The 115,343-nt window shown below is 72.9% G+C and carries 80 protein-coding genes and 1 pseudogene (2 of these 81 only partly in view); 35 read left to right on the top strand and 46 right to left on the bottom strand.

Annotated features, from left to right (window positions below; all coding sequences use genetic code 11):
• The 4 genes from WME89_RS17095 to WME89_RS17080 form a co-directional block, all read right to left on the bottom strand.
• On the bottom strand, positions 1–1,103 hold the 5' portion of the coding sequence (locus tag WME89_RS17095) for a serine/threonine-protein kinase (protein ID WP_438010198.1). It extends 358 nt beyond the left edge of the window; the window shows 1,103 of its 1,461 coding nt (coding positions 1–1,103); it begins with the start codon at positions 1,101–1,103; its stop codon lies off the left edge, out of view.
• Between the two features lie 104 nt (positions 1,104–1,207).
• A complete protein-coding gene (locus WME89_RS17090) occupies positions 1,208–2,065 on the bottom strand; it encodes a hypothetical protein (RefSeq protein ID WP_438010197.1) in 858 nt (285 codons plus the stop codon).
• A gap of 3 nt (positions 2,066–2,068) precedes the next feature.
• The gene (locus WME89_RS17085; protein ID WP_438010196.1) at positions 2,069–3,679 is read right to left on the bottom strand and encodes a hypothetical protein; all 1,611 of its coding nucleotides are present in this window, start codon (positions 3,677–3,679) and stop codon (positions 2,069–2,071) included.
• 222 nt (positions 3,680–3,901) lie between these two features.
• Positions 3,902–4,579, bottom strand: coding sequence for a DJ-1/PfpI family protein (locus WME89_RS17080; protein WP_438010195.1), 678 nt, complete (start codon positions 4,577–4,579; stop codon positions 3,902–3,904).
• A gap of 254 nt (positions 4,580–4,833) precedes the next feature.
• Between WME89_RS17080 and argJ the strand changes: the two genes are divergently transcribed.
• From argJ to WME89_RS17050, 6 genes are all read left to right on the top strand, one after another.
• Positions 4,834–6,009: a bifunctional glutamate N-acetyltransferase/amino-acid acetyltransferase ArgJ gene (argJ, locus tag WME89_RS17075; protein ID WP_438010194.1), complete on the top strand. Its 1,176-nt coding sequence runs from the start codon at positions 4,834–4,836 to the stop codon at positions 6,007–6,009.
• A 352-nt stretch (positions 6,010–6,361) separates the two neighbouring features.
• The gene (locus WME89_RS17070) at positions 6,362–7,225 is read left to right on the top strand and encodes a hypothetical protein (protein WP_438010193.1); all 864 of its coding nucleotides are present in this window, start codon (positions 6,362–6,364) and stop codon (positions 7,223–7,225) included.
• A gap of 137 nt (positions 7,226–7,362) precedes the next feature.
• Entirely contained in the window at positions 7,363–7,962 is a 600-nt protein-coding gene (locus WME89_RS17065) for an OmpH family outer membrane protein (RefSeq protein ID WP_437665967.1), read from the top strand.
• 40 nt (positions 7,963–8,002) lie between these two features.
• Positions 8,003–8,470, top strand: coding sequence for a 3-hydroxyacyl-ACP dehydratase FabZ (gene fabZ, locus WME89_RS17060; protein ID WP_433936017.1), 468 nt, complete (start codon positions 8,003–8,005; stop codon positions 8,468–8,470).
• Positions 8,471–8,490: 20 nt separating this feature from the next.
• Positions 8,491–9,168 (top strand): TlpA family protein disulfide reductase, encoded by a 678-nt coding sequence (locus WME89_RS17055; protein WP_438010192.1) that lies wholly within the window; start codon positions 8,491–8,493, stop codon positions 9,166–9,168.
• Between the two features lie 28 nt (positions 9,169–9,196).
• On the top strand, positions 9,197–10,282 hold the full coding sequence (locus WME89_RS17050; protein WP_438010191.1) for a dipeptide epimerase: 1,086 nt from the start codon (positions 9,197–9,199) through the stop codon (positions 10,280–10,282).
• On the opposite strand, the gene WME89_RS17045 is transcribed toward WME89_RS17050, so the two are convergent.
• Together WME89_RS17045 and WME89_RS17040 are read right to left on the bottom strand one after the other, a co-directional pair.
• Positions 10,279–10,959: a pseudouridine synthase gene (locus tag WME89_RS17045; RefSeq protein ID WP_437626289.1), complete on the bottom strand. Its 681-nt coding sequence runs from the start codon at positions 10,957–10,959 to the stop codon at positions 10,279–10,281. The two genes, WME89_RS17050 and WME89_RS17045, sit on opposite strands and share 4 nt — an antisense overlap.
• A 14-nt stretch (positions 10,960–10,973) precedes the next feature.
• Positions 10,974–12,200, bottom strand: a complete 1,227-nt coding sequence (locus WME89_RS17040; RefSeq protein WP_438010190.1) for a protein phosphatase 2C domain-containing protein — start codon at positions 12,198–12,200, stop codon at positions 10,974–10,976.
• Positions 12,201–12,467: 267 nt separating this feature from the next.
• Here WME89_RS17040 and WME89_RS17035 point away from each other — a divergent pair, with 267 nt between their 5' ends.
• The gene (locus WME89_RS17035; RefSeq protein ID WP_155799138.1) at positions 12,468–12,617 is read left to right on the top strand and encodes a hypothetical protein; all 150 of its coding nucleotides are present in this window, start codon (positions 12,468–12,470) and stop codon (positions 12,615–12,617) included.
• A 269-nt stretch (positions 12,618–12,886) separates the two neighbouring features.
• Positions 12,887–13,852: an FHA domain-containing protein gene (locus tag WME89_RS17030; RefSeq protein ID WP_438010189.1), complete on the top strand. Its 966-nt coding sequence runs from the start codon at positions 12,887–12,889 to the stop codon at positions 13,850–13,852.
• A 132-nt stretch (positions 13,853–13,984) separates the two neighbouring features.
• Here the strand turns inward: WME89_RS17030 and WME89_RS17025 are convergent, their stop codons facing one another.
• The 7 genes from WME89_RS17025 to WME89_RS16995 all read right to left on the bottom strand — a co-directional run bounded on the left by WME89_RS17025 (position 13,985) and on the right by WME89_RS16995 (position 20,650).
• Complete coding sequence (locus WME89_RS17025; protein ID WP_437626286.1) at positions 13,985–15,109, bottom strand: acyl-CoA dehydrogenase family protein; 1,125 nt, start codon at positions 15,107–15,109, stop codon at positions 13,985–13,987.
• Between the two features lie 93 nt (positions 15,110–15,202).
• Positions 15,203–15,346 (bottom strand): hypothetical protein, encoded by a 144-nt coding sequence (locus WME89_RS17020; protein ID WP_199694562.1) that lies wholly within the window; start codon positions 15,344–15,346, stop codon positions 15,203–15,205.
• Entirely contained in the window at positions 15,346–15,627 is a 282-nt protein-coding gene (locus tag WME89_RS17015) for a CcmD family protein (RefSeq protein ID WP_437626285.1), read from the bottom strand. The genes WME89_RS17020 and WME89_RS17015 overlap by 1 nt, the downstream gene beginning before the upstream one ends.
• A 4-nt stretch (positions 15,628–15,631) precedes the next feature.
• Positions 15,632–16,363, bottom strand: coding sequence for a cytochrome c biogenesis protein CcsA (ccsA, locus tag WME89_RS17010; protein ID WP_438010188.1), 732 nt, complete (start codon positions 16,361–16,363; stop codon positions 15,632–15,634).
• A 155-nt stretch (positions 16,364–16,518) separates the two neighbouring features.
• Positions 16,519–17,910, bottom strand: coding sequence for a TolC family protein (locus tag WME89_RS17005; protein WP_438010187.1), 1,392 nt, complete (start codon positions 17,908–17,910; stop codon positions 16,519–16,521).
• A gap of 59 nt (positions 17,911–17,969) precedes the next feature.
• Positions 17,970–19,484, bottom strand: coding sequence for a sigma-54-dependent transcriptional regulator (locus WME89_RS17000; protein ID WP_438010186.1), 1,515 nt, complete (start codon positions 19,482–19,484; stop codon positions 17,970–17,972).
• Between the two features lie 17 nt (positions 19,485–19,501).
• Positions 19,502–20,650, bottom strand: a complete 1,149-nt coding sequence (locus WME89_RS16995; protein ID WP_438010185.1) for a diguanylate cyclase — start codon at positions 20,648–20,650, stop codon at positions 19,502–19,504.
• A 179-nt stretch (positions 20,651–20,829) separates the two neighbouring features.
• Between WME89_RS16995 and WME89_RS16990 the strand changes: the two genes are divergently transcribed.
• Both WME89_RS16990 and WME89_RS16985 read left to right on the top strand, forming a co-directional pair.
• Complete coding sequence (locus tag WME89_RS16990) at positions 20,830–21,798, top strand: COX15/CtaA family protein (RefSeq protein ID WP_438010184.1); 969 nt, start codon at positions 20,830–20,832, stop codon at positions 21,796–21,798.
• A 55-nt stretch (positions 21,799–21,853) separates the two neighbouring features.
• Positions 21,854–21,928 (top strand): annotated as a pseudogene (locus tag WME89_RS16985) (hypothetical protein); the annotation flags it as partial.
• 223 nt (positions 21,929–22,151) lie between these two features.
• Here WME89_RS16985 and WME89_RS16980 read toward each other — a convergent pair.
• Positions 22,152–22,802, bottom strand: coding sequence for a hypothetical protein (locus WME89_RS16980; RefSeq protein WP_438010183.1), 651 nt, complete (start codon positions 22,800–22,802; stop codon positions 22,152–22,154).
• An 84-nt stretch (positions 22,803–22,886) separates the two neighbouring features.
• Here WME89_RS16980 and WME89_RS16975 point away from each other — a divergent pair, with 84 nt between their 5' ends.
• Positions 22,887–23,474, top strand: a complete 588-nt coding sequence (locus tag WME89_RS16975; RefSeq protein ID WP_437665993.1) for a DUF99 family protein — start codon at positions 22,887–22,889, stop codon at positions 23,472–23,474.
• Positions 23,475–23,616: 142 nt separating this feature from the next.
• Here WME89_RS16975 and WME89_RS16970 read toward each other — a convergent pair whose 3' ends face one another.
• Positions 23,617–24,735 (bottom strand): hypothetical protein, encoded by a 1,119-nt coding sequence (locus WME89_RS16970; protein WP_438010182.1) that lies wholly within the window; start codon positions 24,733–24,735, stop codon positions 23,617–23,619.
• A 566-nt stretch (positions 24,736–25,301) separates the two neighbouring features.
• Here WME89_RS16970 and WME89_RS16965 point away from each other — a divergent pair.
• From WME89_RS16965 to WME89_RS16950, 4 genes are all read left to right on the top strand, one after another.
• Positions 25,302–25,892 carry a bactofilin family protein gene (locus tag WME89_RS16965; protein WP_438010181.1) on the top strand — a complete coding sequence of 197 codons (591 nt, stop codon included), beginning with the start codon at positions 25,302–25,304 and terminating at the stop codon, positions 25,890–25,892.
• Between the two features lie 169 nt (positions 25,893–26,061).
• Entirely contained in the window at positions 26,062–26,886 is an 825-nt protein-coding gene (locus tag WME89_RS16960; protein ID WP_438010180.1) for a type II toxin-antitoxin system RatA family toxin, read from the top strand.
• A gap of 488 nt (positions 26,887–27,374) precedes the next feature.
• Positions 27,375–30,503: a PD-(D/E)XK nuclease family protein gene (locus tag WME89_RS16955; RefSeq protein ID WP_438010179.1), complete on the top strand. Its 3,129-nt coding sequence runs from the start codon at positions 27,375–27,377 to the stop codon at positions 30,501–30,503.
• Entirely contained in the window at positions 30,500–34,519 is a 4,020-nt protein-coding gene (locus WME89_RS16950; RefSeq protein ID WP_438010178.1) for a UvrD-helicase domain-containing protein, read from the top strand. Before WME89_RS16955 ends, WME89_RS16950 begins: the two co-directional genes overlap by 4 nt.
• A gap of 51 nt (positions 34,520–34,570) precedes the next feature.
• Here WME89_RS16950 and WME89_RS16945 read toward each other — a convergent pair whose 3' ends face one another.
• The 5 genes from WME89_RS16945 to WME89_RS16925 all read right to left on the bottom strand — a co-directional run bounded on the left by WME89_RS16945 (position 34,571) and on the right by WME89_RS16925 (position 41,792).
• The gene (locus WME89_RS16945) at positions 34,571–35,362 is read right to left on the bottom strand and encodes an SDR family oxidoreductase (RefSeq protein WP_438010177.1); all 792 of its coding nucleotides are present in this window, start codon (positions 35,360–35,362) and stop codon (positions 34,571–34,573) included.
• 13 nt (positions 35,363–35,375) lie between these two features.
• Entirely contained in the window at positions 35,376–37,790 is a 2,415-nt protein-coding gene (gene lon / locus WME89_RS16940) for an endopeptidase La (protein WP_438010176.1), read from the bottom strand.
• A 52-nt stretch (positions 37,791–37,842) separates the two neighbouring features.
• Positions 37,843–38,697: a hypothetical protein gene (locus WME89_RS16935; RefSeq protein ID WP_438010175.1), complete on the bottom strand. Its 855-nt coding sequence runs from the start codon at positions 38,695–38,697 to the stop codon at positions 37,843–37,845.
• Positions 38,698–38,796: 99 nt separating this feature from the next.
• Positions 38,797–40,719 (bottom strand): hypothetical protein, encoded by a 1,923-nt coding sequence (locus tag WME89_RS16930; RefSeq protein ID WP_438010174.1) that lies wholly within the window; start codon positions 40,717–40,719, stop codon positions 38,797–38,799.
• 38 nt (positions 40,720–40,757) lie between these two features.
• Positions 40,758–41,792, bottom strand: a complete 1,035-nt coding sequence (locus WME89_RS16925; RefSeq protein WP_438010173.1) for a PEGA domain-containing protein — start codon at positions 41,790–41,792, stop codon at positions 40,758–40,760.
• Positions 41,793–41,946: 154 nt separating this feature from the next.
• On the opposite strand from WME89_RS16925, the gene WME89_RS16920 reads away from it, so the two are divergent.
• Together WME89_RS16920 and WME89_RS16915 are read left to right on the top strand one after the other, a co-directional pair.
• On the top strand, positions 41,947–43,698 hold the full coding sequence (locus WME89_RS16920; RefSeq protein ID WP_438010172.1) for an OmpA family protein: 1,752 nt from the start codon (positions 41,947–41,949) through the stop codon (positions 43,696–43,698).
• 88 nt (positions 43,699–43,786) lie between these two features.
• Positions 43,787–45,910, top strand: coding sequence for a thrombospondin type 3 repeat-containing protein (locus WME89_RS16915; RefSeq protein WP_438010171.1), 2,124 nt, complete (start codon positions 43,787–43,789; stop codon positions 45,908–45,910).
• Positions 45,911–46,067: 157 nt separating this feature from the next.
• On the opposite strand, the gene WME89_RS16910 is transcribed toward WME89_RS16915, so the two are convergent.
• The 4 genes from WME89_RS16910 to WME89_RS16895 form a co-directional block, all read right to left on the bottom strand.
• Positions 46,068–46,898 (bottom strand): hypothetical protein, encoded by an 831-nt coding sequence (locus tag WME89_RS16910; RefSeq protein WP_438010170.1) that lies wholly within the window; start codon positions 46,896–46,898, stop codon positions 46,068–46,070.
• 578 nt (positions 46,899–47,476) lie between these two features.
• Entirely contained in the window at positions 47,477–48,391 is a 915-nt protein-coding gene (locus tag WME89_RS16905; protein WP_438010169.1) for a hypothetical protein, read from the bottom strand.
• Positions 48,388–49,560 carry a PEGA domain-containing protein gene (locus tag WME89_RS16900; RefSeq protein ID WP_438010168.1) on the bottom strand — a complete coding sequence of 391 codons (1,173 nt, stop codon included), beginning with the start codon at positions 49,558–49,560 and terminating at the stop codon, positions 48,388–48,390. The genes WME89_RS16905 and WME89_RS16900 overlap by 4 nt, the downstream gene beginning before the upstream one ends.
• Positions 49,557–51,179 carry a protein kinase domain-containing protein gene (locus tag WME89_RS16895; RefSeq protein WP_438010167.1) on the bottom strand — a complete coding sequence of 541 codons (1,623 nt, stop codon included), beginning with the start codon at positions 51,177–51,179 and terminating at the stop codon, positions 49,557–49,559. The genes WME89_RS16900 and WME89_RS16895 overlap by 4 nt, the downstream gene beginning before the upstream one ends.
• A gap of 240 nt (positions 51,180–51,419) precedes the next feature.
• Between WME89_RS16895 and hisB the strand changes: the two genes are divergently transcribed.
• Together hisB and hisH are read left to right on the top strand one after the other, a co-directional pair.
• A complete protein-coding gene (gene hisB / locus WME89_RS16890) occupies positions 51,420–52,007 on the top strand; it encodes an imidazoleglycerol-phosphate dehydratase HisB (protein ID WP_437310392.1) in 588 nt (195 codons plus the stop codon).
• A 3-nt stretch (positions 52,008–52,010) separates the two neighbouring features.
• Positions 52,011–52,688 (top strand): imidazole glycerol phosphate synthase subunit HisH, encoded by a 678-nt coding sequence (hisH, locus tag WME89_RS16885; protein ID WP_438010166.1) that lies wholly within the window; start codon positions 52,011–52,013, stop codon positions 52,686–52,688.
• A gap of 156 nt (positions 52,689–52,844) precedes the next feature.
• On the opposite strand, the gene WME89_RS16880 is transcribed toward hisH, so the two are convergent.
• Both WME89_RS16880 and WME89_RS16875 read right to left on the bottom strand, forming a co-directional pair.
• Positions 52,845–55,274: a cellulose binding domain-containing protein gene (locus tag WME89_RS16880; RefSeq protein ID WP_438010165.1), complete on the bottom strand. Its 2,430-nt coding sequence runs from the start codon at positions 55,272–55,274 to the stop codon at positions 52,845–52,847.
• Positions 55,275–55,825: 551 nt separating this feature from the next.
• On the bottom strand, positions 55,826–56,722 hold the full coding sequence (locus WME89_RS16875) for a sensor histidine kinase (RefSeq protein WP_438010164.1): 897 nt from the start codon (positions 56,720–56,722) through the stop codon (positions 55,826–55,828).
• A 376-nt stretch (positions 56,723–57,098) separates the two neighbouring features.
• Here WME89_RS16875 and WME89_RS16870 point away from each other — a divergent pair, with 376 nt between their 5' ends.
• Positions 57,099–57,575 carry a pyridoxamine 5'-phosphate oxidase family protein gene (locus tag WME89_RS16870; protein WP_437514291.1) on the top strand — a complete coding sequence of 159 codons (477 nt, stop codon included), beginning with the start codon at positions 57,099–57,101 and terminating at the stop codon, positions 57,573–57,575.
• 153 nt (positions 57,576–57,728) lie between these two features.
• On the opposite strand, the gene WME89_RS16865 is transcribed toward WME89_RS16870, so the two are convergent.
• The 12 genes from WME89_RS16865 to WME89_RS16810 form a co-directional block, all read right to left on the bottom strand.
• Positions 57,729–58,622, bottom strand: coding sequence for an ATP-grasp domain-containing protein (locus WME89_RS16865; protein WP_438010163.1), 894 nt, complete (start codon positions 58,620–58,622; stop codon positions 57,729–57,731).
• Between the two features lie 47 nt (positions 58,623–58,669).
• Positions 58,670–60,100 carry a haloacid dehalogenase-like hydrolase gene (locus WME89_RS16860; protein WP_438010162.1) on the bottom strand — a complete coding sequence of 477 codons (1,431 nt, stop codon included), beginning with the start codon at positions 60,098–60,100 and terminating at the stop codon, positions 58,670–58,672.
• A gap of 211 nt (positions 60,101–60,311) precedes the next feature.
• Positions 60,312–61,127, bottom strand: a complete 816-nt coding sequence (locus WME89_RS16855; RefSeq protein WP_438010161.1) for a Cof-type HAD-IIB family hydrolase — start codon at positions 61,125–61,127, stop codon at positions 60,312–60,314.
• Positions 61,128–61,322: 195 nt separating this feature from the next.
• A complete protein-coding gene (locus WME89_RS16850) occupies positions 61,323–62,210 on the bottom strand; it encodes a PP2C family protein-serine/threonine phosphatase (RefSeq protein ID WP_437626249.1) in 888 nt (295 codons plus the stop codon).
• 713 nt (positions 62,211–62,923) lie between these two features.
• Entirely contained in the window at positions 62,924–65,446 is a 2,523-nt protein-coding gene (locus WME89_RS16845) for a penicillin acylase family protein (RefSeq protein ID WP_438010160.1), read from the bottom strand.
• A 975-nt stretch (positions 65,447–66,421) separates the two neighbouring features.
• Positions 66,422–67,108: an HAD-IB family phosphatase gene (locus WME89_RS16840; protein WP_438010159.1), complete on the bottom strand. Its 687-nt coding sequence runs from the start codon at positions 67,106–67,108 to the stop codon at positions 66,422–66,424.
• A gap of 158 nt (positions 67,109–67,266) precedes the next feature.
• Positions 67,267–68,304, bottom strand: a complete 1,038-nt coding sequence (locus tag WME89_RS16835) for an aldo/keto reductase (protein ID WP_438010158.1) — start codon at positions 68,302–68,304, stop codon at positions 67,267–67,269.
• 309 nt (positions 68,305–68,613) lie between these two features.
• Positions 68,614–69,273: a SanA/YdcF family protein gene (locus WME89_RS16830; protein WP_438010157.1), complete on the bottom strand. Its 660-nt coding sequence runs from the start codon at positions 69,271–69,273 to the stop codon at positions 68,614–68,616.
• 153 nt (positions 69,274–69,426) lie between these two features.
• Complete coding sequence (locus WME89_RS16825) at positions 69,427–69,969, bottom strand: non-canonical purine NTP pyrophosphatase (protein ID WP_438010156.1); 543 nt, start codon at positions 69,967–69,969, stop codon at positions 69,427–69,429.
• Between the two features lie 12 nt (positions 69,970–69,981).
• On the bottom strand, positions 69,982–70,824 hold the full coding sequence (locus WME89_RS16820) for an SIR2 family NAD-dependent protein deacylase (RefSeq protein ID WP_438010155.1): 843 nt from the start codon (positions 70,822–70,824) through the stop codon (positions 69,982–69,984).
• A gap of 203 nt (positions 70,825–71,027) precedes the next feature.
• The gene (locus WME89_RS16815) at positions 71,028–72,443 is read right to left on the bottom strand and encodes an STAS domain-containing protein (RefSeq protein WP_438010154.1); all 1,416 of its coding nucleotides are present in this window, start codon (positions 72,441–72,443) and stop codon (positions 71,028–71,030) included.
• 193 nt (positions 72,444–72,636) lie between these two features.
• Complete coding sequence (locus tag WME89_RS16810; protein ID WP_438010153.1) at positions 72,637–74,817, bottom strand: response regulator; 2,181 nt, start codon at positions 74,815–74,817, stop codon at positions 72,637–72,639.
• 693 nt (positions 74,818–75,510) lie between these two features.
• Between WME89_RS16810 and WME89_RS16805 the strand changes: the two genes are divergently transcribed.
• The 6 genes from WME89_RS16805 to WME89_RS16780 all read left to right on the top strand — a co-directional run bounded on the left by WME89_RS16805 (position 75,511) and on the right by WME89_RS16780 (position 81,876).
• Positions 75,511–77,094 (top strand): protein kinase domain-containing protein, encoded by a 1,584-nt coding sequence (locus WME89_RS16805; protein ID WP_438010152.1) that lies wholly within the window; start codon positions 75,511–75,513, stop codon positions 77,092–77,094.
• 77 nt (positions 77,095–77,171) lie between these two features.
• Positions 77,172–78,164 carry a hypothetical protein gene (locus tag WME89_RS16800; protein ID WP_438010151.1) on the top strand — a complete coding sequence of 331 codons (993 nt, stop codon included), beginning with the start codon at positions 77,172–77,174 and terminating at the stop codon, positions 78,162–78,164.
• Between the two features lie 100 nt (positions 78,165–78,264).
• On the top strand, positions 78,265–78,990 hold the full coding sequence (hisA, locus tag WME89_RS16795) for a 1-(5-phosphoribosyl)-5-[(5-phosphoribosylamino)methylideneamino]imidazole-4-carboxamide isomerase (protein ID WP_437514252.1): 726 nt from the start codon (positions 78,265–78,267) through the stop codon (positions 78,988–78,990).
• A 36-nt stretch (positions 78,991–79,026) separates the two neighbouring features.
• Complete coding sequence (locus WME89_RS16790; protein ID WP_438010150.1) at positions 79,027–80,691, top strand: tetratricopeptide repeat protein; 1,665 nt, start codon at positions 79,027–79,029, stop codon at positions 80,689–80,691.
• Positions 80,681–81,337 carry a CDP-diacylglycerol--glycerol-3-phosphate 3-phosphatidyltransferase gene (pgsA, locus tag WME89_RS16785; protein ID WP_437626236.1) on the top strand — a complete coding sequence of 219 codons (657 nt, stop codon included), beginning with the start codon at positions 80,681–80,683 and terminating at the stop codon, positions 81,335–81,337. The genes WME89_RS16790 and pgsA overlap by 11 nt, the downstream gene beginning before the upstream one ends.
• A 44-nt stretch (positions 81,338–81,381) precedes the next feature.
• On the top strand, positions 81,382–81,876 hold the full coding sequence (locus WME89_RS16780; RefSeq protein WP_438010149.1) for a hypothetical protein: 495 nt from the start codon (positions 81,382–81,384) through the stop codon (positions 81,874–81,876).
• Positions 81,877–82,048: 172 nt separating this feature from the next.
• Here the strand turns inward: WME89_RS16780 and WME89_RS16775 are convergent, their stop codons facing one another.
• Positions 82,049–84,337, bottom strand: coding sequence for a hypothetical protein (locus WME89_RS16775; RefSeq protein WP_438010148.1), 2,289 nt, complete (start codon positions 84,335–84,337; stop codon positions 82,049–82,051).
• A gap of 246 nt (positions 84,338–84,583) precedes the next feature.
• On the opposite strand from WME89_RS16775, the gene WME89_RS16770 reads away from it, so the two are divergent.
• Entirely contained in the window at positions 84,584–84,856 is a 273-nt protein-coding gene (locus WME89_RS16770) for a hypothetical protein (RefSeq protein ID WP_438010147.1), read from the top strand.
• On the top strand, positions 84,853–85,401 hold the full coding sequence (locus tag WME89_RS16765) for a hypothetical protein (RefSeq protein WP_438010146.1): 549 nt from the start codon (positions 84,853–84,855) through the stop codon (positions 85,399–85,401). The genes WME89_RS16770 and WME89_RS16765 overlap by 4 nt, the downstream gene beginning before the upstream one ends.
• Before the next feature lie 21 nt (positions 85,402–85,422).
• On the opposite strand, the gene WME89_RS16760 is transcribed toward WME89_RS16765, so the two are convergent.
• On the bottom strand, positions 85,423–86,601 hold the full coding sequence (locus WME89_RS16760; protein WP_438010145.1) for a hypothetical protein: 1,179 nt from the start codon (positions 86,599–86,601) through the stop codon (positions 85,423–85,425).
• 195 nt (positions 86,602–86,796) lie between these two features.
• On the opposite strand from WME89_RS16760, the gene WME89_RS16755 reads away from it, so the two are divergent.
• On the top strand, positions 86,797–87,189 hold the full coding sequence (locus WME89_RS16755) for a DUF423 domain-containing protein (RefSeq protein ID WP_438010144.1): 393 nt from the start codon (positions 86,797–86,799) through the stop codon (positions 87,187–87,189).
• A gap of 27 nt (positions 87,190–87,216) precedes the next feature.
• On the opposite strand, the gene WME89_RS16750 is transcribed toward WME89_RS16755, so the two are convergent.
• The 3 genes from WME89_RS16750 to WME89_RS16740 all read right to left on the bottom strand — a co-directional run bounded on the left by WME89_RS16750 (position 87,217) and on the right by WME89_RS16740 (position 93,628).
• Positions 87,217–90,534: an efflux RND transporter permease subunit gene (locus tag WME89_RS16750; protein WP_438010143.1), complete on the bottom strand. Its 3,318-nt coding sequence runs from the start codon at positions 90,532–90,534 to the stop codon at positions 87,217–87,219.
• Between the two features lies 1 nt (position 90,535).
• A complete protein-coding gene (locus WME89_RS16745; protein WP_438010142.1) occupies positions 90,536–91,603 on the bottom strand; it encodes an efflux RND transporter periplasmic adaptor subunit in 1,068 nt (355 codons plus the stop codon).
• A 459-nt stretch (positions 91,604–92,062) separates the two neighbouring features.
• Entirely contained in the window at positions 92,063–93,628 is a 1,566-nt protein-coding gene (locus tag WME89_RS16740; RefSeq protein WP_438010141.1) for a hypothetical protein, read from the bottom strand.
• A 272-nt stretch (positions 93,629–93,900) separates the two neighbouring features.
• Here WME89_RS16740 and WME89_RS16735 point away from each other — a divergent pair, with 272 nt between their 5' ends.
• Positions 93,901–97,854 (top strand): serine/threonine-protein kinase, encoded by a 3,954-nt coding sequence (locus WME89_RS16735; protein WP_438010140.1) that lies wholly within the window; start codon positions 93,901–93,903, stop codon positions 97,852–97,854.
• A 126-nt stretch (positions 97,855–97,980) separates the two neighbouring features.
• On the opposite strand, the gene WME89_RS16730 is transcribed toward WME89_RS16735, so the two are convergent.
• Positions 97,981–102,498 carry a DEAD/DEAH box helicase gene (locus WME89_RS16730; RefSeq protein WP_438010139.1) on the bottom strand — a complete coding sequence of 1,506 codons (4,518 nt, stop codon included), beginning with the start codon at positions 102,496–102,498 and terminating at the stop codon, positions 97,981–97,983.
• Positions 102,499–102,733: 235 nt separating this feature from the next.
• On the bottom strand, positions 102,734–103,462 hold the full coding sequence (locus tag WME89_RS16725) for a 2TM domain-containing protein (RefSeq protein WP_438010138.1): 729 nt from the start codon (positions 103,460–103,462) through the stop codon (positions 102,734–102,736).
• 76 nt (positions 103,463–103,538) lie between these two features.
• Between WME89_RS16725 and WME89_RS16720 the strand changes: the two genes are divergently transcribed.
• Complete coding sequence (locus WME89_RS16720) at positions 103,539–104,744, top strand: serine/threonine-protein kinase (protein WP_438010137.1); 1,206 nt, start codon at positions 103,539–103,541, stop codon at positions 104,742–104,744.
• 18 nt (positions 104,745–104,762) lie between these two features.
• Here the strand turns inward: WME89_RS16720 and WME89_RS16715 are convergent, their stop codons facing one another.
• Positions 104,763–108,665 (bottom strand): M36 family metallopeptidase, encoded by a 3,903-nt coding sequence (locus WME89_RS16715; RefSeq protein ID WP_438010136.1) that lies wholly within the window; start codon positions 108,663–108,665, stop codon positions 104,763–104,765.
• 470 nt (positions 108,666–109,135) lie between these two features.
• Between WME89_RS16715 and WME89_RS16710 the strand changes: the two genes are divergently transcribed.
• The 4 genes from WME89_RS16710 to WME89_RS16695 form a co-directional block, all read left to right on the top strand.
• A complete protein-coding gene (locus WME89_RS16710) occupies positions 109,136–109,894 on the top strand; it encodes a CDP-alcohol phosphatidyltransferase family protein (protein WP_438010135.1) in 759 nt (252 codons plus the stop codon).
• A gap of 226 nt (positions 109,895–110,120) precedes the next feature.
• A complete protein-coding gene (locus tag WME89_RS16705; RefSeq protein ID WP_438010134.1) occupies positions 110,121–111,734 on the top strand; it encodes an RHS repeat domain-containing protein in 1,614 nt (537 codons plus the stop codon).
• On the top strand, positions 111,661–113,235 hold the full coding sequence (locus tag WME89_RS16700; RefSeq protein WP_438010133.1) for an RHS repeat domain-containing protein: 1,575 nt from the start codon (positions 111,661–111,663) through the stop codon (positions 113,233–113,235). The genes WME89_RS16705 and WME89_RS16700 overlap by 74 nt, the downstream gene beginning before the upstream one ends.
• On the top strand, positions 113,232–115,343 hold the 5' portion of the coding sequence (locus WME89_RS16695; RefSeq protein WP_438010132.1) for a hypothetical protein. 495 nt of this gene lie beyond the right edge of the window; the window shows 2,112 of its 2,607 coding nt (coding positions 1–2,112); it begins with the start codon at positions 113,232–113,234; its stop codon lies off the right edge, out of view. The genes WME89_RS16700 and WME89_RS16695 overlap by 4 nt, the downstream gene beginning before the upstream one ends.

Genomic DNA, 115,343 nt, shown 5'->3' with positions numbered 1-115,343 from the left:
ACGCCGCCGCTCGCGTGGTTCAGGGCGAGCGCCACGCCGGCCGACATGGTGAGCTGCCCGTCATCCGAGCTCACGAGGGCGTCCGCGGGCACGCCCGCGATGTTCGCGCGCACGATCGCCAGCGTCCGGTCCCCGTGGAACTGGAACGCGGTGACCGGCCCGGCAGGCCCGCCCGCCAGGAGCACGGGGCGGACGCGCTGGTACTGCTCCAGGTACATGCGCAGCGTCAGATCGTGCGGATCGACCCAGCGCGTGCTCGGCGCGCCCACGAGCGCGGCCTCGATCTCCTCGAAGGACTGGAAGCGATCCTTCGGGTCCTTGGCCAGGCAGCGCTCCAGGACGGCCTGCACGTCCTCGTCGAGCTCTGGCCGGAGCGCCCGCGGCCGGGCCGGGATGTCCTGCCGGTGCGCGAGCAGCAGCGGGAGCAGCTCGTGCTCCTCGAAGGGCCGCTGCCCGGTGGCCGCGTGGTAGAACGACGCGCCGTAGCTGTAGATGTCCGCCCGCGTGTCGCTCTCCTGCGGGCTCCACGCCTGCTCTGGCGCCATGTAGAAAGGCGTGCCCAGCACGGTCCCCATCGCGGTGAGGGGCTGCTCGCGGAGCGCCGTGGGCCCCGTCGTGGCCGTGAGGCGCGCGAGGCCGAAGTCGGCGACCTTCAGCTCCCCGGACGGCGCGATCAGCATGTTGGACGGCTTGAGGTCGCGGTGCATCACCCCGAGCTCCGTCGCGGCGGCCATCCCCCGCGCCGCGTGGAGCATGTAGCGCCGCAGATCGTCGAGCGGCAGCGGCCCGCTCTGGAGCCGCGCGGCGAGCGACGGGCCGCCCACGTACTCCATGACCATGAACGGCGACCGGCTCGAGAGGAAGCCGAAGTCGTAACAGCTCACCACGTGCGGCGACTTGATGAGGGCCGAGATCCGCGCCTCGCGCAGCATCCGCTCCCCGGCGTTCGGGTCCGCGTGCCCGGTGAGCACCTTGATCGCCACGACCCGCGCGAGCGCGAGGTGGCGGGCGCGGAAGACGGCGCCCATCGAGCCCACGCCGAGCAGCCCCTCCACGCTGTACCGGCCCGCGAGCTCCCTCCCCAGCGTCTGCGCGTCGATCATGAACGAACCTTCGCTCTCACCATCGAGGATGTTCGGAACCCCGCGCGCCGCGGTCAAGGGGCACGACGCGGTGCGATCGGGAAGAGCGAGGCGTTGATGAGCGATCACCCGCGCGAAGTAGCCCGGCACGCCCGGACGAAGCCGAGCTCGCTCTGTCCTGCCTCGATCCGTTCGATCCACCACGCGAGCCCCGGGTACCTGGTCCGGATGAGCTCCGCCTGCTCCGCGAGGCGCGCCGTGTCTCCCCGCGAGGCGTGCAGCTCGGCGCGGAGCGCGTGGGCCTCTGGCTCGTAGACGCCGTCGAGCACGTCGAGCAGGGCCGGATCCACGTCGCAGAGCGACTCCGGACCGTACATCAGGTAGCGCAAGATCCGGTTGAAGCGGAGCGGATCGTCGCGCGCCACACCGCCTGCGACCGGCTCGCCGCCTTCCGGAGGGAGGCTCGTCCAGCGGCCCCATGAGCCGGCGCGGACGATCTCGGGCGCGAGCCGCTGCAGCTCCAGCTGCTGCTCCGGGCTCGGCGCCGCGAGCTCGATCGGCACCGGCGGGCTCTCCACGCGATCCGGCGGTCCTGCGTAGACGACCGCCAGCGCGTGGTGCCCGGGCCCGATCCCCGCGGGCAGATACGAGGAGAGGTCGACGAGCATGCGCCGGCACGCGCCCGGACAGAGGCGGAACACCGGCGTGCCGAGCTCGCGGACCACGATCCCCGAGGGCTCGATCCAGACGACCTCCTCGCCCGTATCGGCCCGCGCGAGGCGGACGCCGATCGCGCCGGCGCTCCCCGCCCAGCTCGCGCGCGGCAACCGCCGGATGCAGGCGCCGGGGCGATCCGCGCAGACCGTGACGGCCACGTGCAGGGGAAAACCGAGCACGTAGCGGCGTTCGTGCTCGAGCGAGCGCAGCGCCAGACCGGGCGGACCGGCCGGCTCTCCCTCGCCCCGAGCGCGGTCATCCGACATGGCTCACCTCCATCGCAGTCCCCTGTTGTCCTCCAGGCGCACGCGCCGGGTCTCCTTGACGTGACGCCCGCAGAGATCGTGGCCGACCCGGCCGGCGGTCCCCGGGATGAGCTGCTGATCGGCGTCGATCATCCAGTGGGAGCGGTAGTTCATGCAGCACGTCGTCTGACGCGGCGTCAGGTAATCGAAATAGCCGCACTTGTGAGGCATCCCGAACGCGTGCGTGAGCTCGTGGACGACCGTGTGGAGCGTGTGTCGCTCGTAGCCGGGCCGGGGCTGCTCGCGCTCCGGGTCCCACCACGCCCGGTGCTGGGTGAAGACGATGGTCCTGCCGGCGAAGTACCTCGCTGGCCCGATGTCGATCGTGGGGCTCATGCCGGCGACGTAGGCGGCCCCGGGGCCCCGCACGTCGGCCTCCACGCGCCGGGGAAGGCCATACCCCGGGGGCTCCCACGCCGCGCCCCGGCGGCGGGCCCGCGGGAAGAAGAAGAGGCGGTCCCTGTACGCGTGCGCCACGGACCCGTCGCCGGCGGTGAACTGGCTCTGGATGTCGTGCGGCTCGAGCCAGAGCTGCGTCCGCGGCGGGTCGGCCAGGACGGCCGCCATCGCGACCGCGAAGCCGATCTGCTCGCCGTCCCAGCGGAACGTGACCTGGCTCGCGTCCGGGTGGTCTCCCGGGATCTCCACGTACTCTCTGCGCCGCTCGCCCTCGCCGCCGTCCAGGATCGTGACCATCCCGGTGAACAGCAGCGCGCCCCGCGCCTGGGGCACCGGGTGCGGCTCGAGCGCGGCGATCAGGCAAAACCAGCCCGGCTCCCCGGCGTGGGAGAAGACCTCGCTCACGAAGCGAGAGGCCGTCTCGCCGAGCGTGCTCGCGTCGAGCGCGAGGCGCCGCCGGTCCTGGATCACCCGCTCCTCGGCGAAGTCGAGCTGGGTGAAGACCGGCTCGAAGTGCTTCGGCACCTCGTCCACGGGCAGCGAGGGCGCGCTCTCCATCCGGATGTACTCGACGTCGATCCGGCGCCAGAGCGTCATGATCCCCGTCTCGTCGCCGGCGGCCTCCGCGACGCCGTCGAGCTCGGCGCGGACGATCAGGTTGTCGCCGGCGATGTCCGTCATGCGGCGCCGGATCGTGCTCCTCATTCCCGAGATCGCCGTGCTCGCGCTGGTCTCCGTCGCGTCGGACAGCGCGTATCCCTCCACCTCTTCCCAGCCCGTGCGGCTGTCCGTCGTCCCCTCGTTGTCCTCCCCGGCCGACGTCACGTAGCTCCCCGAAGCGTCGAAGTCGTTCTCGTCCAGCGTGGGAGCCCAGTCCGGGTGCACCTCCGGCCGCTCGTTGAACGGGTCGTCCGGGTCGCGCGCGCTCCAGCGGATCCGCGCGTCATCCGGGAGCTCGCCCTCCAGGCCCGTCACCTCGACGGTGATCTCGATGAGCTGCGTATTCCTTGCCCATTCCCCGTCGAGATCTCGATTGATGTAGATGCGACCCTGGTCATCCTGGCTCTTGTATCCGGGGCTGTATCCAGCCGCGCGCGTCGTCCCTGGCGGCGCCGAGCCGTCCGGAAAGCCCGGGAGATAAAGACCTTTGATGTCGACAATCCGGACGGCGGCCATCGGTCGCGAAGCATTGCAAATGCCGCGCTCAGCCCGGCCGCCTCCCGACGTCTCACCCGCCGCCCCATCAGCGGGAATGGACAGCGAAGAAGCCCGGAAAGCTCGCCGAAGTCGAGCGCATCGCGGACAAGCGCTCGGAACGAAGAGAGACGAAGAGCTTCGTCGCGAAGGCGACCCGGGACTGCGCGGCGCTCCGCGGACAGTCCGTCGCCCGGGCGGCCCTCAGCCCAGCCGCGCGGCCGCCCTTCGGGTCGCCGAGAGCCGCCTCTCCAGCATCGGCGCCGTCGCTCGCCGCACCTGCTCCAGCACCGCAGGGTCGGCGTGGTCGGGCGATCCGGCCTGGAATGGCGGGGCCGGGTCGTATTCGATGCTGAGCTGGATGGCCTCGGCCTGCTCGCGGCCCGCGAGCTCGGCGACCAGGCGGAGCGCGAGATCGATCCCGGCGGACACCCCGCCGCCGGTCGCCCGGTCGCGGTCGATCACGACCCGCTCCGCCACCGGCGTGGCGCCGAGCAACGCGAGCTGGTCGCGCGAGGCCCAGTGACAGGTGGCGCGATACCCCTCGAGCAGCCCGGCCGCGCCCAGCAGCAGAGAGCCGGTGCAGACCGAGCTGACCCACCGGGCGCCCGCCGCCTGGCGCCGCAGGAAGTCGAGCGTCTCGTCATCTTCCATCAGGTCGATCTGCCCCGGCCCTCCGGGCACGCAGAGGACGTCGAGCTGCGGGCAACCGGCGAAGCTCACGGTCGGTGTCATGGTCAGCCCGCGATCGCAGGTGACCGGCGCGGCCGCCTTCCAGACGAGATGCACGCTGGCGCCGCGCATGCGGGCAAAGACCTCGAACGGGCCGGTGAGGTCGAGCTGCGTCAACCGGGGAAAGAGCAGCAAACCGATCTGCGTCATCGCGGGTCTTCCTCGAGCGGAGATGAGAGGGCCAGAGCGTGAGCCATGAGCTTCCAAGAGCGACCTGAAAGTCAAGCTCCCGCGCGGCACGGGCCGCTTGAATCCGCTGTCTCGCGGCGCTCTATGTCGCTTGCTCGGTTGCTCGCTTGCGCGCTTCCTCGTCGCGGCGCCGCGCGACGCGCGGGCGACGCCGCGGAGGCCCCCCCAATGCCGCTTTCTCCCGGGGCGCGTTCGTGCATAGACTTCGCGCCCTCATGAGCTTTGAGCCAGTTGCAGGGTTTCGCTTCGGCGCCATCAGCGCCGGGATCCGGAAAGATGGACGCATCGACGTCGCGCTCGCGGTGGCCGATCAGCCGGCCGTGGTGGCCGGCACGTTCACGCGGAACCTGGTGCGCGCGGCGCCCGTGGACATCGCCATGCAGCGCGTCCGGTCGGGGCGCGCCCGCGCCGTCGTCGTCAACAGCGGGTGCGCCAACGCCTGCACGGGCGAGGCCGGCTGGAAGGCGGCCCTCGACACGACGCGCGCTGTCGCCGAGGCCATCGGCGCCTCGGAGGACGAGGTCCTCCCCGCCTCGACCGGCGTCATCGGCGCCGTCCTGCCGGCGCACCGGATCATCGAGCGCGTCCCCGAGCTGTCGGCGCGCCTGTCGCCGGAGGGCTACCTCGATTTCGCCCAGGCGATCTGCACGACCGACCGCTGGACGAAGCTCTCGCAGCGCAAGCTGGGCGCGGGCGCCACGCTGCTCGGCATCGGCAAGGGCGCGGGCATGATCCACCCCGACGTGGGGCCGCCCCACGCGACGATGCTCGTCTTCCTGTTCACGGACGCCGTGCTCGATCCCGGCGAGGCGAACGAGGCGCTGTCGGCCTCGTGCGACGTGACGTTCAACGCGTGCACCGTCGACGGCGACACGAGCACCAACGACACGGTGCTCCTCCTGGCGTCCGGCGCCTCGCAGCGCCGTGTCTCGCGCGACGAGCTCACGGCGGGCCTCACCGAGGTCTGCGGCGAGCTGGCCCGGTCGATGGTGGCCGACGGCGAGGGCAGCACGCACGTCGCCGAGATCCGCGTCCGCGGGCTCGCGACGCGCGACGGTGCGCGCGCCGTCGCGCGCACGGTGGCCACGTCGATGCTCGTGAAGACCGCGCTCTTCGGCAAGGACGCGAACTGGGGACGGCTGCTGGCCGCCGCCGGCCGCGCCGGCGTCCCGTTCGACCCGTCCCAGGCCGAGATCCTCGTCGGCGGCATCCCGATCGTGCGGAACGGCGCGCCCGTAGGGGCGGAAGCCGAGCGCAAGGCGAACGAGGTGCTCGCGCAGGACACCTACGTGATCGAGCTCGTGCTCGGCAGCGGCCCCGGCGGCTTCGCCTACCTGACGAGCGATCTCGGGCACGGGTACGTCGACGTGAACGCCGGCTACCGTTCATGATCCTCGCGGCGCGCTCCGCGGCCCCGCCCGCAGCGCGCTCCGCGGCCGCCCCGGCAGCGCCCTCCGCGGCGCCGCCCGCGTCGAGCGCGCCCAGGCCTTCGCCCTGACGGGATACGCCTGCCGCGACCGGCAGAGCCCCTCCCGGGCCGGCGCGGCGGCTTTCCCTCGCGCTGCACGGCCCCAGTGAACCCCGCACGACGAGAGCAGGTGAACGCAGGTTCACAGCGCGAACGGCCGGTCCTGCTTCGCCGTCATCCTCGACCGCTGCCCCGTGGCACGCTGCGTGTTAGCGCGCGGCATGGTAGTCGTGCGGGAGGGCCGCGCCGGTGCCGGCCGCCGCTGGAGGACTTCGATGCTTCTTCATTCCCCCCTTGCGAAGATCCTGGGTCGAGGCGCGCTGTTTCTGACGATCGCCGCGACCGCGGCGGGCTGTGGCGGCTGCGGTGACGCCTCGCTCCAGTGCGACAGCGACGGCGAGAACTGCTTCATCTGTGACGGCTACGGGTGTCACCCCGCGGAGCCCGAGATCGGGACCGGCGGAGTCGGCGGGAGCCAGGGCGGCGCCGACGGGGTCGGCGGAGGCCAGGGCGGCGCGGGCGGCGAGGAGGCCGCCTGCGACGCGGAGCTCACCACCTGTCCCTGCGACGGCGACGAGGCGTGCGAGGACGGCACGCGGTGCGTCGACGGGCTCTGCATCGCGGCGTGCGAGTTCAGCTATGAGTGCGGCACGGGCCGGGTGTGCGTCAACGGCGAGTGCGCCGAGGGCTGCTCCGACAGCGTCCCCTGCGCCGAGCCCGGCACGCTCTGCGACCGCGGGGTCTGCGTCCCCGATCCCGAGAACCCCGAGTGCAGCGACGCGTCGCCGTGCGAGGGCGGCGCGCTCTGCGTCGATGGCGCCTGCGCCGCCGGCTGCGCCACGCACGCGGACTGCGCGCCCGGCGAGGTCTGCAATGCGGCGACCGGCGCGTGCATGGCCGACCCCTCGCCGCAGCCCGGCTGCGGCGGCACGGCGTGCGCGGCCCAGGGCCAGGAATGCATGGAGGACGGCTACTGCCACTACCCGTGCGCCAGCGAGCAGGCCTGCAGGCTCATCGACAGCCGCTTCGTCCGGTGCGAGGGAGGCTTCTGCAAGACCCGGGAGGAGATCGCGCCGGAGTGCACGCTCGACGAGCCCTGCGCCGACGGCGAGGACTGCATCTCCGGCGAGTGCCTCTGACACCTGCGTCGTCGACCGAGGCCCCTTCCGCCGTCCTTCCGCGACGGTGGAGGGGCCGTCGTCAGCGCACCTTCACCTTCCGCGGCCCCTGCCCCGCACACCTTGACCGTCCGTCACGCGGCGGGTAATCGCCTCGGATGGTCGCCCGCTCCCCCGTGCATCGGCCCGCGCCGCTCCTCGTCCGAGTCGCCCGCGCCGTCGTCGTCTCGCTCGCCCTCGCCGCGCCGGGCGTCGCCGCCGCCGAGACCCGGCTCGCCGTCGTCGACGTGCAGCACGCCGTGATGCAGACCGAGGACGGCATCCGCGCGCAGGCCACCTTGAAGAAGCTCTTCGATCGGCGGCAGCAGGAGCTCGACGCGAAGCAGACCGAGCTCCAGCGGGCGCGCGAGGACATCGAGAAGCAGTCGCGCGTGCTCTCGCGCGAGTCGCTGCAGAAGCGGATGGAGGACTGGCAGCGCCAGATGGTCGAGCTCCAGACCGTGTTCGTCGATTACAATAAGGAGCTGCAGAAGAAGCAGGGCGAGCTCACCGGGCCCATCATCAAGAAGATGATGATCATCGTCGCCCGGCTCGCGAAGAAGTCGGGCTACGAGGTCATCCTCGACAAGCAGGCGGCCCCCTACGTCCGCGCCGACCTCGATCTCACGGAGCAGATCATCCAGCTCTACAACACCGGCGGCGGCGGCGAGGAGGAGGCGGGCGGCGACAAGGCCGAGAAGAAGGACGAGGCGAAGTAGCGCGCTCCGCGCGCGCTCCACGCCGTGAAAGGAGCCGGCCTTGCCCGACCGAACCCAAGAGCCCGTCACGCTCGACATCCATCAGATCCTGTCGATCCTGCCGCACCGTTATCCGCTCGTGATGGTCGACCGGGTGACGCAGGTCACCGCCAACAAGAGCATCCGCGGCTACAAGTGCGTCGCTTACAACGAGCCCTGGTTCCAGGGGCACTTTCCGCAGCGGCCGATCATGCCCGGGGTGCTGATCCTGGAGTCGCTCACGCAGCTCGGCGGCATCCTCGCGTATGCGTCCGACCCCTTCGACGCGACGTCGAACCTCATGTTCTTCCTCGGCATCGACAAGGCGAAGTTCCGCCACACCGTGACGCCCGGCGACCGGCTCGATCTGTACGTCGAGGTGCTGCACCACCGCTCGAACGTCTGGAAGCTGCGCGGGGAGGCGAGCGTCGACGGGACGCTCTGCGCCGAGGGCGAGATGCTCGCTTCCATCGTCGATCGCGAGCCCTGATCCGAGAGGGAGATCTCTTCATGAGCCGGAGCCTGTCGCCTTCGTTCGCCCGCATCGCCGCCGCCCTCTGCGCGGCGCTTGCCCTGTCCCTCGCGGCCGGCTGCGGCGGCGCCGCGCCCCCGGCCCCCCCGACGCCCGAGACCGGCGGCGGCCTGGTCGGCTCCGCGGCGCCCGAGCTCGCGGCCGAGGTCGTGAGCGGCGAGGGGCCCGCCACGCTCAGGGACGCGAGCGGCAAGGTGGTGATCGTCGATTTCTGGGCGACCTATTGCCACCCCTGCCGGAAGTCCTTCCCCGAGTACCAGAAGATCGTCGATCGCTTCGGCGGCGACGTCGCCGTGATCGCCGTCGCCCTCGATGCCCCGGAGGACGTCTCGAAGGAGCAGATCGTGGCGTTCGCGAACGAGGCCGAGGTCAAGTTCAGGGTCCTCTGGGACAAGGACCAGAGCGCGGTGAAGACGTACAACCCCCGGAGGATGCCGACGGCGTTCGTGATCGATCGGGGCGGCGTCGTGCGCCACATCCACGCGGGCTACGAGGACGGCGAGGAGGAGAAGATCTCCCGGGAGATCGAGGCGCTGCTCGCCCAGCCGGCGCCTGCCCCGGCCGCGGCGCCTGCCGCGGCGCCTCCCCCGGCCGAGGCAGCTCCCCCGGCCGCGGCGCCGCCCGAGCCGGGCGGCGGCGGCCGATCCGCGCCGTGAGGCTCGAGCAAAGGCGGCGATCGCGCTCATGTCCCCTACCCTGATCCGACGCATCACCGTCGAGGCGCTCGACATCCCCCTGCACGAGCCGTTCGGGATCGCCGGCGGCGCGCAGGAGCGCGCGGAGAACCTCCTCGTCACCGCGGAGCTCGCGGACGGGACGCTCGGCTTCGGGGAGGCGGCGCCGCTGCCGGCCTTCAACGGCGAGACGCAGGAGGCGTCGCGCGCGGCCGCCCTCGCGATGCGCGGCGCCGCCGAGGGCGCGGACGCGCGCGCGTGGCGTGCGATCGCGGGCGCGCTCCGCGCGGCGGCGGACGGCGGCGCGGGCGCGGCGCGCTGCGCGATCGAGACGGCCATCCTCGACGCGCTCACGAGGCGCGCGGGCATGCCGCTCTGGGCCTTCTTCGGCGGCGCCGGGACGGCGCTGACGACCGACATCACCATCACCACGGGCTCCCCGGAGCGCGCGGAGGAGGCCGCGCGGCGCGCCTCCGCCATGGGCTTCGGCGTCCTCAAGGTGAAGGTCGGCGGCCGGCTCGCCGCGTCGGATCCGGCGCGCGTCGAGGCGATCCACGCGGCCGCGCCGCGCGCGTCGCTGATCCTCGACGGCAACGGCGGGCTCACGGCGGGCGAGGCGATCGCGCTCGTCGCGCACGCGCGCCGGCTCGGCGCGGACGTCGCGCTCCTCGAGCAGCCGGTCCCGCGCGACGACTGGGAGGGCATGAAGGAGGTCACGCGGCGCGCCGGCGTCGACGTGGCCGCCGACGAGAGCGTCACCTGCGCGGCGGACGTCCTCCGCGTCGCGGCGGAGCGCGCGGCGACGACGGTGAACATCAAGCTGATGAAGGGCGGCATCGCCGAGGCGCTCGACATCGCGGCGGTCGCCCGGGCGGCGGGGCTCCGGCTCATGATCGGCGGGATGGTCGAGTCGGTGCTCGCGATGACGGCATCGGCGTGCTTCGCCGCCGGCCTCGGCGGGTTCTCGTTCGTCGATCTCGACACGCCGATGTTCCTCGCCGAGAACCCCTTCGAAGGCGGCTTCACCCAGGCGGGACCGGCGCTCTCCCTCGAGGGCATCGGCGCGGGCCACGGCGCGGCCCCGAAGCGTCGCTAGCCAGAGGCCGCGGGCACCGCGCCGACCCACGCCGGCACGCCGAGCTGGTCGAACGGGCCGCGCAGGTCCTCGGGCAGCGGCGCGGCGATGCGCAGCAGGGCGCCCGTGCCGGGGTGGGTCACGGCGAGCTCGGCCGCGTGCAGCGCGAGGCGGTGCAGCGCATAGCGCTCGCGGAAGAGCCGGTTGTGCTCGCCCTTGCCGTAGTTCACGTCGCCGATGATCGGGTGGCTGATGTGCTTGAGGTGCCTCCGCACCTGGTGCAGGCGGCCCGTGCGCGGGCGCGCCTCGACCACCGCATAGCGCTCGAGCGCGTGGAGGCGCTCGAAGTCGGTGACGGCCGGCACGCGCGGCCCCCCCTCTCGCCGCGGGATCGGGTGATCGACGCACCCGCGCTCCGGGGGCACGCCACGGACGAGCGCCAGGTAGCGCTTCTGCGCGAGGCCCTTCTCGAACTGCGCCCCGAGCAGCGCCGCGGCGACGGCGTCGAGGGCGACGAGCAGCACGCCGCTCGTCGCCCGGTCGAGGCGGTGCACCGGGAAGACCTTCCGGCCCAGCGCGCGCTCGGCGAGATCGACGAACACGACCGGCGCGTCGCCCCAGCCGCGGTGCACGAGGAGCCCCGACGGCTTCGCGAACGCCGCGACGCGGTCGTCCAGGTGGAGCAGGGAGAGCTGCATCGCGAGGGCCGCGCTCAGCCGGTCCCGAGGGCGAGGTACCGCGCCAGCCGCTGGTACAGAGCGGCCGCGAGCTCCGCGTCGTGGTCGCAGACCTCGGCGAAGTCGTCCTTGCGGATCCGGATGAGCCGCGTCCGCGCCGCGGCCACGGGCAGGTCCCCCTTGCGCCGCGCGCCCACGAGCGACTCGGGGAAGAGCAGGCCGGACGAGCCGATCCGCCGCCCGTCGGGCAGATCCACCGTCCCGTCGAGCACCAGGTAAGCGACGAGATCGCTCGCGACGTCGCGCGGGATCCGGTCGCCCGCGCTGAGCTCCACCTCGACGCCCGCCGCGAGCGCGCCGAGCACCGCGGCCGGGCTCATGCCGGCGAGGAGCGGGCACGCGGAGAGCACCGAGAGGTCGCGCGACGACGGCCCCGCGTCGTCCGCGCGCTTCACGAAGCGCTCCTTGATGTCGATGACGATCACGCTCGCGTTGTCGAGCCCTCCCCGCTCGCGCGCGTGCTTGAGCAGGCCGGCCGCGACGTCCTCGGGGCCGCCCTTCGCGCAGAAGCGGGAGAGCGACGCCTCGCTGTCGATCGCGTTGTGGATGCCGTCCGTGCAGAGGAGGATGCGATCGCCGCGCGAGAGATCGACGAACAGCGTGTCGACGGAGACGGTGCCGGCGAGCCCGATCGCGTTCACCAGCGGGTTGCGCTGCGGCTTCCTGGCCGGGGTCGGGGTGCCGGCCGCGCGGAGCGTATCGTAGAGGGCGTGATCCTGGGTGAGCTGGACGGTGGTCGTCGGGCGAACCAGGTAGGCCCGGCTGTCGCCGGCGTGGGCGAAGAAGGCCCGGCTGTGCGCGAGCACCACGAAGTCGAGCGTGGTGCCCATCCCCTGGTAGCTCGGCTCCTTGCGGCGCGCCTCGAGGATGGCGGCGTGCGCGGCCTCGGCCACGCGGCGGAGCAGCGCGAACACCTCGCGCCGCGCCTCGATGTTGGGGTCGGCCACGTACGCGTCGAGGATCGCCGCCGCGGGCGGGAGGAGCACCTCGTCGCGCACCGTGTCGATCGCGATCTGCGCGGCGACCTCGCCGGCGGCGTGGCCGCCCATGCCGTCGGCGATGGCGAAGAGGGCGAGCTCGGGGCAGCAGAGGAGCCGGTCCTCATTGCTCGAGCGGACGAGGCCGACATCGGTCGATGCGGCGAACTCGATGCGGTAGTCGAAGCGCGGGAGGATCCGGGACACCGCGACCAGGATAGACACCGCACGGGCGGCGTCAAAATCGCTCGCTGCGGTCGGACGCTCCACGCTCGCTCGCCTGGCGACGCCGGCGCTCGCCCCCGCCGGCGTGCGCGCCCTGCCGCCCCCCGGATCGCGCCAGCGCGCCGCGCCAGGGTGGCCGGGGGCACGCCGGCGCGGGCCCGGCGCGCCCCGCGGCCCTGGCGCGGCGCGGCCGTGCCCCCGGCGGACACACCAGCGTTCAGCGCGCACGGATCCACGGTTGGCCCGACTCTCGCGTCTTCCGGGGGCATGCAACTCATCGAAGTGGATGCCGGGCGCTTTCGGCTCGAATTCGGCGGTGGGCTCGGGCTGGAGGTCATCCTCCTGTTCAGCCGCTCGGTGGCCTTCTGGCGCTGGGGCGGCGAGCTCGTTGCGGAGGTCAGCGTCGGCGTGAGCTGAGCCGCGCCACCGTCGTCTCGACCCGAGCCCGCCGACGCAGCAGATTCGAGGCGCGCAGCGAAAGAGCCTCAGACAAAAAATTCCGGTAGGATCCGGCTCGACCGCATGAGGCCTTGCTGCTGTCTGCCATCCACCACGCCCGCTCGCGCCGCGGACTCACCGCAGGCTCGCACAGCGATTCCGCCGTTCACGCCCGAGCTCGGCGGGCCGACGTGGCCGGCGCGGCGAACGCCCCCGGACGCGGCGTCGCGCAGAACCTGGAGCGCGCGATGACGGTACAGCCGCGGATCGACGTCGCGACGATGCGGCGCGCCCTGTCCACCGCCGAGGCGGTGATGGCGCTGAACCCTCCCGAGTCGCCGATGGTCGAGGGCTACCGGCTGTTCCGCGTGTCGGGCGGGGACGTCGCGTGGCTGGACATGCCCGCGAACACCGGCGCGTACGCCGTGTTCGGCTCGCACCCGCGCTGCGACGTGAAGTTCGCGTCGGGCGACGACGTGTGCGTGCGCCACCTGGTCGCCACCTGCTGCAACCTCGGTGACGGCGGCTTCGGCCTGCGGCTCATGGACCTGCAGACATCGATCCCGTTCTTCGTGGACGACGACGTGCCGCGGCGCTCGATCGTGGTCAGCGGCCCGCTGCTCGTGCGCATCGGCCGGCACGTCGTCGGCGGGCTCCCGGTCGGCCCCCGCGCCTCGTCGAGGGTGCTGCAGGTGAGCTCGTGCGGCATGAGCGAGCCGCCGCGCGCGCTCGAGAGCGTCTCGGAGAAGGCCGCTGTCGAGGGCGCCGCCCCGCCGGCGCCGACCGAGGGCATCACGACCAGCCACCGCTTCGCGCGCGGGGAGATATCGCACATCACGTCGGTGCGACCCGTCTCGCACATCGAGGACATGCTGGCCCCGCGGGCGAAGACGGGGTACGTGCGGCTCACGCTCCAGTCGAGCGAGCGCAGCGCCGCGGTCGAGCTGCCCGAGCAGGCGCTCGACGACGGCGTGCTGCTCGGGCGCGCCGACAACTGCCTGGACCGCGGGCTGCGCGCCGTCCTGAGCACGCACATCTCGCGGACCCACCTGCTGCTCCTGCGCGACGGCACCGAGGTCATGGCGCTCGATCTCTGCTCGACGAACGGGACGAGGTACGCGGGCCAGAAGGTCCGCCGCGTGATGGTCCCCGCCGAGGGCCTGGCCCTCACGCTCGGCCCCGAGCTGACGCTGATCTGGCACCCTCAGACGTGACGTCGCCCGCTCGCGCGACGAACGGCTGACTCGGCGCGCGGGGCGAGCCGCCGCGGCGAGGCGCGCGGGGCGCCGGGGCGAGAGCGGCCCCTCCTGGCGCCTCGGCGGCCCCGCTTCGCGCCGCTGGGCGCGCTAGGACAGCAGCTGCCGCGCGATGACGATGCGCTGGATCTGGCTCGTGCCTTCGTAGATCTGGAGGACCTTCGCGTCGCGCATCATCTTCTCGACGGGGTACTCCTTCACGTAGCCGTTGCCGCCGAACACCTGGACGGCGTCGACGGCGGTCTGCATCGCGCTGTCGGCGCCGTACGCCTTCGCGAAGCTAGAGACGATGGGGTCGCGCACCCCGTTATCGAGGTTCCACGCGGCCTTCTGGTAGAGCAGGCGCGTCCCCTCGACGCGGATCGCCATCTCCGCGATCATCCACTGGACGAGCTGGTGGTTGCCGATCGGCTGGCCGAACGTCTTGCGCTCCTTGGCGTAGGCGACGCACTCGTCGACGCAGCGCCGCATCAGGCCGGTCGCGGCCGCGCCGATGTCGGGGCGCGTCTGGTTGAAGGTCTCCATCGCGAGCTTGAAGCCCTGCCCCTCCGGCGCGAGGAGGTTCTGCTTCGGCACCTTCACGTCCTCGAGGAACACCTGGGCGGTGTCGCTCGCGCGCTGGCCGAGCTTGTCCTCCTTCTTGCCGACGCGGAGGCCGGGCGTGTCGCGATCGACGATGAACGCCGCGATGCCCTTGTGCCGGAGCTCGGGGTTCGAGGTCGCGAAGATCACGTAGAAGCGCGCGAAAGTCGCGTTCGTGATCCAGCACTTCTGCCCGTTGAGCACGTAGTCGTCCCCGTGCTTCGTGAAGCGGGTCTTGAGGCCGGCGACGTCGCTGCCCGCGTCCGGCTCGCTCGTGCAGTAGCTCGCCATGATCGGCTCGGCGGTCAGCATGCCGAGGTACTTCTTCTTCTGATCCTCGTTGCCCGCGAGCTTGATGGGCGTGAGCGCGAGCCCGTTCGCGAGGAAGCTCGTCTGGATGCCGGTGCACCCGTACGAGAGCTCCTCGGCGAGGATGGCGTTCTCGTACTCGCCCATGCCCGGGCCGCCGTACTCGGCCGGGCAGGTCGGGTTGACGAGGCCGATGTTCCAGCCCTCCTCGAAGACGTCCATCGGGAAGTGCGATTTCTGATCGCACTCGGCCGCGATCGGGATGATGCGCTCCTTCGTGAAGCGGCGCGCCGTATCGGTGAGAGCCTTGTGCTCTTCGCTCACAGAGAAATCGACCACCTGGGACCTCCGGCTAGTGGGGCGGGCGCGGCGCTGGCCGAGCCCGCAGGCAAGGCGGGACGAGGGCTCGCGCCCCCGTCACTCCTTCATTCTGCGCCTGCGTCGCTCCAGCTCGGCGCGCACGGCGCGGCTGCCCAAGATGTAGCCGATGATGAGCCCCAGCATCAGCACCACCGGGATGTAGAGCGCGTGCTGCGGGGTCATCTCCCCGATATTCGGCATCAGCTCGTCCCCTGGCCCGAGCCGGCCCGCGCCCGCTGCAAGGCGGCCTCGAGCGCGTCGATGCGCCGATCGATCTGCTTCTGCCGGCGCCAGGAGAGGAAGACCAGCGCGAAGACGATGAGCCAGATCGCCGCGTAGGCCTCGACGAGCAGCTTCTCCCCGCTCTGGAGCTCGTTCCCCCCCTGTACGGGGCGGAACGCCTGCGACCGGTCGTCCGATGCGGTGGTGCCCGTGGGCTGCTGCAGGGCCGCGTGCGCGAACAAGGAATGAAGGGAATTCACGTTCTCAGTCCTCTCCGATGCCGACTTCAAGGGCCTCTTGCTCGAGCTCCGCGAGCCGCGCGGACGCGAGATCGACGCGGAGGCGCGCCCACAGGAGCGCGAGGGAGAGCAGGGTGAACGCGAGGAAGCCGAAGCCGAGCGCCATCTTCATGTCAGGGTGCCCGAGGCCGCCGCCTTTGCCCGTGATCACCGTGGGGTGGTTACCGCCCCACATCTTTACCGAATAGTGGATGATCGGCAGGTTGGCCGCGCCGAGGACGCCGAGGGCCGCAGCGAACTTGCGCTCGGCGTCGCTGTCGCCGGTGAAGGCGCGGAGCACGACATAGGCGATGTAGATAAGAACGCTGAGCAGCGACGTGGTGAGGCGCGGGTCCCAGGTCCAGTACACGCCCCACGCCTTGGCGGCCCACAGCGGGCCGGTGATGAGGACGATCAGGCCCATCGCGACGGCGACCTGGGCGCCGGACTTCGCCAGCGAGTCCCACCACTGGGTGCCGCGCGCGAGGTAACCGGCGGAGCCGATGAAGCAGGCGGTCGCGCCGAGGTACATCGCGTACCCGGCGGGGGCGTGGAAGTAGAAGATCTTCTGCACGATCCCCATCGAGGCCTCGGTCGGCACGACGTAGGCGACGAAATGGAGGGTGCCGATGATCGCGAGGGCCGCTGCGGCGAGCAGGACCGAGAACGCGACGCTGGAGCCTCCCGAGGCGCCACGCCGCACCGCATCCGCTGCCAAAACCGCCTTGCGCGGCGCCCGCCCGTCGTCGGCTCCCATGCTGCCGCGCACGGTAGTGCCAAGGACGGCCGCGTTCAAGCCGCGGAGAAGCGCGGTCGCGCCGAGCGAGGGGGACGCGGAACGGTCCCCCTCGCTCGGCGCGACCGCCCCGTCGCTCAGGTGCCGTCGGGCGCGATCGCGTCCCAGCCGGTCGCCTTGGCGAGGCGCGACATCGCCATGTCGAGATCCATCGTCGCGTTCAGCTGGTTGAACCGGTTCGTCGCGTATGCCTTGGCTGGATCGATGAGGTCCTTCTCCGCCATCGTCCCGACGTCGATTCCCTGCTGCACCATCACGAGCCAGCGCTTCCCGTACCTGGCGGCCTTGGTGTAGGCGTCAAGGCGCCGCTGGGCCTCCACGACCTCGGCGTAGGCGGTCTCTACCTCGGTCGCGACCCCGCCCATGGCGAAGCGCTGCGTCGCGGCCATCTCCTCGAGCTGCGCCTCGGCGAAGCGGATGCGCGCCGACTGCGGGAGCAGGTCGAGCTTCCACTGCAGCACCAGCGCGGCGCCGTAGTGGAAGTAGTTGCCGGGGTCGCTGGTGAACGGGTTCAGCTGGTCGGCCACCTCGGGCGCGGCGCTCACCCCGGCCTGCAGGCCGAGGCCGATGTCGGGGAACAGCTGCGCGCGCGCGAGCCGCACCTGCGCGGTCCTCGCGTCGAGGCCCGCGCGCGCCTGCGCGAGCTCCGGCCGGTACAGGCGCGCCGCGGTCAGGTAGCGGCTGACGTGCCCGAGCCGGTGCTTCGGCGGGCGGATCGGGACGTCGGGGATGTCGAGATCGGGGACGCCCGTGTAGAAGCGCAGCCCCGCCAGCGCGACCGAGATGTACTTGTCGACCTCGGCCCCGCGCGCCTCGAGCTCCGCCCCGAAGGTCTGGAGCTTGAGGAGCTCGATGGGATCGCCCTCGTCGCTCTCGACCTGCTCCTCGAGGCGCCGGAGCGCCTTGTCCATCTCGGACCTCACACTCGTGAGCAGGCTCCGCGAGTCGCGCGCGAGCTGGAGGCCGAAGTAGGCCTTGCGGACGTCGAGCCGCACCGCGTCACGCTCCTTCTCGACGTTCGCCTGGTTCACGCGGACGTTCGCCTCGGCGGCGTCCCAGAGGCTCGTGATCTTCCCGAAGGTCCAGAGCGGCACGACGCCGTCGAGGTTCGCGCGCCAGGCGACGCCGAGGCTCGAGGTGAGCGAGACGTCGGTGTTCGGGCTGAAGACGTTGTTGCCGCGGACGGTCGGCGCGAGCGCGACGCCGCCGGTCAGCTTGAACTGCGAGAACGGGGCGTAGTGGGCCTCGTCGAGCTGCGCGCGGACCTGGTTGAGCCGCGCGCGGGCGGCGGCGACGTTCGGGTGGTTCCGGTCGGCGAGCGCGAGGACGCGGGGGAGATCGTGGACGATCGCCGCCTGCCGCCGGGGGGCCTCGCCGGAGTCCGCGGCGGCAGCGGGCGGCGGGGCGAGCCGGACCGCGAGGGAGACGGCAGCGGCGACAAGAGCAGCTCGTGCAGCGCGTCGGGCCATTTTCGGCGCAACGTAGCACGAGCCGGCCGCGCGCTTGCGCGGCGCGCTCGCCCCGCGCGTCAGCCCGCGTCGTCCTCGTCCTCCGCCGCGTCCGCGGCCTCCACGGCCTCCACGGCCTCGACGGCCTCCACGGCCTCGACGTCAGTCCCCGCCTTCCCTGGTTCGTCGTCTCGCCGCGACGCGACCTTCTTCTTGAGGCGCCGGAAATTCGAGCGATCCATGCCGGCCTGCCGCGCCGCCTCGCTCAGGTTGTTCCCCGTGCGCTGCAGCAGTCGCCGGACGTAGATCTGGTCGAACGCGTCGACGGCGCGCTCCTTGGCCTCCGCGTACGGGAGCTCGCCGAGCGCCGCGGGCAGCACGAGCGCGTCGCTGGGAGGGCGCCGCTCCGGGCCGGAGCGCCCCGACACCGAGGCCGGGAGGTCCACGGGCAGGATCGCCTCGCCGCGCGCCGCGATCACGGCGTGCTCGACCGCGCTCTCGAGCTCGCGCGCGTTCCCCGGCCAGGCGTGCTCGCGCAGCAGGCGCGCCGCCTCGGGGCCGAATCGCTTCACGTCGCGACCGTGCCTGCGCGCGCACCGGTTCAGGTAGTGGCTCGCGAGCAGCGCGATGTCCTCCCTGCGCCGCCGGAGCGGCGGCAGCTCGATGACGATGACGCCGAGGCGGTAAACGAGCTCCTCGCGGAGCTGCCCGGCGGCGGCGCGCTCCCGGAGGTCGGCGCTCGTCGACGCGATGACCCGCACGTCGACGCGCCGCGGCTCGCCCCCTGCCCCCGGGATCTCGCCGTGCGTGAGCACCCGGAGCAGCCTGGCCTGGGCCGCGAGCGGCAGCGCCGAGACCTCGTCGAGGAAGAGCGTGCCCTTGTCCGCCGCCTCGATCAGGCCCCCGCCGGCGCGCTCGTCGGGCGAGGCCCCGCGCCCCCCGCCGAAGAGCTCCTCGTCGGCGCGCGGCTCCGGGAGCGCGCTGCAGTCGACCGCGACGAAGCGCTCCGCTGCGCGCGGCCCGCGCCGGTGGACCGCGCGCGCGACGAGCTCCTTGCCCGTCCCGCGCTCGCCGACCAGCAGGATGGGCGCGCTCACGGCCGCCACGCCGAGCGCCTTCCGGTAGGCGTCCTGCATCGCGGCGGAGCTCGTGATCACCTCGCCGAGCTGCTCGTGCTCGTCGACCCGCTCCTCGAGGGCCCTCACGCTGGCGAGGAGCCGCCGGCGCTCGATCGCGCGCTCGACCGCGGTCGACGCCGCCGCCTCCGGGTCGACGGGCTTCATCACGAACCCGTACGCGCCCGCGCGCACGGCCGCGACCGCGGCGTCGACCTCGTCGTGCCCGGCCATCACCACGACCTCGACGTCGGGGTACCTCGCCTTGATGTGCTCGAGCACCTCGGCGCCGCTCATGCGCGGCATGGTGAGGTCGAGCAGCACGGCCTCGACGCGGGTCGTCGCGAGCAGCCCGAGCGCGGCGGGGCCGTCCTCCGCGGTGAGGACGTCGAAGTCGCGCACGAGCGCGCGCGCCAGGCCGCGGCGCTGCGCTGGCTCGTCGTCGACGAGGAGGACACGGGCGCGAGCAGCGGCGTTCACGAGGCGAGGCGGCGTGACTAGACCGGCTTGCGGGATGGGAGGGGCGGGAGGTCCGTGCCCCGGCGCGTCTGCGGCTCCCTCTGGTCGTCGTGGGCCGCGGCGAAGGCGGGGTCGCTCGACCGCCGGAGCTTGGGCGGGGGCGGCGGCGCCGGCGGCTCGGCGCTCCCCGTCGGCGTGTAGATCTGGCCGTGCTGCTGGAAGACGCAGATCCGGTTGCCGCCCTCGCGCTTCGCCTGGTGGAGCGCGCTCTCCGCGGCGCGGATCAGCGCGTCCTTGGTGCGGACGTCGCGCGAGGGGTAGAGCGAGACCCCGATCGACACGCTGCACGGCCTGGGCTCGCCGCCGAACTCGACCGGGTTGCCGGAGGCCTCGCGCCAGATCCGCTCGGCCACCGTCAGCGAGCCGGCGAAGTGCGTGCTCGGCAGGACGATGAGGAACTCCTCGCCCCCGTAGCGCGCGACGACGTCCACCTCCCGGACCGAGCGGCGGATGCCGTCGGCCACGCGCCGGATCACGGCGTCGCCGAGCGTGCGCCCGCCGGCCTCGTTCATCGCCTTGAGCCGATCGATGTCGACGAGCACGCAGGCGAACGGCTCGTGGTAGCGCTCCGCGCGCTTGAACTCCTCGTTGAGCCGCGTGAAGAGGTAGCGGTAGTTGTAGAGCCCCGTCATCTCGTCGTGGATGGAGAGCTGCTCCAGGTAAGCGCGCTGGGCCGCGACGTGGTCGTGCAGCCGCTTGATCCGCAGCATCGCCGCGACGCGCGCGAGGAGCTCCTCCTCCTCGAACGGCTTGCAGACATAGTCGTCGGCGCCGATCTTGAGCCCCTCCACGCGGCTCGCCGTGTCGGTCTTCACCGTGACGAGCACCACGGGGAGGAACGTCTCGGAGGTCATGCTCTTGAGGAGCCTGCACGCCTCGAGGCCCGTGAGCCGGGGCATCACGATGTCGAGCAGCGCGAGGTCGACCCCGCCGCGGCCGATGAGCTCGATCGCCTCCTGGCCGTCGTCGACCGCCTCGACCTGGAAGCCGGCCTTGTGAAGGATGCTCACGAGCATCTGGCGCGCGAGGCGGTCGTCGTCCGCGACCACGATCCTGGCCGGACGGCTGCTCAGGAGCTCGGCCGGCGCAGAGGGCGGAGCGCCCCGGATGTCCTCGCTGTTCGGCACGGGCACATCCTCCCTTCGGCCGGGGCCGGGCGCAACGAGATCGCACGACCGCGGAAGCCGCCTGGCGCCGGCCGCGCGAGCTGCCACACAGCTTCCGCGCCCGCTCCCGCACGCGTTGCGCGCGCGTTACCGCCGGCGCGCGTGCTGCCGTCGCGCTGGTTTCGCGGTAAGGACCTCCCATGAATCAGGCGCGGTTCTGGAAGATCGCGGCGCTCGCGCTCTCCGTCACGCTCGGCGTGATCCTGTGGGGTGCGTTCGTGCGCGCGACCGGCTCGGGGGCCGGCTGCGGCAGCCACTGGCCGACGTGCAACGGCGACGTCATCCCACGTTCCCCGAGCGCGGCGACCTTCATCGAGTTCACGCACCGCGCCACCTCGGGCATCGCGTTCCTGCTCGTCGCGCTGCAGCTCGTCTGGGCGCTCGTCGCCTATCCGGCGGGCCACCCGGCGCGCCGCGGCGCGGCCGTGTCGATGCTGTTCATGATCACCGAGGCGGGGGTCGGCGCTGGGATCGTCCTGCTCGAGTACGTCGCCCACGACGCGTCGGCGGCCCGCGCGCTCTGGATGGCCGTGCACCTCATCAACACGTTCCTGCTCGTCGGCGCGATGACCTGCACGCTCTACTGGGCGCGCGGGGGCCGGCGCGTGCGCTTGCACGGCCAGGGGGTGACGGGCGTGCTGCTCGCCGCCGGGCTCGCGGGGGTCCTCGTGGTGGGCGTGACGGGGGCCATCGCGGCGCTCGGGGACACGCTCTTCGCGGCGGGCTCGCTCCGCGAGGGCATCGCGCAGGACTTCTCGCCCACGGCGCACTTCCTGGTGCAGCTGCGCGTGCTGCACCCGGTCGTGGCCGCGGTCGTGAGCGCCTACCTGCTCTTCGCCCGCGGCGCGGTCGCGGCGCGGCGCCCATCGCCGCTGGTCGAGCGGCTCTCGACGGCGCTCGGGGGCCTCGTGCTGCTGCAGGTCGGCGCGGGGCTCCTCAACTTCCTGCTGCTCGCGCCGGTCTGGATGCAGCTCGTGCACCTCCTGCTCGCCGACCTCGTGTGGATGGTCCTCGTCACGCTCGCCGCGGCCGCGCTGGGGGAGCCGGCCTCGGCGGCGGACCCAGGTCCGCGCGGGGAGAAGGCTCGGCCGGAGGCGGTCGCCACCTGAGGGGCGAGCTCACCCCGGCGAGCGCTGTTGCGCGCGGACCTAGAGCGGTTTTCAGCCGGAATTGGCACACCGTCTTCCGTCTTCCGTCTTCCGTCTTCCGTCTTCCGTCTTCCGTCTTCCGTCCTCCGTGCGCGTCCTTCGTGCGCGTCCTTCGTGCGCGTGCGCGTGCGCGATTCCCCGGAGTCAGCGCGCACGCGCACGCGCACGCGCACGAGGAAGTCCAGACGGAAGATGAGAGACGAGAGACGAGAGACGAGAGACGAGAGACGAGAGACGAGAGACGAGAGACGAGAGACGAGAGACGAGAGACGAGAGACGGAAGACGTCTGCATCAAACCCGCGCGAAAAGCGCTCTAGAACTCCGTCGAGCTCTCGTCGTCGCCCTGGGGCTCCTGCGAGATCGTGCGGCGGACGGCGCGCTTTTGCGTGACCTCTGCCGGCGCCGCGGCGCGCTGCTCGGGGACGGACGGGGGAAAGTCGACCTGGAGCACGATCCCCTGCTCGGTCTCGATCACGCGGTAGGTCGCGTCAGCCTGCGTGCGCAGCTCGATCACCATGTCGAGGTCGTTGCCCTGATCGACCAGCTGCACCTGGTTCACCGGGGTCGCGAAGAAGGAGGTCACGAGCGGGAAGCGGTTCGTCTGGATCGCCCCTGCCCCCTTCATGCGGTAGACGAGGCGCCCGGCGGCCTTCGACTCGGCAACGTCGACCTTGCCGCCGTGGATCTGCACGAAGACGCGCGAGCCGCCGGTCGGGAGCATGCGGAAGCCCGGGAACGTGGCGATCGGCCGCCCGGCGATGTCCGGCTGCGCGTCCTTCTTCTTCGGCTTGCGCGCGCGAGCCGTCCGCTGCGGGGCGCCGGCGCGCGGGGGGCTGGCCGCCGGCTTCCCCGCCGCGGGGGCCTTCGCCGGCGCCGGAGCAGCCTTGGGGGCCGCCGGGGCAGCGGGGGAGCTCTGCGCGAGGGCGAACGACGGGGAGATGCCGAGGGCCAGCGCGAGGAGCACGGGGAGATGCCGGGGAGGTCGCACGCTAGCAGTACAGCACGACCGCCTGGCCCGGAGAAGTCGGCAGCACGTTAAGCTCGCCGTGTGCCGTCCCGCGCGCCGTCCCGAGCCCTTCGCCTGTCGCACGTCGTCGGCGTCGACGACGCGCCCTTCGCCCGGGACCACCGCGGCGACGTGCCGGTCGTCGGCACCGTCTTCGCGGGCCTGCGGCTCGAGGGGGTGCTCTCGGCCCGCGTGCGACGCGACGGCCGGAACGCCACGCCGGCGATCGCCGCGATGATCTCCGGCTCTCGCTTCTATCCCCAGCTGCAGGTCGTCATGCTCCAGGGCATCGCTGTCGCGGGCTTCAACGTGGTCGATATAGCGGCCCTGCGCGACGCCCTCGCCCTGCCGGTCGTCGTGGTGGCGCGGCGCCTCCCGAACCTCGACGCGATCCGCGACGCGCTGCTGTCGCGCGTGCGGGGTGGGCGGCGCAAATGGGCGCTCATCGAGCGCGCCGGCCCCATGGAACCGGTCGCCGGCGTGTACGTGCAGCGGGCCGGGATCTCGCTGGAAGACACGAGCGCGCTGGTCTCGCGGCTCTCGGTGCACGGCCACCTCCCCGAGCCCCTGCGCGCAGCGCACCTCATCGCCGGCGGGCTGACCACGGGCGAGAGCCGCGGGCGCGCGTGACCGGGCGCTCGGCAGGACCCCGAGGACTGGACGGCGAGGCGCTCAGGACGACGGCCGGCACGCGGCGGTCGCCAGCGCGCCAGGGGAACGACCTCCCCTGGCTCGCCTTCTCTCCTGGCGACCCTGCGCCGGCGCGACCTCGCTAGAGCTTCTGCCGGCCAGGAGCGCTGGCGGCCTTCTTCTCCACCTTCTCACCGCGGCCGGTCACCTTCGAATAGATGACGTCGAGGTTGGCGGTGATGTCGAGATAGAACTGGGCTTCAGGGCTGTAGAAGAAGTTCCTGCGACGACCGTTGGGGCCGAGCTGCAGGTTGGTGTTGTTGTACCCGAGCGTGAGGTCGACGACGTCGAACACTGGATGGTTCAGGCTGATGTCGAAGGCAGTCTGAGGGAGGTAGGTGGTTCCCTCCGAGCCATCGATCTCGGCGCAGCCGGTGCTGACGTCGACGCATCCCCCCTCGAACTCGTGCTTGAAGTCGCTGAGCAGCCCGAAGCTCGCCGCCAGGCCGAGCTCCTTGTAGAGCGGCACGTCGACCTGGAGGCTCGTGGTCAACCGATCCATGGCGCGGGACCACCCGCTCAGCTGATCATCGACAGCCACCTCACCGCTCGGGGTCTGCCGGACGCGGCGAATGTCGCCGTTCACCGGCGTGTACGACTCCGCGAACAGGTGGGCGTAGGTCACGCCCAGCGTCGCCGTGATGTTGTTGAGCCCGTCCGCCTTCGAGCCGAGCAGCTTGATCTTCTGGGTGATCTGCGGGCCGATCCCCAGGGTGAAGTACCGGCCAGAGTTCCAGCTCGTCGGCGAGGTCGGGAGGACGACGCGCAGCCGCATGGCGGCGTCCGTCTTGTACTCGCCCCGCTGGGCGCCACCGCTCTCCCAGAGCTCGCGGCTGTACCGGGTGTTGAGCGCGATGTCCTTGAACTGTGGCTCCCTGTAGGTCGCCGTCGTGTCGCTGTTGGTCAGCTCGGTGACCCAGCCGATCTCGGCGGAGACCGCCAGCTTGTCCCTGGGGCGATCGAGCACGTAAAAGTTCGGACGGAACGTGAAGTCCCAGCCGTAGACCTGCATGGCGGGGATGTACTCGCCGCCAACGCCGGCGAGGGTCGTGCTGCCGCTCTGGTTCCAGGTGAACGTCGTGCCGCGCCAGCGCAGGGTGGTCTCCTCGTCCTCCTCCAGCAGCGTGTCGGCGGCGGTGGCCTGGTTCCACCGCACCGCCGGCGGCGTGACCGACCTGGCGTTCGGCTCCGGGGGCGCCACGTCGGACGGCGGCTCGGCAGGGGGAACGGGCTCGGCAGAGGGATGCGGCCCATCGGGCTGCGGAGCAGCGGCGGGCCCAGCAGCACCCGGGGCAGCGGCAGCGGCAGCGCCGGGAACGGCAGCGGCGGGAGCAGCAGGGGCCTCGGCGCTGGCCGGCGGAGCTTGCTCGGCAGGCGGAGCCTGCTCGGCAGGCGGAGCTTGCTCGGCAGGCGGAGCTTTCGGCGGCTCGGGCGGCGTCTGCGCGGACGCCACCGAGATGCTGCCCAGGACACCGGCAGCCACAAGCAACGATCGGAACGTCATCTCCACTCCCTCTCCTGGTCGCTTCGGACCCTCACCGCTCCACCGCGCGCTCGGCGCGCTCGTCCAGAAGCCCGCCCGCGCCTCGCACGCCACGCATGCCACGCCGGCGCGCCGACGCGCCCGGAGGCCTGCTCGGCCCGCCTAGTGCAGAAATCGTACCTCGCCGCAGATTCGGGACAAGTATCCGGAATAACTACCGAAACCCAGCTGCACCCCCGGGCGCGTTACGCCGCTGACGCGCGCCCCCCGTTGCGAATGTGACGATGCCTGAAGTAAGCCAACGGGCGATGGAGCCGATGTCCTTCCCGGGCGACAGAGACTCGCCCCTCTCGCCGCGATCCCCTGGAGGCCCTCGCGGCGACGACGGGGGCGGCCACCGGCCCACCGAGATCAACGCCCTCCTCGGCCGCGGGACGCACTTCGAAGGCAAGCTCTTCTTCGAGGGCCGGGTGCGCATCGACGGCAGCTTCCGCGGCGAGATCCGCGGCGAGGACGTGCTCGTCATCGGCGAGGGGGCGCTCGTGATCGGGGAGATCCACGTGGTGACGTGCATCGTCACGGGCGGCGAGGTCCAGGCGAGCATCCGCGCCCGCGACGCCATCGAGCTCTACGCTCCCTCCAAGGTGACCGGCGCCCTGCACGCGCCCGCCATCTTCATCGATCGCGGCGTGCAGTTCGACGGCTCGTGCAAGATGGCGCCGCTCGAAGAGGAGCCAGGCGAGCGGCCTCTGCGGCCCCCCGGCGCGTCCTCCGAGGCGGACGCCGACGCCGCCGCGCAGGCCGCGAGGACCGCCGAGGACGGCGGCGTCGGGCAGCGCGGCGCGACGCCGAAGCGCTCCGACATCGAACGCTGAATTCCGACCTCCGCCGACAGTCGCACATTTTATGTAGTGCGCCAGCGTGCGGCTGCCCGATCAGCGAGTTACATGTAGTGAGTGGCTGCGCTCTCGCCGCCCGAGGCGCACGCCCGCGACGTGGTTGGCAGCCCACACGACGACGGACGCTGATCGCACAGGAGAGTCCATGAAGAAGTGGTGGTCCCTGTCTCTGATCGCTTTCTCCCTCGCCCTGCTCGCGCTGTCGCCTCGCCCGGCGCGCGCCGCCGACGCCGAGTCGGAGAAGCTCGCGTCGCTCGGCAAGGCGCTCCGGTACACGCTGAAGACCAGCGGGCCGACCTCCGCGATCGACACAGGGGGCGCGGCGATCCTCGTGAAAGCGCCGCTGTCGACCGTCCGGAAGCTCGTCACGTCCTACGGTAGCTACAAGACGTTCATCAGCTCCTTTGACCAGAGCCGCGTGCTCTCGAAGCGCAAGGGCACGAGCGAGGTCTATCTCCAGGTGCCGATCCTCAACGGCGCGGCGCACATCTGGACCGTCGCGGACATGTCGCCGCCCGCGAAGGACGGCGCCGACGAGGTGATCTCCGGGCGCTACAAGCGCGGCAACGTCTCCGACTTCCGCGCCCGCTGGCGGCTCCGCGCGGTCGATGAGCACCACACGATCCTGAAGCTCGAGCTCTTCGTCGCCCCCAAGCTCCCGTTCCCGCCCTCGGTGGTCACGTCGCAGCTCGTCAGGGCGGCTGACAAGGCGGTGACCGCGGTGCGAGATCGCGCCGAGGTCAGGCCGCCCGCCGGCGCGCGGGCGACCTCGGCGTCCACCGCCGTGCCCGACGCATCGCCGCGCGCCGCCGCGTCCGCCACCGCCTCGAGCGGCCCCAGCCCCGCTGCGCAGCGCGGCGAGCAGAGCAGCCCTCCGGCGGCGCCCGCCGCGCCGGCAGCCGGCGTGCCCACCCTGCCGCCGGCCGATAACGACAGCGTGCGACGTCACGAGGACATGGCGCGTCGGTAGGTTCCTTCTGGACCCGCTGGGCGCCTCTCCATGGAGCGCGCCAAGCTTCTCCCTCCCCACTCCGCTGTCGAGCTCGGCCACGACTCCCGTCGTGAGAGCCGGGCAGCCCGAGCCGCCGGTCGACGCCGCTGAGCCTGTTGAACACCGCGAATCGCCCCGGGCGTGCACGGGCTCGCCGCATGGCGTGCAGTTCCGCAGGCTTACAGGCGAACGCAGCCAGGGCCGTCCGTGGTCCTCGACATGGCTCCCAACACGCCTTCCGATTTTCCCACAGGAATTCCCATGTTCCGAGGGAGTTATTCAACACGCCACGCGCCCGACGGAGGTTGCGAGGGGACGGATGCATGAAGTAAAGCCTGTGCGGTGAGGTATCCCTTGCCGGATGAGCAGTCAGGCGCACCGGCGCCCTCTCAGCGTCCTGCCGTGCGGGGTCCTGCCGTGCGGGGCGCCTGCGCTTCCCCGGAGCGGCGCCTGGCCGTCTCGTGGCGGTGAGCTGGACATCGCTCCTCCTCGTCCCGACCGAGCGGCACGTCGAGCGCGAGCTCGCCTCGCTGGATGCCCGCGCGGCGCGCGAGGCAGGCCAGGAGGTCCGCTCGCGGTGGAGCTTCGTCTCGGAGGCGCTCGCGCTCCTCGCGCCGGACGTCGCCATCGCGAGCCCCCAGGCGACGCGCCTCGCCACCCGGCTCGCGCTCGACGCGCTGCCGCAGGGCCGGCTGCGGCAGCCGGCTGAGCCCGCCGCGCGCGTCGCGCTCGCGTTCACCCTGGACCGCGCCCTCGGGAGCTTCCGGCGCGCCGGCACCACCCCGGCGGACCTGCGGGCGCTCGGCACGCCGTACGCGATCGCCGTCGGGGAGGTCCTCGAGCGGGCGGACGCCGCCCTGAGCGCGGCGGGCCTCGTGGACCCGCGCTGCGCAGGGTTCCTGCTCGCCCGGGCGCTCCGCTCCGCCGGCGCGTCCGGCGCGCTCCCGCTCCCGCGCAAGGTCACGATCCGCGGCGCCGTCACCTGGGAGCCCGACGACCTCGCCTGGGTCGAGGCGCTCCACGCCGCCGTTCGCGCGCGCGACGGCGCGGGGGTCACGGTCGAGCTGCCCGCCCTCCAGGGCGACGGCGCGGCGCCGGTCGCCGATCTCCTGGAGCGGCGGTGGGCCTCGCTCGAGGAAGCGCCGGAGATCGCGTGGGTGCCCGACGCCGGCGCGGAGCCGCTCGCCGCGATCAGCGCCAGGACCGCCGAGGGCGAGGCGCGCGCCGCCGCCGCCGAGGTGGCCGCGGCGCTCGGCCGCGGGATCCCCCCCGAGCGGATCGCCGTCGTCGTGCCCGCGCTCGACGACGCCGCGCTGGAGCCGCTCCGGGCCGCGCTGACCGACGCGGGCGTCCGCTCCTCGGAGCCGCGCGGCCGCGCCTCCGCGAGCTGCCCCGACGGGCGCGTCGCGCTCGCGATCCTCCGCCTCGCCGTGGGCCCGGTGCGCCGCGAGCAGGCGATCGAGATCCTCCGCGCGCCCGGGGTCCACGCCGGCGCCTGGATGGACCGCGCGTCCGCCGCCGAGGCGGAAAAGCGATCGGTCGACCTCGCCCACCGCCTGCGCGACGTCCCGGTCGAGGTGGACCGCACGGGCCGGCTGCTCGTCGAGAGCCTCATCTCCGTCGTGGCCGCCCGCCGCGCGGACCGCCGCGCCGGGCCGCCGCGGGCCGCCGGGCGCGAGGCGGAGCTCGAGGCGGAGCTCGATCTCGGGATCGAGACGCTGCACCGCGCCGGCGACCCGCACGGCGACGACGAGGAGGCGTGGATGCCGCACGCGCTCGAGCGGCTGCTCGCCAGCGCGCGCTGGATCGGCGAGGCGACGACGCGGCCCGAGATCGTGCGGCGCTTCCTGTCGCTGCTCGACAAGCTGGGCTTCGGCGAGCCCGGGGTCGAGGAGCTCCGCGCCGCGCTGCGCGGCGAGCGGCGGGGCGGCGGCGCGATCGCGCTCGAGGCGATGGGCCAGGGCGCGCGGGCCGCGCGCGCGATCCGCGAGCAGGCCGAGGCGCTCGCGCGGGCCGCACGCGACCTCGGCTGCGAGGAGCGCCCCGCCACCGCGGCGGAGGTCTACGCGGAGCTCGAGCGGGCCGCGGCCGAGCAGGGCGCGGGGCCGCGCGGCGACGCGGGCCGCGCCGGCGCCGTGCGCGTCGACCTCGCCGCCGGCTTCACGGCGCTCGAGCACGACGTCGTGGTGGTGACCGGGCTCGACGCGCGCGCCTACGGCGGCAGCCCCGGCGCGGACGAGACGCTGCTCGGCGAGCCGCTCCGCGTCAGGCTGCCGGCGCCGAGCCGCCCCGCGTCGGGGCGCGAGCGCCAGGCGGCCCAGCGCGCGGAGCTCGGCTGGGCGCTCGCGGGCGCGAGGAGCGTCGCCCTCTGCTTCACGCGCGGGGACGACAGCGAGCCGAACGAGCCTCACCCGCTCTTCGAGGCGGCCGTCGCGGCCGGCGCTCGCGAGCGGACGGAGCCCGCGTCCCGCGTCGCCCCGGACGCGACGACGCTCGGGCCGCGCGACGCGGAGCTCATCGCCCTCGCGGGCGGCGGCCGGCCGGCGGCGGACATCGCGGAGCGGGTCCGGATCGAGCGCGCCCGCGCGGACTTCTTCCTCGATCCGCGGGCGCCGATCGACCTCTACACGGGGCGGGTCCTCCTCGATGAGGACCCGGCGCTGGTCGCGCAGCTCAGGGCCGCGATCGGCGGGGCGCACCCCGGCAGGCCGATCGCGGTCACCCACATCGAGCGCGCCGTGGGCTGCTCCTTCGCGGCGTTCGCCCGCCGCGTGCTGCACGTGCGCCGCGCGGAAGATCTCGCCGAGTCGGCCGACGCGCGGGAGCGCGGCACGCTGATCCACCGCGCCCTGCAGGCCTCGTTCGAGGCGCTGCGCGAGCTGGGCCCGGACCGCGACCCGGCCGAGCAGCTCGCCGCCGCGCGCGCGGCGGCCGAGGCGGCGCTCGGCGTCTCGGCGCCCATGGCCCCGCTCCGCCGCGAGGCGGTCGAGAAGGCGATCGCCGACGTGCTGGAGGTCGTGGTCCGCGCCATCGACGGGGAGGACTCGTCGCCGGAGCTGCGCTTCCTGCTCGCCGAGCGGCGCTTCGGCGCCGGCGAGCCGGCGCCCTGGCAGCCGCTCGAGCTCCCCCCGTCGGACGACGACGACGAGGGCGCGGCCGGCGCGCCGAGCCTGTGGGTCGACGGCCAGATCGACCGCATCGATCGATCGACCGACCAGCGCGTCGTGCGGGTCGTCGACTACAAGACCGGAAAGCTCCCCGACGCGAAGGAGCGGCGGCGCGCGCTCCAGCTGCCGCTCTACAGCGCCATCGCGGCGCGCGCGCTGGGCGCGGAGGAGGTGCGCGCCGTCTACATCGGCGTGCGCCAGCGCGGGCTCGTCGAGCTGTGGCCGCGCACGGCCGAGGAGCAGCGCGCGCTCGCCGAGGGCTGGGCCGAGGCCGCGCGCACGGCGCGGGCGGCGATCGTCGCGCTCTGGCAGGGCCGGGCCGCGCCGCGGCCGGCGCTGCCGACGCTGTGCGCGCGCTGCGACGCGCGCGACGTGTGCCGGCGCCCCGCGGTCGTGCCGACGGACGAGGCCGCGGAGGAGGTCGCGTGAGCGCCGCGCCGCGCGGGGTGGAGCTCGCCGAGGGCGACGCGCTCATCTACGCCTTCCGCCGCAACGTCGTTGTCGCCGCCAGCGCCGGCACCGGCAAGACCCACCGCCTCACGGCGCTCTACGTGCTGCTCACGCTCGGCCTCACCTCGCTCGGCCGGCCCGACGCCCGGACCGCCGCGCCGCCCGTGTCGCCGGACCGCATCGTCGCGACGACCTTCTCGCGCGCCGCCGCGCGCGAGATCGCCCACCGCGTCGAGCGCTCGCTGCAGGAGATCGCCCGCTGGGACGGCGAGGCGAGCATCCGCTTCGCCGACATCCTGCGCGCGCGGCAGGCGGCCGTCGGCGCGGGCAGCGGCGCGGCGCTGCCCGCGGCCGAGCTGCGGAAGCGCGCCGAGGAGGCGCTCGCCCGCCTCCCCGCCGCGCGCATCGACACGCTCCACGGCGTCGCCAAGCAGATCGTGGACCGGCACGCGATCGCGATGGGGCTCTCGCCCGCCGCGCGGATCCTCGACGAGGAGGAGGCGCAGGCGCTCAGCGACCTCGCGGTCGACGAGGCGCTGAGCCGCGCGTTCGCCGAGGGGGGCGAGCGCGCCGAGGCCGCGCGCGCGCTCGTCGCCGCGACGGGGAGCGTGGAGGCCGCGCGGAGCGAGGTCACGCGCCTGCTCGACCGCCTCGACGAGGACGGCCTCACGCCGCGCCGGCTCGCGCTGTCCGACCACGCCGCGGAGGGCCGCGCGCTCTCCCGGGAGCTCCACCGCCTCGCCGTCGAGAGCGCCGCGCTCGGCAGCGCCGCGTTCCGCGAGCCGGCGGCCGCGCTCGCCGCGGCGCTCGGCCGCGAGGGCGGCGGCGCGCCCTTCCCCGCGGGAGCGGCGAGCGCCCCGCTGATCGAGCTGCTCACGCAGCGCAAGCCCCACAAGAGCAAGTGCACGCCGGCCGACGAGGCGCTCCTCGCCTTCCGCGAGGCGCTGCCGGGCGAGACCCACCGCGACAAGGCGCAGCAGCTGCTCGGCTTCCTGCGCGAGGCGCCCGCGCTGTCGCGGCGCGAGGCGCGGATCGTCGACCTCCTGGAGGAGATCCGGGAGCGGCTCTCGGCCATCCGCCGCACCGAGGGCGGCCTCGGGTTCGGGGATCTCCTGCGCGCCGCCCGCGACGGCCTGCGCGACGATCCGGCGATCGGCGCCGCGGTGCGCGAGTCGGCCGACGTGCTGCTCGTGGACGAGTTCCAGGACACGAGCGCGGTGCAGCGCGACCTCGTCTACCTCCTGCGCGAGCGCGACGACGCCGCCCTGGCGCGCCCGGCCGGCGTCGCCCCGACGGCGGCCGGCCTCCATGGCCACGGCCTGTTCCTGGTCGGCGATCGCAAGCAATCGATCTACGGCTTCCGCGGGGCCGACGTCTCGATCTTCTGCCGCGTCTGCGCGGAGCTCGCGGGCGCCGCCGCGGGCCGCGCGCTCGAGCTCTCGCCGTCCCTGTGGTCGCCCGATCCGAGCGCCGACTTCGTCGCGCTCCGGGAGAGCCGCCGGTCGACGCCCGAGCTGCTCGCGTTCATCAACGCGTTCTCGGCGCGCGATTTCTCCCAGGATCGCGCGCGCGAGGAAGGCCCGGGCGCGAGCGCGCGGGCGACCTCGCCGCGCGAGTTCGAGATCGCCTACAGCGCGGCGGAGCACCTCGTCGCGGCGCCGGGCGTGGACGCGCAGGGCCCGACGGACGTCGTGCTCGTCCACGACGACGGCAGCGCTCCGGACGGCGTCGACGCCCTGGTCCGGGACGCGCGGGGGCAGCTGCGCGAGGCGCTGATCGCGGCCGCGTACATCGCGCGGCGCGTCCGCGGCGCGGGCGGCGACGGCGCCGCGGGGGGCGATCTGCGCTTCCGCGACGTCGCCGTGCTCGCGCGGCGCCGGAGCACGATCCCCCTCGTCGAGCTCGCCCTCGCGCGCCTCGAGATCCCGTACGTCGTCGCGGGCCGCGCGCTCTTCGACGCGGCGGAGGTCCGCGACGTCGCCGCGATCCTCCGCCTGCTGCTCGATCCGCACGATCGCCTCGCCCTCGCGACGGTCCTCCGCGGCCCCGTGGTGGCGCTCTCGGACACGGCGCTCGCGATCCTGGCGCCGCCTGGCCGCGGCCTCACGGTCCCGCTGCTCGGCCGCTGGACGAGCGCCGCTGCGGCGCAAGGCGGCCGGGCGCCCTGGCCGGAGGACGACGAGCCCGCGGACGCGCGTCCCCTCTCGGCGCTCGCGCGGCTGCCCGCGGCGGATCGCGAGCGGCTCGAGGCGTTCCGCGCCCGCTTCTCGGGGCTGCGCCGCGCGGCGCTCCGCTCGACGCCCGGCGAGGCGATCCGGGCCGCGGTCTCGGTGTTCGATCTCGACCGCGTCCTCGCCGCGCTCCCGCGCGCCCAGGCCCGGCTCGGCAACGTCGACCGCCTCGTCTCCATCGCCCGCCGCCGGGGGGGCTCGCTCGCGAGCTTCGTCCGCTGGCTCGAGCGCCGGATCCGCGACGAGGCGGACGAGCCGGAGGCCGCCGTCTTCTCGCCCGACGACGACGCCGTGCGCCTCACGACGATCCACGCCAGCAAGGGGCTCGATTTCCCGGCCGTTGTGCTCCTGGACCTCAACGCGGAGCCCCGGGCGGACCAGCCCGGCCTGAGCTACATCCCGGCCGCGGGGGACCGGGCCGCCGCGCTGCTCGTTCGCCACCATGCGCGGCGGGTCGACAGGCCATGGCGGGGCACGCCCGAGGACGCCGTGACGTCGGCGCACGGTCCGTTGTTGCCCATCAGCACGCCCGCGCTCCAGGCGGCGCGCGCGGAGGTGCGGGCTCGAGAGCGCGCCGAGCGGCAGCGGCTCACCTACGTCGCGATCACCCGCGCTCGCCGCGAGCTCGTGCTCATCGGCGCGGCGGCCAAGCCGCGGAGCGGCTCCGCGTGGCTCACGTTGACGGCGAACGCCGGCCCCGGACCCGCGTCGGAGACGGCCGACGCCGACCCCCGGCCCACGTCGGCGGCGGCCGACGCCGAGGTCCCCGCGCCGCTCGCCCGCACGATCGGCGCGACGCTCGAGGCCCGCTCGCTGCTCGCCGAGGCGAAGCCGCCCGCCCCCGGCACCGACGCTTACGCGCGCGCCGCCCCCGTCCCCCGCCCGGCGCCGGCGGCCGGGCCGGCGCGCGCGCAGACAGTGCGGATCGCGACCGCGTCCCTCGCGACGTTCCAGGGGTGCGCTCGCCGCTTCCGGCTCCGGCACCTCCTCGGGATCACCGAGCCCGCCGGCGAGGGCCAGCTCGGCCTGTTCGACGTCGAGGGCCCGCCCGAGCTGCCGGGCGAGGAGCGCGTCGAGCTCGAGGACGGCGCGGACCCGCGCCCTCCCGGCCGCGCCGCGCACCGGGTGCTCCAGCGCTGGCCGCACGCGCGCTGGGGTGAGCCGACCGAGGCCGCCGACGTGATCGCGCGGCTCGGCTTCGAGGGGCTCACGCTGCACAGCCCGGACGCGCTGCGCACCGCCGAGGGCATCGCTCGCTTCCTCGGAGGGCCCTTCGCGCGGCAGGCGCGGGACGAGGAGGCGACGCTCCTCCGGGAGGAGGCGCTCGTGCTCGACGTCGAGCCGCAGAGCGCCGACGGGCGACGCGGCGCGCGGCTCGCGCTGGCGCTCGCGATCGATCTCGCCGTGCTGCACCCGGGCGGGCACATCGACGTCATCGAGTACAAGCGCGCGCGACCGCGGGCGGATCTCGCGCCGTACGAGCTCCGCCTGCGCGCGAGCGCGCTCGCGCTGAGAAAGCGCTACCCGGATCGGCCGATCCGCGCGGGGGTGCTCTTCCTCGGCGCGGCGGCGGAGCCCGCGTGGCTCAGGGCCTCGGGGCCGATGGGCACGATCGCCGACGAGGAGCACGCGCGGTTCGAGCGCGAGCTCGCCCGCCTCGCCGAGCGCCTCTCCGAGGCGAAGGGCGAGGGGCGCTTCGACGGGGTGCCGGTCGAGGCGTGCCGCTCGCTGCGCTGCGGGTTCCTGCGGGCGTGTCACGGCTAGCCCGCCGGCGGGCCGACGCGTGACGCCGCGCCAGCGCGGCCGGCCCGCGGCTCACCAGCTCGCGGGGGCCTTGTCGCGGAACACGCCGCCCTGCGGGCCGCCGCTCGGCAGCAGCGCGAGCCACACCGGCGTCTCGGCCCCCTGCTCGGCGGACCGCGGCGCGTGCGCGCCGCCCATGTCCGTGCGCACCCAGCCTGGACAGGCCGCGTTGCAGAGGATCCCCCGCCCGTCCCCGGCGAGCTCCCTCGCGAGGACGCCCGTGAGCGCGTTGAGCCCGATCTTCGAGACCGCGTAGGCCGATGAAGGCCACCCTTCGGCCGTGTGCCGCCCCGCGCTCACGTCGCCGACGAACTTGCGCATCAGCTGGATGAGCTCCGCGCGCGTCAGCTCGGCCCTCCCGAGCTGCGCCTGCAGCGACCCGGAGACCTTGCGCCGATCTCCGACCCCGCTCGTCACCATGACCACCCTCCCCTCCGGCCGCACGAGCGGGAGGAGCGCGTCCGTCAGCCGGAGCGGCCCGAAGAAATTGACGTCGATGGTCCTGCGCGCGACCTCGGCGTCGAAGCCGTCCATGGCGATGCCCGCGTTGTTCACGACGATGTCGACGCCGCCGTGCTCCGCCGCGAGCGCGCGCGCGAGCTCCGCGACGCTCTCCTCGTCGGACACGTCGAGGCGCCGGGCCTCCACGGAGAGCCCCTGCGCCGCGAGAGAGGCCGCGGCGGCGCTGCCGCGGCCCTCGTCCCTGCTCCCCAGCACGACGTGGATCGCGCGGCGCGCGAGCTGCCGGCAGATCTCGAGCCCGATCCCCCGGTTGCCGCCCGAGACCACCCCGACCCGCGTCATCCCGCGCTCCCTCTCAGACCCCTGCCTGCTCCTCGAGCTCGTCCGAAGGCGCGCTCTGCGCCGGGGAGCGGCGCGGGGGCTCGAGCACGATGGGGAGGATCTCCTCCATCGAGGACACCAGCGTGATCTGGACCTGTTCCTTGACGTCCTGCGGCACGTCCTCGAGGTCGCGCCGGTTCTTCGCGGGGATCAGCACGTGCCGGATGCCGGCGCGGTGCGCCGCGAGCAGCTTCTCCTTCACGCCGCCGACCGGCATCACCCGCCCGCGCAGCGAGATCTCCCCCGTCATCGCGATGTCGCTCCGCACCGACGCGCCCAGCAGCAGCGACGCGACCGCGGCGAACATCGTCACGCCGGCGCTCGGCCCGTCCTTCGGCGTGCCGTGCTGCGGGATGTGCACGTGAAGGTCGATCTCCTTCAGCCACTCCGGGTCGAGGTGCAGGCGATCGGCCTTGCTGCGCACGAAGCTCACCGCCGTGCTCGCCGACTCCTGCATCACGTTCCGCATGTTGCCGGTGAGCACCACGTTGCCCTTGCCCGGCATCTTCGTCGCCTCGATGAAGAGGATCTCGCCGCCCGCCGGCGTCCACGCGAGGCCGGTCGCGACCCCGGGCTGGAGCGACCGCTCCGCGACCTCGGGGCGGTGCTTGTGCGGCCCGAGCACCTGCTCCACGTGCTCGGGCGTCGCCACCTCGCGCACGTCGTGGCCCTCGGCGACCTTCACCGCCGTCGCCCTGCACACCGCCGCGATCTGCCGCTCGAGGCCGCGCACGCCCGCCTCGCGCGTGTAGTGGTCGACGATCGCCTCCATGCCCGGCGGCGTGAACTCCAGGCGCTCGTCCGTGAGCCCGTGCGCCGACAGCTGCTTCGGCACCAGGAACTCCCGCGCGATCCCGAGCTTGTCGGTGCGCGTGTAGCCGGGCACCTCGATGACCTCCATGCGGTCGACGAGCGGCCCCGGGATGCCGTCCCAGTTGTTCGCCGTCGCGAGGAACATCACCTGCGACAGGTCGAACGGCAGGTCGAGGTAGTGGTCCTGGAACGTCGAGTTCTGCTCGGGATCGAGCACCTCGAGGAGCGCCGCCGCCGGGTCGCCGCGCAGGTCGACGCCCATCTTGTCGACCTCGTCGAGCACCAGCACCGGGTTCCTGGTCCCCGCCTTCTTGAGCGCCTGCAGGATGCGCCCGGGCAGCGCGCCCACGTACGTGCGCCGGTGACCGCGGATCTCCGCCTCGTCGCGCACGCCGCCGAGCGCGATGCGCTCGTAGCGCCGGCCCATGCTGCGCGCGATCGACTTGCCGAGCGACGTCTTGCCGACGCCGGGCGGCCCGATGAAGAGCAGGATCGGCCCCTTCTTGTCCGAGCGCAGCTGCCGGATCGCCGAGTACTCGACGATCCGCTTCTTCACCTTCTCCAGCCCGAGGTGATCCTCGTCGAGGCAGCGCCGCACGCTCTCGACGCTGAGCTTGTCCACCGTCGTCTTGGACCACGGCAGATCCGCGATCCACTCGAGGTAGGTCTTCGTCACGTTGAACTCGGCCGACTGCTGCGCCATCGAGCGCAGCCGGCTGAGCTGCTTGCGCACGACCTTGTCGACCTCCGCCGGCACCTTGGCGCGCCGGATGCGCTCGCGGAGCTCCTCGATCTCGTCGTCGTCGCCGCCCTCGCCGAGCTCCTCCTTGATCGACTTCATCTGCTGCCGGAGGATGTACTCGCGCTGCGACTTGCCCATCTCCTCCTGCACCATCGAGGAGATCTCCTTCTTGACCCGCAGCACCTCCAGCTGCCGGCCGACCATCGCGAGCACGAGGCGCACGCGCGCCTTCACGTCGAACGCCTCGAGGATCTCCTGCTTGTCGCCGACCGAGGCCTGCGCCTGCGGGAAGTTCGAGGCGATGAGGTCGGCGAGCGCGCCGGGCTCGCGCACGTTGTCGAGGATGCCCGCGGTGTCGCGCGGCAGGTTCGGCATCAGGCCGAGCACCTCGCGCGTCGCCTCGCGCAGGCCGGCGCCGAGCGCCTCGAGCTCCACGTCGCGCACGAGCGACTCCGGGATGCGCTCGATCCGCGCGCGCATGTACGGCTCCAGCGAGAACGCCGCCTTCACGCGGAAGCGGCCCAGCCCGTTCAGCACGACCGAGTAGTTGTTCGGACCGAGCCGGATGACCTTCACGACGCGCGCGATGGTCCCGACGGAGTAGAGCTCCTTGAACGTCGGCTCGTCGACGTCCGGCGACCGCTGGCTGATCACCCCGACCAGCGCGCGCTCGCGGCCGAGGAGGTCCTCGACCAGGCGAACGCTCCGCGGCCGGCCGACGTTGATCGGGACGACCGACATCGGGAACAGCACGGAGTTGCGGAGCGGGAGGATCGGGACGCTGTCGGCGTCGGGCGAGGGGGGCGTTCGCGAGGGAGGATCGCCGGTCGGCATACCGACAACCCTAGTACAGCGCTCTTCTCGAAGCCATGTCGCGAGCGCGCCGCTAGAAGTCCTTGATCTTCCAGACCCCGTGCTCGCGGGTGAAAGCGACCGTGCCGCCGGCGCCATAGGCCATCGACGCGCTGTCCCCGGTCTCCTCGATGGTCGCGGTCGGCAGCGCCGCCTTGATCGCCTGGACGACCCGGTTGATCTGCTCCCGCTGCGGCCCCTCCCACGCGGCCTTCAGCTTCTCGGGGGTGAGCTGCGCCGCACCTGCCGCGGCCCTGGCCGTCCCGGGCCGACCGCCAGGCTTCTGCGCCGCGTCAGCCCCCGCCGCGCCGTCGGGCCCCGCGGGCTGCGCCGCGCCGTCCCCGCGCGCCGCGCCCGCCGCGCTCGCCTCGACGGCCGCGTCCGCCTCGCCACCCGCGCCACGCGCGCCGTCCGCTGCCTCGCCGAGCCCTTCCTTCTCGGCGTCGGGAACGTAGCGCAGGATGACGTCGTAGCGCCTGCGCTCGAAGGCGCGCAGGAAGCCCACCAGGGCCTGCCGGGGCGTCGCCTGGCCGTACAGGTCGACCGCCGCCGCGTCGAGCCGCCAGCGGCCCCCCTCGAAGACGAGCAGGAGCTCCTCGCCGTTCGGCATGGTGACCGTCGCCGTCACCACCGGATCGGCCGCGGGCCGCGCGATGGCGCGGGCGATCTCGAGCGCGTCGTCCGGGTTGTCGCGGACCGCGCGCCGGAACGCCTCGAGCGACATGGACCGCTTGGCCTCGTCCGAGAGCAGCCGGTAGGCCGCGTCGACGCGCCCCTCCTGAAGCGCCTGCGCGTAGGCCCGGAGCGTGTCGCTCGGGCCCTGCTGGGCGTAGCTCGATCCGCACGCGGGGAGCGCGAGGGAGACCAGGAGGAGGGCCGTTCGCTTCACGGGTCGGGCCATAGCATACGCGGCGGCGAGCGCGCAGGCGGGGCGACGCCGCGCGCGCCTGCGCGCTCGCCGCCGCGCGCCTCCGAGGCCGCCGCCGCGTTACCGCGCGAGCCTCAGGATGGCCCCGTCCTTCACCGGCAGGCCGTCGTCCTGGTCCGGCGAGCCCTCGTTGATCCAGTAGACGGCGAGCTCGTCCACCGCGATGTCGCCGGGCCGCTGCTGCCGCGAGGCCAGCACCTCGGGCTCCCCGCCGTCCTTCGGCATGCGCACGACCGTGCCCGCGTCGCGGCGGGTCCAGTAGACGTGCTCGTCGTCGAGCGCGACGCCGTTCAGCTGGCCCTGGTCCGACACGATCGCGCTGGGCTCGCCGATCGCTTCCTCGCTCAGCGCCGCCCGGAAGACGCTGCCGCCCTCGAAGCTCGCCCAGTAGACCGCCACCGCGTTCCCCTGGCCGTCCACGTCCAGCGCGATCTCGCGCGGGGTGAGCTGCCCGACCGCGACCGTCCGCGTGCTCCCGCCGAGGGAGCACGCCACCACGCCGTCGGCGCTGCCCAGCGTGCCCTGGTAGGTCCAGCACACGGTGTCCCCGGCGCTGGCCACCCGGTACGGGGACTCGACCACCGCGTCGGGCCGCGCGAGCTCCTCCGGCGCGCCGAGCTCGACCGCCGCGCCGCTGCCGCTCACCGTCGCCCGGAAGACGCCGCCGCCCCAGAGCTCGGTCCACGTGAGGAAGTCGCCGGAGAGCGAGAGCCCCTCGGGCTGCTTGAGATCCCCGAGCAGCTCGCGCGGCTCGCCGCCCGCGAGCGGGGCCACCATCAGCGTGCCGTCCTCCGCGTTCGTCCAGAAGACGACCTCCCGCGCCTCGTCGACCGCGAGGTCGCGCGGCGAGGCCTGCGCCGCGCCGAGGATCAGCGGCTCGCCGCCGTCGCGCGGGGTGACCTTCAGCTCCCCGTCCTGCCTCGCCGTCCCGGTCTCGTCGAAGGTGGTGCCGGAGACCCAGGCCACGCCGCCCGCCGCCACCCGCAGCGACACCGGGTGGACCTGCGCGACCGCGACAGGGACGGGCGCCGCCGCGTCGGGCTCGGTGTACTGGCCCCCCGACGCCGACCAGGGGCCGCACGTCGGCAGGTCGGTGCCCTTCGTGCGGCACGTCCCCTCGCCCGCCGTCGCGATCGCGAGCCCCGCGAGCTTGCCCTGCTGCGCCCGCCTGCACACCTCGACCGGCAGCCGGAGGACGTCGCCGGCCTCGAGCCGGAAGCCCGCGTCGCTCTCGGCGTCGAGCGGCACGAAGCACGCGCTCTCGCCGCAGATGCCGCCGCCCTGCGTGAGGAGCGCGACGTTGATCTCGCCGCTCGGCGCCGTGGCGCGGCAGACCGTGGCGTCCGCGGCGAACGCCTCGAGATCGACAGGCGCCGACGCCGCGGCCGCGAAGCACCGCAGCGTGTCGAAGCAGAGCCCGTCGCTGTCGCCGTCGCCGCCGCCGAACACGGCGCGCGCCTCGAACTCGGGCAGCGCGCGCGAGTCGATCTCGCGCGGCACGCACGAGCCGGCGACGCAGCTCTGGCCCTCGGGACAGCTGTTCTTGACGAGCACGTGGCCCTGGGCGTCGCGCAGCGCGTTCCCGTCCGCGTCGCGCTCGACCTCGGCCGAGCCGTCGCACAGGAACTGGATGGGCATGTGGAGCGTCGCGGTGCGGCCCTCGGGCACCGTCGTGAGCACCTCGCGGAGCAGGCGCACCCCGTCCTTGCCGCCGCGGCTCGCGATGACGCGCACCCGGAGCGACTGCGTCGGATCGTCCGCGCTGAGGAAGCCGAGCGTCGCCGGCAGGCGGATCGAGTCCTCGCCCCCGAGCCGCTCGAACGTCTCGTCGTAGACGACGGACCCGTCGAGCGTCGCCTCCACCCGGATCGTGTCGATGTCCTTCGGCAACGACATGTCCGTCTGGAAGACGACCATGAGCTGCCCCTTCTCGCCGCCGCAGGCCGAGACCCCCGCCGCCGCCGCGAGGGAGAGGAAGCTCACCGCCGCAATCGATACCGCCCTCGTCCGCTTCGTTCGCATCAACGTCTCCCTCCAAACCCGAGCGGGACCGTGCCGAGGCTGCCCTGCTCCGCCGGCGTCCCCGGCTCGAAGAGCAGCGCGCCCGCGATGAGCGCGCCGGCGAAGACCGCCGCGCCGCCGCCGATCCACAGCCATCTGTTCGCGCCGCCTCGCTCCTGGGCGCGCTCGAGCGAGACGTCGATGCGGCGGTGCTCCTCGTCCCGGACCAGGACCGAGACCTCGTACGGCGTCATCCCGGGCGCGGTCACGCGCAGCGCGTGGGTCCCGCTCGGCACCGAGCCCTCCCAGCGGCCCTTGCCCACGACCTTGCCGTCGAGCGCGATGAGGCCGTCCTGCCCCGCGGCGACGAGGAGCCGCCCCCGGTGCACCGCCCGCTCGAGCCGCGCCACGAGGGCGACGCTGCCGCCGCCCACCACCTTCTCCTGGCGGACGAAATCGACGAAGCCCGGCTTCGACACGCGGATGCGACGCTCGCCGATGTCGATCGGCACCGGCGCCGCGAGCGGCGTCGTCCCGACCGGCGCGTCGTCCACGAACACCGTCGCCCCCGCCTCGCTGGCCGTGATCTCGAGGCGGGACACGTACGCCTCCGCCGCCTGGATCAGCTCGGCGATGTCCTGCTTGTCGCGGGCCGTCAGCGCGGCGCCCGCGTCGTCCTCCATCCGGCGCAGCGTCGCGAGCATCTTCGCGTAGCGCCGCAGGTTCTTCTGGCAGAGCGCGACGTTCCAGAGCAGGCGGTGATCGCGCGACAGCTCGTAGGCGCGCTCGAAGCGCGTGAGCGCGCCCGCGTAGTCGCCGTCCTTGAACAGCGCGGCGCCCGCCCCGTGCTCGGCCTTGGCCATCCCGGTCAGCGACTCGGAGAGCGGCTTCTCTGCCGGCTGTACCGGCGCGGCGGGCGCCGGCTGGGCCGCCGCACCGGCCGGCCGCGCCGGCGCGGCGGGCGCCGGCTGGGCCGCTGCGACGCCCGCCGTGAGCCCCACGCTGAGCGCGGCCGCGACGGCGCGCCACCCCTGGCCCAGATGCTTCCCTCGCATCGATGCTCCTTGCTCTCGCGGAGGCAGGCCGCGCAGGCCGGGCTCCGATCATCGCGATGCTACCCGATGCGCGCGACACGCGATCAACAACCGGAACGTCGCGGACAAATCGTCTTTGCTCCGCTTGCGCCGGCGAGGATACCATCCGGCGCCCATGAGAGGCCTGATCACGGCGAGCGCGGCGCTCGCGAGCGCGCTCCTCGGCATCGCGCTGGGCTCGACGCCCGCGCGCGCGGAGGGGCCAGGCGCCGTCGCGCTGAGCCGGTTCGAGCCGACGCCCGCGGGCGACCCGCTGTTCGGCGTGCCGTCGCCGTTCATCGGCGGGCACCTGGTCCCGCGCGGCATCCTTCTGTTCGACCACGCGGAGGATCCGCTCACGCTCTCGGACGGCGCCTCGCCCGACCGGGTGATCGTCGGCAGCCAGTCGCTCCTCCACGTCGGCGGCTCGCTCTCGCTGTGGGACCGGCTCCTCGTCTCGGCCTCGCTGCCGCTGGCGCTCGCCCAGAGCGGCGACGGCCCGGCAGCGGCGGCCTCCGCCGGCGCGCCCGAGGCCCCGTCGTCCCCCGCGTTCGGCGACCTGCGCCTCGGCGTGCGCGTCCGGCTGCTCGGCGATGAGAGCGACGCCTTCCAGATCGGCACGAGCGCGGCCCTGCACCTGCCGACGGGCAGCTCGGACGCGTACGTCGGCGAGGGCGCGGTCCGCGTCACGCCGCAGCTCCTGCTCGGCGGGCGGGTCTCGCGCTTCGTGTGGAGCGTCGCGGGCGGCGCCGTGATGCGGAGCTCCGAGAACCCGTCGACGCTCGCCTACGGCGGCGGCGCGGCCGCGCTGCTCTGGGACGAGCGGCTGCAGGTCGGCCCGGAGCTGTACGCCGAGACGATGCTGCAGGGCAGCTCGCTGCCGCTCACCGAGCGCGCGCGGGTCGCGGTGGAGGCGACCACGGCCGCCGAGCTCCTTCTGAGCGCGCGGCTCCGCCCCCTGGCGGGCCTCGTGCTCGGGGCGGCCGCCGGTCCGGGGTTCGGGGAGGCGATCGGCGCGCCGTCGTTCCGCGCGATCGGCATGGTGGCGTGGGCCCCGCCCGCGCCGCCGCCGGCCAGGGCGGAGGGGCCGGACCCGGACGCGGACGGCATCTCCGGCCCGGAGGACGCGTGCCCGTATGCGTACGGGCCGGCCAGCGCGGACGCGAGGCGGCGCGGCTGCCCCGTGGAGGACCGCGACGAGGACGGCGTGGCCGATCCGGACGACGCGTGCCCCGACGCGGCCGCGGGCAGCGGCGGCGGCGATCCGGCGCGGCGCGGCTGTCCCGCGGACCAGGACGGCGACGGCCTGCCCGACGCGCTCGACGCGTGCCCCGCGGAGAAGGGCGACGCCTCGGGCGAGGCGACGCGCGGCGCGGCGCGCCCCGGCTGCCCCGCCGCGGCGAGCAAGCCCGCGGACCAGGACGGCGACGGCCTGCTCGACGACGCCGACGCGTGCCCGCGCGAGAAGGGCCCGGCGAGCGACGACCCGGCCGCGCGCGGCTGCCCGAAGCGGGTGCGGGTGCAGGGCGATCAGGTCGTGCTGCTGGAGCCCGTCGTGTTCCGCGTGCTCAAGAACGACCCGGCGCCGCTCGATCCGAAGAGCGAGGCGGTGCTCGCCGAGGTGCGCGACGTGATCGCAGAGCACCCCGAGTGGGTGAAGATCGAGGTCTCCGCGCACACCGACAGCGCGGGCAACGCCCGGTTCAACGAGACGCTCTCGGCGGCGCGCGCGGAGTCGGTGCGCAGGTGGCTCGTCGAGAAGGGGATCGCGGCCGAGCGGCTGGTCGCGAAGGGATACGGTGCGAGCCAGCCGATCGCGGACAACAAGAGCGCGGCCGGGCGGGAGAAGAACCGGCGGGTGCAGCTCCTGGTCCTCGAGAAGAAGTAGCCTCTCGCCAGCGGCGCGCGGCGCGCGGCGTTGAAGCGATGGCGAGCGCGGTCGGGCCCGAGGCCCGGACCCAGGAAGCAAGAGAGAGATGATGAAGCGAACCGTCTTGTCCACAGCGCTCGGCGTCGCGCTGGCGCTCGCGGCGGCGCCGCGGAGCGCGGCGGCGCAGTGCGCCGTCGCAGGGTCCGTCCAGGTGCTCGTCGATGGCCTCGGCTTCCGGTGGGACGTCGGCCAGGATGGGGTGATCAACGACGGGAACGGCGACGCCTACGACACCGGCATGGTGCTGCTGGTGGACGGGGTCAGGTTCGGCGGCGCGGACCGGACGGAGGAGATGGACGGGCGGCAGCTCGCCCACGGGCCAGCGCCACTCGGCAACCTCCAGGTCACCCGCAAGTTGTATGTGCCCGCGAGCGAGGGGTGGGCGCGCTTCCTGGAGATCCTCCACAACCCCACCGACGCCGCGCTCACGGCCGTCGTGCGGGTCGAGACGAACGTCGGGTCCGACGCCAGCACCGTCATCACGCAGTCGTACAGCGGCGACGCGGAGTTCACGCGGGAGGATCGATGGCTCGCCACGGACGACGTCGACGCGTCGGGCGATCCGAGCCTCAATTTCAACTTCTACGGGCCGGGCGCGGCGCTCGCGCCGGAGCGCGTCGGGATGGCCGTCGCCGACTGCTCGTCGGTGCACGGGCCGGCCGTCGAGTTCGTCCTGCCGCTGCCGCCCGGGGGGACGCGGGTCCTCATGCACTTCGGCGGCCAGCGCGTCACCCAGGCCGACGCGCACGCGAACGCGGCCTACCTCGACGGCCTGCCCGAGAGCGCGCTGCTCGGCATGACGGCGGCGGAGCGAGCTGGCCTCGTCAACTGGACCAACGACACGGACACCGACGACGACGGCGCCGAGGACATCGACGACAACTGCCCTTCCGCGCCGAACCCCGATCAGGTCGATACAGACACCGACGGCCAGGGTGACGCCTGCGATCCCGACGACGACGACGACGGCGCGGCCGACGCGATCGACAACTGCCCGCTGACGGCCAACGCCGATCAAGCGGACCTGGAGGGCGACGGCGCGGGCGACGCCTGCGATCCCGACGACGACGGCGACGGCGTGCCCGACGGCGGCGACAACTGTCCGTCGGTGGCCAACGCAGGGCAGGAGAACAACCCGGAGGAGTCGCCGCCCGACCAGACCGGGGACGCGTGCGACGGCGACGACGACAACGACGCGCTCGTGGATGAGGCCGACAACTGCCCCCTCGCCCCCAACCCCGATCAGATCGACGAGGACGATGACGGCCGGGGCGACGCCTGCGACCTCAACGCTCGAGACATGGATGACGACGGCGTGGAGGACGGCACCGACAACTGCATCTCCGTCCCCAACCCCGGCCAGTCCGATCTCGACGACGACGGCGAGGGCGACGAGTGCGACGGCGACGACGACGGCGACGGGGCCCCGGACCGCTCGGACAACTGCCCGGTGACGTCGAACCCGAGCCAGAACGACGCTGACGACGACGGGGCGGGCGACCGCTGCGACGACGACGACGACGGCGACGGCGTGCCCGACGGCGGCGACAACTGCCCGCTGCTCTCGAACGGCGCGCAGGAGGACGCGAACGACGACGGCGTGGGCGACGCGTGCGCCTGCAACGCGCCGCCGAAGCCCGACGGCACGCCCTGCGACGACGGCGATCCCTGCACGCTGACCGACGCCTGCGAGGACGGCGTCTGCAAGGGGAGCGATCCGCTCCAGTGCGCGCCCTCCGGGAACGCCTGCACCGCGGCGCGGTGCCACCCGAGGTACGGCGAGTGCGCCCTGTTCCCGAACGAGGGCGCCCGCTGCCCCGGCGGCACCTGCGTGGCCGGCGGCTGCGTGCCCGACGAGGCGAGCAGCGCAGGCGGCGGCTCCGGCGAAGGCGGCTCGGGGGGAGGCGGCGGCACGGGCGGCGACGCCGGCAGCGGCGGCGCGGGCGGCGGCGCGGGCGGCGACGGCGGCGGTACGGGCGGTGACGCCGGCGCGGGCGGCGACACCGGCGCGGGCGGCGACGGCGGTGCTCCCCGGCCCGGGGGCGGCACGCCGCGGGCGCACGGCAACGGTTGCGGGCTGGCGGCGAGCGCCGAAGGGGCAGCGGCGACCTCGTCCGCCTGGCTGCTCGCAGCGATGCTCCTCGCCGGCCGCCGGCGTCGGCGGCGATAGCGAGACGCGACCGCCGCGATGGCGTCGGCGGCGATGGCGAACGCGACCGCCGCGATCGGATGACGTGGGAGCCCGGCGCCGGTGCGGCCGAGCCCAGCGCCTCTGGCGCGGACCGCGGCGCCTCGTGTGGCGTGGCGCCCCGCCGGCGCGGGCGGCCTCAGCCCTCGAAGACGCTGGTGCCGGCGCCTCCCCCCGCCCCGGCCACCACGGGCTGCGGCGCCTCGACGCCCGGGCCGCGCGTCCCGCTGCTCGCGTAGCGCCTACCAGCCCGGTCCGAGCCCTTCAGCACGGGGCCGCGGATGGTCTCGACGGCCTCGGCGGGCGCGTTGGAGATCTCCAGGTTGGAGAGCACCGCGGACACCACCCGGAGCCACTGGTTGCGCGCCGCCAGGATCGTCGCGTTCACGACCGGCGCCGTCTTCTCCCTGGCGGCGACCTCGTCCCGCTGGTGCTCGATCGCGGAGATCTCCTTGCCCGACGCGATCCACCGCTGCGCCGTGTGGAGCAGCGTTCGCTTGCCGGGCGCCGGGATGGTCTTCAGGAACTCGGCGATCGAGGGCTCCTCGTCGAGCAGCCGGGCGATCCGCGCCGTGTTGCCCGACTCCGCGGTGGGCGACGCCTTGATGATGGCGAGCCCGCTCGGGAACAGCCTCGCCTCCACCTGGTCACAGATCGCCGCCCGGCCGGTGTCCGGCGGATCCTCCGCCAGGCAGTGCTCTCGGTGCGCGTCGATGCCGTACGAGACCGCCTTGGCCAGGTGATCGTGGCGCTCATCGACCCTCGCGAGCTCCTCGTTCAGGGCCGTCATCGTGGCCGACGCGCTCGTCTTGCTCGGCCGGACCGCGAGCACGGCGGCGTGGACCTCGGCCACCTTGTCGTGCAGCCCGGCGATCTCCGGTATCGACAGGAACAACCGCCTTCGCTGGGCATTCTCGACCCACGGAGCCACGAGCGCGACCATCTCTTCGATCATCAGGTGCTTCAACATCGCAAAGGCCTCCTCCCCGGGGGGAACAGCGTGTCGGGCCAGGGAAGCCCTGGTTCAGCGACCTGTCGATGACACCCGATTACCACCGGGGCGCAGCCCACTCCGGTTGGAGCGCCGAAAAGCGCTGTGAGATGGCGGCCTTGGCCGGCGCGCGTCGCAAGCCGGAGGCGACGTCCCGATCTGGCGCCCAGCATGATTTTGAAGTGAAGCCCAGGTCGGGACCTGGGCGGCGCGCTCCGATCAGGGCCCTGGACAGGTCCCTATCTGGGCGCCGGGTCGGAATCGAGCGTTCGCCCGGGTCCCGACCTGGGCCGAGCGTCGACATCGGGCGCTCACCCGGGTCCCGACCTCGGCGGGACGTCGACATCGGGCGCTCACCCGGGTTCCGACCTCGGCGGGTGCCTGACGGCGAGCGTTCGCCCGGGTCCCGACCTGGGCCGAGCGTCGACATCGGGCGCTCACCCGGGTCCCGACCTCGGCGGGCGCCTGACGGCGAGCGCCCGGGCCGGTCGCGGCCTTCGCGGTCGCCTGGCAGCGAGCGTCTCTGCGGGGCGCCGCGAGCGGCGGCTTCCCCTCGGTCAGGGCTCCTTCGACCCCGACGCCGACCACGGCCCGCACGTCGGCAGCCCCGCGGTCTTCTGGGGGCACGTCGCCGTCGCCGGCGACGTCACCACGGCCGCGACCCTGTCCGCCATCCGCCCGCACACCGCCGGCGGCAGCTGTATCCGCCCGTCTCCCCCGACCTGGAAGCCATCGGCGCTTCCGGCATCGAGCGCAACAAGGCACCTGCTGTCCGGGTCGTCGTCGTCGTCGCAGATGCCGTCGTGCGAGGTGGTCTCCAGCGCCACGTTCGTCGTGGCGTCGCCCTCGATGGTGCACGCCGCCGTGTCGACCTCCACCGGCTTCGCTTCCGCGAAGCAGGCGGTCACGTCGAAGCAGTCCCCGTCCCCTTCGCCCTTGCCGCCACCGTAGACGTTGCCGGACCAGTAGTCCGGCAGCGCGCTCGCGTCGATCGCCTTGGACACGCACGCCCCGGCGACGCAGGTCTGCCCTTCCTCGCAGAGCGTGCTCTCGACATCGCCGCTCCCCTCGCTGCTCCCCGAGTCGTCGCAGAGGAAGTTGAGCGGCAGGGTCAGCAGCACGATGCGGTTCTTCGGGATCTTCGTGACCGCCTCGCGCAGGATGCGCACCGGGCCGAGGGCATCCTGGACGCGGGCGCTGACCTTGATCGTGATCGATTCGCCCCCGCCGCTCGAGGAGTAGAAGCCGATCGTCGCCGGCAAACGCGCGCCAGGCTCGGAGTCGCCGAGCCGCTCGTAGGCAGAGTCGAACTTGCCGGTTCCCCCCTCGAACACCTGGACCTGGAGGACGTCGAAGTCCTTCGGCAGGGAGAGATCCGTCGAGACGGCCAGGACGATCTCGTCGGGCGGAGAACAGCCCCCGCACGCGAGCGCGGCGAGCGCGGCGAGCGCGGTCCGGCGGACGCGGCTCATCGGCCACCTCCGAAGGGGATCGCGAAGGAGGCGCCGCCCCGCGTCGAGAGGGGGACCGAGCCGGGCGTCGTGTTGCCGGCGACCGGCGGATCCGCCCCGAAGACCCCGAAGCCGACCAGGAGCGCGCCCGCGAGCACGGCCACGCCGCCGCCGATCCAGAGCCAGCGCTCGATGTTGCCCTCCTTGGGCCTGGGCACCAGCGAGACCTGCACGCGGCGCGTCTGGTTGTCGACGATCATGACCTCGGACTGGTGCGACTCCATGCCGGACGCCGTGACGCGGAGCGTGTGGCCGCCGCTCGCCACCATGCCCTCCCAGGTGCCGCGACCCACGACGCGGCCATCGAGGGAGATGACCGCGTCCGGCCCCGCCGCGACGATGAGCCGCCCCTCGTGGACCTCCTTCTCCAGCGTGGCCTTCACCGTGACCACGCCGCCGCCCGCCACCTGCTCGGTCACCTCGACGTCCTTGAAGCCCTTCTTGGTCACCCGGATCCTGCGGGCGCCGATGTCGAGCAGCACGGGCTCGCGCAGCGGGGTCTGGCCGACCTCCTGGCCATCGACGAGGACCGTGGCGCCCGCCTCGCTCGCCTGGAGGTCGAGGCGGCTGACGTAGGCCTTGGTCGCCTCGATGAGGTCGGCGGCGTCCTTGCGGTCCTGCTCGGTGAGCTGCGGGCCGGCGTCGCGGAGGAGCTGCTCGATCGTCGCCAGGAGGCGCGTGTAGCGCTTCAGGTTCTTCTGGCAGAGGGCGATGTTCCAGAGCAGCCGCGGGTCGCGGGAGAGCTCGTAGGCGCGCTCGAATTTGATGATGGCGTTGCCGTAGTCGCCGTCGTTGAACAGGATCCGCGCGGCCTCGTACTCGGCCTTCGCTTCCCCCGTGAGCGTCTCGGAAGGCGGCCGCTGGACTGCCGGCGCGCTCGCAGCGGGCGCCCCCGCGGCCGGCGCGGCCTGGGCGCCGGCGCGCGCGGGCTGAGGCGCGGCCGGCGCGGGCTGGGCAGCCGCGGGCGCGGGCTGGGCGCCGGCGCGCGCGGGCTGAGGCGCGGCCGGCGCGGGCTGGGCAGCCGCCGGGGCGGACCCCGCCAGCGCGGCACCGCCGAGCGCGAGCGCGGCGCAGACACGGAAGCACCTGCGGCCCCGCGGCGGGAGCCGTTCGCTTCCAGGCCAACTCATTGGATCTTTCCTCTCTCGTTCAGTCTGTCGAAGGCGCTCGGGTTGGCGGTCCCCTGCGACGCGGCGGTCGTGGTCGGCGCGGCCGACGACGACGCCCCGGTCGACCGGGCCGAAGGTGCCGCAGAGGCCCTCGGCCGAGGCGTCGCCAGGACAGGCGCCGCGCTCGCCGATGCGGTCGCCGACGCCGCGACGCTCGCCGACGCCGCGGCGCTCGCCGGCGGCGTCGCGGTCGCCGCCGAGGCCGTCGCGGTGACCTCCGGGGCGACCGGGGGCGGCAGCGGGGCCGCGACCGGCGCGGGCGGCTCGGCGGCCGTGGCCGACGGGGCGACGGCCGGGTCCCCCGTGCCGCCGTGGAAGGTGACCACGCGCAGGACCCCGCCGAGCACCGCCGCGACGGCCACGCCGGCGAGCGCGAGCACCAGGCCGGTCCGCTTGCGCCCGGGGGACACGGAGCCGCCGGCCGCCCAGCCAGGCGCCGTGGCCGCCGGACCGGCCGTGTGGCCGACCGCGGCGCCCGCCGTGTGGCCAGCGGCGACGCCGGCCGTGCGGCCGCCCGCGGCGTCTGCCGGCGGCATGCTGCTCGGCCGCACCTGCGCCGTCGCCGCCGGGACGCTGCTCGCCCGCTCCTGCGCCGTCGCCCAGGGGGCGACGCTCATCCGCTCGCGCGCGGCGCTCGCCCGGTCGCGCCAGGCGACCGCGGGCACGAGCCCCAGCGTCCGCTCGATCCGCTCGAGCGACGCGAGCGCGAGCGGAGGGCCGAAGTCGACGATCGCGACCGCGAGCTCGGCGACGGACCTGAAGCGCTTCGCGACGTCCTTCTCGAGGCAGCGCAGGATCGCCGCCTCCAGGCCCGGCGGCAGGTCGCTCCGGAACGTGCTCGGCGACGGCGGCACCTCGGTGTTGATCATCAGGATGAGCTCGGACAGCGAGGTCGCGTCGAACGGGACGCGCGCCGTGAGCAGCTGGTAGAGGATGGCGCCGAGCGACCAGATGTCCGCGCGCGTGTCGACCGTGCGCGCCGAGCGCATCTGCTCCGGGGCCATGTAGAGCGGCGAGCCGAGCACCATCGCCGTCTTCGTCAGCCCGAGCTCCGGCTCGCCCCCGGCCGACGACGACTCCGCGAGCGCCTTCGAGATGCCGAAGTCGAGCACCTTCACCATGCCGGAGCCGTCGGCCCCCCGCGCGAGGAAGAGGTTCGCCGGCTTGAGATCGCGGTGGATGATGCCGGCCGCGTGCGCCTCGGCGATCGCCTCGCACGCCTCGAGCACGTAGCCCACGGCCTCCTCCAGCTCGAGGGGCCCGCGCTCCCGCAGCGTCTGCTGGAGGTCGCTCCCCTCCAGGTACTCCATCACCATGAACGGCGCGCCGGTCTCCAGCGTCCCGACGTCGAGCACGCGCGCGACGTGCTCGCTCTTCAGGCGCACCGCCGCGCGCGCCTCGCGCACGAAGCGCTCCACCATCTCGGCGTTGGCGCCGGGATGGAGCAGCTTGATGGCGACCCGCTGGTGGAGCTGCTCGTGCAAGGCGGCGACGACGACGCCCATGCCCCCCTGCCCGAGGATGCGCTCGACCCGGTATTTCCCCGACAGAATTTGGCCTTCGGCAACCGGTGCGCTCACGGACGCTCCTGCGTTGGGGCAGCCTTCAGGCGCCACCATCGCCACGTTATCCCGGGGGCCACCTTATTCCATCCGGTGCTGGCATCCAAGCGCTGCCGGCCGGGGGACCGGGAAGTGGGCCGGGCCGGTCGCCGGAGCGGACGGGCTGCCATCGGCGCATCGGCGCATCGGCGCATCGGCGCATCGGCGCCGCGCTCTACGCGCTCCCCATCGCCGCCAGGGGCGACTACCCTACGCGCCATGCCCCGCATCGCCAACGTCGAGCGCAAGACGCGCGAGACCGACATCCGCATCGAGATCGATCTCGACGGCCAGGGCCGCTCATCGATCAAGACGCCGCTCCCCTTCCTCACGCACATGCTCGATCAGATCGCCCGCCACGGCCTGTTCGACCTCACCATCCACGCCGAGGGAGACGTCGAGATCGACGGCCACCACACGACCGAGGACTGCGGCATCACCCTGGGCACGGCCGTGCAGAAGGCGCTCGGCGACAAGGCGGGGATCGCGCGCTACGGCGAGGCGACGCTCCCCATGGACGAGGCGATGGCGCAGTGCGCGCTCGACCTCTCCGGCAGGCCGTACTTCGTCTGGCGCGTGCCGCTGCCCAAGGCGAAGATCGGCACGTGGGACGTCGAGCTCGCCCCCGTGTTCTTCGAGGGCTTCGCGCGCGGCGTGGGCGCGAACCTCCACGTCCGCCTCATCGAGGGGGACAACCTGCACCACATCGTCGAGATCTGCTTCAAGTCCTTCGCCAAGGCGCTGATGAAGGCGACCCGGATCGAGCCGCGCGTCGCCGGCATCCCGTCCACCAAGGGGAGCCTCTGAGCCATGCAAGCGATCGCGCTCGTCGACTTCGGGATGGGCAACCTGCGCTCCGTGGAGCGGGCGCTCCTCCAGGCCGCCGGAGACGCCGGCGCGCCCTGCGCCGTGACGCGCACGGGTGATCCGCACGTCATCGCGCGGGCGGACAAGGTCGTGGTGCCAGGCCAGGGGGCGTTCCGCGACTGCGCGGCCGCGCTGGCGAACGGCCTCGGCGAGGTGCTGCGCGAGCAGATCCGGAAGGGCACGCCGTACCTCGGCATCTGCCTCGGCATGCAGGCGCTCCTCGACGCGAGCGAGGAGGCCGAGGGCGCGCGAGGGCTCGGCGTGTTCCCGGGCGTCGTCAAGCGCCTCACCCCGGAGCTGGGCGCGCTCGACGCGAGCGCGCCGGTCGGCGTGCCCTGGGCCGGGATCAAGATCCCCCACATGGGGTGGAACCGCGTCGCGATCACCCGCGAGGTGCGCGGCCCGCTGCGCGCGTTCGCGGGCGAGGACCCGTTCGTCTACTTCGTCCACAGCTACCACGCGGTCCCGGACGACCCGACGCTCGTCGCGGCCACGACGCAGCACGGCTCGCACCGGATCACCGCGGCGCTCGAGCGGGACAACGTGACCGCGACGCAGTTCCACCCCGAGAAGAGCCAGGACGCCGGCCTGCGCCTGCTCGTCCGGTTCCTCGACGGCTGAGCCGAGCGCTGGTTCTGCGCGTCGGAGCGTGTCGGAAATGGAGCCGTACATCAGCGGCACAACGTACGGAGGCGACGATCGGAAGGCCGGCTCCAACGCTGGAGTCAGGCGCCCGGGGCGCGCACGAGCTGCTCGTAGATCAGCTTCGCGAGCAGCTCACGGAGCGTGCGCCGTCTTGTCGAGGTGACCGAAGTCCCAGACCACGGACGAGCCTGCGCCGTAGTCGACCCTCACCGGCTCCTGCGCGGCGAGGCGGTCGAAGGCTGCGCGCGGGAGCAGGAATTGAACGGTGTGGAGGTCGCCGTTCGGATGGCGCGCCTGGGAGCTCCGCTCGCCGCCGACGGTGAGCACCAGGTTGGCGGCGCGGAGGTCGAAGAACTCGGCGGTGGTGAGCGTGATCTCGACAGCGTCGGGGCCGCTGCTCTTCACGCTCTCGATGGCATTGCCGGCCGTGATCCGTCGCGGCGCAGGGAGGGTCGTGCCGGCCGCGCGCGGGATGGCGCTGGGCGGCGCCGCGCTCGACGCGACAGGGGCGAGCCGAGCCAGCGCCGCCGGGGCCTCGGTGGTGGCGCGGGTGGCGCGGATGTTCGCCACGTACACGCTGGTCCCGTCGAGCGGGGTGGAGAAGGTCAGGCGAACGCCGCGCACCGACGCGAGCGTGGCGCCGCTGAACAAGGAGAGCGGAATGCGCGCGGTCGGCAGGGTGGTGCTGCTACGCGGCGCTTGAACGAGCTCCAGGAAGTCGTCGATGGCGACGGCGCTCGATCGGCTGTCGTCGGCGTTCACGAGCTCCACGAGGAACGATGCCTCCATCGTCGGGTCGGAGCTCCAGGCGCGGTCGGCGCGAAGATCGAGGTAATCGTACCCCGTGAGATCGAAGCCCGTGCCGACGGTCGACCAGTTCGACTGGAAGAACGTCGAGCTGCCCGCGACGACGTCGTGGATCCAGGCGACCGAGAGCGAAGGATCGTGTCCGCCCTGGGACGTGTGGTCCACCGAGATCGTGCCGCCGGTGGTGTTCGGCAGGCCGTAGGAGCTCGTGCCGGTCGGGTTGATGAAATCCTCGAGCAACAGGCTCTCGGTGGAGTCGCCGCCCGGATGATAGCCGCGGCGGACACGGTACGGCACGTTCGGGAAGGGGAAGGCGGGGTCGAACAAGGCGTTCGCCGCCTCGTCGCGGTCCGCGCCCACGTTGGCGGTGAAGAACTGGACGGCCGCGAAGCGACCCGTCTCGCGCTGCGCCGGCGAGCCGTACTCCAGCGGATCGAAGAGCGCCTCATGGTCGATGCAGCCCGTGATCCCGCCGCCGTTCGCGTCCGCGAGCTGCCACTCGCTGTTGTAGTAATTGTGATTGGCGCCCCACACATGATAGAAGGACTTGAAGAAGGGCGCCGGCTCGGGGATGCTCATCATGCGATCGAACGGACGCAGGCCGGGCAGATCGCTCAGGTCCCAGTCGCAGGCCGGCAGGATCACGTTCCAGGCCGTCTGGTCGGCATTCAGGAACTGGCCGTTCTGGCCCTTGTCGGTCGGGCCGATCTCGAAGATCCCGCGGATGCTCACCGGGCTCTCGATCAGCGCAGGCCAGGGGCTGCCGCTACGGCGGTACTCGTTGTAGGCGAACCGCACGGACTCGCCGCCGCGCGAGTGACCCATCAAGCCCACCTGGTCGAAGTCGATGCGATCGAGCAGGTCCACGCCGAGCTCCGTGGGCGTCGGCTCAGCCCCGCTGTCCCAGCGGCTCAGCCGCTCCAGGTGACGGAGCAGCAGGCGTCCGCGCGGCCCGATGGCGAACTCGTCGCTGGGCGTGCTCGGCGCGGCATGGATACCACGGTTCGTGTTGATGGATACCACGAAGTAGCCGCGCGTGGCGAGGTCCACGGCCATGTAGTCGTAGCCGCGGTGATTGGGCACGACGACGTAGTTCTCCGGGCACGTCCCCGTCGAGGCATACTGGTTGTTGTTGTCCCTTCGAGGGTTCTCGCCCGTGCCGCACGTGGGGTGGTTCCCATGCATGAACACGAGCAGCGGATACTGCCGGCCGGCCTCGAGGCTCGCCGGGCGGTAGAAGGACGCCCAGAGCTCGGTCGCGTAATCAGGGCTGACCATCGCGTCGATCGCAGCCGGGAACTTGTACTCCGCGATCGCCACGCCGCTGCCCATGGGCGGCAGGTCGCTGCTCACCGACAGCAGGACCGGCTCGACCCCTGGGCTCGGGATGCTGGCACAGAAGCCGAACTGGGCGCTGCCCGACGGAGCGATCGCCGCATTGCCGCCTTGAGGAGTGACCGTGATCTGACCCGTGCTGCCGCTGAACGTGCCGTCCCAGGACGAGAAGATGGCCCCTGGGCCCACGTCGAGCTCGACGCTCCACGTCCCGGTCGTGGCGCTCGGGTGCTGGTTGCTCACGATGATGTGCGTGCAGTAACCCTGACCCCACTGCGAGTCCATCACGCGATCGGCGTTGATCCCGTTCGCGCCCTGCAGCGCGGCCTGCGACGTGCTGGTCGGCTCCGTCGAACCCGACTCCGTCGAGCCGCCGCTGCACGCCGGCAGCAGCGCCAGCGCTGCGGCGGCCACCCTCATGTCCCATCTACTGTGAAAGTCGTGCATAGATCTTACCCAAGTTGGTGATGAAGCGTCTGATCGTCGCGCCTCGTTCGGCAGGGGAACGATGCGCCCCCTGCCCCACGCAGCGCCTTTGACAAGCGAACCAATCTGGCTTCCGGATTCATCTCATGGCGAGTGTCGCGAATGACCCGACGCGCGTGCGCGACGCCGTGATGAGCCAATAAGCTCGCCGAGCCGATCGCCCTTGGTGTTAGGTGCGAAGTTTCGTATCGTCAACGGGGGAAGCGCGCTCGCCATGCGGTGTACGCGGCTACTTGACTGACTCAACATCGAGAGACATCCAATGAAGTAATGTAAAAAAGCATGAAGTTCATTCATGGTTTTCGCATGAGAGCTCCCTCCGCCTCCAGCCGCAGCTCGAGGCGGCCCTCTGCTTCGTGCTCCTTCCACGCTCGTGGCCGACACCGCCTGATCACGGGCGCACCCGGCGCCGACGGCGTGCCCAGGGTCTCGTCGCGAAGGAAGCCAGGGCGGCCGCGGAGCGGACGCCGCGGTTCGGGGCGGAGCTAGTGGCGCTGCGGGCGGTGGTGCGCGGGCCTGACGTGCGCGAGCTTGAGGTGCGCCGCGGCGCGGGGCAGCGCGGGCGCGCGCGGGCCAAGGCGCCGTGACGGGAGCGCGCGCCCCCTGCGCGCCGCGCGATCGCGCTCCGCCCGCCGCGGCCCGAGGGGGAGGTCGACGATGAACGCCGCGCCGCGGCCGAGCTCGCTCTCCACGCGGATCGCGCCGCCGTGCGCGCGCGCCGCGGCGTGCGCGATGTACAGGCCGAGCCCCAGGCCGCCGAAGCGCTCCACCGGGACCGCGCGCTCGAAGCGCGCGAAGATCCGCTCCTGGTCCTCCCGCGCGATCCCCATGCCGTGATCGCGCACGATGAGCCGCGCCCACAGGCGCGTCGCGCGCACCTCGACCGAGATCGGTTTGTCCTCGCCGAAGGTGATCGCGTTCTTGATCAGGTGGAACGCCATGCGCTCGAGCTGGGACCGATCCCACAGGCCGATCACCGCGCCCTCGGCCGCGACCGCGATGGCGCCGCGCGCGGACGGCCGGTGCGCGACGGCGGCCGCGACCACCTCGCGGACCAGCGCGGCGAGGTCGACCCGCTCGCGGGCCGGGTCGCGCTGGAGCGGCTCGGCGCGCCGCGCCTGGAACATGTCGTCGCACAGCCTGGCGAGCCGGCCGAGCTGACGGTCGAAGACGGCCAGCATCGCCGCCGCCCACGTCGGGGTCTTCTCGGGCTCCTGCTCGCTCATGCGCTTCGTCAGCTGGAGCTGCAGGAGGAGCGAGGTGAGCGGCGTCCTGATCTCGTGCGCGGCGAGCACGAGGAAGTCCTCCCGCAGCCGGGCGATGTCGTCCCCGACCGGGGCGGCGGGGACGAGATCATCGAGGTTGTCGCAGCGCGCGGTCATGGCAGAGCCTGCTGGGGGGAGTTGACGTGTGCTTCCGCGTGTTCGGCAAAGCATGACGCGTGCCGTCGACGGGCGTTCGCCGATTGGCACTTTCCGCGGCAGGAGAGGCCCACGTCTGCCGAGCGGACGCGCGTCAAGACGTCGGTTTCTGGCCTCCCCTGCCCGCCGACTGCGCAAATCCCCGCTGTCAGAGAGGTTCCGGGCAGCGACGCCTCGGGCGGCACCGGAGCGCCGCAGGGGAGCGGCGCAGGCCAGTCCGGGTCCACCCTTGCTTGCGGGTCAGGTCCCGTGGAGCAGCTTCTTGCCCATGCAACACCAGAGCGAAGAGCAATACCAGAGCGGAGGGCCAGGAGCCAGGGCCGAGGCCCGCGGATCCATGAGTGAGCTGCACGCGATGCTCAGGGAGTTCGACACTGCCATGCTCGTGACGATCACCCCCGAGGGGCTGATGCGCGGGCGGCCGATGGAGATCCAGGAGCCGGCCGAGGTGATGGACTGCGATCTCTGGTTCGTGACGCGCGAGGAGACGCCGAAGACGGGCGAGATCGCCCGCGAGCACCAGGTCGCGGTCTGCTGCTACAGGCCGCGGGATCGGGCGTATATCTCGATCTCGGCGCGCGCGGTGATCGACAGGAACGAGGAGAAGATCCGGAGTCTCTGGAAGCCCTCGTGGAAGGCGTGGCTGCCTGACGGCCCGGACCACCCCAACGCGGCCATCCTGAAGCTGAGCGTCGAGCGCGCCGAGTACTGGGAGCCCGAGGGCGGGCGGCTCCGGATCCTGTACGAGAAGGCCAAGGCGCTCGTTCAGGGGAAGCCGGCGGACGAGAAGCTGAATCCGCCGAAGCACATCTGATCGACGCGCCGCCGCCGCGCCGCCGCCGCGCCGCCGCCGCGGCTCGGCCGCCCCGCGCCGGGTGAGGCCGGCGCGCCCAGGCAGTGGCGCTCGTGGCGACCCGGCGGGCACCTCGGCGCCTCGCGAGGCCGGCTCAGGCGCGCCGGCGAGCGCTCACCCCGAGCGCAGCGCGGACAGGATCGCCTTCGCGAACCGCGCCACGACGCCGGCGGGCGCGTGCTCGAAGAAGAAGTAGGGCTCGATGAGCTCGAGCTCCATGAGGTGGAGCTCGCCGTCACGGAGAAAGCCGTCCACCCGCCCGTAGACCGGCGCGATGGGGGCCGCGGCGAGCGCTCTCCTGGCGGAGGCGACGAGCCCGGCAGGCGGCTCCCTGCCCTCGATGGCCGCGCCCCACATGTTCTGTGTTCGGTAGTCCCCGTCCCTCGGCTTCTTCAGGACCACGTGTGTCGGCTCGCCCGCGACGAAGAGCACCGACCACTCGCCGGAGCTCGGGACCTCGTCGAAGAACGGCTGCGCGAGCAGCCCCGAGCGCCCGAGGATGTCGCGCGCCAAGGCCTCGATCTCCGGCGCGCGATCGAGGTCCGCGGAGAGCGTCTTCCAGGCCCCGCCGGAGATCGACGGCTTGATCACGGACCGGCGCCACCCTTCGGCCCTGAGCCGAGGGACGACAGCCCGCGCGTCGCTGCCGGCGGGGAAGAACACGAACGGCGCCACGCGCACGCCCGCGTCCCGCAGATCGACGAGATAGGTCTTGTCGTGGTTCCACTTGACGAGCTCGGCGTCGTTGATCGTCCGGACCCCCTGGGCCGTGAGGCGATCCAGCCACGCCACGAAGCGCCGAGGCTCGTGGAAGTAGTCCCAGGCGAGCTTGGGGACCACGGCGTCGAAGGCCGACCAGTCGACGGAGGGGTCGTGGAAGGTGAGCGCGGAGAGCTCGACCCCGAGCTCTGCGAACGCTGCCCGGAGCACGACCGACTCGTCGATCTCCATCGCGGTCGCGCTGAGCTCCGCGTGATTCTGAGCGACAATGAGGGCAACCTTGTTCATCGACGTCATGCAGGACCAGCCTCTTCGAGGGTCGACGGTGCGGGGAGTCAGTAGACGTTATCAGCCTGATCGGGGATGACGGCGCCAGCCTCGTCGAGGCAGGGGCCGGCGACGCCGTCCGCGTCCACGCAGGCGGTGGTCGAGCAGGGGTAACCGGAAGCGAGGTGGCCCCTGGGCTGGATGAACATCGGATTGACCAGCCAGGTGCCGGCGTGGTTCCGGTACGCGTTGCACATCAGCTCTTTCTTGTTGCGGTTGATCGCGAGCCTGAGGCCGGTGGCGTCCTGGAGAAAGCTGAGGTCGGTGTCCGAGTCGCCGGCCCCGAAGACCTGACGCTTCAGCGCGTCCGGGTTCTTCTCGAGCGCGCCAGGGCCCGAGTCGCCGAAGATCACCTTGTTGATCCAGCAGCGCTTTCCTTCGATGTAGGTGATCAGGCTGTTCCCGGTGGACTCGCCGGCGCCGTCGTTGGTGCCGTCGGGGACCGGGCCGCACCCCTGCAGATCGTACGTCAGAGCGCCGCTCTCGGTCGTCACCTGCCGGATGCCGATGACGCGGTCCGCGGCGACGTTCACCATGGCCGCGAACGGCTCGACGACAGATTGCGGAGAGGCCGACACCACCCACACGTCGAACCCGTTCTTCTGCAGCGTGTCGATGAGGTCCCGGATGGGGTCGTAGATCCGGAGCCAGGCGGTCAGCCCCGTCCGCGTCCCCACCGTCTGCACCGAGCCCTCTGCTGCCGCCAGGCTCTCCTCGATCGCCGAGGCGGCGAAGGCCGAGACCTCGTCCGGCGAGTAACCCGCCCCGAGCTGCGCGAGCCAGGCGTACCCGGGCTCGAGGGTGCGGTGGTTGTATCCGGCGAAGGCGGCGTCGCCGCCGCTCGTCTCACCGTCGACGTAAACGCTCAAGATCTCGTCGGCGCAGGCGTCCGCCGCGCTCGTGGGCAGCGGCTCGCCAGGATCCGCGGCCGCGCCGCACGCCTCGCCCAGCGCCGAGACGGCGGCGGCCGTGAGGTAGGGGCTCGTGCGCGCCCAGTTCGCGTCCGGCGGCTGGAGGATCTTGTCATGCAGGAGCATCCAGAACATCGTTGCATCTCCAACGTCGTTCTTGATGACGGTGTTGTCCCAGTCGAACACGGCCACCGGCTTCCGGTCGGTGTCGTAGCCTGGGCTCGAGGCGCCGTGCTCGTCGATCATGGCATCGAGCCGCTGCCGGTTGTCGCCGTACCACTCGAGCGTCGGATCGAGGTCGGGCAACGCTTCGCCACCACCGCTGCCGCCGCTGCCGCCGCTGCCGCCGCTGCCGGCGGTCGACGCGGCGTCGCCGCCGGTGCCCGTCGTGACAGCGGATGTCGTCGCGGAGCTGGTGGTCAGCCCCACCGGCGCCGTGGCCTCGTCGTCGCCGCAATGCAGCAGCAGCAGCGAGAGCGGCGCCACGAGCAACGTGGCGAAGTGAACCCTCAGCGCCTGTCCAAGCATGGAACGATCACCTCCTGAGCCTCAGGAGATACCGTACCAGAAGAGGAGCTCCAGCGTCGCGTGGCCCCGATCACAAGAATTGGAGTAGACCGGTCTTTTCCATCGGCGTGCAGCGCTTCGTCGGCGGCAGCCCCGGGCGCGCTCCGGGAGAGCGCACAGCGTGCGCTGGAGCGGCCGAAGAGGCGGGATCTGGGCGCAGGCGCCGGCCGATTCAGCGCGGCAGCGCGGCGCCGAAGATGCGGCCGAGCGCGGCGGTGAGCGAGTCGTCGTCGTTGCTGCCGACGACCAGCTCGGCGAGCTGCCTGAGCGACTGCGGGCTGTGCCCCATCGCGATCGGGAGACCGCAGGCCTCCAGCATGGGAATGTCGTTCTCGCCGTCGCCGGCCGCGACCATCTCGCGCGCGGAGATCCCGCGGCTCGCGGCGATGAACGCGAGCGCGCGCCCCTTGTCCGTCTCGCTGCGCGTGACCTCGATGTAGTTGCGCTTCGAGCGCGCGACCGCGACGCCGGCGTCGAGCGCCGCGAGCTCCTGCGCGAGCCAGGCGCCGTCGCCGCGCTCCTCGTCCGTTATCAGCAGGATCTTGTCGGTGACGGGGCGGCTCGCGAACCCGACGTCGACCGAGGGCGAGAAGCCGATGATGTCGGCCTCGATACGGACTCGCATGTCAACCGCTTGAACGACCCAGTCGAAGCCCGCGTAGAGGTTCAGACTGACACGCTCGTCCCGCCCATAACGCGCCAGGATGTGCTCGACGGCCGACGCTGGCAGCGGCGAGCGGTCGAGTATCCTGCCGTCGGAGCCGATGACGAGGGCGCCGTTCAGCGCCGCCCACGGGCCGTCGAGGCTCAAGCTGCGGGCGATCTCCGCCACGGAGCGAGGAGGCCGCGAGCTGATCAGCGTCAACAGGACGCCCTGCGCGGCCAACGTCGAGCACAGCGACCGCATCTCGGGAGAGATCGAGTGATCGGACCGCAGCAGGGTCCCATCCAGATCGAAGGCAACGCCGCGCAATGTTCGTGAGGTCATGCTCGCTCTCCTGTCCCCTCACCTTGTAGCCCCTTTCAGCGGGGAAAATTGAACAGGGAGGCGAGGAGACAGGGAGTATCTGGAAGGCTTCCCTCCCCGTCTCCCCGCCTCCCTGTGAATTTTCCGAAGAATTCGAGGGGATGCCTCGGGACTATACCTTGTCGGGGAGGAAGCGCGGGGCCGACATGGGGAACGTCAGATCTTCTTCTTGGGCGGCTCGAACTCGGTGATGGTGTGGAGCGTCTGGTCGACCTTCTCGCCCCGCCTGGGCGGCGTGAGCCCGTCGCCGTGGACCTCGGCGACGATGGCGGTGATGTTGTCCTCCCCGCCAAGCCCATTGGCGAGCGCGACGAGCCGCTGGCACGCGGCCTCGATCGAGGGGGCCTGCTCGATCGCGGTGAGCATCTCCTCTGCCGACAGCTTGTTCGACAGGCCGTCGGAGCACAGCAGCATGCGGTCGCCGCGCCGCAGATCGAGCCGCGCGACGCTGGCCTTGACCTCGGGGTCCAGGCCCATCGCCTGCAAGAGCATGCTCCTCATCGGGTGCCGCTCCGCCTCCTCGGGCTGGATCATGCCAGCGTCGATGAGCGCTTGCACGAAGCTCTGGTCGTGCGTGATCTGGAGGATCTGCCCGTTACGAATCAGGTAGGCGCGCGAGTCGCCCACCTCGGCGACATGCGCCTCCGTCCCGTGCACGCAGATCGCGGTGAGCGTCGCGCCCATGCCATGACGGCCCGGCTGCTGCGAGGCTTGCCATACCTCGCGGTTCGCGCGCTCCACAGCGCGGATGGTGGCCTCGTCCCAGTTGCCGCGCGCCGAGGACATGGCCCGCCGCAGCGCCTCGACCACGAGGGCGCTCGCGACCTCACCCGCGGCCGCGCCGCCCATGCCGTCGGAGACGGCGAGCAGGACGGGATAGGAGGCCTCGAAGGCGACCGCCTGGGCGGGCGGCGCGGTCTTGGCGACCGACGAGAGATGCGCGATGAGGAGCGTATCCTCGTTGTTTTTACGAACGCGCCCGAGGTCGGTAATACCGCAGGCCCTCACCGTGATGTCCTCAGCTCGCTGTGTCGTCGATGTCATGTATTCTCTCCTGTTTCCTTGCTTTCAAACACGAACCCGTCGTTCCCACCGGGCAGCAGGCGACTGAGCGCCGATACGTGCTCGCAGCCGAGCTCCAGCCGCGGACGAGCCAGGCGTCGACTCCCCTGCGACATCACGCCATCGCGCAAGCGACGACGTACGAGCGCTCTGCCCGGGCGAGCCCGGAGATGAGGCGCGCGCGGGCTCGAGCGCAGCGAGCGAGACCTGCCACGCGGCGCGCCGCGAGGTGGGAGGAGGGGGAAAGAGGATCGAGCGCCCGGCTCCCTCCCGAGGAGGAAGCCAGAGCGCCCCGCGGACGTACCCGTCGCCGGGTGGCAGGCTCGTGTGTCGGAGCCTCGTGGAATTCCTGATGCAGATAAGGTGATAACGCAGGAAGTGTTAAGTGGATCGCAATCAAGCTCCACAAGGAGCGTTCGGTGTGCCCTGAGCGCGTCGCAGATCTCCGCCATCGCTACGTCGTCTGGTGCGGCGGCGGGCCACGTCAAGGAGGGCCGCGCGACCTGACCAGCGGAGGCGACACCTTGACCCGGGTTCGGTGGCGGGAAGCGGCCCGCCCCCGGCTGGCCAGCCCGGGGGGCTCCGGGCTGGCCTGACGGATGATCGGGCAACCACGGTCGGACGTGGTCACTGGATCGTCGCTGATCGGGGAACCACGGTCGCATCGGCCGTCATCCGGCCAGTCGGCGGCCGACTCAGGGGATCGCTGCGGACGTGAAAGGAATCGGAAAGAGCTGCCCCGACCTCCACGCCTCGGCATGATTCGAGTAATTGCACGTGCGCGGATCCCCGCTGTTGCCGGTGCTCATCACCCCGAGCGAGCCGTCGAGCGGAGCGAGGTTCCAGATCAGCCGCGTCGCGCTGAGCGAGTCCTGATCGAGCGCGCCGCGCACCCCGCCCGCGGCCTCGAAGTCGCCCGGCGGCAGGCCCAGGATCCCGACCTTCGCGAACCACCCGCCGATGTTCACCGTCTCGACGTCGCCGGTCGCGGGGAAGGTGCCGATGTCGAAGCGCTCGTCCTCGCCCGCGAGCGGGTGATTGTACTTCAGCTCGTGGATCCCGCCCCAGGTCCATGCGCTCACGTCCGCGCCGAGGGCGTCGCGGAGCATCGCGTCCGCCTGAGCGAGGGCGGCGCGGACGGCCTGGTCCCGCGCGGCCCCCGGGTCGACCCCGGGGACGATACCGAAGTACGGGGCGCGCGGGTTCGCGAGCACGTCGATGAGGCCGTTGAGCTGGTTCGTGAGGAACACGTTGGGCGCGAAGAACGCGTACTCGTCGGGCCCGATCACGTCGCTCACCGTGTTGCGCAGCAGGATCAACGTGAGCATCTCGTACACGGCGGCGCCCTGGCTGCTCGCCGCCGCGCTCCCGTCCCACTGCTGCAGGGCCGCCATCGCCGCGGCGGCGCTCGGGTCATCCGCCGGCAGCCCGGCGCGCCCGAGCGCGGCCAGGTAGCTGTCGCGCAGCGGCAGCCCGATCGTCGTCTGGGTATCGAGCTGGATCGACGCCATGTCCTGCGGCGTGATCGGCCCCGTCGCCGTGGTGAGGCGGGTCGCGATCCGCTGCGCGCGCCACGGCATGTCCCAGTAGTTGGCGAGGTGGACCGGCCGCCCCTGCGGCGCGTAGCTCCGCGGGACGATCCGGTGGTTCGCCGTCATCAGGATGTGCGAGGGCGGATCGTAGACCGAGGGCAGCTCGGCGTTGGTCGCGTACCCGGTCCACTCGTGTCCCCCCGTCCCGGGCACCGGATAGAGCGCGTTCAGCGGGCTCTCGCGCTGCGGCGCGAGCCCCGAGTTCTGATAGCCGATGTGGCCTTGCGCGCCGGCGTAGTCCGCGAAGATGAAGTTCCAGCCGATGCTCTGCTTCAGCGCCGCCGTCCTGAACTGCGTCCAGTTCAGCGCCGCCGGCATCTCGAAGTAGCCGTCGACCTTCCACTCCGGCTGACCCGCGGTCGACTTGAGCGCGAGGGTGCCGAACGACTCCAGCCCATCGAGGCCGTCGTTGAGGACCGGGCCGTGGGGCGTCGCGCGGAACGTCCGCTGCACGTCCGCCTGCCCCTTCACGCGGATCGTCTCCACGCGCGTGGTGACCGGCTTCCACTGGCCGTTGACGAGCGCCTCCTCGCCCCCGCCGCTCGCGCCGCGGAGCGTCTCCACGTACAGATCGACGCTGTCGAACAGCGAGTAGGTCGGCACCCAGGCGATGCGATCGGTGTGGCCGCTGATGAACCCGGGGAAGCCGGGCACCATCCAGCCCGCCACGTTGTACTGGCCGCTGATCTTGAGCTGCGCCACGTAGACGGCGGACGGGGTCGAGTGAGGGAAGTGCGGGTCGGTCGCCAGGAGCGGCTTGCCGGTGGAGGTGAGGTGGCCATCGACCGCCCACGCGTTGCTCGCGCGCCCGCTCGCGGGCGCCATGCGCCGGGCCTGCTCGGTGACCCGGCGCGCGCCATCCAGGCAGGTCGGCGGCGGCGGGTTGACGAGGGTCGCCGACGGCGCGGCCGGGCCGGGCGGCACGAGGAACTGCGAGATCGGGTTCAGGTTGCCCTGCGCGTCGAACATCGACACGTCGTCCGGGGCCTCCTTGATCAGCGTCGTCGCGACGTCGGTCCCCGCGATGGAGGCGACCGCCGCGCGCTCGAGCTTCGTGAACCAGGTCAGGGTGTCGAAGGTGACGCCCACGTAGATGTAGGCGAGGACGCTGTCCTCGGGCGTCCACGGAGCCGGCTCGTAACCGAGGGCCTGGAACTCGAGGGGCAAGCCGCTGCTCGAAGCCTTGGCCGTGGAGATGTACTGGTTCACGCCGGCGGCGCAGCCCTGCAGGACGCGCTTCGTCCGGGGGGCGGCGGCCGCGTAGCGCGCCGCCGCGAACGCCGGCAGGTTCTGCGCGCGGGCGAGGAGATCCTGGCCGAGGATGCTGTCACCCTCGCCAGGCCCGTAGATCTCCGCGAGGCGCCCCTGAGCGCTGCGGCGCAGCACGTCCATTTGAAAGAGCCGGTCCCGCGCCATCGCGTAGCACAGGCCGGCGTAACCGGCCTTCTCGTCCCATGCGGTGACGTGGGAGATCCCTTGGTCATCCACACGGATGTACGTCACGCCCAGATCATCGATGGCCACGGCGGTCTGCTCGTCCGCCACCTCGCCCACCTCGCCATCCTGGACGACGCTGCACGCAGCAGCCGACAGCAGGAATGCCACGCCGGTCATTCGCCTCATCATGCCCATCTCCTTCTGCTGGCCTCCTCGCAAAGGCCGCAATTCGCAGTTCACCTTCGCCACGCTCACCCTGCGCCGCCGGGCCGCCTCCGATGCACTCGCGCAGAGAGCGACTGAAGTGCAATATGCCGCCCTAGACGAACCGGACGGCGTTCAACGCGATCCCCGAGAGGCAGCGGACAAAACGAACCGGCGAGCCTCCTACGTTGCCTTCACGCACCTCGGATAAGCTGATACGAACTAACCAATACGATTCGAAAGTCAAGCTCCCCGTGTATTCGCGTCTACCCCGATACAGCCGCACTGTATATCGACACTGACAGACACCCTCCAAAGCGATCTAGGATGCCAGGCTGTAAAGGCAATGCTCGCAAAATCCGCAAGCTAGCACCGGCTCGTAAGCGCGCCACGCCGATGCCGTGCTGAACGCTCCCCGACAGCCGCCCGCGTCGGTCGCGTTGGTCGCGTTGGTCGCGTTGGTCGCGTTGGTCGCGTTGGTCGCGGCGCTCGCACTCGGCACGTCCTGTGCTCCGTTTGTTCATCACGTGGCCGCGTGGCAGCGTGGTGGTGTTGCCGGCGCCGGAAGGTTGCACGCGGCATCCATCGAAGCAAGGAAGCGTCGCCGGGCCGCGAGATCAAGCCTCGAGAGGCCGTTCCCCGCGGCGTTTTACTGCGCGCCGGACCGACGCGGCGCCGCGCTCGTCGCCGGTCAGAAGCCTCAGGTCAACAGCAAAGACATCGTGAGATGCATCAGGAGAAGTCTCGTCGATACAGCCTGGAGCCAGCGTGTCGCTGGCCGGGCAGCACGGAAACGACCAGCCCGCGATGGCCTGGTCGGGCGTCCGTCTGCTGATGGCCGAGGCTCATTGACTATCATGGCGGAGGAGACAGGGCGCGGCGCGAGCACGGAGATGTCGTGTGCACGGACCTGCCTTCCCCGGCGGGCCACGAGCGGGCGTGCCCCCTCCTCGGCGCGTCTCAGGTCCGTACCGCGTCGCCTCGGCAGCTCGGGGCGCGCGCGCCGTCGACCATGCCGCCGTCGTCGAGCGCCGCGCAGATGTCCGTGAAGCTATCGAACGGCGTGCGCGGCACCCCGTCACGGGCGCAGAGCGCGTCGAGCGCGCTGCCCCGCACCGCGAACACGCGGTCGCAGCACCGCGCTGCGGGGTAGTCGAGCCGACCGTCGCCGATGTAGACCGTGGCGGTCTCGCCGGTCGCCGCCTTCAGCTGGTCGAGCACCCGGATCTTGAAGTCGTCCCCGGGGCCGAGAGGCACCGCCTCCGGCACGCTGACCCGCCAGCGCCCGTCGTCGAAGACGGCATCGAAGCAGGAGAACGCTGTACCCGGCGGCAGGAACTCGCGGATGTAGAACGGCAGGCCGTGGCTGATCACGTGGAAGACCCACCCGCGGCGAGCGCAGAGCGCCAGCAGCTCCTCGAAGCCGGGGCGCAGCGCGGCGTGGGGGCGCAGCTCGTCCAGCAGCTCGATCGCGGAGCGCTTCACGTCGGCGTAACCGCGCTGGAGGAGCTCGATCGCCGTGAGCTGGCCGCCGCCAGCAGGCGAGAGCAGCACCTTCCGCCAGTCGTAGCGGAGGTGGGCGTCCCAGATCCGGTTCGTCAGATCGTCGCTGGTGATGGTCCCGTCGAAGTCGCTGAGGATGAGCACGAGCGCTGATTGTGCACGGCTGCGCACCGGACGCCACCGCCGGCTACCTGGCCGGTCGCCGCGGCCGATCGCGAGCCGGTCGGTCCTCGCGGCGCGACGCCGCGGGCCGCCGGTCGCCTGACCGCCGCGCGGCAGCGCGCCGCCGTCGGGTCAACCGATCAAACCGCGACGGGGAACGGGTTCCGCTCGTGGAAGCCGGTCTGGTGGAAATAGGGGTACGCCAGCCTCGTCTTGCTGGCGGCATCCAGCTTTGCCACCTGCTCCGGCGTCAAGCTCCACCCGACAGCCCCAAGGTTCTGCCGAAGCTGCTCCTCGTTCCGGGCACCGATGATCACGTTCGCGACGCTCGGCCGCTGCACCAGCCAGTTGATCGCGACCTGCGGGACGGTCTTGCCCGTCTCCTTCGCCACCTCATCGAGCGCGTCGACCACGCGATAGAGGTACTCGTCGTCCATCTGCGGCCCCATGTCGACGACCAGCTTGTTCCGGAGCCGGCTGACGTCCGGCAGCGGCTGCCCGCGCCGGATCTTCCCGGTCAGCCGCCCCCAGCCCAGCGGGCTCCAGACCACCGCGCCCACCTTCTGGTCGAGCGCCAGCGGCATCAGCTCCCACTCGTAGTCGCGCCCCACAAGCGAGTAGTAGGCCTGGTGCGCCACGTACCGAGAAAGGCCATATTTCTCCGACACAGCCAGCGACTTCATCAGGTGCCAGCCGGAGAAGTTCGAGCAGCCGAGATAGCGAATCTTCCCCGCTCGAACGAGATCGTCGAGCGTGCCGAGCGTCTCCTCGAGCGGCGTGAGCGCGTCGAAGCCGTGAAGCTGGAAGAGGTCGATATGGTCCGTCTGCAGCCGCCGCAGGCTCGCCTCGACCGACCTCACCAGGTGATACCGCGACGAGCCGACGTCGTTCGGCCCGGCGCCGCTCCGGAAGGTCGCCTTCGTGGAGATGATGACCTGATCGCGCCGGCCCTTGATCGCCTGGCCGAGGATCTCCTCCGCGAGCCCATCGGAGTAGATGTCCGCGCTGTCGAACATGTTCATCCCGGCCTCGAGCGAGACATCGACCAGCCGGGTCGCCTCGGCCACGTCGCTCGCGCCCCAGCCCTTGAAGAACTCGTTGCCTCCGCCGAACGTCCCCGTCCCGAGGCTCAGCACCGGAACCTTGAACCCTGACCCGCCGAGCAATCTGAACTCCATCGATCTCCTCCGCTAACCTGGGGGTAACCTCGGAACGCAGGGGAGAGGAATGCCGGATTTCAGACTCTTGCTCCCTTGCCGCGGTCGAAGACGGTAGGAACTCCAACGCGATACGAAAGTCAAGCGTCTTCGTCGCAGCACGCCTGGAATACAGCGCAACTGAAAGCAGGAGCCGCGCTGCACGTTTCCGCCATGTCAGCGAGTGTACGCGCAGGGGCCGGCGATGGCGCGACCGAGCAGGACGGCATGGCTCAGCGGGTCAACAAGGCAGCTCCGGCGCGGCGCGCTGCGGGTGGCCTGGCGCGCGCCTCATCGAGCGACGAGCCCGCCCGTCCATGCGTCGTGGGAAGCGCTCGAGTCGCCCTGGATCGGCACCGGCGGCCCCAGGAAGCGCGGCCCGCGGCCTGACCAGGTGTCGAGAAGCGTGAGCGCCGTGGCGAGGAGCTCGCGCTGCGCGTCGCGGTCGGCGTTCGCGTAGACGCGCCGGTCGGCGGCGTAGCCCACCGCGGGGAAGCCCGCCGCGCGCGCCAGGTACAGCGCGCGCGGCAGGTGAAAGGCCTGGGTGCACACGACCGCATCGCGCACGCCGAAGACGCGCGCGGCGCGCTGCATCGTGTCCAGCGTGCGCAGGCCCGCATGGTCCATGAACACGTCCTCGGAAGGCACGCCCCGGCTCACGAGCCACGCGCGCATGGCGTTGGGCTCGTCGTAGCCGACGTGCCCGTGGTCCCCGGAGACCAGGACGCGCCGCACCTTGCCGGCGCGGTACAGCTCGAGGGCCGCGGCGAGGCGGTCTTCGAGGGCCGCCGACGGCGCTCCGTCCGGCCACACGCGCGCGCCAGGGACGATGGCCACCTCGCCGCGCGGCACGGCGTCGAGCTCGCGGTAGATGTCCGCCGACCGGAGGACCCAGAGGCGCGCGCCGACGAGGGCCGCACCCCCGACGAGCAGCAGGAGCACAAGGGTCACGACCGCGCGATGGGCGAGCCGTCGAGGGCTCGACAGGCCGAGGCGAGGCCAGGTGGGGCGAGGCGCCGGGAGCACGCCCGGCTCAACGCGCCGTCCGGCGCGCGTATTCTGGCGCGGCGGACGGACCTGGCGCGCGATCACGTGACCCAGCGATCACAGCCCCACGTCGCGGCGGAACGCCCGCAGGGCCTCCGCGCTCGCGGAGACGCGGAGGCGCTCCTCACGGGGCATCTGCCCCAGCGTGCGCGTGTGCCCGGCCGGGATGAACATGGGCTCCCAGTGAATGCCCTCGTCACCCCGCCGCTCACAGGCGATCTCGCCGAGGACGCTGCCCGTGTAGATGCGGAGCGTCCGGCCGTCACAATAACATACCTTCTGGACGACGTGCGCCGCGCGCGACTGGCCCGGGGGGATAAGGGAGCAGATCCGGTCCTGCAGCCGCTCCCAGAACGGCTTCACGAGCGGGCCCGGGAAGCCGTTCAGGTGCTCGATGAAGAGCCCGCCGTGCTCCACGAAGAGGGGCACGAGCGCCACCCGATAAGCGGCGATGGCCTTCTCCCGTACGACCGTGTCGAGATCGGAGGAGAGGACCTCGGGGACGTCGAGCCGGAGCAGGCGAAGCGGCGTCGGGCCGTCCTTCCACTCGTGGGCCATGTCCTCGAGCTTGTGCTCGTGAGCGGAGACGAAATAGACCATGACCATCGCCCCTCAGCCGTCGAGCGCGTCGAGCAGATCCACCACGCTCTTCGTCTTGTCGTTCGGGTCGAGCTCGATCACGTCGATGTGCCAGTCCTCGAGCAGCGCCGGCTGGACGAGCCCGGCGCCGAAGGTCGCCCAGTACCCGCGGCGGCTCGGCGCGCGCTGGGCGCCAGGAGGGCTGCCCTCGATGCGCATCTGCTCCATGCGATACCAGATGTACCGGATATCCACGTCGCTGAAGCTGTAGCCGAGGAAGAGGAAGGTGTTGCTGAGCAGATCGGCCCGCAGGCGCTGATCGGGCGCGGCCTCGAGCCGGAGGCGGCTGAAGTACTGGGCCTCGGTCAGCACCACCGTCTCGGGCCAGTCGAGGTCGCCATGGAACTTGATGACATGACACGCCCCCTGCGCCGGGCACCGCGCGAAGTCGTCGAACGTGGAGAGCGCGACGACCGGCTTGCCCGCGTCCCGCAGCGCCTCCTCGATGTGGTGCTCGAAGTTCGTCGTGTAGATCGTGGGAAAGCGGCGGCGCGCCAGCGCCTTGTGCTGGAGCGAGCCCCTGCGGCGCTCGTCGACCTCGCGCGCGTGGAAGCGCGCGCGCAGCTCGGCGATGAAGCTGTCGAGGCCGCCATCGCGCTCCCGGGCGAAGAAGCCGGCGAGCTGCGGGGGCAAGCCGTGGAGCTCGAAGAGCGCAGGCTCGAAGCCGAGCGCCTCGCCCATCCATCCGGTCAGCTCCCGCCACATCGGCAGCTGGAGCGGGGCAGAGAAGCCCGCCCCCAGAAAGGGAATGAGGCGACCTTCCTGGTACGCCTGCCGAAGCGGGAGCGCCGCTTGCTCGAGCGTCAGCACAGCCATCGTCGGCCGCGATGGTATCCACCCGTCGACATCGCGCAACCGGCGCCCGCTCGACTGGAGGCCTTTCCGGCCGTCGGGTCCGCCGCGCACGGCAGCGCCCGGCCGCGATGCTCCGGGACAGACGCGGCAGAGGCCGGCAGCGCGCGAAGAGCTCGCTCGACGCCGCGGCGCCCAGGGCGGCGGACGCCTCCGCGACGTCGATCTCAGGCGAGCTGCCCCCGCATCACCGTCTTCAGCGCGCTCCGCATGGTGCCGAACGTGCGCGCCTTCTCGATGCCCATCCCGAGCTGCGTCATCGTCTGCGCCACCGCGGGGCGGATGCCGGAGATCAGGCACCTCGCGCCCAGGAGCTCCACCGCGCGGAAGATGCGGAGGAAGTGATCGGCTATCGCCGAGTCCACGACGTCCACGCCCGTCAGATCGAGGATGGCCACCCGCGCCTGCGTGCTCACGATCTGCTGCAGCAGGCTCTCCGTGATCGACGCCGCGCGGCGGCTGTCGATCACGCCGACGAGCGGCAGCGCCAGCACGCCGTCCCACACCTGGATGATCGGGGTGGACAGCGCCTGGATCATCTCCTGCTGCCGCTGGATCAGCGCGAGCCGGTCCTCGAGCGCCTGCTCGGCGCGCACGCGCTCGGTCACGTCGCGCTCCACCGCCGTCACGCCGATCGTCTCGGAGACAGGGTCCCGCAGGATCGAGAGCTTCGTGCTGAAGAACCGGACCTCACCCCCTCGCTCCCGCGCGTAGCTCACCTCCCGCGGCAGCTCGTCCTCGACGACCCCCGCGACCGCCGCGAGCAGCACGGCGGAGACCGCCCCCGGCATCACCTCGTCGACGTGCCGCCCGAGCGCGCGCTCGGGCGCGTCGTGGAAGGCGGCCTGCTCCCTCGGCACATGGTAGCTCGTGAGTCGGCCCCGCTCGTCCAGCGTGAACACGACCTCGCTCAGCGAGGCCAGGATCGCCCGCTGCTTCGCCTCGCTCTGCCGGAGCTCCTGCGTCCGCTGCTCGAGGCTCCGCTTCGCCTCCTCGTGGTGCGCGGCGCGCAGCTGCGCGAGCTCCGCGCTGATCGTCCTGTCGGAGCGGTAGACGCGGAACTCCACGAAAGACGGCTGATCGTCCTCCGCTGACAGGACCTCATCTGCCCAGCAATTGACCCCGAGGGCGTGCGAGAGCAGGCCGATGATCTTGCCCTGGAGGAACGGGCAGCCCCAGCGCACCGACGAGCCGCGCTGCATCTCGAGCTCCCAGGGATTGCGCACGACGACGACCGCGCGCTCGGCTTCCCGATCGAACACCGGGAGCTCGAACCGCCCCCAGCCGCCCGTCGAGACGGCGAGCCCCCAGGCGCGAAAGCCCTCCTCGAACGTCTCGCCGAACGTGGTCACCATGGAGTGGTAATCCTCGTCGGTTCCCATGCTGGAGTTACGGGCCACGAGCAGGCGGAAGAGCGGGACGCCGACCTCCTCGACGAGCGGCTCCAGCATCCGGAAGAGCGACGGATTGAGCCAGAAGACCACGGAGGGGATGCCGTAGGAGTAGAATACCCCCCGGTCCATGTCGCACAGCTGATTCGCCCGGGACTGCTCCAGGGCGCGGGTCGTCTCCGCCATCGGCATGGCGCCGAGTATATTCAGGAAGCCTCCGGCGGGGACGTACCGCTCCGTCCGGGCCCGCGCTCTCCCGTCCGCGTGGCGCCGCAGGCTCCCCCGAGAGGACGCCGCGCGACGCCTGACGCATCCCGCCAACACAGCTCCTGCCACCGCACCTCACGCCGGCGCCATGTCACGCGCCGAGGCCTGGCCAGGCCGGCTAGGCGCTGGAGACCTCGGACCTGCCGAGGACGGCCAGGCTGGCGATCACCTCGATGAGCGTTGCGGGATCGACCGGCTTCGCGATGTGGACCTGGTACCCCTCGGAGAGCGTCTGCTCGCGCGCGCCCTGGCCGGCATAGGCGGTCAGCGCGACCGCGGGCGTCATGCCGCCACGCTCGGCGGGCAGCGCCCTGATGCGGCGGATCAGCGCGTGACCGTCCTCGCCCGGCAGGCCGATGTCGCTCACGATGACGTCCGGCCGCCACGGCTCGACCAGATCGAAGCCGTCCCGCGCGACCCCGGCCACGCGGACCTCGGCGCCCGCGCCTGCCAGGAGGCGCGTCATGAGCTCCCGCATGTCGGGCTCGTCGTCGACGACGACGACGCGCATCCCGGCCAGCGCCCGCGAGGAGGACCCGGCGCGGCCCGCCCCCGGCGCGGCGAGGCCCGGAGCGGCGGGCCGATCGACCGCCGGGAGGAGGGGCAGGTCGACCGTGAACGTCGCGCCCTGACCCGGGCCGCCGCTCTCGCCGCGGACCGTCCCGCCGTGCAGCTCCACGAGGTGCCGCACGATGGAGAGGCCGAGCCCGAGCCCGCCGCGATGGCGGCCGATCGAGCCGTCCGCCTGGCGAAACCGCTCGAATACGTGCGGCAGAAACTCCGCGCTGATCCCATCGCCGGTGTCGCTGACGCGGATCTGCGCCATGCCGCCGACCTCCTCCAGCGACACGGCGACGCGCCCGCCGGAGGGCGTGAACTTGACCGCGTTGCTCAGCAGATTCCAGACCACCTGCTGCAGGCGGCTCGCGTCTCCCCAGAGCTTTCCGGTCATCGGACCCGAGGACATCGAGACGCTGACGCCCTTGGCCTCGGCGGCGAGCTTCAGCGTGTCGAGCGCCGCGCACAGGACCGAGGCGAGGCAGACCGGCCGCGCCTTCAGCGTCATCTTGCCGCTGACGAGGGCGGAGACGTCGAGCAGATCCTCGATGATCTGCAGCTCGGCCCAGCCGTTGCGCTCGATCGACTCGCAGCCGCGCCGCAGGGTGGCCGCGTCCAGGATGCCCTTGCGCAGGAGCTGCGCCCAGCCGACGATGGCGGTGAGGGGCGTGCGCAGCTCGTGGCTGAGCGTGGTGAGGAACTCGTCCTTCAGGCGGTCAGCGGCCTCGGCCCGCTCGCGCGCGGCCTGCTCGCGGGCGAGCAGCGCCTCCCGGTCCTCCTCCGCCCGCTTGCGCTCCGTGATGTCGGTCGATATGCCGCAGACGCCGAACGGCGCGCCGGCCGCGTCGTACAGCGGGCACTTGATCGAGATGTACGCGTGCAGGCCGTCGTCCTGCATCATGACCTCTTCGGCCTGCAGCGGCGTCCGGGACTCCAGGACCCGCATGTCGAAGGCGCGGAGCGCGTCGGCCTGCGCGGGAGGGAACAGCTCGTGATCGGTCTTGCCGAGGATCGACCGCTCGGTCACGTGGAAGAGCCGCTCGAAACGGCGGTTGATCAGCAGATATCGCCCCTCGACGTCCTTCACGTAAACGACGGCCGTCGAGTTGTCGATGATGGCCCGAAGGAGCTCCTGACTCTCGCGCAGGGCCACGAGCGCCCGCTTGCGCTCGGCGACCTCTTCCTGGAGCGTGGCGTTCGCGGCGGCGAGCTCGGCCGTGCGCTCCGCGACCCGCTGCTCCAGGGCGCCGTGCGCGAGCCGCAGCGCGGACTCGAACTGCTCGCGCATGGCGATCTCGCGCTGCAGCTGCGCGTTCTGCGCCTCGATCTTCGTGCGCATCGCGTGCATGGTCAGGTGCGTCTTGACGCGCGCGACGACCTCGTCGAGCTGGAACGGCTTGGTGACGTAATCGACGCCCCCGGCCTCGAACCCAGCGACCTTGTCGGCGGTCTCCGCCAGGGCGGTCATGAAGATCACCGGGATCTCTCGGGTGCTCGCGCGCGCCTTGAGGCGCCGGCACGTCTCCAGGCCGTCCATCCCCGGCATCAGCACGATATCGAGCAGGATCAGATCCGGTTGCAGGAGCTCCGCCCGCTCCAGGGCCTCCTCGCCATCTTGCGCGATGGCGATCTCGAAACCCTGCTCTTCCAGGTGATCGATGGCCACCGCCAGGTTGGCGGGGACGTCGTCGACGATCAGGATGGTGTCCGTCCGAGCACCAGCCGATACGGTCCTGTTCATGGGCTCGGCCCGCCATTCAGCGCAGACTCCGCTTCCGCGCGCTGTCGATTCCGTGGTTTGCATGCCCTCCCCGCTCGCGATTCTCAGGATCGAGCGGCAAGGCGGCCGCGTCGCGCACCTCCGCCGTGACCCTCTCGCCTCACGCCCGCTCGCCCCCAGGGCCACGCCGCATCGATGCCCGATCGCGAGCTTACCAGCACCGCCCGTCGCTCCGCCACGGAGTTCGCGGCTGGCGGCAAATCTCCACGCCTGCGGCAAGAACACCCGCTGAGGCCGCTCTACCCGACAGCGGGTGGCGCGCCGCCTGGGATGAGAAGTTGCCAGTCGACCGCGCAGCGTCGATTGACGCCTTTCGCGGCCACGATCCCTGTTTGCGAAGGACTTCCCGCGCGAGCGCGACGACTGCGCCGTCCTCACCCCGGACGTGCGCCACACGATCCGGGGCGGGGGCGGCGCAGCGAGGGGCGACCTTGCTCGCCTCGGCCCTCCAGGGGCGCTCGCCGACAGGTCACCACGCCGGCGCCTGGCTGCGCTGCGCGAGCGCGCGGTGGTGTCCCCGCCGCCGCGTCGGCGCCGCAGGCGGTCAGGCGTCGCGCGTCGCGCGCAGCAGGCGGCAGGCGTTGGGCGCGCCGCGCAGCCCTCCGCCGGTCCTGGATCCTTGACGCGACCGCCGCCGCGCGCGACCCTCCCGCCGTGTCGGCCACGCTCGCGGACGGAACGGTCTTTGCGCACCGCTATCGCGTGGTGCGCCTCCTCGCCGTCGGCGCGATGGGGTCCGTCTACGAGGCGGTGCACATCGAGACGAACCGCCGCCGGGCGCTCAAGGTGATGCACGCGTACCTCTTCCAGAGCGAGGAGATGCGCAGCCGCTTCAAGCGCGAGGCGCAGATCACGGCGGACATCGAGAGCGAGTACATCGTCGACGTCTTCGACGCCGGCATCGACGAGCCGACCGGGATGCCGTTCCTCGTGATGGAGCTGCTGCGCGGCGAGGAGCTCGGCAAGCGCCTCAAGCGCCTCGGCCGGCTGCCGCCCGGCGAGGTCGCGACGTACCTCCAGCAGACAGCGTCGGCCCTCGACCGCACCCACGCCGCATCCATCATTCACCGGGACCTGAAGCCCGAGAACCTGTTCGTGACCCAGCGGGACGACGGGACGCCGCGCATGAAGATCCTCGACTTCGGCGTGGCCAAGCTGCTCGCCGAGGGCGGGACCGCGGCCGGCGTCACGCGGAGCCTCGGGACGCCGATCTACATGGCGCCCGAGCAGTTCCGCGTCGACTCGAAGCTCACGAGCGCCGTGGACATCTACGCGCTGGGGATGATCGCGTACACGCTGCTCGTGGGGACGCCGTACTGGAGCCCGGAGGCGATCAGCGCCGGCGACGTGATCGCGTTCGCGCTGGTGGTCGTCCACGGGCCGCAGGAGGCCCCGGTGCAGCGGGCGATGGCGCACCGCGTGGTGCTGCCGCAGGGCTTCGACGCGTGGTTCGCCCGGGCCGCGGCGGTCGATCCAGCGGCGCGGTTCCGCACCGCGACCGAGGCGGCGCACGCGCTCTCCGAGGTGCTCGGCGTGGCGGCGGCGAGCAGCGGGCCGGCGCCACGCCCGAGCGCGCCGCCCTGGGCTCTGGCGAGCTCCTCGGCGCCGGTGCTCGCGACGCCGATGCCGGGGACGGCGACGCCCCCGGTGACCGCGCCCGCGATGATCACGCAGCCGACGACGCCCGCGCTGATGACGCCCGCGATCACGAACATCGCCCCCATGGGCCCGGATCACCCGTCGCGCGCGCCGAGCGTCCCCCTCGCGGCGACCATGATGGAGACCTCGGTGACGTCGATCCCGGCGGGGGCGCTCGTGCCCGTGAGGCCGAGCCGGACGCCGCTCCTCGCCGCGGCGGCCGTCTTCGGGCTCGGGGCGCTGGGCCTGGTGGGCTGGCTCGTGCTCCGCACCGGGGCCGACCCCGAGCCAACCGCGGCTGCAGCGCCGGAGAACGCAGCGCCGGGCGCCAGCGCGGCGAGCGCCGCGACCGCCGCGACCGCCGCGGCGAGCGCCGTCGTCACCCCGGCGCCGAGCGCGCCGCCGCCGCCAGAGCCCTCCGCCTCGGCCGCCGAGGCGCCGCTTCAGCGCGCCAGGCCCGCGCCCAGCGCGAGCGCCAGCGCGGCCCCGTCCGCGCGCGGGACCGCGAGCGCGTCCCCGCGGACCGCGCCGAGGCCGGCGTCGGGCGAGCGGAGGACCCCCGCGCCCCGTCCCAAGGTCCCCCTGCTCGGGCGGGATTGAGGCCGATGCGCGCCGCGACGCCGGTTCCATCCTCGACCACGCCGGTTGACCCCCTCGCCCTGTGGATGCTCCAGAACATGAAACGCCGCCTGCGCCGGATCGCTCCCCTCGCCCTCGTCCTCTGCCCCCTCGCCGCCGCGGCGCCCGCCGCGGCGCAGGAGAACGCGACGGCGGAGTCCCTCTTCAACCAGGGCCTCGCCGACATGGAGGCGGGCAAGTACGAGACGGGCTGCAAGGCGATCGCCGACAGCCACCGGATGGAGCCGAAGCCGGGGGCGCTCTTCACGCTGGCCATCTGCGAGTCGCGGTGGGGCCACGTCGCGACCGCGTTCACGCGCTTCGGGGAGTACCTGGCGGTTCACCAGCAGCTGACGCCGGAGCAGAAGAGCCGGCAGGGGGAGCGCGCCAAGGTCGCCAAGAAGGAGCGCGACCGGCTGGGCCCGCTCGTGCCGGAGCTCTCGCTGTCTCTCCCGCCGGGCGCCCCCGCGGGGACGGTCGTGAAGCGCGACGGCCGGGTGGTGGACGGCGCGCAGCTCGGCGCGGGCGTACCGGTGGACCCGGGGGAGCACGTCGTGTCGACCCAGGCGCCGGGAGGGGCCGCGTGGGAGACGCGGATCCAGCTCGCCGAGGGCGAGAAGAAGCAGGTGGAGCTGCAGGTGAACGGCGCCTCGACGCCGGCGCCGTCCGGCGCCTCGGGCCGGCGCACGGCTGCCTTCATCGCGGGCGGCGTCGGCGTGGCGGGGCTCGTGCTCGGCGGGGTGACGGGCGCGCTCACGCTGGGCAAGAAGAGCGTCGTCGAGAAGCACTGCGGCAGCGGGATCGGCTCGAGCGACGAGACAGCGTGCGATCAGACCGGGATCGACGCCTCGGAGAGCGCGAGCACGACAGGGCTCGTCAGCACGATCGGCTTCGGCGTGGGGCTGGCCGGGCTCGGGGCGGCGGCGGTGCTGTTCCTGACCGAGCCGAAGCAGGGCGAGGCGGCCGCCGGCGCGGCGTCAAGGCAGATCCGCGCCGGGGTGCTCGCGGCGGGGCCGGAGGGCGTGGTGCTCGGGGCGAGCGGGCGTTGGTGACGGGGACGCGGGCGGCGCGACCGACCACGCTCGCCATGGCCGCTGCACCTACTTGCCTAGCTACCTACCCGCGCGCGTGAAGGCGCGCTAGACACGCCGCGTGCAGCTCATCCCCGCCATCGATCTCCTCGGAGGCCAGGCCGTGCGCCTCCATCAGGGACGCTACGATCAGGTCACCGTCTACGACCAGGACCCCGCGGCGCTCGCCGCCCGCCTCCGCCGCGCGTGCGACCGGCTGCACGTCGTCGATCTGGAGGGCGCCCGGGCCGGCATGCCCGTGCAGGCCGACGCGGTCCGCGCCGTCATCGCGGCCTTCGGCGCCGACGGCGGCAGCGTGCAGGTGGGCGGCGGCATCCGCTCCGCCGCCGCGGCCGAGAGCTACCTCGCGCTCGGCGCCGACCGCATCGTGCTCGGGACGGCCGCGGTGAACGACCCCGCGCTCGTGCGCGACCTCGCCGGCCGCTTCCCGGGGCGCGTCGTGGTCGCCGTCGACGCCAAGGACGGGCGCGTGGCCGTGCAGGGCTGGGAGCAGGTCTCCTCCGTCACGGCGCTCGACGTCGCCCGCGCGCTCGCCGGCTCCCCCATCGCGGCGCTCCTCTACACCGACGTCTCCCGCGACGGGACGCAGGTCGGGCCCAACCTGGAGGCGACGCGTGAGCTCGCCGGCTCGTGCGGGTTCCCGGTGCTGGCCTCCGGCGGCGTCGGCTCGCTCGCCCACCTCCGCGCGCTCGCGCAGATCCCGGGCGTCAGCGGCGTCATCGTGGGCCGCGCGCTCTACGAGGGGGCGTTCACGATCGCCGAAGCGATCGAGGCGGCGAGCGCCTGACGGCGCGTGTGCGTTTTCGTGTACGATCCACCCGCGATGCCCGAGCGCGACGACCCCCGGCCTTCCACCCGCGAAGTCGCAGCGGAGGAGTTCCTGTTCCACCTGCACCGGGGCAGCGAGCTCCTGCAGGACAACCGGGTCCACGCCGCGAAGGCGGAGCTCGAGCGCGCCCTCTCGCTCCAGCCGAGCGATCCGAAGGGGCAGGACCTCCTCGGCATCGTCTACTTCCGGCTCGGGCTCTACCCGCGGGCGATCGCGATCTATGAGCGGCTGATCCAGGCCCACCCGGACGCTGTCGAGCCGCGGATCAACCTCGCGCTCTCGTACCTCAAGACAGGGCAGCCGGCGCAGGCGCGGTCCGAGCTCGAGAAGGCGCTCGAGCAGAACCCGAAGCACCAGCGCGCCTGGGGCTACCTCGGGCTCGCGTTCCAGCGCATGGGCGACTACGAGCGCGCGAGCCACGCGTTCGCGGCGGGCGGCCACGACGCGATGGCGCGCCGGCTGCTCGACATGACGAGCGGCGCCACGGGCCGGTACCCGATCGAGCCGCCGGACACCGAGGACCAGCCGCCGATCGAGGCCAAGGCCGAGGCGAGGGCCGAGGTGCAGCGGGCCGCAGGCGAGGCGGTGCAGGCGCTCGAGCGCACCGGCGCCGGCTTCCGGCACGACTCGGATCTGCCGCGCATCCCGTCCGGGACCTGGTCGGCGATCGAGCCTGGCCGCGAGACGATGCCGACCATCCCGGCGCCGCCGTCGGTCCGCAGCCTCGGGGCGGACGGCCGCACGGGAGCAGCGGGCGGGAGCAGGGCGCCCGGCCCGAGGGGCGGCGCGGCGCCGACCGTCCCGTCGATGCCGGCGGTGCAGGCGCCGCCGGGCGGCGTGCACCCGTCCGTGCGCCGCGCCTCGATGGCGCCCGAGGAGCCCTCGATGACGGGCCGCTTCAGCGTCGCCGTCCAGTCGACGAGCGACGCGTCGCTCGCGAGCAGGAAGGCCGCCGCGCGGTCGTCGTCGCTGCCGCCTCCCGCGACGACGCCGCCGGCCACGGCGCCGCTCGCGGTGCAGCCGCCGGACACCTTGCTGGGGATGGTGCGCGAGCGGCTGCTCAGCTTCCCGCGCGACGTGGCGGTCGCGCGGCACGCGACCGGCGTCGTGCTCGTGCAGGGAGCGAAGGGCTTCGTGGCTCGCCTCGACGCGCTGCGCACGATGAGCACGCACTCCGGGACCGCCACGCACGTGCTGAAGCGGCAGGCGCGCGGCCGCATCTTCGACGAGCCGCTCGGCGGGCCGAGCACGCCGTTCATCGAGATCGGCGGGCGCTGCGAGCTCGTGCTCGGGGCGCCGGACGGGCGGCGGCTCCACGCCGTGACGATCGGGGAGGATCCGATCTACCTGCGCGAGGACGTCCTCGTCGGCTTCGAGCTGCCGATCGGCTACGAGAACGGCCGCTTGCCGGCCGGCGACGGCGAGGCGGTGGCGATGGTGCAGCTCCGCGGCCGGGGACACGCGGTGCTCTCGGTGCCGGAGCGCGCCGCCGCGCTGGAGATCACGCCGACGCGGCCGACGTCGATGCGCGCGACCGCGGTGCTCGGGTGGATGGGCCGGCTCCTGCCGCGCACGCTGCCCGCCGCCGAGGCGCCGGGCGGGATGCAGGGGTTCGTGACGTTCGGTGGAGAGGGGATGGTTCTCGTCGATGGTCGCTAGCGCGGACACCTCGCTGCGGGGCATCAAGGCGCAGCGGCGGAGGACGCTCTGGGAGGACGCGAAGAACGTCCCGAACCTGCTCACGTTCGCCCGGATCGTCATGATCCCGGCCGTCCTCCTGCTCCTGTCGCGGGGCGCGCCGCGGGACTGCTTCTGGGCCGCGTGCGTCTACTCGCTCGCGGCGCTCACGGACATGCTCGACGGCTACCTGGCGCGACGGCAGGGGCTCGTGAGCGTCCTCGGCAAGTTCCTCGATCCGCTGGCCGACAAGCTCATCGTCGCGAGCACGCTGGTGTGGCTGGTCCCGATGGGCCGGATCCCGGCGTGGGCGGTGGTGCTGCTCATCTCGCGCGAGATCACGATCACGGCGCTCCGGTCGATCGCGTCGACGGAGGGGCTCGTCATCGCGGCGGGCGACGGCGGGAAGATCAAGACCGCGCTGCAGATGATCGGCATCGTCTGCCTGATCCTCGGCTATCCGTACCGCATCCACCTCGGCTTCGACTTCGGAGAGGTGGACGTGGTGCACGTCGGGCGGCTGCTCATCTACCTGTCGCTCATCTTCTCGATCACGAGCGCCGCGCAGTACATGGGCCTGTTCATCGACGCGATCGACGCGAAGAACCGGCCTGCTCCGCCGCAGTAGATGGGCGATAGGCAAGCCCGCCTGGTTCTGCTAGACCAGCGCGCGTGAAAGCCCCGAAGACGTCGCAGAACGCCCTGCGCCCCGCGCTCCTCCTGGCCGCGCTCGCCGCGGCGATCGTCGCCTCCGCCGCGAGCTGCAGCGACCAGCGCGAGGGCGAGCCCTGCGAGATCGCGAACGGCAGCGAGGACTGCGCGGACGGCCTCGAGTGCAGGGCGATCGGCCAGCAACAGCAGCAGCATCGCTGCTGCAGACCGGGCGTCGTCACGCAGGTCTGCGACCCCTCCCAGGAGCCGACGACCACGAGCACGACCGGTACCGGTCTCACCACGAGCACGACCAGCACCGGTCCCACCACGGGAACGGGCGGCGGCACGGGCGGCGACGGCGGCGGCACGGGCGGCGACGGCGGCGGCACGGGCGGCGACGGCGGGGCCGGCGGCGCAGGTGGCAACGGTGGAGGCGGCGCGGGCGGGGGCGGCGGCGCCGGCACGGGCGGCAGCGGCGGGGCCGGCGGCACCGGCGGCGCCGGCGGCCGCTAGCGCGACGGACGCGGGCGCCGCGGCGCGCTCGAGGACGGAGCCTCGCAGCACGCCCTCGAAGCGCCAGCGCCGGACGGGACGCCCGCCTCCTTCGGGCGGGCGATGTACATCTCACCTTCGTCGCGCAGCGGATGATGCAGGGGGCGCGGTTGAAGCGCGCGACGCGCGGCGCTCAGCCGCGAGCCCGGCGGGCGCGGCGCCTGAGCACCGCCGCGCCGGCGAGCGCGATCCCCGAGAGCGCAGCCCAGGGGGCGGCGGGCGCGCTCGGCGCGGCGGCGCGGCACGCGCACCCCTCCACCTTCGTGTCCGCGGGCGGATAGCGGGTCGGCTCGGGCGTCGCGCCGCCCGACGAGCCGGTCTCCGGCTCACCGGGGTCCACGGGGTCCATGGGATCCACCGGCGGATCGGCCCTGATATCGGCGCTCTCCACCGTCACGAAGGTGCCCGGACAGTTCTCGTGACCGATCACCATGTAATACGTCTGCGCCGGGTCGAACGGCGGATCGGAGGTCTCGTCGATGACGATCTCACCGTGCGTGTCCGTGATCTTCTCGACGCTGTAGTCATAGCGCGTGGCGGCCGGCAGGAAGCCGGTCGGCGAGAAGCCGACATGCCGGCCTGCCCTGACGTAGATGCCCCACTCGAGGTCGTCGCCGCCGGAGGGCTGGAGCTGCACCGTGAAGCGGATACCCTTCGCGGTCCGATCCGGCGTGCTCTTGAAGTGGAAGAGGCTCTGGAGGCTGAGCTGCCCGCGGGCCTCGGCGCACGACGCGCCGGAGCCCAGGATCAGCGAGTCGATGCCGAACATCTGCGTCCGCCGCAGCTTGCCCCCGCTCAGATCGAGCACCTCATCGCAGTCGGTCAGGCCCCGGCTCTCGAGCAGCGCATCGACGGCGCCCGCGTCCTCCGCCGAGAGCGCGCCGGTGCTCACGAGATCGCCGGTCGCCGTCTGGAGCGCCCGCGCGAAATCGTCGAACGAGGCGTTGGGGGTGAGCAGCGTCATCGCGGACCAGACCAGCCTGTCGCCCACGGCCTGGCCGAACTTCTCGCGCAAGGACCACGCGACGCTGCCGACTAGCTCGCCGTCCTCGTGCACCTCGCCCATCAGGTCGTCAGGGCACGTCTTCACGTCATCCGAGAGCTCGCGCTGCATCTCGAAGAGCGCGAGCGACGCCTCGCCGAGCGTGGAGTCGCCGTTCACCGAGCAGGCGAAGTAGTCCGCGAGGCCCTCATCGATGCTGCCGCCCCAGGGGGAGAGGCCGTAATCGTTCATCGCGAACTGACCACCGTTGTAGCCGACCGCGTTGGCGGAGATGTAATGAGTGAACTCGTGGAGGAACACGTCGGAGTCGTCCGAGAAGTCGAAGTACGAGCCCTGGCCGATGGCGATGAGGTTCGGCGCGTTGAACGGCGCGTCGGCGCCCTGGTCCGAGAAGAACGCGTTGTCCATCGGGCGCCCCGACTCCAGCATGTTGGCGACCGCGATCAGCCGCCAGCTCGGCGCGGTCATGTCGAGCTGATGGGTCGAGGCGAAGTAATCGCGCATCCGGGTGAGGTGGTAATAGATGCCCACCTGCGCGAACTGGTCGTGCTCGTCGTGCTCGCTCGCGGGCGGGTCGTACAGGAAGTCCTCTCCCGAGTTCGGCCCGACGCTCTGCTCCAGCGTGAGCGGGATGCCGGACGTGAGGTCGCCGTCCACGTAGTTCGTCACCTTGAGGTTGCCGCTCCAGCCGCTCAGGGTCTGGGGATCCGCGGCGTCGAGATCGCTCAGCTCGCGATCCTCGACCGCGGGCGTGACCGCGGAGCTGATCGGGTACACGCGCCCGCGCGCGTCCACGGCGAGCGGCCGCCGGTGGACGAGCTTCCCGGTGTGCGCGTCGACGAGGTAGCGGTCCCCGCCGCGCTCGGACCGGACGTCGACGACCCAGACGAGCTTGCCACCCGACTCCGCCTCGGGGAACACGGCGAGCGCCGCGCTCGGCCGCTCGGCGAGCGTCATCCCGTACGTCGCCTCCACCACCTTCCGCGCGGCGTCCTCCCGGTACTTCGGCGTCGGCGGCACCGACAGGTCCCGCGCCACGTCGAGCACCGCGACCTTCACGAGGTTGTCCGGGGTGACGTGGACCGCCGCGGCGGCGCCGAGCACGGGCAGCCCGGCGTGGCGCTGCTCGAACCGCACGGTGCGGTGATCGCCGGCCGGGAGCTCCCTCTGGTAACGAAGCGTGACGCCGTGAAGCCGGAGCTCGGAGGCAGCGTGCTTCAGATACACCTCCGCCGCCTGGCGCGCGCCCGCCGCGCCGCGGGCGGACACGGCCGCTGCCGGCGAGCCCGGCCGGATCCCGCGGAGCGCGTCGACCCCGCGGAGCGCGTCGACCACGTGCCAGTCGGACGCGGCGGCAGACCCCGCAGACACCAGGGTCGCGAGCGCGGTCAACGGAAGCAAGAGCAGCTGTCGTCTCATGGATCTTCTCTCCGGCTGGGTTTCTGCAAGCAGCGCTCGCGTGAGGCGCGGCGAGGCCGGACCGACGAGCGCGACCAACGTATCGAGTTACATTGGGTGTTCAAGGAGGAGCGGCGCGGCGCTCTCCCGGAAAAGTGAGGATGTGTGGCCCTCGTTGGCTTCTTGCCTGAACTCCCTGGTGAGCATGCGTGGTATGTCTCGGAGACCCTCGGCGCAGGTCCCGTGGCTCTCTCTGAAACAAACACCTTGACCGTATCCCCGGAGACGCTCGCCCCGAGCGACATCGCCGCCGCGGCGGCGCCCCTGGCCGGCGCGGCGCGCGGCAGTCGCGGCGCGCTCGAGATGGCCGAGGACGCCGTCCCGCGCTGCTTCCAGCTCGCGCGCTGCTCCCGGCGCGGAGAGCTCGGGGACAGGCACGACCCGGAGTTCACGATGCTCGAATGGTACCGCGCTTTCGCGGGCGCGGACGGGGCGTCGTCGGTCGGGGGCGTGCTCGCCTTCCCCCACGGCCGGCTGTGACCGACGGCGCGACACCCGGCGGCGCGCGGCTCTCGCCGGAGGCGTTGTCGCAGCTCGCGCGCAAGTACCACACGCTCGCGGAGCTCCGGCGCGCTCGCGCGGCGGGCGAGCCGATCCCGGGCAAGGAGGTGTTCCGCGCGCTCGCGGGGGAGTTCCCCGGCGCGCTGAACGAGCTCGACAACCTCCCCGCCGACGAGATCGCGCGGCGCAGCGAGGCGCTCGCGCGGGCCCTCGCCGGGGGCCCGGAGGAGCGCTGGATGGCCTGGATACACGGCTACCACACGCTGATGCGGGCGGCGCTCTACGTGAAGATCCGCGTGGCGCGGCGGGCGGCGCTCTCCGAGGCCGAGGCGGCGGCGCTCGCGGAGCGGGCGGCGAGGCACGCGGGCACGCCGGTCGACGCCGCGTTCGTGATCGCGGTCAAGTCGCCGCCGGATGGCCGGCTGAACCGGCTGGTCCTCGGCCTCCTCGCGGCGGCGTTCGGCGCGCCCGCCGCAGAGATCCGGGGGACGATCTTCCCGCGGCGGCCGGCTCCAGGTGGCTGAGCCGCCGAGGCGCGGCGCGCTTCACTTCACGGGGATGTAGGGCTCGTCGCCGATCAGCGCCTTGAACTCGGGCTCGTCGAAGAACACCTCCAGGTCGTCCTCGCCCGGCGTGCGCTGGGGGTGCTCGGGGTGCCAGAGGAGCGATAGCCAGTAGCGGCCCATCTCCTGGCTCTGGCTCAGGACCTTGCGGGCCGCCTCGAGCGCGCACCGCTTCGCCTCATCGTACACCCTGGGCTCGCGCGCCGCGCGCTGGCCCTGCGCCGCCGCGTAGCGCAGCCAGAAGAGGAAGTTGTCCGGCTCTCCCTCGCGCGCGATGTACTCCTCGGCGATGCGGATCGCGTCCGCGTACCCCATGCGCTCGGGGGGGTCGTAGAGCCGGTCGAGCATCCGCTTCAGCGCGTCCTCGAGCTGCTCGGCGCGCTGCTTCGCCTGGAGCAGGACCTGCTCGGCCCTGACCTGCGCGCGCTCGAAGGTCTCCGTGGCGGAGCGCTCCGCCACGGCGGCGTCGGCGATCGCCTTGCTCGCCGAGCGCTCGGCGATGGCCAGGCGGACCATCGCCTTGCGCAGGTGCTCGTCGGCGCGCCGGAACATCGGGCTCAGGACCACGCGCGTCCAGATGTAGCCGTACAGGAAGCCGAACACGGAAGCGTAGGCGATGGCGCCGAGCGCGAACTTCCCCGCCTCCGGGTGCTGCGGCATGCCCGAGCCGAGCCAGACGGAGAAGCGCACGAGGGCAGAGGGGATGTCGTTCAGCTGGGTGAGCCCGACGCCGACGAGGATCTTGGAGAGCCAGTCGGAGATCTGCTCGAGGTTCGTGTTCGGCGAATAGACCGCCACCACGCCGTCCACGCGGCCGGCGGCCGCGGCGCCGGTCCTCGCCTGAGGCGCGCCGCCCTCGTCGACCACCGTGCGCGGGATCCCGAACAGAAACCCGAGGAGGATGCCCACGAGCGCCGCGGCGCCCGTGACGAGGATGCCCGCGGCGAACGCCTCGGCGAACGTCTGCCACGAGCCGAAGTGCGCCGCGTAGAGGGCCAGGCCGAGGATGCCGAGCGCCACCGAGGCCCGCACCTTGGTGCGCAGCCCCTGCATGTCGCCCCCGTCCTTGACGGCGAGCTCGCGCTCTCGCGCCGCGAGCGTCTCGCGCAGGGCGTTGAGCTCCTGGTCCGCGCTCTGGTTCTCCTCCGGCTCGCTCGCCATGCGCACAGGCCTCCGCGGGGAGCTCTGCTGCGCTCCTCCCCCGAGCACCTCTACGAGACCGCACGGCAAGGAGGCCGTCAATCGGCACGTTGCGCGCGTTGCGCGCGACGGCCGGCGACGGATGTGCCGCGGGAGCCCGCGGCGGCCGCGCGCGCCTCGTGACGCGCTCTGGCCATGGGCTAAGCTCCGCGCCCGATGGAACGGCTCTTCTTCGTGCTCTCGGGCGTCTACGGGTTCCTCGGGGTGGCGCTCGGCGCGTTCGGCGCCCACGGCCTCAAGGCGAGGCTGGACGCGCTGCCGGACGGCGCGCTGCGCGCTTCGTGGTGGCAGACCGGATCCCAGTACCACCTCATCCACGCGCTCGCGCTCGCGCTGGCCGCCCTCCTCGCCGCGCGCACCGGCGGGTCGGCCGCGACCGCCGCCGGCTTTCTCTTTGCGGGCGGCGTGATCCTGTTCTCTGGCAGCCTCTACGTGATGACCCTGACCGGCACCCGCGCCCTCGGCGCGGTCACGCCGCTCGGCGGGCTGCTGCTGCTCGCGGGCTGGGTCGCGGTGGTCGTGGCCGCGCTCGGCATCGCGAAGGGCTGACGGCCCCCGGCCACGGCGCCGCGCGGCCTACGTCGTCCGCCGCGCGCGCACGCGCGCGACGAGCTGGCCGACGCGCGCTGACGCCCGCTCGCGGAGCGCGCCCACGCGCGCCCGGACGCGCCCCCAGCGCTCGCTGTGCGCGAGATCGTCGAGCAGCGAGTACGAGACCGGCGTGACGATCAGCGTGAGCAGCAGGCTCAGCGACTGGCCGCCGATGACCACGACGGCGATCGTGTGGCGCTCCTCGGCCCCGGGCCCCGTGCCCAGCCAGAGCGGGAGCATGCCCGCGACGAGGGCCAGCGTGGTCATGAGGATGGGCCGCAGCCGGTCGCGGTTCGCCTGGAGGATCGCCTCCGCGCGCGGCATGCCCTCGGCGCGGAGCTTGTTCATGTGATCGACCTGGAGGATCGAGTTCTTCTTCACCACGCCGAACAGCACGAGGAAGCCGAGCGCCGAGTACAGGTTGAGCGTGTTCCCCGTCGCCCACAGGCTGAGCAGCGCGAACGGCACCGACAGCGGGAGCGAGAGCAGGATCGTGACCGGGTGCACGAGGCTCTCGAACTGCGACGCGAGGATCATGTACATGAGCACGATCGACAGGAGGAACGCCCAGATGAACTCGCCGAACGTGCGCTCGAGCTCCGCGCCGCGGCCGCGCACGCTGGTCGTGTACGCCGAGGGCATGTCCATCTCGCGCGCGGCGCCGCGCAGCGCCTCCAGCCGGTCGGCCAGCGCGTAGCCGGGAGCGACGCCGGCGCGCAGGCTCGAGACCCGCTGCCTGTCGAGGCGGTCGATGCGCGACGGGCTCTTCGCCTCCTCGATGCGCACCAGGTTGTCGAGCCGCACGAGATCGCCCCGGAGCAGCGGCGACGCGGCCGCGGACGCCCCCGCGGCGCCGGCGGACGCCGCCGCGGGCGCGGGCGAGGCGCGCGTCGTCCGCGGCACGTACAGGCGGCGGACGGCCGAGAGCCGGTCGCGATCCTCCTCGATGAGCCGCAGCTGTACGTCGTAGTTCTCGTTCGCGAGCTCGTCGCGGAAGCGCGAGACCTCCTCGTCTCCGCCCACCATCAGGCGCAGCGCGGTCGCGATGTCGTCCGTCCGGACCCCTAGATCCGCGGCGCGCTCGCGGTCGATCAGCACGCGGAGCTCGGGCCGGTCGATCTTCAGCGTCACGTCCGCGTCCACGATGCCGCCGAGCTTCGCGGAGCGGTCCCGGAGCTCGTTCGCGTAGCGCTCGAGCGCCTCGATGTCGGGCCCCTGGATGGCGAAGTCGATCTCGAAGTTTCCGCCGCCGATGTTGAACGACGGCACGTTGCGGACCGAGATCCGCAGGTCGGAGTACTTGCGCAGCTTGCGCCGCACCTCCTGCATCACCTCGTTCTGCGAGTAGTTGTCCCGGAACGCGCGGAGCGGGTTGCCGGAGAACGTCTCGCGGAACAGGCGCGTGATCGAGAACGTGCGCTCGTCGTGCGGGGCGATGCGGACGAACGCCTCGCCCGAGCTGACGCCGCCGACGAAGCTGCCGCCCGCCGTGGCGAGCACGCTCCGCACCCCGCGCACCCCGCGGACGTCCTCGCTGATCTGCCGCATCACGTCGTCCATCGCGCCGATGCTCGCGCTGAGCGGGGCCGTGACGCGGATCTCGAACTCGGCGTCGTCCGCGCCCGAGGGGATGTACTCCTGCTTCACGAGCCCGTAGAGCGGCACCGCCGACGCCATCACCACGAGGGCGGAGACGGCGACGAGCGCGCGGTGCCGCATCGCGAAGGCGAGGGCGCCCGTGTACCTGGCCTCGAGCCGCCCGTAGAAGCCCCGGCGCGTCTTCACCTCGCCGCCCGCGGCCTCGGCCTCGTGCGCGCGGCTCGCCTCCTTCCGGAGCAGGCGCGCGCTCATCATCGGGGTCAGCGAGAAGCTGACGAGGAGGCTCACGAGGATCGCGACGGTGGCGGTGATCCCGAACTGGAACAGGAAGCGCCCCGAGATCGACGACATGAACGACACGGGGACGAAGATGACGACGAGCGACAGCGTCGTCGCGAGCACGGCGAGCCCGATCTCCTGCGTGGCGGCCCTGGCCGCCTCGAAGGAATCCATCTTCTTCTCCTCGACGAAGCGGAAGATGTTCTCGAGGACGACGATGGCGTCATCGATGACGATGCCCACCATCAGCACGAGCGCGAGCATCGTCACGCTGTTCAGCGTGAAGTCGAGCGCCCACATCATCCCGAACGTCGCGACGACCGACGTCGGGATGGCGATCCCCGCGATGATCGTGGAGCGCCACGACCTCATGAACAGGAGGACGACCGCGCAGGCGAGGATGCTGCCGAGGACGAGGTGCACGTTGATCTCGTGCAGCGCCGTGTAGATGTAGCCCGACTGGTCGCGGATCACCTCGAGCTTCACGTCCGCCGGCAGCTGCTCGGAGAGCTTCGCCACGTTGGCCTTCACGGCCTCGATCACCGCGACCGTGTTCGCGCCCGACTGCCGCACGACGTCGAGGACGACGGTGGGCTTCCCGTCGAGGCGCGCCAGCGACCGCTGCTCGTAGGTGCCGTCCTCGGCGCGGCCGACGTCGCGCACCCGGACGGGCCGCCCCTCGACGTTGGCGACGACCAGGTTGTTGAAGTCGCCCGCGTTCTCGAGGCGGCCCATCGTGCGCAGCGTCCGCTCCTCCTCCTTCCCGGTGACGTTCCCCGCGGGGATGTTCGCGTTCTGCTGGACGATGGCGTCGCGAACGGCGGTGACCGGGATGCCGTAGGCGGCGAGCCGATCGGCGTTCAGCCAGATCTTGATGGCGCGCTCCTGCCCTCCCACGACGCGCACCTCGCCGACGCCCGCGGAGCGCTCGAGCTGCACGCGCACGAGCTTGTCGGCGACCTCGGTGAGCTCCCGGATCGACCGATCGGCGGAGAGGGCGATCGACATCACCGGGGTCGAGTCGTTGTCCTGCTTCGCGATGATGGGCGGCTGGGTGCCCGCGGGCAGGCTGCGCAGCGCCGCCTGCACGCGGTCGCGCACGTCCTGAGCCGCCGAGTCGACGTCCCGGTCGAGGTTGAACGTGGCGATGACGACGGAGTTGCCGCTCGACGAGATCGAGCGGAGCTCGGTGATCCCCTCGACCGTGTTGACCGCCTCCTCGATCTCCTCGGTGATCTCCGCCTCGACGTCCTCGGGCGCGCCGCCGGGCAGCGCGGTGCGGACCGAGACCGTGGGCAGGTCCACGGCGGGGAAGCGATCCACGCCCAGCTTGAAGTACGCGACGGAGCCGACGACGACGAGCGCGAGCCCGAGCATCGCGGCGAAGACGGGCCGCTGGATGCAGATCCTGGCGAGCGTTTGCATCCTAGCTCCCCTCCACCACGCGCACCGGCTGCCCCTGCTGGAGCGAGCCTGGCTTGGCGACGACGGACTCCCCTGCCGCGAGGCCGGAGACGATCTCGATGCGATCCCCCGCGGCCCTCCCGGTGGCGACCTGCTTCTCCTTCGCCTTGCCGTTCTCGACCGTGATGACCTTCGTGAGGCCGGCGAACCGGACGATGGCGCTCGCGGGCACGGACGGCGCGGGCTTCGAATTCACGACGATCTGCGCGCTGACGAGGCTGCCTGGCCGCAGGTGGCCGGGGTTCTTGATGTCGCTCTCCACGAGCAGCGTCCGGCTCTGCTGGTCGAGCGCGGGCGCGAGGCGCGTGACGGTCCCCGCGTAGACGGCGCTGTCCCCCGGGACGGTCACGCGCACCTGCTGCCCGGCGCGCACGCCGGCCGCGTCCGTCTCCGGGACGGCCACGCGCAGCCGCAGCGGGTCGATCCTGACGATCTCCACGATCGGCGCCCCGGCGGCGAGGTACTGGCCCACGCTCGCCCTGCGCGCCTGGACGACGCCGTCGATGGGCGAGCGCACCACGGCGTCGGCGAGCTGCTGCCGCGCCATGCGCAGCTCGGAGCGCCGCTGGCGCACCGTCGCCTCGCGGATGCGCACCTCCTCGCGCGCGGACTGCACGGCCGTCTCCGCGCGGACCGCCGCCGCCTCGGCCGCGTCGCGGTCCATGCCCGACATCAGCCCCTCCTGGGCGAGGTTGCGCGCGCGGACCTGGTTGGCCTGCGCCTCCTTCAGCGTCGCGAGGGCCTCTCGCACGATGGCCGTGTTCTCGACATCGAGCTCCGTGTCAGGCCCGTCCTGAGGCAAACCGAGCTGAGCGCGGCTCTGCGCCAGCGCGGCTGCCGCCTGCTCGATGCGCAGCTCGTAATCGCGCGTCTCGAGCTGAGCAATGACCTGATCTCGCTGGACAGGGCTCGCGAGATCGACCGCGAGCGAGGCGACTCGGCCTGGCAACTTGGCCCCAACCGTCACCTGCTCATCGGCGTCCAGGGTCCCCGAGATGTCGATGGTTTGTTCAACTACGAGCTCTGTCACGGGGGCCAGCGTCACCTCCTTGGCGTCGGGCGCGGCCTTATCCGCCTTGCCTCCGGACTCCGCCTTCGCGCCCTCGGGCCGAGCCGAGTCGCCTTTGCCGCACCCAGGGCCGAGAAGAAGGACGGCCAGACACGCGATCCAGACCGTCCAGGGCACCCTGAACTGGCGCGGCGAGCGGCCCGGCGTACAGCAGGTGGAGGCGCGGGGATATCGAAGCGAGGAAGGGGCAATCCACATGACGGTGGCCTCGGATGACCAGGAACGCCCCCCCGAGCGCGTTGTTGGACGAGGATATTGACGCATCAGCGTTGGGGCGCAATGTGCGCTCGGGCAGGTCGGGTCCGCGGCCGCCGCGCGGCGCGCGGGTCTCCGGCCTTGGCTGGCCAGCGCGCGCTTCGCGCGGCGATCTCCGGTCCGGGCGGCGTGGATCGCGGCAGCGCTCCCGCCCGCGTGTGATGCTCAGGGGCCGAGCTTCACCAGGTAGCCGTCGCTCTCGCCGCGCGTTGTCACCGGGCCGCCGCCGAGGTCGATGGTGCCGCGGAAGGAGCCGACGGCGAACACCTCGCCTGCGGGGCCGACGGCCACGCCGCTCGCGGACTGGATGTCTGGATCGCCGATCTGGCGGCTCCACAGGTGCTCGCCACCGGGCCCGAGCTTGGCGATGAAGCTGTCGCCGCCCGTCGATTGTCCGTTGGGATCGGTCGCCGTGCCCTTGCTCGTGAGGACGGCGCCGTCGAGATCGATCTGCCCGAGGAACGTCCCCGTGATGACCGCGTTGCCTGAAGGGTCGATCGCGATCGACGCGACGTCCTGCCGCTCCGGGTCGCCGAAGCCCCGGCTGAACAGGTGCTTTCCCGCCGGATCGAACCTGGCGATGAAGAAGTTCGGCTTCGTGCCGAGCGCGACGAGGGCGCCGCCGCCGAAGTCCACGCTCCCCTGGAACACGCCGGCGAGGAACACGTTGCCTGTCGCGTCGAACGCCACCTGAGAGGCCGTGTCGTGGAGGCTGTTGCCGAACGCCCTTTGCCACAGCAGCGCGCCGTCCGGCGCGAGCATCGCGAAGAAGATATCGTTTCCTCCGCGCGACACGAGGGGCGGCGAGGCCGGATCGAGGTTGAAGTTCTGCTCGAACGTGCCCGCGACAGCGACGTTGCCCTGCGCGTCCGCGGCCAGCCCGCCGGCCCCCAGCCAGGCCCTCGCGTCATCGATGTACCTCGTGAAGACGTGATTGCCCGCCGTGTCCAGCTTGGCGACGTAGACGGCGTTGCCGATGATCTCGTCGCCGATGGGCCCGCCGCCGAAGTCGGCCGTGCCGCCGATCGAGCCGGAGATGAGGACCGAACCCGCAGCGTCGACGGCAACGTAACTCAGATCCTTCGAGTACTGATCGCCGAACCCCTTGCTCCAGTCGTGCTTGCCGGACTCGCTATCGAACCTGGCGAGCCCGAGCCCGCCGCTGGTCTCGGGCAGCGGCCCGCCGCCGAAATCGAGGTTCCGGAAATAGCTCCCTCCCACGAAGAGCGCGCCGGCGCTCGTGTGCGCGACGTGCTGGCCAGCGGGGAGACTCAAGCTGAACGACTTGCTCCAGAGGTGCTTGCCGTCTCGATCGAACTTCGCGAGGTACGCCGCGGTGCCCTCCTGCGCGACGATGGGACCGCCGCCGAGGTCGATGGCGCCCGAGAACGACCCGATGACGACCGGATTCCCCTGCGGGTCCACCGCGACGCTGACGGCCGAATCGTAGCCGTTCTCCCCGATCCGGAGCCCCCACTGGAACCGCCCGGGCTCGGCCGTGTCGCCGCCGCTGCTGCTACTGCTACTGCTACTGCTACTGATGCTGCCGCCGTCTCCACCGCCGCCGGCGGGGTCGGCGCCGCCATCGCCGCTCCCGCCTCCGCCATCGCCGACACCCCCGCTCCCATCACCATAGTTCCTCACCTTGGGAGAGCAGGCGGCGGCGCCGAGGGCGGCGGCCGAGAGCACCACGAGGACACGAATGTAAGTGCTGCAGTTGGATGGATGCATTGTCCGAGTATACGGGCAGCGCGCTCGCGACGTTCTCGCAAAGCGCGCACCATGCTGTGCGCGACCGAGGGGATGAGCCCGCGAGATGCGCCCTGGAACCAGCCTGTTCGCGCGCAACGCGCGCTGGCAGGCGACAGGCATCTCTGCTCGAGTCGGACGCTCGTTCCGCCGGCACCGGCGTGCCTCCGATGGATGGCAGGCGTCCTTCGGAGCGCGAGCGGCCAAGCTCTACACGAACAGGAACGTGCGCTGACTTGCTATAGTCTCGCACCATGGAGACCGGACTCGGGAGCGGGGACGTCATCGCGGGGCGATACGAGATCGAGCGCGTCGCGGGCGAGGGCGGCATGGGCTCGGTCTATCAAGCGCGCGACCGCGAGGCGGAGAAGGCGGTCGCCGTCAAGGTGCTGCGCGCCGCGACGCCCGCGGCGCGCGAGCGCTTCCAGCGCGAGGCCTGCGTGCTCGCGGAGCTGCACCACCCGGCCATCGTTCGTTACGTGACGCATGGACTCCTCGGTTCGGGCGAGCCGTTTCTCGTCATGGAGTGGCTCGAGGGCGAGGATCTCGCCCGCCGGCTGCTCCGGGGCGCGCTGCCGGTGACGGAGGCGATGGCGTTGACCCGCCGCATCGCCGAGGCGCTCGCGGCAGCGCACGCGCGCGGGGTGGTGCACCGAGACATCAAGCCGAGCAATCTGTTCCTGCCGGGGGGCGATGTCTGCGCGGTCAAGCTGCTCGATTTCGGCATCGCGCGGCGCATGCTCGAGACGCGCCCGCTGACGGCCACGGGCACGTTCATGGGAACGCCCGGCTACATCGCGCCGGAGCAAGCGCGGGGCTCGACGGCGCTGGACGCCCGTGCAGACGTCTTCGCGCTCGGGTGCGTGCTCTTCGAGTGCCTGACGGGGCAACCGGCGTTCTCGGGGGAGGACGTGCTGGCGATCTTCGCGAAGATCCTGTTCGACGAGGTCCCGCGGGTGAGCGCGCTGCGGCCCGATGTGCCGCTGGGGCTGGAGCCGCTCGTGGCGCGCATGCTGTCCAAGCAGCCAGAGGATCGACCGGGCGACGGAGCGGCCGTCGTCCGGGAGCTCGCCCCGCTCCTGCTCCGCGGCGGCGCGGAGCAGCGAGAGTACCCGCACGCCGTCGGCGAGGGCTCCGCGCTCACGGCTGCCGAGCAGCGCCTGGTCAGCGTGCTGCTTGTGTCTTCGACGCCAGAGCCCTGGGGCCCCGACGACCGAACGCTGAAGGAGGAGGAGTGCGTCATCCCGCTCGCCACGCTGCGCTCCGTGGCAGCGCCGTACCGCGCTCGCGTCGAGAGCCTGGTCGACGGCTCGGCCATCGTCGCGCTCGCTGGCGCTGGCGACGCGTCCGATCAGGCGGCGCACGCCGCGCGCCTCGCCCTCGCGGTCCGCGCCGTCATGCCGGATGCACGGATGGTGTTGACCACCGGGCGCGGCGTGCTCTCCGGCGCCATGCCCGTGGGTGAGGCCATCGAGCGGGCAGCGAGGATCTTGCGCGAGGACGGCGGTGAGCGGCTCGCGCCAGGGAGGAGCCCGCAGCCCGGCCCTCGAGCGGTGCGGCTGGACGATGTGACCGCCGGCCTGCTCCGCCAGCGTTTCGAGATCGCGCTCGGCCCTGCTGGCCCCGAGCTCGTGAGCGAGGCCAGCGCGCCGGAGTCGGCGCGGCTGCTGCTCGGCAGGCCGACGCCGTGCGTGGGGCGCGATCGCGAGCTCGCCATGCTCCGCGCGCTCCTCGAGGAGTGCATCGGCGAGCCCGCCTCGCGCGCCATCCTGGTGACAGGGGTCGCCGGCATCGGAAAGTCGCGCGTCCATCACGAGATCCTCGGCGAGGTACGCCGGGCAGCTCCGCCGGTCGAGGTCTGGGTCGCGCACGGCGATCCGATGCGCGCCGGCTCGCCCCTCGGCATGATCACCGAGCTGCTTCGCCGCGCAGCGGGGCTGTTCGACGGCGAGCCGCTGGACGTGCAACACGACAAGATCAGGGCGCGCGTGGGGCGCTGCATCCCCGGGCCGGACGCGCGACGCGTGATGGAGTTCTACGGCGAGCTGGTCGGGGCGCCCTGGCCGGACGAGGACAGCATGCAGCTGAGGGCGGCGCGGCGCGACCCGCTCCTGATGAGCGACCAGCTGCGCCGCTCGTGGGAGGACTTCCTGGTGGCCGAGTGCGCGGCTCGCCCGGTGATGATCGTGCTGGAGGACCTGCACTGGGGCGACCCGGCGTCGGTCGAGTTCGTCAACACGGCGCTGCGGCTGCTCAAGGAGCAGCCGCTCTTCGTGATGGCGCTGGCGCGGCCTGACATCCACGAGCGCTTCCCGAAGCTGTGGGCCGAGCGCGGGATGCAGGAGATCAAGCTCGGGGAGCTCTCCCGGAAGGCGTGCGAGCGGCTGGCGCGGCACGTGCTGGGTGAAGCCGTGGATCCGGGGACCGTGGCGCGCGTGGTGGCGCAGGCGACCGGGAATGCCTTCTATCTCGAGGAGCTCTTGCGCGCCGTTGTCGAGCGAGAGGACGAGGCGTTGCCAGAGACGATCCTGGCCATGATCCAGGCCCGCCTGGAGGCGCTCCCGCCCGAGGCGCGGCGGGTGATGCGCGCGGGGAGCATCTTTGGCGAGGCGTTCTGGGACGGCGGCGTCCGCGCCCTGCTCTGCGGGGCCCAGCCGGCTCCGGACGTGGAGGCCTGGCTCTCGACGCTCGTGGATCGGGAGCTGCTCGTGCGGCGCCGCGAGACAAGGTTCCCGGGCGAGCATGAGCTCACGTTCCGTCACGCGATGGTGCGCGAAGCAGCGTACCAGGAGCTGACCGACGGCGACCGGTCGCTGGGCCACCGGCTCGCAGGCGAGTGGCTTGAACGGACAGGGGAGCGGAACGCGGCGGTGCTCGCCGAGCATTTCGAGAGGGGCCGAGAGCCCCACCGCGCCGCCGCGCTCTACGCGCACGCCATGGAGCAGGCGCTCGAGGCGAACGACCTGGACGCTGTCCTCGCGCGGGGTCGGCAAGCTGTCGCCTGCGGGGCGCACGGGCGTCTGCTCGGACACATAAGGCGGTTCCAGGCCGAGGCGCACAGATGGCGCAGCGAATACACGGACTGCGCCAGGTGCGCGAGCGAGGCCATGCAGCTCCTGCCGCGCAGCGAGCCCAGCTGGTTCGCTGCCGCCGGGGATGCGGCCCTTGCGGCGTATTCCAGCGAGGATCGCGGCCAGCTGCTCGCCCTCGTCGACGAGGTGAGCCGCTCCGTGGACTGCTCAGGGGTGTTCACGGAGCAGCACGTCACGCTCGGGCGGATGATTCAGCCGCTCGTGGTCTCAGGTTTGAACGAGACGGCTCGGGACCTCTTCGAGCGGTTCGGTCCTGCCATCATGAATGCAAGGCACGATCCTCGGGTAGCAGCGCACTGGAGCGAAGCGTTCGCGTGGCGCGCAATGGCGGACGGCGACCTGGTCCGCTGCGCTGACTTCTTGAGCGCGTCGGCCAGTGATTTCGACCGGATCGGCGACACACGAAACAAGGTGCGCGTGAGCCTCGGCCACGCCCGCCGCTGCAGTGAGCTCGGCGAATACGAGGAGGCAGAGTCCATCCTGCGCGAGGCCATAGCGCTGGCAGATCGCATGGGGCTGCACGTGATCGCCACGGACGCGAGACGCGGTCTAGGGCACTGCCTGGCGGTGAAGGGAGCGCTGGACGAGGCGCGGGCGCTCATCGAGGACGCCATCGCGGCGAACCTGGCTCGGGATGCCAGGCTCTTCACCAGCGGTGCGCGGCTGCAGCTCGCCCTCGTCCTGCTGTGGATGGGTGAGCTGCAAGCCGCAGAGCGGGAGGTGAGGGACGTGGTGTCAGTGGTCGATAACGCGCAATCCCTTCGATGCACTGCCCTGGCCATCCTCGCGCTGGTCCTCCTCCAGCGAGGGGAAACGCAGCGAGCGCTGCGGGCCGCGGAGGAAGGGATGAGGCTCTTCGAGCAGGCTGGCGTCGCGCTGGGCAGCGCGCGCGTCCGCCTGGCGTTCGCCGAGGCGCTCTGGGAGAGCGGCGAGCACGCGCGGGCGCGCGAGGCCATCCTGGAGGCGAAGCGAAGGCTCCTGTTCAGCGCGTCGAAGCTCTCGGATCCCGTGCGGCGGCGGCGCTTTCTGGAGCGCGTTCCGGAGAACGCACGCACGATGGACCTCGCCGCGCGGTGGCTCGCGCCTGCGGCGAGCCCTGCGCCCCATGGCGCATGAGGGCGCTTCGAGCGCCGGTGACAGTGCCAGGGGGTCCCTCACCGATCGCCCGTGTCCCTGTCGCGCGAGCGACGCGCTTTTCATCAATCGCCTGGCTCACGCAGCTCACACGACTGCTCCCGAAGCTCACACCGCTGCTCCCGAAGCGACGCTGACCGCCCGCGCCCGCTCCGGCGGCGCGGCGGCGATCGGCGCGAGCGGGACGCCGTCGCGGTAGATGACCACGTTGCCGAGCGTGGCCGGGACGCGCGGCCCCGGCGTGACGATGCCGACCAGATTGAGCGGATCGCACGCGCACAGCTGGACGATCTCCCCGGACGGCGGCTCGCGCCGGACGGCGCGGAGCGCGTCGAGCGCCTCGGGCAGCGCGAAGTGCTCGCCCACGAAGCCGGCGATGAGGTGCCCGCCCCGGAGCTGCCCCGCCATCTCGAGCCGGCGGTAGACCCGGAGGAGGTCGCGCCACGCCGGCGGCCGCGGCTCGCGCGCGAGGAGCTCGCGGCAGACGACGCCGTAGCGGCGGAGGTACTGGTGCGCCAGCGCCTCGACCACGTCGAGGCCGTCGCTGCCCTCGCCGGCGGCGCCGGCGGCGGGCGCGAACGCCTCCGCGCGCGGCCGCAGGAGCGACCACCTGCCCGACGCGACGGGGCCCGCCCGGCGCGTCCCGCCGCGCAGCCGCCCAGCGCCCAGCGCGTCGGCCGCGCCGCCGCCGAGCAGCGAGCGCAGGGCCGCGAAGCCGTCGCCGGTCACGAGGCCGGCGGCGACGAGCTCCCAGAGCGCCTCCTCGACCTCGGCCCGGGAGCGGCCCGCGCCCGCGACGATGTCGTCGAAGAACAACGCGCCCGCGCGCGAAAGGAACGACAGCACGCCCCGGGACGGCTCGGAGAGCGACGCCGGCGGCGGCTCCCCCTCGGCCTCCCGCGGCGCGAGGAGCCACGGGAGGTCGCGGCGCAGCGCCAGCGTGATCGGCGCCGCGCGCGTGGGCGCCGCCGCCTCGCGCGGGACCACGCGGCCCCAGGCCACCTCGCCGGACAGGCAGAGCGCGTCGAGCAGCCCCTCGTCGTAGCCGGCGACGCGCGCGGGCAGCACCTCCCGCTCCCACGCCCCGGCGGCGAGCTCGAAGCCCTGGAGCTGCTCGATCACGCGCCCGAGGCCCCCCGGCCCGCGCGCCTGCGTGCCCGGCCGCACGCCCTGCCACGCAAGGAGGAACCGGATGAGCTCCGCCGCGGTCGCCGGCTCGATCGCTTTGCGCAGGCCGGTGACGGTGCGGCGGTGGATGCGGGCGAGGAGGCGGCGGTCGCACCACTCGAGCGACATGTCGCCCGGCGCGACCGGCGCGCCGGAAGCGCCCGGCGACCCTTCCCCGCCCGCTCCTGCCTGCGCCGACCCCGCCGGCGCGCTCGACCGGAAGCGCCCGCGCAGCGCGCCGCCCGCCAGCTCGATCCGCGCGAGCGCGGAGAGCGCCTCGTACGCGGGCACGTCGAGCCGCCGCGCCAGCTCCTCGGTCGAGACCGGCCCCGCGGCGCTCAGGAAGCCGCGCACGAGGGCCGTGATCGCGGCGCCGCGGTCGGCGCCGTCGGCCGGGCGCAGGGCGGGCGGCACGGCGACGTCCGGCGCGAAGACGGCGTCCGGCCAGATCGCCTCCACGAGCGGCCGCCGCTCGGTCGCTACCCAGCGCGGCGCGCCCGGCGAGCCGCCCGCCGCGCCACCGGCGCCCGGCGAGCCGCCCACCGCGCCCAGCGACGCGCGCGCCTCCGCCGCCCTCCCGGCGGCGCAGAGCGCCTCGAAGAGCCGCGCGAAGCCGCTCCGGATCCCCTCGTCCGCGGGGACCGCGACCCGGTCGAGCAGCAGCTCGTGCAGCTCGTCCGCGTCGCGCACGTCCGGCCGCGCCTCGTCGACCACCTCGGCGATGACCTCCGGATCGAGCCCGCCCAGCCGCTCGGCGACCTCCACCGGGAGCCCGCGCCGCACCCGGACCGCGCGGGCGCGCCGCTCCTCCAGCGGGGCGTCGTCGAGGAAGGCGTACGGGTTCGCGTTCAGGATCTCGTGCGAGAAGACGCTCGGCTCCGGCGTGTCGAGCGTGACGGCCCGGATCGCCCCGCTCCGCAGGCCGACGAGCAGCGCGCGCAGGCCCTCGACATCCATCAGCTCGGTCAAGCAGTCGCGCAGCGCCTCGCGGACCAGCGGGTGGTCCGGGGGCTCGACGTGCGCGAACAGGCCGTGGTTGTCCTGGCAGCCCTGCTGCTCGGGGAAGATCGAGAGCAGGAGGTCGTCGGCGCGCATGCGCTGGAGCGCCGGCGGCACCCGCCGCCCCCCCCGGAAGCGCAGCAGCGCGAGCGCGCGGGACGCGGCCCAGCGGAAGCGCGTGCGGAACATCGGGCCCTGGAGCGCCGCCTGGACGAGCACCTCCTCGAGGCCCTCGGGGCGGACCAGCTCGAGCACCTCCTCGAGCGGCAGCCCGTGCTCCGCCGACAGCGAGAGCAGCACGCCGTCGTCGGTCGCCGCCGCCTGGAGCTCGAAGTCGAACGAGCGGCAGAAGCGCTTGCGGAGCGCGAGCCCGAGCGCGCGGTTCACGCGGCCGCCGAGCGGCGTGTGGACGACGATCTGCTGCCCGCCGGCCTCGTCGAAGAAGCGCTCCACCACGACGGTCGCGCCGCCCGGCACCGCGCCGAGCGCCGCGCGCCCCGCCTCGATGTAGTCGCGCACGAGCAGCGCGCCGCGCGCGTCGAGCGCGCACGCCTCCATGAGCCAGCGCGCCGCCCTCGACCCGGCCGCGCGCGCCTCCTCGCCGCCGCCCTGGCCGCGCTGCGCCCCGGCCCGCTCGCCGCGCGCGCCTTCGCGCCGCTCCTCCTCTTCCTGCTCCAGCCGCGCGGCGACCTCGGCTCGCAGCGCCGCGACCTCGGCCGAGAGCTCCGGCGTGCGCGCCGGCGCCTCCCCCAGCCAGAACGGCACGGTCGGCGCGGCGCCGTGGGCGTCCTCGACCCACATCTGCCCGCCCTCCAGCCGGAGCACGCGCCACGACGTGTTGCCCAGCAGGAACACGTCGCCCGCGGACGACTCGATCGCGAAGTCCTCGTCGAGCGTGCCGACCTTGGTGCCGTCGGGCTGGAGCACCACGTCCACGGCCGCGATGTCCGGGATCGCCCCGCCCGAGGTGAGCGCCGCGAGCCGCGCGCCCCGCCGCCCGCGCAGCCGGCCGCCGATCGCGTCGCGGTAGACGAGCGACCCGGCCCGCTGGCGCGCGCCCCGGGCGGCGGAGGCCCCCTCCTCCGCGGCGCTCGCGGCGCCGCCGGACACCATGGCCACGACGGCGTCGAACTCGCGGCGCGACAGGTCGGCGTACGGCGCGGCGCGGCGCACGAGCGCGTAGAGCCCCTCCTCGTCCCGCTCCTCGCACGCGCACGCGGCGATGATCTGCTGCGCCAGCACGTCGAGCGGCCCCTCGCGCGACGTCATCCGGTCGAGCTCGCCGCGCCGCGCCGCGCGCACGATCGCCGCGCACTCGACGAGCTGGTCGCGCGTCAGCGGGAAGAGCCGCCCGCGCGGCGTCGCGGCGAGCGCGTGGCCCGAGCGGCCGATGCGCTGGAGGGCGACGTTGATCGACCGCGGCGAGCCGATGAGGCAGGCGAGGTCGACCGCGCCCACGTCGATGCCGAGCTCGAGCGACGCCGTCGCCACGACGACGCGGAGCTCCCCGGCCTTGAGCCGCCGCTCCGCCGAGAGGCGCCGCGCCCTCGAGAGGCTGCCGTGGTGGGCGGCCACGACGTCCTCGCCGAGCCGCTCGGCGAGCGCGTGCGCGAGCCGCTCGACGAGGCGGCGCGTGTTGACGAACACGAGGGTCGACCGCGCCCCGGCCGCGAGCACCGCGAGGCGATCGTAGATCTCGGCCCACTGCTCGTTCGTGCAGACAGCGCCGAGCTCGTCGCGGGGCACCTCGATGGCGAGGTCGAGGTCCCGCCGCTGCCCGACGTCGACGATCTGCGGCAGCTCGCGCGCGCCGGCGACGAGCCGCGCGGCGATCTCGATCGGGCGGATCGTGGCGCTGAGGCCCACGCGCTGCGGCCGGGCGCCGCCGCGGCTGACGACGAGGTCCTCGAGCCGCTCGAGCGAGAGCGCGAGGTGGGCGCCGCGCTTGTCGCCGGCGACGGCGTGCACCTCGTCGAGGATCACGGTGCGCACCCGCGAGAGGGCGCGCCTCCCCGACTCGCTGGTGAGCAGGATGAACGCCGACTCCGGCGTGGTGACGAGCACGTGCGGCGGCCGGGCGGCCATGGCGCGCCGGTCCTGCGCGGGGCTGTCGCCCGTCCGCACCACGGCCCGGATGCCCGGCGGCGGGAGGCCGGCCTGCTCCATGGCCGCGGAGATCTCGGCGATCGGCTGCTCCAGGTTGCGGTGGACGTCGTGGGAGAGCGCCTTCAGGGGCGAGATGTAAAGGACGTCCGTCCGGTCCTCGAGGGCGCCTCGCGCCGCGTCGCGGACGAGCCGGTCGAGGCAGAAGAGGAACGCCGCGAGCGTCTTGCCGGCGCCGGTGGGCGCGCTGATCAGCGTGTCGTGGCCGGCGGCGATGACCGGCCAGGCGCGCTCCTGGGCGGGGGCGGGGGCGCCGAAGCGCTCGCGGAACCACCGGTCCACGACGGGGTGAAACATCGCGTCGAGGGTAGCCGACCGGGGGGTGGGGCGGAAGCGAGAGGGGCGGCGCCTCGGGCCGCTGTCGTGGCGTCGCCCGCCGGCCCCGCGGCTCTGGCGCGGCCCATCTTGAATCCTCCCGCCGCCCTCCTGCGCAGCCCCGCCGCCCCTTCTGCGTGTGCGGGCAGCTCCCCCTGCGCGGGCGCTCCTGATCAGGGTGCCGCGTGAAGCTGTCCGGGCGAGCCGCGCCGCGCCGTCAGCGCCGGCTGCGGCCCGGCCGGGCCGCGCGATCCGCCTCTTCCTCGCCGAGCGCCTCGGACTCTGCGTCGTCTGCGTCGAGCGGCGCGATCCGCCGCCTCCGCCCCGCGTCCTCGGCCGGCGGCGGCGGAGCGCTGCCGCGGATCTCCTGCGCGATCCGCGAGAGCACCGTCGCGACGCCCTCCTCGACGGCGTGCCCGAGGTCCTCCGCGCTCTGCTCGAGGCGCTGCTTGCGCGCGAGGCGCTCGACCCTGCGTTGCTCCTTCAGCCGCCGGAGCTGCTCGCTCCGCGACCGCGCGGAGCTCCGCTCGCTCTCCCGCCGGAGCTGCCGCGGGGACACGTCGCTGGAGAGCGCGGCGCGCGCGTGGAAGGCGAGCCCCAGGCCCCACCCGAGCAGCGGCCAGAAGAACCACCACGGGCCGGGCGTGAGCGCGTTGATCGCGAACAGGAACGCGTTCACGAGGAGGAACGAGGACAGATGCGAGCGGAAGCCCTTGCGCCGGCGCGCGAGGATCGCCGCGCGCGCCTCCTCCTCGCCTCGGACCAGCTCGAGGTCGCGCGACGCGACCTCGATCGCGTCCCGCGAGATGCCGATCTCCTCGGCCGCCGCGACCAGCTCGTCGTGGCTGACGTCACGCGCCTGCGCCCCCCGGAGGGCGCGCTCCAGGATGGTCCGCACCTCGGCCTCGGTGTACCGCCGCCCGCTCTGCTCGTCCGGTTTTCCCATCGCTCTCCCCTGCCCGCGCGCGGAGCATACGCTTGACCGCGTGCGGCGGCGCCGGTTCCATGAGCGCAAGGACCCCATGACCAGCGACACGGCTTCACGACGCGTGGGGACCACGATCCGCAACAAGTGGACGCTGGAGCGGCTGCTCGGGGCCGGCGGCATGGCCGCGGTCTACGTCGGCGTCCACCGCATCGGGCGCCGCGACGCGCTCAAGATCCTGCACCCGCAGGCGGCCAAGTCGAAGGAGATCTGCGACCGGTTCGAGCGCGAGGCGCAGGCCGCGAACCGCTTCCGCCACCCGGGCGCCGTCGAGATCCGCGACATCGACGTCGCCGAGGACGGGGCGCCGTTCCTGGTCATGGAGCTGCTCGAGGGCGAGTCGCTCGCCGAGCGCGAGCGCCGCCTCGGCGGCCTCCCGCTCGCCGAGGTGCTCCGCTTCGCCGCGCAGGTGCTCGACACGCTCGGCGCGGCGCACGCGCAGGGGATCATCCACCGCGACATCAAGCCGCCCAACCTGTACGTCGTCCGCGAGGACCCGGGCAGCACGCCCCTGCCCGGCCTCGGCCCGCGCATCAAGGTGCTCGATTTCGGGCTCGCGCGGATCCGCCAGGACTCCAGCCTCCAGGGGGAGCTCACGCGGATGGGCATCGTGCTCGGCACGACCCCCTACATGCCGCCGGAGCAGGCGAAGGGCCGCGACATCGACGCCCGCGCCGACCTGTTCGCCGTCGGCGCCACGATGTTCCGCCTGATCGCCGGCCGCCACGTGCACGAGGCGAGCACCGACTTCGATCTCCTGCTGAAGATGGGCAAGGAGCCGGCGCCGCCGCTCGCCCATCGCGCGCCGCGCACGCCGCGCGACGTGTGCCTCGTCGTCGACCGCGCGCTCGCCTTCGACCGCGACCAGCGCTACCCCGACGCGCGCCACATGCTCGACGACGTGCGCGCCCTCCTGCGCGGCGAGCCGCCCCCGTACGCGTCGCGGTTCGCGCACGCGCTCGACCCGGACGCGATCACGCTGCACGGGCAGCAGTCGTCCGCCGGCGCCGACGAGGAGAGCGGGCCCGCCACCATCCCCGTGCGCGGCGCGAGCCCCGCGAGCGCCCCGACCGTCGTCGACTCCATCGCCGTCGACTGGAGCGAAGAGCCCCCCGCGCACGCGGACTCGATCACCGTGGAGTGGCATCGCCCGGAGGGCGCGAAGGAGGACTCGATCGCGGTCGAGTGGAGCGAGGAGCCGCCGGACGCGGGCGCGCCCGGCTCGCACCGCGCCCGGCGCTGAGCGCGCCGGCGGCCTCTCTCAGCGGACCGCGCGACGGCGCCGCCGCCGCACGACCCCCAGGGCCATGGCCAGGAGCGTGGCCAGCGGCCCCGCGGTCGTCGTCGTCGTCGAGCTGCCCGCGACCTCGCAGCCGCACCCGTCGCCCTCGGCGTACGGTGCGGGGTTGTCGGTCGGGACGTCGGCGCCGCCGCTGCCGCCGGCGCCGCCCTCGCCGCCGGAGGCCTCGCCGCCGCTGCCGCCGGCGCCGCCCTCGCCGCCGGAGGCCTCGCCGCCGCTGCCGCCGGCGCCGCCCTCGCCGCCGGCGCCGCCCTCGCCGACCGGCGGCTCACCGCACCCGGGCGGGTCGGAGACGAGCGTGCCGAACGGCTTGTTCTGGATGCCGTGGACCTCGATGTCGTCGATCTCCCAGCCGAAATCGCCCGCGTAGGCGTCGGTCCCGATGCGGAAGCGCACCTTGACCGTCTTCCCCGCGAACGCCGTGCCGAGGTCCAGCGTCACCGGCACCTGCGCCGGCCAGCCCTCGTTCTCCCCGACGAAGCCCTCGCGGCCGGCGAGCGGGTTCACCGACGGCTCGTCGACCGTGTTGCCGATCGGGCCGCCGTACCCGGGATCCGCGAACGTCGCGACGTCCTGCCACGTCGCGCCGTCGTCGTCGGTGATCTCGATGAGCCCGCCGTCCCAGTGGACCGCCGCCTGGGCCGCCGTCGCCGGCGTGATCTCGAACGAGTGGCGGTGGCTGAAGGTGATCACGAGCGGCTCGGTGGTCCCGACCGAGAGCGCGGGCGAGACCAGCTGCGTGTCGGACAGGCTCGGGAAGTCGATGCCGCGCCACGCGTGGTTCGTCAGGTCCGTCTTCTCGCGCGACCAGACGGCGTCCGCCTCCTCGCCGTCCTTGGCCCACACCGGCGCCTCGCTCTCGACCGACTCGACGGTCGACGAGCCCGGCACGTCGTCGACGTTGAGGCGCGCCCCGGCGATGTCGACGACCGTCGGCTCGCACGCCTCCGCGGCCGCCACCTCGACGCGCAGCTCGAGCGTCTCCACCGCCGCCAGCGCCTCGTCCACGCTGACCTCGACCTCGACCGTCTTCGACCCGAACGGGGGGATCTCGGGCAGCTCGAACGTGGTCCCGCCCGGGAACGACACGTGGTCGTTCGTCGAGGACACGGTCGCCTCGGCCCCGACGAGCGGCACGGGCCCCGAGTTCCGCACCTCGAGGGCCACGGTGCCGCGCTCGCCCGCGTCGAGGAAGCCGTCCTCGTCGCACGAGCGCACGCCGTCCCCAGGCTCGCCCACCGAGAGGGCGCTCCACGGCTTCAGGTCGAAGCCCTCGACGACGCCGACGAAGTCGTCCGAGTCGCGCGGCGGGGACACGGCGCACGTCCCGGCCCCGCGCTTCGCGAAGCCGGCCGCGAGCGCGAGCATGTCGGCCTCGCTGCGCGCGTACGCCGCCGCGAGCAGGGCGTCGCGCTGCTCGGTGTAGGTCGCGTCCACCGGCGCGAGCTTGAGCCCCGCCACCAGGATGTCCGACATGAGCCGCCGCGCCTCCTCGTACGTGTAGACGCGGCTGCCGTCCTCCTCCCGCGTGAGCAGCCCGACGTAGCCCTCGAACAGCATGAGCGCCCAGATCTCGCCGGCGTTGTGGACCTCGGAGTTCTCCTTCCCGCCGCCCTCGATCCTCGGCTGCTCCGGGAGCTCCTCGCCATCGGAGATGTGCTTGAACGTGAACCCGTTCTTGGTGAGATCGACCGTGTACGGCGACCGGCGTCCGCCGAAGTAGCCGCTGTCGCCGCCCTCCTCCGACGCGTAGATCGAGGTCGCGAAGGTGCCGCCGAGGTCGTCGCCCTCGCGGACGATCAGGTGCAGGGCGAGGAAGTCGCCCCAGCCCTCGCTCTGCGCGCTGCACTGCTCGGTGCCGCACTGGGTCAGGCGACGGTGGATGAAGTGCCCCCACTCGTGGGCGGCGACGGTGTTGTCGATCGTCCCGTCGCGCACGATCCCGAGGATGCGCTCCATCGCGGCCGTGATCGGCCCTTCGAGGAGCGCCACCTTGAGGCTGACCCCGTCCTCGAACGACGTGGAGAGCACCGGGATGTTCACCACCACGTCGGTGGGCGCGCCGTTCGACATGCCCGGCGCGGGCACGCCGGGCGCGTTGTTCGCGATGAGGAGGGCGACCGCGCCGGCGGCCTCGGCGTTCACGGCCTTCTGCTTGAAGGTGCAGCCGCCCCGATCGACGAGCAGGATCTTGCCCGCGACGTTGTAGAGCGGCTCCTCGCACCCGTCCCGCGTTCCATCCACCGGGTCGTCGGGGGTCGCGTCGACGCCGTCGTCGACCAGCGCGATCTGGGCCGAGAGGTTGAAGTTGGTGGCCCCGAACGCGGCCGTGCCGGTGTTCACGCTCGTGCCGCCCGGGTCGAGCGTCAGCGTGCGCCGGACATCCTGGCTGTTCCAGAGGTACATCTGCATCCGCGGCGAGGTGCCGTCGGACATCGCGTTCATGTTCGCGTTGTTGCGCGGCCCCTCCGCCGTGAGCGCGCCGTCCTGCGCCTCGGCGAGCATCGGGTCGCCGCCGAGGCCGCCGCGGCCCTTGTTGTCCTGCTGGGCGTTGCCGGCGGCCTCGTTGAAGCCGGAGTCGTAGTACCAGTCGTGGAGCCAGTTGTTCACGTAGAACAGCTGGGTCACGGCGGCCATGGTCTGCGCCTCGCTCGACAGGGGCTCGGCCACCGGGTCGTAGACGTAGTCGAACGTCTTGTCCGCGGAGGTGATCGCCCGGACGTCGCCGTTCGAGTAGCCGTCGGGGTCCTTGTGGTCCGCGTAGGCATCCACGTTGTTGCCGCGGGTCTGGACCGCGGTCGGCGGCAGCCACGGGTCCGCGCCGCCGTCCGGGCTCTTGTTGAACCCCTCCATCGAGACGAGCGGCGCCGGGATGAACGCCGGCTGGGACCCGTCGGGCGAGCCGGTCGGGTGCGGCACGAAGTCGGCCTGGGGCCCGTCGAGGGGCCGCCCGTTCCCCGTGGTCTCTGCCCAGACGCGGTAGTTGAACGAGTCGTTCTCGACCAGGTTGCGGCGGTAGAGGACGCGGCCGTCGTCGGCCGCGATCACGTAGTCGTAGGCGTCCGAGGAGACCGATTTGACCTCTCCCGAGATGAACTCGACGAAGTACGCCGGCACCACCTTGTCCGGCATCGGGAACTGGACCTTCTTCACGCGGGCCGGCTCGATCAGGTGGAGGTTCGCGGCCCGGAGCGCGCTGTTCGGGGCGAGGTCGAAGGCCTGGTAGTCGCCCGCGGGGCGCTGGAGGTCGACGACGCCGCTCGGCCCCGGGTGGATCCCGTAGAGGTCCGCGAGCGCGGTGGCGAGCGCCTGTCGTGGCGAGAGCCGGAACGCGCGGCGGCTCGAGCTCGTCTTCGCGGGCACGGCGGCCGGGTGCAGGTTGCCGGAGATGGCGACGAGCTCGAGGCTCTGCCGCATGAGCACCTTCACGTCCGTCTGGAAGACGTCGGCGCCGTCCACGCGCTGGCGCAGGGTGACGATGACGGGCCCCTGCCCGATGTCGTGCACGTGGACCACGCGCGCCGTCTCCAGCGCGGCCCTGCTCAGGCCGTAGGCCGCGGCGAACCGGCCCAGGTGGAGCCGGGCCGCCGCCTCCGGGGTGACGCCCACGGCCACGGCCGGCGCGGCGCCGCGCGCTGCCCAGAGGAAGTTCGGGACGCCGCGCTGCTCGTCGACGGCCGAGACGATCCCGCCCGCGCGCGCGGCGCGAGCGTTGGCCGTGGCGCGCGCGTCCGAGAGGGCGCGCGCCGCCTTCGGCGCGAGCCGGTAGGCGTTGACGTCGGGCCGCTTGCCGGGCGCCGCGTGCGCGAGCGAGCCAGCGAAGAGCGCCAGCGAGAGCGTGAGACCGCGAATGGAACGCTTCATCCGATCTTCTCCGTGCGCGACTGAACAGCGGTCATGCCGCCGGATTGCTTCGTTCCCGCCCGTGGGAACAGGCCTGATGTAATGAAGATCCTTTGATAGACGTTCCTGCCGCACGAGGGAAGCCGCTCGACGGCTCGCGCCGGGGCTTTCCCCGGGCTCTGGCGGCCACGGCGGCAGCGGGTGACAGCGGCGGACGAGCTCTGCGTCATCGGCGCGAAGCACGGAGGAAACCGGGCCTGTGCTGCGCGCGTCCCTCCGTGAGGCCGCCGTGAGGCGGGCGCGGAGCTCGAGGCGGGCGGAGCGCGGCGAAGCTCGGCGGAGACAGCGCTCGCGCCGCGCGCCTCCGCCGCGGGGCGGTGGCGCGGTCGCGGGGCTCCGGGGAACAGCGCTCGCGCCGCGCGTCTCCGCCGCGGGGCGGCGACCAGAAATCCGGCGGGATCTCTCGCGCGCGGCACTAGGATACGCCGGACATGTTCGGCGAAGCGAAGCAGATCTACCTGGCCACGCGGAAGAAGCACGATCAGCTCTTCAACACGTACGTGATGCGCCCGCTCGCCGGCGGCGTCGTCGCGCTGCTCGCGCGGACGGCCATCACGCCGAACCAGGTGACGCTGCTCAACCTCGCCGTGTTCGTGGTGGCGGCGGCGCTGCTCGTCGCCCTGCCCACGGCGGCCGGGGGCCTCGCCGCGATCGCCGTGCTCGAGCTGAGCTATCTCCTCGATTGCGCCGACGGGATGCTCGCGCGCCACAAGCAGCTCGCCTCGAAGGAGGGCCACCTCTTCGACTTCTTCACGGACGAGCTCAAGGCGGTGCTGCTCTCGGGCGCCCTCTCGGTGCGCTTCTTCCGCGTCGGCGGGCTCGGGCTCGACGGGGCGCTCTGGCCCGCCGGCGACGCGCGCTTCCTGCTCGCCGGCGTCGTCGGCGTCGCGGTGATCGCCTCGGCGATCTCGCTGACGAACTTCGTCCGACGCCCGGAGATCAGCGGCAAGGAGACGTCGGTCTCCGCGTACTACGAGACCGTCGCCGAGCAGCGCCCCCGGTCGCCCGCCGCCAGGGCGGCGGCGCTCGTGACGACGTTCCTGCGCTTTTTGAACCACTACCCGAGCCACATCTGGGCGTTCGCGCTCGCGGGGCGGCTCGACGTGTTCTTCTGGATCTACGTGCTGATCAACGGCCTCTACCTGGCGCGGGGCTGGCTCGGGCTGCTGCTCAGGTTCGGGCGGGCCTAGCCCCGCGCGAGGGCGTCTGGTGCGGTGTTCGATCGAGATCACGTCGAAAGGCGCGATGTGCGCGCCGCGGGAGCGAGCCGGCGAGAGGCCGCGCGGGCGGGCGATGTCGCTGCGCCGTCGAGGACAGGATAGCAGCTGACCATCGCGTGCTCCTTCGATGCTGCGCGCCCGGGCGCGCTTGACAGGGAGGAGGCGCTGCGGCCTGCTGGCGTTCGGAGGTGCTCCCATGGCGCGCACGGCCCCGGTGCCCAACATCCCCGCGATCCCCGGCATGAACCCCGGAGTCTTCGTGATGGGCGGCGGAGGCGCCGGAGGGGGCGGTGGAGCGGGCGGCGGAAACGGATCGAAGAACCGCCAGGGCGCCGACGGGAAGAACGGCGGCAAGGACGCCGATGGCGGCGGCAAGAGCGCCTGCGGCACGCCCGGGAAGGACGGCGGCGGCTGCCCCCGACACCACGGCGGCAGCCGCAGCGGCGCGGCCTCGCACGGGGATCCTATCGATGTCGTCACCGGGCGCGTCTTCACGACGCCGGTCGTCGACCTCGAGCTGCCCGGGCCCATGCCGCTCGAGCTCGCGCGCTCCTACGCCACCTCGATCCGCGCCCGGGACGTCGGCCTCGGCCACGGTTGGACGCACACGTTCGCCTGGGAAGTGGAGCTGCGCCGCAGCGGCGCTGTCGTCTGGACCGAGGATGGTCTCGACGTGGCCTTTGGAGCTGTCGAGCGGGATACCGGTGTTCTGGGGCCGCACGGGTGGGTGCTGCATCGCCACGAGGAAGGGTTCGCGCTCGACGTGCCCGACGGCACGCGGCGAACCTTCGAGGTCGACATGGGCGATCCCATGCGCCGGCGCTTTCGCCTCGCGGCCGTGGAGGATCGCGCGAGGAACCGGATTCAGCTCGTCTACGGCAAGTCGACGCTGTCGCGCATCGTCGATTGCGTAGGGCGCACGATCCGCGTGCTGGCCACGCGGGATGGGCGCATCGCCGCCATCGAGGTAGTCTGCCCCTCCGGGCGGGTCGTGCGCGCCGCGCGCTACGGCTATGACAAGGCCGGGCGCCTCGTCGACGTCACCGACGCGGACGGGCACGTGACCGCGTATGCCTATGATGACGATCACCGTCTCGTCTCGTATCGCCTGCCGACGGGCCTCGTCTTCCACTTCCGTTACGATCCGGCGGGGCGCGGCGTCGAGACGTGGGGCGAGCACGAGAGCGGTGTCGACCCGTGCCTCGCGGACGACCTCTCCGATCTGCTCATGGACGGCCGCACGAAGGCCAGGGGGATTCATCACGTCAAGGTCGACTATGGCCCTCACGGCTACAGCGAGGTCGTCGACGCAGCGTGCGTCTTCAGGAACTTCGGCAACGAGCACGGCAAGGTCGACAAGGCCGTCGCCAACGGGCGCGTCTTCTCCCGGACCTACGATTCTCGCGGACACCTCACCTCGTACACCGATGCGCTGGGCGCGACCACGCGCTGGGAGCGCGACCTCTTCGGCAACGAGACGCGCGTCATCGACGCGCTCGGCCGGGAGACGCGCGTCGAGCGGCTCCCGAACGGCGACATCACGCGGATCATCGACGCTGGCGGGGGCGAGGGAGAGGCAGATCGTCGACGGCGCGACGTTCGAGGTGACCGTCGCTCTCGACGCCGTCGGCATGCCTGTCCGCCACCGGACCTCGCTCGGCCACAGCGCGGAGTGGCGTCGCGACTATGCAGGACGGAGCTTCAAGCTGCTGCTGGACGGGACCGACGAAACGGAGGTGCGACTCGACGCCTCCGGGCGCGAGGTCGAGCGGATCCTGTCGCGCGGCGGGCGCGTGCTGTTCGGCCATGATCCAGCGGGCAGGCTCGTCGAGAAGCGCGTCATCGCGCCGCACCTCGCGAGGGCAGCGCGCCCGGGCGAGCCCGACTGGCTGGGAGCGCGGGACCCTGCGGTGACCGTTCACCAGCGGCTCGAGTACAACGCGTCGTCCGAGCTCTCGACGCTCTGGGACGCACGGCGCGGGACGACACGATACAGCTACGACGCGCTCGGGCAGCTCCTCGCGGCCGTGCCCGACGGCGCCCGTGGCGAGCTCTTCGCCTACGACGCAACGGGAAACCTCCATGAAGCAGGCGACGCTGCGGCTGCTCGCGAGTATGGCCCCGGGAACCGCCTGCTGCGCGCCGGAGGGACGACGTTCGTCTGGGATGAGCTCGGCAGGCTCACCGAGAGGCGCGGACGCGTCGAGGGCGGCGAGCGCCTCGCCTCCTATGCGTGGTCGAAGGCGGGCACGCTCTCCAGGGTGACCATGGCCGACGGTACCGTCGTCGAGTTTGCTTATGATGCCTTCGCGCGGCGGCTCAAGAAGGAGGTTTATCGGGTGAGCCCGGGCGGCGGCCGCGAGATGCTCCGGCGCACGCGCTTTCACTGGTACGGAGACACGCTGCTGCACGAGGTCACGGAGGCGGGCGGCCTGCGCTTCGAGCGCCGGTACCACTTCGATGACGGCGGCGAGCCTGTGGCTCACCGCGAGATCGTTCAGCAGGGTGGCAAGCGGAGCGAGGGCGCCTGGGTGTACTACGTGAACGACCTGGCTGGCTTCCCCGAGCGGCTGGTCGACGGTGACGGCCGTATCCTCGGCGAGCTCGGAAGGACGGTTTGGGGCGCCGCCGCGATGCAGGAGGGCAGCACGGCGGCGACGCCGATACGGTTCCTGGGTCAATATGCCGACGCGGAGACCGGGCTCTTCTACAACCGCTACCGGTACTACGACCCGCATATGGGCCGGTACATCTCGCCGGATCCGCTCGAGCTGCTCGGCGGGCTCAACGTCTTCGCCTATGCCAGGAATAGCCCGTTCTTCTTCGGGGATCCTCACGGGCTCGTCTACACGCGCATCGTCGACAACAGCACGAACCCCGCCACGGTCCTCTCCGAGGGCTACAACATCGAAGAGGCCCGAGGGAAGCCGCCCGAGCGAGGAGGGCAGATCCCGCAGACCTTCACCGACAAGCCGTGCGCCGAGACGCAGGCCCTCCAGCGCATGAAGAACGACATCACCACGCAGATCCAGGACGAGCAGAGGACCGCGAAGGCGCGAGGGAACAAGAAGCAGCCCTTCAAGCCGATGACGCCGTCCGAGGTCGACGCAGAGGCAAACCGCCGGCTCAAGGCCAGGTTCGACGATCCGAACGTCTCGATCGAGACCTTCCAGGAGAAGGGGGGCCCCCGCGTCGACCCCTGCGACTCCTGCGGCCAGATGATCGCGGATCTCGAGATGGGGCATGCGGTGGTGGGCGCCAAGGGCAAGCGTGGGCAGTACGGAAAATACCGGAAACCCAAGGGATATTGAGCGACGCGGAGCGGGAGACGGCGATGGAGGAGGGCTTCTTCGGGCACAGCCAATCCGCGGCCTTCGACGCGATCTGCGCCTGGCATGACCGAGGTCGCGCCGCCGCCTGCGTCGTGTACGGGCCGGCCGGCGCCGGCAAGGGCACCGTGATCGATCGCTTCTTCGACTCGCTCGACGGGTCCGGCGTGCAGCGCGTCCTCGTCCGCGCGGGCCGGGTATCCGGGGCGCCCTTCGAGCACGAGGTGCTGACGCGGCTCGCGGCCGGCCTGTGGCCCGACGACGCGCCGCACGCCGAGGATCGTCAGGGGCTCTGCGAGCTCCTCGTGAACGAGATCGCGAACCGGGACGCCGAGGAGGGCGAGCCGGCGCTCCTCCTCGGCCTGGTCGGACCGGATGCGTGCGCCGACTGGCCAGAGGATCGCGAGCGGTCGGTGCTCGGCGAGCTCGGCCCTTCTGTGCGCGTGCTGGTCGCGGTGACCGGTCCCAGGGAAGCGGCCGAGCGGTGGGCAGCGCGGCTCGCCCTCTGCGCTGACAGCATCGACTGGGTGCACGTGGGCGGCTTTCGGCTGGACGAGATCGACGCCCCTTTGCGCGATCGGCTCGCCTGGGCGGCGATGGACGGTCCGGGGCCGCGCGCGACCGTGGAGGCGGCGGCGGACGCGCTGCGCGAGCGCGGGGCGGCGCGGCTGGAGGCGCTGCTGTCGATCCTCGCGCGCGCGCTCGCGCCGCTCGACCTGGGGGACGCGTCGTCGCTCCTCGGCGTGGAGGACGCGGAGCTCGCCGCCTCGCTCGACGCGCACCGCGCCGCGATCGCTCCGGTGATCGCGTGGGGTGAGCGGTGGAGCGCCCTCCGGTTCCGGCACGAGGCCCTGCGCGCAGCCTGGACGGCCGCGAGCGAGGACGGCGCCGCCGTCTGCGAGCGGCGGCTCGTGGAGGCCGCCCGCAAGCTGCTGGGCGCGCATGCCCGGGCGGACGGTCGCCCCCCGGAGGGCCACGCCGCCGCCTACCTCCGCCGGTATGCGGGAGCTCACCTGCTCGCGTCCGGCGCGCCGCCCGCGGATCTCCTCGCGCTCTGCGACCCGCGCTGGGCGTGGCCGTCCTCGCTCGAGGACCTCGCCGCGCGCCGGGCCGAGCTGCGGCGCCTCCGGCGCTCGATCGCCGCGCCGCTCGAGGCCTCCGGCGCGAGCGAGGCCCTGGCCGAGCTGGTGCCCCGCCTCGCGCGCGTCGCCCTCGCGCAAGGTGCGCTCGGGACGCTGCACCGCGCATGGGATCAGCGAGATGCCTGGCCCGGCGACGCGGCGCGCGGCGACGCCGAGCGGTCGCTCGCCGTCGCCCTCCTCGCGCTCTCGGCGCACGCATCGGAGCGATCGCGCGAGGAGATCGCGGCGAGGGCGCGCGAGCTGGTGCGGCGGCGCGGAGCCGCCTGGCGCAACGAGCCATGGCGCGACGCGCAGGCGCTGCTCGCGGCGGCGGGCGCCAGCCCGGGCGGCGATGCGGCGAGCTTCGCGCGCTGGGCGGTATCCGCCACATCCCGCGACGAGCAAGGTCCCAGCCTGCCCTTGTGGCTCAGCGCGGCCCGGTTCCTCCCGCCACCAGAGGCCGATGCGCTGGTCGCGGAGGCCATCGAGCGCGCGCGCTCGGATCCGCGACCGGGTCACGCGCTCGCGCAGCTCGCCGGGGCGCCGGGCCTCGACGCCGGCCAGGCGCGCTCGCTCTTTCGCGCGGCGCTGGCGCTCCCGCCGGGATCGCGCGCCAACGCGCTGGCGCCTCTCCTGCGAGCGCTGTCCGACGAGGAGCAGGCCCGCGGCGTGTCCGCGCTCTTCGCTGCCTTCCTCGACGGCGCGAGCGCGGGCGGCGAGCCCCTCGACTACCCTTCATGCGCCGAGGCGCTGTCCCCCTTCCTCGGGGTGCCCGAGCTCTCGAAGCTGCTGGACGCCCCGATGACCGGCATGGGCGCAGCGCTCGCCGTGCGGCTCGCCGAGCTCGGCGAGACCGCGCGCGCGCTCGACGTCATCGAACAGCTCTGCGGCGGCGGGATCCACGCCGCGGGCCCGCTGCTGCGCGCCGCTGCGACCGAGGGAGGCCGTCCGCTCGTCCGCGCCGCGCGG

It is taken from the genome of Sorangium sp. So ce321 (genome assembly GCF_051530195.1).
Lineage (GTDB): Bacteria > Myxococcota_A > Polyangia > Polyangiales > Polyangiaceae > Sorangium.
The sequence above is the reverse complement of the archived record's forward strand: the minus strand, read 5'-3'. Positions and strand labels throughout refer to the sequence as shown.

Excerpts from the sequence above, each read along its gene's own strand:
- WME89_RS17090 (WP_438010197.1), bottom strand. The coding sequence starts at position 2,065 with ATGTCGGATGACCGCGCTCGGGGCGAGGGAGAGCCGGCCGGTCCGCCC.
- WME89_RS17085 (WP_438010196.1), bottom strand. The coding sequence starts at position 3,679 with ATGGCCGCCGTCCGGATTGTCGACATCAAAGGTCTTTATCTCCCGGGC.
- WME89_RS17080 (WP_438010195.1), bottom strand. The coding sequence starts at position 4,579 with ATGACGCAGATCGGTTTGCTGCTCTTTCCCCGGTTGACGCAGCTCGAC.
- argJ (WP_438010194.1), top strand. The coding sequence starts at position 4,834 with ATGAGCTTTGAGCCAGTTGCAGGGTTTCGCTTCGGCGCCATCAGCGCC.
- WME89_RS17070 (WP_438010193.1), top strand. The coding sequence starts at position 6,362 with ATGCTTCTTCATTCCCCCCTTGCGAAGATCCTGGGTCGAGGCGCGCTG.
- WME89_RS17065 (WP_437665967.1), top strand. The coding sequence starts at position 7,363 with ATGGTCGCCCGCTCCCCCGTGCATCGGCCCGCGCCGCTCCTCGTCCGA.
- WME89_RS17055 (WP_438010192.1), top strand. The coding sequence starts at position 8,491 with ATGAGCCGGAGCCTGTCGCCTTCGTTCGCCCGCATCGCCGCCGCCCTC.
- WME89_RS17050 (WP_438010191.1), top strand. The coding sequence starts at position 9,197 with ATGTCCCCTACCCTGATCCGACGCATCACCGTCGAGGCGCTCGACATC.
- WME89_RS17045 (WP_437626289.1), bottom strand. The coding sequence starts at position 10,959 with ATGCAGCTCTCCCTGCTCCACCTGGACGACCGCGTCGCGGCGTTCGCG.
- WME89_RS17035 (WP_155799138.1), top strand. The coding sequence starts at position 12,468 with ATGCAACTCATCGAAGTGGATGCCGGGCGCTTTCGGCTCGAATTCGGC.
- WME89_RS17030 (WP_438010189.1), top strand. The coding sequence starts at position 12,887 with ATGACGGTACAGCCGCGGATCGACGTCGCGACGATGCGGCGCGCCCTG.
- WME89_RS17020 (WP_199694562.1), bottom strand. The coding sequence starts at position 15,346 with ATGCCGAATATCGGGGAGATGACCCCGCAGCACGCGCTCTACATCCCG.
- WME89_RS17005 (WP_438010187.1), bottom strand. The coding sequence starts at position 17,910 with ATGGCCCGACGCGCTGCACGAGCTGCTCTTGTCGCCGCTGCCGTCTCC.
- WME89_RS16990 (WP_438010184.1), top strand. The coding sequence starts at position 20,830 with ATGAATCAGGCGCGGTTCTGGAAGATCGCGGCGCTCGCGCTCTCCGTC.
- WME89_RS16965 (WP_438010181.1), top strand. The coding sequence starts at position 25,302 with ATGCCTGAAGTAAGCCAACGGGCGATGGAGCCGATGTCCTTCCCGGGC.
- WME89_RS16960 (WP_438010180.1), top strand. The coding sequence starts at position 26,062 with ATGAAGAAGTGGTGGTCCCTGTCTCTGATCGCTTTCTCCCTCGCCCTG.
- WME89_RS16945 (WP_438010177.1), bottom strand. The coding sequence starts at position 35,362 with ATGACGCGGGTCGGGGTGGTCTCGGGCGGCAACCGGGGGATCGGGCTC.
- lon (WP_438010176.1), bottom strand. The coding sequence starts at position 37,790 with ATGCCGACCGGCGATCCTCCCTCGCGAACGCCCCCCTCGCCCGACGCC.
- WME89_RS16925 (WP_438010173.1), bottom strand. The coding sequence starts at position 41,792 with ATGCGAGGGAAGCATCTGGGCCAGGGGTGGCGCGCCGTCGCGGCCGCG.
- WME89_RS16920 (WP_438010172.1), top strand. The coding sequence starts at position 41,947 with ATGAGAGGCCTGATCACGGCGAGCGCGGCGCTCGCGAGCGCGCTCCTC.
- WME89_RS16915 (WP_438010171.1), top strand. The coding sequence starts at position 43,787 with ATGATGAAGCGAACCGTCTTGTCCACAGCGCTCGGCGTCGCGCTGGCG.
- WME89_RS16910 (WP_438010170.1), bottom strand. The coding sequence starts at position 46,898 with ATGTTGAAGCACCTGATGATCGAAGAGATGGTCGCGCTCGTGGCTCCG.
- WME89_RS16905 (WP_438010169.1), bottom strand. The coding sequence starts at position 48,391 with ATGAGCCGCGTCCGCCGGACCGCGCTCGCCGCGCTCGCCGCGCTCGCG.
- WME89_RS16900 (WP_438010168.1), bottom strand. The coding sequence starts at position 49,560 with ATGAGTTGGCCTGGAAGCGAACGGCTCCCGCCGCGGGGCCGCAGGTGC.
- hisB (WP_437310392.1), top strand. The coding sequence starts at position 51,420 with ATGCCCCGCATCGCCAACGTCGAGCGCAAGACGCGCGAGACCGACATC.
- hisH (WP_438010166.1), top strand. The coding sequence starts at position 52,011 with ATGCAAGCGATCGCGCTCGTCGACTTCGGGATGGGCAACCTGCGCTCC.
- WME89_RS16880 (WP_438010165.1), bottom strand. The coding sequence starts at position 55,274 with ATGAGGGTGGCCGCCGCAGCGCTGGCGCTGCTGCCGGCGTGCAGCGGC.
- WME89_RS16875 (WP_438010164.1), bottom strand. The coding sequence starts at position 56,722 with ATGACCGCGCGCTGCGACAACCTCGATGATCTCGTCCCCGCCGCCCCG.
- WME89_RS16870 (WP_437514291.1), top strand. The coding sequence starts at position 57,099 with ATGAGTGAGCTGCACGCGATGCTCAGGGAGTTCGACACTGCCATGCTC.
- WME89_RS16865 (WP_438010163.1), bottom strand. The coding sequence starts at position 58,622 with ATGAACAAGGTTGCCCTCATTGTCGCTCAGAATCACGCGGAGCTCAGC.
- WME89_RS16860 (WP_438010162.1), bottom strand. The coding sequence starts at position 60,100 with ATGCTTGGACAGGCGCTGAGGGTTCACTTCGCCACGTTGCTCGTGGCG.
- WME89_RS16855 (WP_438010161.1), bottom strand. The coding sequence starts at position 61,127 with ATGACCTCACGAACATTGCGCGGCGTTGCCTTCGATCTGGATGGGACC.
- WME89_RS16850 (WP_437626249.1), bottom strand. The coding sequence starts at position 62,210 with ATGACATCGACGACACAGCGAGCTGAGGACATCACGGTGAGGGCCTGC.
- WME89_RS16845 (WP_438010160.1), bottom strand. The coding sequence starts at position 65,446 with ATGATGAGGCGAATGACCGGCGTGGCATTCCTGCTGTCGGCTGCTGCG.
- WME89_RS16835 (WP_438010158.1), bottom strand. The coding sequence starts at position 68,304 with ATGGAGTTCAGATTGCTCGGCGGGTCAGGGTTCAAGGTTCCGGTGCTG.
- WME89_RS16825 (WP_438010156.1), bottom strand. The coding sequence starts at position 69,969 with ATGGTCTATTTCGTCTCCGCTCACGAGCACAAGCTCGAGGACATGGCC.
- WME89_RS16820 (WP_438010155.1), bottom strand. The coding sequence starts at position 70,824 with ATGGCTGTGCTGACGCTCGAGCAAGCGGCGCTCCCGCTTCGGCAGGCG.
- WME89_RS16815 (WP_438010154.1), bottom strand. The coding sequence starts at position 72,443 with ATGCCGATGGCGGAGACGACCCGCGCCCTGGAGCAGTCCCGGGCGAAT.
- WME89_RS16810 (WP_438010153.1), bottom strand. The coding sequence starts at position 74,817 with ATGAACAGGACCGTATCGGCTGGTGCTCGGACGGACACCATCCTGATC.
- WME89_RS16800 (WP_438010151.1), top strand. The coding sequence starts at position 77,172 with ATGAAACGCCGCCTGCGCCGGATCGCTCCCCTCGCCCTCGTCCTCTGC.
- WME89_RS16790 (WP_438010150.1), top strand. The coding sequence starts at position 79,027 with ATGCCCGAGCGCGACGACCCCCGGCCTTCCACCCGCGAAGTCGCAGCG.
- pgsA (WP_437626236.1), top strand. The coding sequence starts at position 80,681 with ATGGTCGCTAGCGCGGACACCTCGCTGCGGGGCATCAAGGCGCAGCGG.
- WME89_RS16775 (WP_438010148.1), bottom strand. The coding sequence starts at position 84,337 with ATGAGACGACAGCTGCTCTTGCTTCCGTTGACCGCGCTCGCGACCCTG.
- WME89_RS16760 (WP_438010145.1), bottom strand. The coding sequence starts at position 86,601 with ATGGCGAGCGAGCCGGAGGAGAACCAGAGCGCGGACCAGGAGCTCAAC.
- WME89_RS16755 (WP_438010144.1), top strand. The coding sequence starts at position 86,797 with ATGGAACGGCTCTTCTTCGTGCTCTCGGGCGTCTACGGGTTCCTCGGG.
- WME89_RS16750 (WP_438010143.1), bottom strand. The coding sequence starts at position 90,534 with ATGCAAACGCTCGCCAGGATCTGCATCCAGCGGCCCGTCTTCGCCGCG.
- WME89_RS16740 (WP_438010141.1), bottom strand. The coding sequence starts at position 93,628 with ATGCATCCATCCAACTGCAGCACTTACATTCGTGTCCTCGTGGTGCTC.
- WME89_RS16735 (WP_438010140.1), top strand. The coding sequence starts at position 93,901 with ATGGAGACCGGACTCGGGAGCGGGGACGTCATCGCGGGGCGATACGAG.
- WME89_RS16730 (WP_438010139.1), bottom strand. The coding sequence starts at position 102,498 with ATGTTTCACCCCGTCGTGGACCGGTGGTTCCGCGAGCGCTTCGGCGCC.
- WME89_RS16725 (WP_438010138.1), bottom strand. The coding sequence starts at position 103,462 with ATGGGAAAACCGGACGAGCAGAGCGGGCGGCGGTACACCGAGGCCGAG.
- WME89_RS16720 (WP_438010137.1), top strand. The coding sequence starts at position 103,539 with ATGACCAGCGACACGGCTTCACGACGCGTGGGGACCACGATCCGCAAC.
- WME89_RS16715 (WP_438010136.1), bottom strand. The coding sequence starts at position 108,665 with ATGAAGCGTTCCATTCGCGGTCTCACGCTCTCGCTGGCGCTCTTCGCT.
- WME89_RS16710 (WP_438010135.1), top strand. The coding sequence starts at position 109,136 with ATGTTCGGCGAAGCGAAGCAGATCTACCTGGCCACGCGGAAGAAGCAC.
- WME89_RS16705 (WP_438010134.1), top strand. The coding sequence starts at position 110,121 with ATGGCGCGCACGGCCCCGGTGCCCAACATCCCCGCGATCCCCGGCATG.